Source organism: Nonomuraea sp. 10N515B, from assembly GCF_052245915.1.
Classification (GTDB): Bacteria; Actinomycetota; Actinomycetes; order Streptosporangiales; family Streptosporangiaceae; genus Nonomuraea.
In genome coordinates, this window is the sequence record NZ_JBQQBQ010000009.1 from 1 (window position 1) to 114,024 (window position 114,024).

Consider the following 114,024-nt stretch of genomic DNA (forward strand, 5'->3'; position numbering starts at 1 on the left):
GTGGTGGGGACACCGGCCGCTCTTGGGGCGCCCTCGGTGAGTGAGCTGGCGTTGTTGGAGCGGCAGCGGCAGGCGGAGATCGCACGGCTGTCCGAGCTGCTCACCGAGGAGGCCAGGCTCTCTGTCGTCCGGCGAGACCTCCTGCGTGTGGAGGCGGAGCTTGCCGAGCTGGTCACCGCCGACGAGAGTGTGGCCGCCCGGCTCGCCCTCCTGCCCGGGCTCATTGAGCAGGCCGAGAGCAGACTGGCCCAGACCCGGATGGACGCCGCCAGGATCCCGGCCGTCCAGGCCGTTCGCGACGCGGCGGCGGACCTGATCGAGGTCGAGCGGGAGCTGGCCGGGCTGGCCGTGGAGCTCGACGCGCTGGCGCAGCGCGAAGCCGAGGCATCCGCCGCCGACGCCGAGCTGCCCGAGCGCGTCGCCGATGCCGGCGCGGCTCTGGCGCAGGCGCGCGCGCAGGCGGCGGCCATCCCGGCGGCCTCCGCGGACCTCGACGCGGCGCGGGCCGCGCTGGAGGCGACCCACCGCCGCGACGCCCTGGCCGCCGAGCTGGACGCGGCGGCCGCCGCACACCAGGTGCTCGTGGACCACGCCCAGACGCTCCGCGAACGCTGGCTCGACCTGCGCCAGGCCCGCATGGACGGCATGGCGGCGGAGCTGGCCCGCGACCTCGCGGACGGCCGCCCGTGCGCGGTCTGCGGCTCGGACCACCACCCCCAGCCGGCGTCGCCTGCTCCCAGCGCACCGTCGGCCGACGACGAGCGGGAGGCGGAAGACGCGCACGAGGTCGCCCTGGCCGAGCGGGAGGCGGCTGAACGCGCCCTCGCCTCGCTCGAGTCCCGGCACGCCGCCGCGGTCGACGCCGCGGGCGGCCTGGACCCCGACTCCGCCGAGGCCGCCGTCCGGCAGGCCGAGGAGGAACTGGCCCGCCTCCAGGCGGTGGCCGATCGCGAACCCGCCCTGGCCGCCGCGCTCGACCGGGCCGAAGCCGAACGCGAACGCGCCAGGGACCAGACCAGGGAGATCGCCGAGGCACTCGCCGCCCAGCACGCCCACCGCACCCGCCTGGCAACCGAACGGGCCCGCCTCCGCTCCCGCCTCACCGCCAGCATCGGGACGGAGGTCCACACGGTCACCACCGGGCTCGACGCGGAGGCCCACTCGCTCACCGCCGGGCTCGACGCGGAGGCCCACTCGGTCACCACTGGCCTCGACGCGGAGATCCACACGGCCATCGACGACATCGGGGCGATGACCCGCTCGGTCGCCGAGGGCACGCCATCGGCGGCGGAAGCGGTCCACGGGTGCGGCGGCGTCGCCGACGTTCCCCGCCCTCCGGACGCCGGCCCTGCGCCCGGAGGGCGGCATCCCGGTGCACGTGACGTGCGGGCCGATGCCGGGGGCGAGCTGGACGGCGTGGCGGTCCTCGATGCGGCCGAGCGGGAGCTGGGCAGGCTTCAGTCGTCCGCCCGCGGGGAGCCGCGGCTGGCGCAGCAGGCGGCCGGGCTCGGGCGGGAGCGTTCGGAGCTGGAGGAGCAGGGCCGGAGGGTGGCTGCGCGACTGGCGGCGTGCCGCACCAGGCATGAGGAGCTGAGCGGTGACACCGCGCGGCTCGGTGCCAGGCTGGATGCCGCGCGTGGCGACGACACGACGATCACCGCCCGCCTGTCCAGGCTCGGCGACGAGGCCGAGTTGCTGCGCGAGGCGCTGGAGGCCACGCAGGCGGCGGTGACGGCCGCCGACGAGCTGGACAGAGCCCGCCGGCAGGCTCAGGAAGCGGCGCTCGCAGCGGGGTTCGCGGACGTGCCGGACGCGCAGGCCGCATACCGGAGCCAGGCCGAGCGCGAGGACAAAGCGGAGAAGCTGCGGCGGCTGGACGACGAGCATGCCGCCGTCACCAAGACGCTGGCCGATCCCGAGCTGGTCGCCGCCGTGGCCGAGCCCATGCCCGATCTGGCGGCGATCGGCGCCGAGCGGGACGCGGCGGAGGCGGCGTACACGAGGCTGGCCAGCGCCCGCGACCGCGCGGCGGCCAGGGCGCGCCGCCTGGAGGAGCTGCACGGCGAGTTGACGGCGTGCGTCGAGCGGTGGCGCCCGGCGGCCGACCGGCACCGGCTGGCCGAGCGCATGGCCGCGCTGGCCGGCGGCACGTCCAGCGACAACCAGTGGAGTATGAGCCTGACCTCCTACGTGCTCGGCGAGCGGCTGCGGCAGGTGGTGGACGCCGCGAACGAGCGTCTTGACCACATGTCGGCCGGCCGCTACCTGCTGCGGCACGACCTGCGCAAGACGGCCGGCTCGCGGGGAAGGTCGGGCGGCGGGCTGGGGCTGCGCGTGGCGGACGGGTGGACCGGCGTCGACCGGGACCCGGCGACCCTGTCGGGCGGCGAGAGCTTCATCACCTCACTGGCTCTGGCGCTGGGCCTGGCCGACGTGGTCACGGCGGAGGCGGGCGGCGCGGAGATCGGCACGTTGTTCGTGGACGAAGGCTTCGGCACCCTGGACGAGGACACGCTGGACGGCGTGCTCGACATCCTGGACGGGCTGCGCGACGGGGGCCGGGCGGTGGGCATTGTCAGCCACGTGGCCGAGCTGCGTTCCCGGATCACCGCTCAGCTCAAGGTCACCAAGACCCGCACGGGCTCCACGCTCGCCGCCATCGGAGCGGGGTAGCGGCGTCTCCGGCCGGCCCCGCGGAGATCTACGCTTGTTGGGTCGCTCACCGAAGGAGTCACCCATGCGCGTCGTCGTCACAGGAGCCCACGGCAAGGTCGGGCGTGCGGCCGTCAAGGCGTTGATGGAGGCCGGTCACGAGGTGACCGCCGTCGACCTCACTCGCCCGGTCTGGGAGCGGGACGAGCCGGGCGAGCCCCGCTACCTGCAGGCCGACCTGACCGATGCCGGGCAGGCGTTCGCGGTGGTCCGCGGGGCCGAGGCGGTGGTGCACGCCGCCGCTCTCCCGGACCCGACGCACAACCCGCCGCAGGTGGTGTTCCAGAACAACCTGATGTCGACGTTCAACATGATCGAGGCGGCCGTGCGGTTCGGTGTGCCGCGGTTCGTGAACCTCTCCAGCGAGACCGTCCCGGGATACTTCTTCCCCGAACGGAAATTCCTGCCCGACTACGCGCCAGTCGATGAGGAGCATCCGGCCCGGCCGCAGGACCCGTACGCGCTGGCCAAGCATTTCGGCGAGCAGCTCATGGACGCCGCCGTCCGCCGCTCCGACATCAGGTGCATCTCGCTGCGGCCGAGCTGGGTCCAGCACGAGGGCAACTATGAGCGCAACCTCGGCCCGGTGGTCCGCGACCCCTCCCTCGCCGGCGCGGGGCTGTGGAGCTACATCGACGTGTACGACCTCGCCGACGCCATCGTCCTGGCCGTCGAGTCGCGGCTGCCCGGCCACGAGGTCTTCTACATCGCCTCGCCGGACAGTGCGGGCGGTCACGACTTCGCCGCGGCGCTGCGGCAGTATTTCGGTGACCAGATCGAGCTGCGGCCGCTCGCCCGCCCCGACGCTTCGGGCATCTCGTGCGCGAAGGCCCACCGCATGCTGGGCTGGAACCCGAAGCGGTCGTGGCGTGACTATCTGGACGGTGACGGGCGCGCTCGTCAGCGGTGATAACGCAGCCACACCAGGCCGTCGGGCAGGCTCTGGGCGGTGGCGAGAGTGAGCGGCGCGGCGGCGGGAGCGGAGCCGTACCAGAAGCGGGTGGCGCGCTCGCCGGCCAGGCACGGGTGGACGAGCAGACTGATCTCGTCCACCAGCCCGGCGGTCATCAGTGCGCCGGTGAGCCCGCCGCCGCTGTCCACGCGCACCACCCTGACGCCCTCGTCCCGGCCCAGCGTCCGCAGGGCATCGGCGAGGTCGACGCGGTCGGCGCCGGTGACGAGCTCGCGCACCTGCCGCCCCGGCGGGCGCGGGGGAGTAATCGCGCAGTGCAGGGCGACGACGTCCGACCAGTGGCCGGCCTCACGGAGCGCCTCCCACTGGCTGACCCGGCCGCGGCCGTCCACGACGGCCAGCAGCGGGCCGCCCTCGGCCGGGCCGGGACGCTCGCCCTGCGCCAGGGCTTCCTCCTGAGCGAGGATGGTGTCGGCGCCGGCCAGGGTGAGGTCTTCCCTCCACGTCTGGGCCAGCTGGTAGAACCTCGCCACGTCGGGCTGGAACCCGGTGGTCGCTCCGTCGACGGACACGCCCACGTGCACCACCACATACGGAGGTTGCGCCATGACCTCACCGTACGTCGCCGGGCCGCGATCGGGGCAGGTCAGTCCAGGGCGCCGATCAGGTCAGGCAGCTTGGTGGCGTCGTGGAAGAGCGCGGTCGCGCCCAGGCCCGACAGGCGGGTGACCGGGGTCAGGCCGCCGGCATAGGCCAGGCAGCGCATGCCCGCACTCACCGCCGCCATCACCCCGAACGGGCTGTCCTCCACCACCACGCACCGCTCCGGCGTCGCCCCCATCGTGGCGGCCGCGTGCAGGAACAGGTCCGGCGCCGGCTTGCCCTCGGTCACGTCCTCGGCGCTGAACACCCGCCCCGCGAACCGCTCCGTCAGCCCGGTGACCTCCAGGCTGCGGCGGATCGTGGCGTGCCGGCCGTTGGAGGCCACGCAGCTGGGCACGGTCAGCTGGTCGAGCGCCTCCTCGATGCCCTCGACGGCGCACAGCTCGGCCTTGATCGCGGCGGCGTACTCGTCGATCAACTCCTCCCACCAGCCCGCCGGCGTCTCGCCGATCTGCTCGGCCCAGTACTCGTTGCTGCAGCCCACGAACCGCTCGGCGTACTCCGCCTCGTCGATCGTCCAGCCGAGGCGGCGCAGCGCGGCCGTGCCCACGCGTACGGAGATGGGCTCGCTGTCCACGAGCACCCCGTCGCAGTCGAAGATCACCAAATCGACAGCCAACCGTCGTTCCTTCCATGAGTGATCCTCTGCGCAACCTATCGGGACGCCCGGAGAAAGGTGATAACCGGCCACCCCGCCGGCCTCGCAGCGCTATCGTGGTGACCATTGCACGGTGAACATCTACCGTGGCGCCCACGGCCGCGCCGATGCCCCTGGCAGGCGCGGCCGTTCTTATGTCACCAACGCTGTGGTTCTGGGTCGTGCTGTGTGCGCCCAGGTCGCGAGCAGCTGGACCGCGGCCTCGGTGGCGCTGCCGGCGACGGGGACGAGCACGACCAGCCGCTGCCGGGAGTCGCCGGCCGGGATGAAGTGCTCGTAGCTGAACGTCACCGTTCCTAGAGCGGGGTGCCGGAAGCTTTTCACCCCATTCGTCCGCACGCTGACGTCGCGGGCGCTCCACAGCGTGCGGAACGTTTCACTGCCGTGGCGGAGCTCGCGGATCAGTTCGGCCAGCTCGGCGTCCGTTGGGTACAGCCCTGAGGCCACCCGCAGCTGCCCGGCGGTCACGGCGGCGACCTCGTCCCACTCGACGTAGAAATCCCTGCTGCCGGGGGCGAGGAACAGCCGTCTGGCCAGATTCGGCCGCTGCGCCGACAAGGTGGCTTCGAGCGTGAACAGGCGGGCGGCCACGCCGTTGGCCACGAGGACGTCGAACCGATCATTGATGATCATGGCAGGCGTATGGACCAGGTCCAGCATCCGCACCAGCTCCGGCCGGGCGGCCTCGGCCGGCGGGCGGGTCCGGGCCGCCCTGCGCCGGTGTTCCCGTACGGCGAGGGCCAGCGTGCGCAGGTGCTCGCGTTCCACGTCGTCGAGGCGGAGTGCGGCGGCGATGGCGTCGAGCACCTCGGGAGACGGATGGGCGGCACGTCCCTGCTCCAGTCGCTGGTAGTACTCCACGCTGATTCCAGCGAGCTGGGCGACCTCCTCTCGGCGTAGTCCCGCCACCCGGCGGCGGCCTCCGCCGATGATCCCTGCGCTCTCGGGGCTGATCCGCCCCCTGCGGGACCGAAGGAAGCGTGCCAGCTCGGGTCGATCTCCCATGAGGTCCAGTATGTCGGCTTCGCCGGTTGCGGATGGTGGCCCTGCCAGTACCCGCATCTCCAGGGCCTGGGACCGCCCGCATCGGGCCCGGCACGCTTCCCCTCACCACAGACCTGAAGGAGAAGACCACCATGTGCCACGACATCGACAGCAGGCCGCCCGCCGCCCCCGTCGTCACCGGAGGGGTGGCCGCGCACGGGGCATTGGAGATCGGCGCCGCCGACGGCAACCGTTTCCTGGCCTACCGGGCGGCCCCCGCCGTGCCCAACGGCAGCAATGTGCTGCTACTGCCCGACGTGCGCGGTTTCCACCCGTTCTACGCGAGCCTGGCCCACCGGTTCGCCGAAGCAGGTTTCCACACGCTGGTGATGGACTACTACGGGCGCAGCGCCAGCACCGGCTCCCGGGACGACGCGTTCGACGGGTTCGCTCACCTGGCCCTGCTCGAACCGCACCACGTCGAGACCGACGCCGCCGCTGCCGCCGACGCGATCCGCGCCTGGCATCCCGGCCCGCTGTTCAGCGTCGGCTTCTGCCTCGGCGGCGGCTACTCCTGGCGGCTCGCCGCCTCCGGGCTCGGCCTGGCCGGCGCCGTCGGCTTCTACGGGCCGCCCCGATTCCTCGGCGACCGTACGGCCCAACCGTCCGCGCCGCTTCTCATGCTGCTCGCCGGGGACGACGTGGCCACCACCCCGGAGCAGTACGCCACGCTGACCGCCGCCTTCGACCAGGCCGGCAAGACCTACGAGGCGCACGTGTACGACGGCGCACCGCACTCGTTCTTCGACGACTCCTATGACCAGTGGCAGGAGGCGTGCACCGACGCCTGGCACCGTATCCTCGCGTTCACGGCTCGTCACAGCGGGAAGGCGGGCGCGTGAACGAGCGCCTGCGAAGTCGTGCGACCGGTGCGCTAAGCCGGCATGACGGCGATCCGGCCCACGGGGACGCCGCCGCCCAGCACGTCCACATGCTCGAACGCGGCGGCGGACGTGACGTCGCAGCCCATCAGCCGCAGCACGCCGAGCGCGATGGCCGTGGTGGCGCGCGGGCTGCCGTCGATGACCTTCACCGCTGCCGCGTGCCCCGACGCCAGCGCCACCATCAGCACGCCTTCCGCGCCGCCCTTGGCCAAGGCGCCGGGCAGGGCGCGCATCAGCTCGGTGTTCTGATGGCCGGTGCCGCCGACGTACTCGGGGTGGGCGCGCATCGCGTCCGCGACCTGCCGCGGCCCGCTGCCCGGCGCGGCTAGCACCAGCGCCTGCGCCGCGCGTGCCAGCCCGGTCAGCGACAGCCCGAACAGCGGGGCCCCGCACCCGTCCACTGCCACGTGCGCGGCCTTCTCCCCCGCCAGCTCCTCGGTGACCGATCGCACGCGCAGGTGCAGGGGGTGGCCGGGAGACAGGTAGCCGGGCACATCCCAATCGTTCGCGACGCAGGCGGCCAGCATGGCGGCGTGCTTGCCCGAGCAGTTCATCCGCTCGCGCGAGACGCCGGCGCCCTGCCTGATCAGCGCGTGCATCGTGGGCTGGTCCTCCGGCCAGGACTCCGGGCAGCGCAAGGCTCCGGTGTCCAGGCCGTAGTCCGCGAGCAACTCCCGTACCAGTCGTACGTGGACATCCTCACCCGTATGGCTGCCGGCGGCGATCGCCAGCCGCGGCCCCGCCAGCGCTGCACCCGCCGTCAGGCACGCCAGCGCCTGGAACGGCTTGGCCGACGAGCGCGGCAACACCGGCGCGTCCACCAGGCCCAGCGTCACCGCGGCCCGCCCCGACGGGTCGAGGCCTACGGCGCTGCCGTAGTGGACGCTCTCCACGAATCCCGAGCGGATCACCTCGGCCAGGACGGCGACCTCAGGCACGGGCGATTCTCCTTTTCAGCGGGACGGGCTGGCGGGCCTCGAGCGTGCGGGCCAGCTTGGACAGCGACGCGTTGACCACCAGGTAGATCAGCGCGACGACCAGGTACGTCTGAATGAGCAGGCCGTTGTAGGCGGCCAGGACCTTGCCGCTGTAGAGCAGCTCGCCGTAGCTGACGACGAAGCCGAGCGAGGTGTCCTTGAGCAGCCCGACGGACTGGCTGACGAGCGACGGCAGCACCCGGTGGGCGGCCTGCGGCAACACGATCAGCCGCATCGTCTGCAGGCGCGTGAGGCCGACGGCCAGACCGGCCTCGGTCTGGCCGCGCTCGATCGAGTTGATCCCAGCACGGAAGATCTCCGCGTACGCGGCCGCGTTGGACACCGTCAGCGGCACGACCAGCTTCCAGAACAGCGGCAGGTCGAGCCCATACCGCGGCAGCGCGAACAGCACCACGTACACCAGCAGCAACGCCGGGATCGTCCGGACCACCTCGACGTAGGCGGCGGCCGGGCCGCGCACCCACGCCCGCGGCGACACGCGCCCCAGCGCCAGGGCCAGCCCGAGCGCCATCGACAGCGCCGCCGACACGACGGCCGCCAGGAACGTCGACCACAGCCCGTCCAGCAGATACCGCCACATGGGCCACGTCGCGTACGGCTGCCAGCGGGCGGCGTCGAGCTGCCCGTTCGCCGCGAACTGCCGCACCGCCAGCGCGACCAGCGCCACGGCGGCCAGTGTGCCGAGCATGGTGGCGACCCGGATGCGCCGGCGTGCCTTGGGCCCCGGCTCGTCGAACAGGACGGTGCTCATCGCAGGATCACCAGCCGGCGCTCCAGCCTGCCGGTGACGAACCCGGCCGCGGCGGCGATCAGCCCGTACGCGACCCCCGCACCCACGAAGATCGGGATGGGCTGCGCTTCGACCAGGTTCACCCGCTGGGCGCTCGCCGTCAGGTCGACGACGCTGACGGCGCCGGCCAGCGCCGTGTTCATGGTGGTGGCGATGAAGATGTTGCCGATCGGCTGCACCACCGTGCGCAGCGCCTGCGGCAGGACGACGTGCCGCAGCGACTGGCCGAACGTCAGCCCGATCGCCCGGGCCGCCTCGCCCTGCCCCTTCGACACCGAGTTCACGCCCGAGCGCAGCGCCTCGCCGATGTAGGCGGCCTCGTACACGGCGATCACCACGATGGCCGTCACCAGCGGCTCGGCCTTGATCCCGATTTCCGGCAGGCCGAAGAACGCCAGGACGAGCAGCACCAGCAGCGGCAGGTTCTGCAGCGTCTCGACGTAGGCCGTGCCCAGGGCGCGCAGCACCTGTACCGGGCTGACGCGCAGCGCGCAGACCAGCACGCCCAGCACCGCCGCGCCCGCGAAGGACGCGGCGGTGAGCTGAAGCGTCACGATCAGCCCCTGCCACAACTCGGGCAGGTGCTCGAGAAGGACTCCCATCAGGACCCCGGCACGGAGCCGATCTGCGGCGGCGCCGGCGCGTCGCCGGTCACGACGGTGCCGATGGACGTCTTCCAGATCTCCTGCCAGACGCCCGCGTCCTGCATCTTCTTGAGCCAGTCGTTGACGAACTTCTTCGCCTGGTCGTCGCCGTGCTTGAGCCCGATGCCGTACGGATCGGTGGTGAACGGCTTCGTCACGATCTCGATCGACGGGTCCTTCTTGGCGTCTGCGATGAGGATCGTCTCGTCCTGCACGTACGCCACGCCCCGGTCCTGCTTGAGCGCCTGGATGCACTCGGGGTCGCTGCCGAACGTGATGATCTCGGCCTGCGGCGCCAGCTTCTTGATCGCCGGGATGGCCGGGGTGTTCGCGCCCGCGAGGACCTTCTTGCCGTTCAGGTCCTCCGGCTTGGTGATGCCCGTCGTGCCCTTCTTCACCGCGATCGTCAGACCGGAGGTGTAGTACGGGCCCGCGAACGCCACCTGCTTCGCCCGTTCCTCCGTGATCGTGTACGTCTGGAACACCACGTCGACGGTGCCGTTGGCGAGCAGCGCCTCCCTGGTCTCCGACGCCGAGTTGACGATCTTCACCTTGGGCTCGCCCAGGATGTACTTCGCCAGGGCCTTGCCCATCTGGGCGTCGAAGCCCTCGACCTCGCCGGTGGCCGGGTTCTGCTGGGACAACAGGGGCGCGTCCAGCGAGCCGCCCACGAGGAGCTCGCCGCGCTGCTTGATCTTCTCCATGGTGGAGCCGGGCAGGATCTCGGCCGCCGTCGCGACGGGCGCCTTGGCCAGGACGTCGCTCTGGGGGGACGTGGCCCCGGGGACAGCAGGGCTGCTCGACTCACCGCAGGCCGACAGGGCTAACAGGGAGACTGCGGCGGCAGCGACAAACCTCTTCATCTGGGCTGTAGCGCGGAGACCCGGTCCTTCAGCTTCAGGGCCGGGAGTAAGCGCCACCCCTCCTTTCGAAAACAGTATGGAAAACATCGGTAACAGAGGGTAATATATGCGGCGGGTGAGGCTCTGATGACAGGAGGTGCGCGATGGCGATCCGCCGCTCCGCCGCCAAGCGGAAAGGTCTGCCGTCGGTGGTACAGCTCCGGCTCTATCCCACCGCACGCGCCGCGGGCTGGGGTGCTGTCAACCAGCCGCACGCTACCGGCCTCCCCTCAGCCAGACGGGACCGTGAGAGCAAGCCACCAGCTTTCGCCGGTGGTAGTTGACGAACGGCCGCTTCCTTCGATTTCGAAGATAGTCCGGACCGTAGTGGGATATTTCGCAGCAAGTCAATACGTTGTCGGCGGAAGTCCTGCATGGTAGGTATCTCGTCAAACGCTCCCCCGGCCGAAGGCCGGGGCTTGTCCGCCGTGGACGGCTGTGCGTCGTCGGCGGGTGGGCGTTGTTTGACCAGCCCGAGCCATCACCGACAAGGAGGTGCATCCTTGATGGCTACGTTTCACGCAGGACAGAAGACCCACCGTGCCGTGCTTCCTCAGCGGCACGCTCTGGAACCTGTCTCAGCAGACAACCCCGGGAGCAGGGACGAAACGGGGGACAGGCGCGCGGCAGGCCGCGCACCCGGCGTGGGACATGGGCGAGGGGAGACCCGCCGCACCGCACCGCGCGGCGGGCGTCACCCCGAGGCGTCAGGTGACGCTGAGGGAGGCCGCGGCATTCCCGCCGCACACCAGTCACACCAACCGCGCGTGTTCGTGCTGGACAAGCACGGCGCACCGCTTCAACCCACCAGCCCGGCGATGGCGCGCAAGCTGCTGGCCTCAGGCCGGGCGGTGATCCACCGGCACACTCCCCTGGTCATCCGGCTGAAAGACCGGGACGCCGACACCTGCACGGTGCCCGGCGTCGAGGTCGGCGTCGACCCCGGCAGCAAGCACACCGGCTTGTCCGTCTTCCACGACGGCGACGGCACCCGGACCGGGCTGTTCGCGGTGCAGCTCGACCACCGGGGCGGGCGCATCCGAGACCGGCTGGCGGCGCGAGCGGAATTGCGGCGGCGCCGCCGGGGCGCGAACCTGCGCTACCGGGCGCCGCGTTTCCTCAACCGAGCCCGGCCGCAGGGATGGCTGGCCCCCTCGCTGCGGCACCGTGTGGACACCACCATGAGCTGGGTGGACCGGCTGGCCCGGTGGGCACCGGTGCGGGCCCTGCATGTGGAGCGGGTGGCGTTCGACACCCATGCCATGTCCGCGGGCCGCCCGCTGGAAGGTGTGGAGTACCAGCAGGGCACCTTGTGCGGATATGAGGTGCGCGAGTACCTGCTGGAGAAGTGGGGCCGCGCCTGCGCCTACTGCGGCACCAGCGGCGTGCCGTTGAACATCGACCACATTCATCCCCGCTCCCGCGGCGGCTCGGACCGGATCTCGAACCTGACTGTGGCCTGCATCGGCTGCAACCAGGCCAAGAACGCGCGCCCGGTCCAGGAGTTCCTGGCCACACGCCCGAAGGTCTTGGCGCGTGTGCTGGCCCAGGCCAAGGTGCCGCTCAGGGACGCGGCGGCCCTCAACGCGACCCGGCAGGCGCTGTGGCAAGCTCTGACCGCAACCGGCTTGGTCGTGCACGCCGCCTCCGGCGGGCGGACTAAGTGGAACCGGTCGCGGACCGGCGCCGCCAAGTCGCACACTCTGGACGCCCTGCACGTCGGCGAGCTCGACGCCGTGACCAGCTGCCCGGCCGTCGTGCTGGTGGCCGCCTGCGCCGGTCGCGGCCGCTACGCCCGCACCCGCACCGACCGGTACGGGTTCCCCCGGCTACGGCTGCCCAGAGTCAAACAGATCCACGGGTTCGCCACCGGTGACCTGGTATCCGCCAGCGTGCCCTCCGGCAAAAATGCCGGGGTTCACACCGGCCGGGTCGCCGTCCGCTCCACCGGCAGCTTCAACATCACCACCGCTCGCGGCACCGTCCAGGGCATCGGCCATCGGCACGTCCGCCTGCTGCAACGCGGCGACGGTTACGCCTACCACCACCAAGCAGAAAGCGAAGGCGATGCGCCACCGTGACTGGTTCGACGGCGAGTCGCCTGGCGTCGAATCGCCGTCCCCTCCCTGCTCCGCATGAGTCTGTTTCCTCTACGGCCTGAAGGCCGGAATATCCACGGAGATTTCTGATGAATCAAAGGCTGCCCGTGCAGGGGGCACAGGGCGACCTGCTGCGACTCGTCGCCACCGGCAAGGCGGAGTCCCGGGCCGGCCTGGCCCGCTTATCCGGCCTGGCCGCGTCCAGCGTGTCGCTGCGCGTGGAGGAGCTCATCGACGCGGGCCTGCTGGCCGAGGAGGGCTCCGGCGCCTCCCGTGGCGGTCGCCGCCCGCGCCTGCTCCGCCTGTCCCCCAGGGCCGGCGTGCTGGCCGTCGCCGACCTGGGCGCCCACCACGTACGTCTCGGCCTGCTCGACCTGAGCGGCACCCCTGTGGTGGTGGAGGAACGGCCGTGTGAGATCGCCAACGGCCCGCGGGCCACGCTCGACCGCATCGCCGACGCCTTCGACGAGCTGGTGGCGGCGCACGTACCGGCCGGAGTGCCACTCCGCGGGGTCGGCACCGGCATCCCCGGCCCGGTGGACCCGGCCACCCGCCGCGTCGTCACCCCTTCCCGCATGCCCGGCTGGAACGACTTCCCCGTCGCCGACCACCTCGCCACCCGCTACGACCTGCCCACCCTCGTCGAGAACGACGCGAACCTGATGGCGGCCGGCGAGGCCCGCTGGTGGCCGGACCACGAGAACCTCATGGTCGTCAAGGCAGGTACCGGCATAGGTTGCGGCGTGATCGTCAACGGCCGCCTGCATCGCGGCCGCGGCGCGGCCGGCGACATCAGCCACGTCCGGGTCCGCTCCGACGCCTCCGTCATCTGCGCCTGCGGCCACCCGGACTGCCTGGAGGCGTACGCGAGCGGCGCTGCCCTGATGACGGCACTGTCGGAGGCCGGCATCGAGGTGACCCGCCCGGCCGACATCGTAGGTCTGGTGCACGACGCCGTCCCTGAGGCGACGAGCATGGTCCGCAACGCCGGCCGCCGCATAGGCGAGGTGCTGACGGTCCTGGTGAACTTCTTCAACCCGGACGTGGTGGCAGTGGGCGGCAGCCTGTCGGCAGCCGAACCCCTGATCACTTCGATCCGCGCGGCAGTCTGGGAACGCTGCCTCCCCCTGGCCACCAGAGACCTGGAGATCGCCCCAGCGAGAGCCGGCCGCGACGCCGCGTTGCTGGGTGCCGGCGCCCTCCTCCTCGAAGCCGCTCTCACCGAGGCCCAGGCGTAACTGCATTGCCCTCCGCAAGGGGGCGTTACGCGCGAGTGGGCTCCGGACAGCGCCTCCCGGGGGGCTCCGCCCCCCTCACCGCCGAAAGGCGAGGTCCTCAGGGTCGCGTCCTGGCATCCCTGGACGCGACCGTGCCGGAGATCGCATACTCCTGCTGCTTCAGGCGCCCGTTCGGTGGGCGGCTGCTGGGCAGACTGCACTGACCGATTTCATCTCCGACACCCGATCCCTCCAGAACCAGGGCTTGTCCGCAGGCGAGAGATACGGCCATCCCATGGCACAGTAAATGCCCTACACCGTAACCTGAAGGTGCGACGGTTCAGGAGGTGGAGGGCGAGGCGACCACCCATGGCCCCAGGAGGGGTCTCAGGCAGGCAAGGCCGTTTCGGTCTGCGGATCGTATCCAGCGAGCTCAAATTCCTGAGCCAGCTGCACGATAGCCGGAATCCTGTCCACCATGGTCCACGGGAGCGTCAGCAATAGGCACCGCGAGAAGTCATCCGGCGTGTTGTCGGGGTCGTCTTCCGACGGCTCCAACGCGCCGACGAGGTCCGGCCACTCCTGCGTCACTCGAGTTCGGAACAGCATGACAGCGGGCGCGACGGTGAGGTGGTCGTAGCCGCCTTCGCAGGCCAGGTCGTAGGACTCCTTGGGAGCCTCGGTCGAGGCCTTCCAAAAGGCGAGGTCATAGCTCATCAGTCAGCTCCCATGAGCGGGCTGGGCCCGAGTACTCGGGCCCAGCCCGTCGGTCTGTCGTTTCAGCAGTCGACGGTGAAGCGCCAGACTTGCGTCCGCCACCCATGGTGTTTGGCGATCCACGCGTCCTTCTTGCGTTGCAGCGCAGCGTAGTTGGACCCGTTGCCCTTGACCTCGATCAGGTCGTAGCCACCCTTGCCGTCGGAGACGGCGATGTCGGCGATCCGAGGTCCGTACGGAGTCCAGATCTCCTTCTGGGTCTCTACCTGGGAGATCGGAACGAATCTGCCCAAGATCTGCTCAGCCCGCTCTTGGGCCTCACGACCGATGATGTGGGGTCCACCGCCTCCCTTCGGCTCACGGGGGGCGTTGTGGACAAGGACTTCCTGAGCCCCGGCCGCGACGTAGTACGTGCTGAGGCCCTCGATGGTCAGGTTGTGGACACGCTGGTTGCCGGTCGTCCAGCGGGAAACAGCAGTTACTTGGATGTAGATGCCATTGCTCGTGCGTAACCACGCACCAGGCCTGAGGTCGCTTGCGTCGACCCAATCGCGGAGGTCGGGGACCCAGAACGGATGCTCGGCAGTCGCGATGATGACCCCGCCACCGGCGGTGATCTGACGGATGTTGTGGAATGTCGCTTTCGCGATTCGCTCGGAAGTTCACGGCAGGTCAACCCACTTGTGGAAACGGCAATTACCAGACAAAAGGTGCAATGTGATATGCGTCACACCCGCAACTCATGCAAGGCTCGGCGGCATGCCCTCACCAAATCGGCACGACTACGGAGTGGGATTTCTCGGCACGGCAAGCATGTTCCTCGGCGCCCTCGCGCTGTCCGCCTCTGGCGGCCAAAGCCACTACCTGGCGTTCAGCGCGTCGATGTGCACGGGAGGTGTGGTGCTCGCGTGGCTCGGCTTCACCGGCCGCCGGGCCTGCTGGGTGGCCTGGGCGGTCACGGCAGCCCTGGGCGCGGCCGGTTTGTTCCTGAGCTTGCTAGTGGTACGCGAAACCGTGTGCTGCATGTTCGGCTACCACCGCGGAATGGGCTATCCGTGGGGCTGGTTGGACATCGGCGGCTCTGCGGAGACCATGGAGCAGATCGAGGCACTGCGGGCGAATCCCTGGCGGCTGGAGAAAACGGTCGACTGGCCGAAGGTCGTACTGGACGGCCTGTTTTGGTGGCACGTCGCGGTCGCGGCCACGCTGCCCCTCTCCCGGGCCCTTTCACTACTTGCTGGATGGCGGTCCAAGCGGGCGGAGCGGGTGGCATCCTAGAACGACGTCGATCAGGAGGGAGATCATCCATGTCCCACACTTTCGGCACGCCGCCCGCGCCCCGGCGCACCCCTCTCAGCGCTGCGGAGAAGGTCCGGGCCGAGGCGAACTTCTCCCCCTTGGTCGCCGAACAACTCCTCGCCAATGGACGGTTCAGGGTGTCCGCCGACACGCCGGAGATGGTGGAGATGTTCCAGGGTGTCGCCCGCAGGGTGGGTGACATGCTCGGGCGGCCGGTGGTCAGCTACGCCAACGGCAGGTACATCGTGATCACTTTCGGCCAGGAGGAGGCCCCTGTCCTCACCGGCTGAGGTGCCCCGCTCCTGGCCAACCCAGCGGTTCGCGCCCGTCTCATCGTTGGCTTGCGTGGCGCAGGGTGGCTTCGGCGAGGCGGTGGGGTGTGAAGGTCGCCGCCGCCACCCGATAGTGCGGATCAAGTGCCTCCCATAGCTCGTCCAGCAGCTCGCCCTGGTTCGCAGCCGTGGTCCGGCCTTCGAGGAAAGGCTCTCCTGTGACGATGCGGTGACCGTCGGAGACGTACGTGGTCATCAGCACGGCCTCACCGGGGGCCAGGTCCCGGACGGAGAGGGTGAGCACGTTGGTCGATGTTCTGTCGCCGAGGCTGCGGCGGGCCGCCCCGAACCACGCGTCCGCCGGAGAGCTCACATCCACGATCACGGTGATCCGCGGCGTGAAGATCGGCGGGTCGGGCTCGTAGTCCAGGCCGTCCAGCGCGACGGCTGCCGGCTGCCCCTCCAGCAGGCGGTCGGCAACGGTGGCCACCTGCTCGCCGTTGCCGAACACGAGCCAGCCGTCACGTTGCATGGCGGCGACGTAGTGGCGCAGCGGATCATTCGCGGCTGGACCGGTCGGGCCGACGATGAGCTCCTGATCGCTCACACGCAGGGCCCGTTCCCGCGATGCCTGGCTGCGGCCGGTCAGCAGGTAGCCGCCGCACATCGCGCCGTCGAGCGTTCTCGCCCACACCACACTCCGGCCCGGATAGCGGTTGGCCTGGAAAAGGTTACGTAGCGACGGCATGGACATCCTCATCGGCAGGGCGTTCCACTCTGACATATGTCGTCATGCGGGGCGGTGAAAGGTGGCGCGCCAGCGGTGCCGTTCCCCGTCGCGCAGGTCCTCGATCGTCCCCTTCTCCAGCCCGTCCGTCGCGAACGCCGCGATCTCGGACGGGGTCAGCGGCCACGGCGGCGCGAACACCGGCCCGTCTTCCTCCCGGCCGGAGGCGATCACCAGCAACGTGCCTCCGGGCCGGACGAACTCGGCGATCCGCGCGATGGCCGCGGCGTGCAGTTGCTCGGGCAGCGCCTGCACGGTCATGATCTCAACGACCAGGTCGAAGGCCTGCCGCCACTCCGCGGGCGGGTCCAGCAGGTCCGCGGCCTCATAGCGCACCGCGCTCTCCGGAAAGCGTTCCTGCGCCAGCCGTACGGCCGACTCGCTCACGTCGAACGCCACCGTCTCGTAGCCGAGCCCCGCCACGTATTCGGCGTCGTCTCCCAGCCCGGCCCCCACGACCAGCGCCCGCCCCGTCCCGGGGACGCCCCACTCGGACAGCAGGAAGTGCGGCGACCGCGAGTCCCACGGCACGATCGCGTCCCCGTTCGCCGATTCGGCGTAAAGCCGCTCGAACCAGCCCACCGGATCTCCGGAAGCCAGCGACTCGGCGGCCAGCCTGATGGCGTCCTCGTCAGGATCTCTGCCCGTCATCCATGCCCCCAGCAGGATCCCGTATGGTTCGCCACGCTCCGCTTTCGCTGCCAGTTCTACCAGATTGATCCGATCGCCCAGCAGGCCGACCAGCTTCACGGGCTGGGGGAGCAGGCCGGACGGTTCGAGAACCAGCCGGAGCCGTAACACGCGCCACCGAGTCAATCGCACGGCCTAGCCTCCCACGCGCGAAATGATCAGGTAGGAACCTTACGCGCGAAACGACTCCTTGACCATCCGCCGCAGCCGCATCTCGTCGATGTCGTGGCCGCCCCTGACTGGGTCAACGGGACGGCGACGACGCCGGCGTTGGCGCCCACGATCGGGGTGACGATCTGGTTCTGGCGGGGCGGCTGCGTCACGTCGCAGGGCAGGGTGCAGCCCGGCAGGCTGGCGACGGCCACCGTCGCCGCCCTGGCCAGCCCCGCGCCCTGGCCGCCCGTGCACTGGATGTCCCAGCCCGCCGCCGCGGCGCGGTCGTGCGCCCGGCGGGCCTCGGTCAGCGAGGGGAACGCCGCCGGCCGCAGCAGCAGGACGCGGGCGGCGCGCAGCGTCAGGTAGTCGTCCAGCTCGGCGGTCGAGGCGACCTCGACCGCGACCGACGCGGCCACCTGGTCCTGAAGCGCGGCGTGTGCGTAGGCGTCGCCGGCGGCGAAGGGCCGCTCGATCACCTCCAGGCCGTAGGAGTCGAGCGCGACGAGCTGGCCGAGGTCGGTGTAGGCGTTGCCGCAGTCGACGGCGAGGGTCAGCGCGGGGTACGCCTGCCGCACCGCGCGCACCGGCTCCACGTCCCAGCCGGGCCTGATGTCCAGCGTGACGTGCCCATATCCGGCGCAGACCTGCTGGTTGACCCGGGAGACGAGGCTCTCGGGCGACGGGTCGGGCGTCAGGCGCACGGTGGCGATGAGCGAGGTGCGGGTGCCGCCGATCGCCTCCGCGAGCGGCACCCCGCGCATCCTGGTCCACAGATCCCAGCAGGCCATGTCCACCGCGGAGTCGCCGCTCGGCACGGCGTCGGGGTGCTCCCAGTCGACCCCGATCAGCAGGGCGGCCAGCGTCTCCTCGAGCCTCGACCAGGTCTTGGGCTGGGGGGAGGTCGCCTCGCCCCAGCCGGTCATGCCGCCGTGGTCGGTGAGCTTCACCAGCAGGGTCTCCGACCTCCTGCCGAATGGCAGAACCACCCGGAAGACCTCAAGCTCCCGCACTCGCGGCATGTACCCCCCTTTTATGACGCGGTTTCCTCCATACTGCCCGCTCGCGCGGAACGCACCAAACGCGGGGCCAGGAGGAAGGCCAGGAACGCGAGCGCGACGGTGGAGGCCAGGCCGATGGCGTAGTTCTCAGCGGTGGCGGTGAACAGGGCGCCACTGCCCGCGACGGCCACCACGGTGAACACCGACTCCCCCACGCCCACGGCCGCGCTGTTCTGGCCTTCCTCGCCCTGCGCCGACATCTCCAGCACCAGGACGGAGACGGTGGGGTGCAGCGTGCCGATGCCCAGTCCGGCCAGCGGCATGGCGACGTACGCGAGCGCGATCGGCACCGCGTCGATCAGCACGAGAGTCACCAGTGCGAGCCCGAGCGTGAGCAGGGCGGCGCCGCCGCGGATGGCGGTCAGGTGGCTCATGCGGCCGCGGCCCTTGATCCAGGAGCCGGTGGACCAGCCGAGCGCGCCGACGGTGAGCACGACGCCCGCCGCCGTGGCGCTGAGCCCGCGTTCGTTCATCAGCATGAGCGGGATGAGGACCTGGGCGGCGGTGAGTGAGCCGAACGCGAGGCCGCGCAGCACGGGTGCGGTGGGCAGGCCGGGGGCGGCCCTGAGGGAGCCGGGGAGGAGAAGCTTGGGCAGGGCCACGGCCAGCAGGATGACGCCGGCGGCGAGGAGCGGCAGGCCGACGAGCTTCAGCGCGCTGCCGTACTGGATGAGCGCGGCGGCGACGGCGGTCAGCGAGGCCCAGACGAGCTTGCGACCGAGGCCGGGGGCGGGCTCGGCGGTGCCGCCACTCAGCTCGCGGCCGGCGGGGCTGCCACCCAACTCACGGCCGGCGGTGCCGCGCCAGAGCAGGAGCGCCGAAAGCACGACGATCAGTGAGACGCCGAGGAAGATCCAGCGCCAGTCGGCGTTCTCGACCACGAAGCCGGCGATCGCGGGCCCGATCATGGACGGCACCACCCAAGCGGCAGAGAACAGGGCGAACACCTTGGGATGCAGCGCGCCCGGATAGACCCGGGCGACCAGCACGTACAGCGCGACCTGGGTCGCCCCGGCCCCGAGCCCCTGCACGAACCGGCCGGCGACGAACATCTCCATGGTCGGCGCGAACCCGGCCAGCAGCAGCCCGGCCACGAAGGTCGCCACGCCGGCCGTGATCGGCTCCACCGGGCCCCGCCGGTCGCTCCACCGCCCGCCCAGCACCGTCGCGATCACGCTGGCCGCCAGAGTGGCGCTGAAGGCCAGGTTGTACAGGTGCATGCCGCGCAGCTCGCGGGCCACCACGGGCATGGCCGTGGCCACCGCCATCGCCTCGAACGCCAGCAACGTCACGATCGCGACCAGCCCGAAGCTCAGGGCCCGGTACGGGGCGGACACCACGCCCGCCGTTTCCGATCTCTCAACAGTCGTCGTCATGGCGGGCAACGCTATGGCCGGGCCACGGGCCGGCACATCGGGCGCGGGACCTAGACGGTCCTGGGCCATTAGCCCTACGGCATGCGGGCGCGGTCTACGGCATGCGTGCCTCGATGCCGTCCAGCAGCAGCTCCAGCCCGTAACAGAAGCGGTCCTCGCCGTCGCCGGCGATCAGCTCGTCGACGAACTTGCTCACGGTCGGGAACCGCTCCACCGGCAGCTCCCGGTAGTAGGCGGCGATCTGCCCGGCGAATTGCTCGAAGTATTCCCCGGGGTCCGTCAGCCCGGCCGATCGCATCCGCGCGTAGTGAACGGTGCCCTCGTAGGCGTCGCCGACGACGTAGAGGGAGAGCCGGTCCATCGCCAGGGACGCCTGGCGCGGCGCCATGCCGGCCTCGATCAGCAGCCCGAAGACGAACTCGCCGATGCGGACCGAGTTTTCGCCCGTGGGGATGTTGGCCAGCGCGACCCTGGCCACGTCGGCGTGGGAGGCGAGCACGCCGTGCACCTCCATGGCGTAGGCGCGGAGTTGCTCCTTCCACCGCGCCGGATCGCGTTCGGGCAGCCGGATCTCGCCGAGCACCCGGTCGTAGACGAGCTCCAGCAGCTCGTCCTTGTTGGCGACGTGCGCGTAGAGCGAGGCGGGGCCCGTGTCGAGCTCCTGGGCGACGCGTCTCATGCTGAGTGCGTCGAGCCCTTCGGCGTCCAGGATCCGGAGTCCGGTCTCGACGATCAGGTCCTGGCTCAGCTGCCGCTTGGCCGGCGCCGGCGTGCGCGACTTACGCCAGGGCGGCGCCGGCACGCTTTCTGTCCTCTCGCGATCCATACGAACATCGTACTTGACACGAACGCTGTTCGTCACTAAAACAGTGTTCGTAACGAACAGCGTTCGTCCATAGAACACCGTTATGACGAAGGAGTCCTCATGACGACCACCGCCTCCATGGCGACGACCGAGGTCCAGCCCTATCGCTGGCGCTGGGTCGCGCTCTTCGTGGTCCTGGCCGCCGAGGTCATGGACTTACTCGACGCGCTCGTGACCACGATCGCCGCCCCCACCATCCAGAAGGAGCTCGGTGGCTCTGCCAGCCTCGTGCAGTGGCTGGGCGCCGGCTACACGCTGGCCATGGCCGTCGGCCTGATCACCGGTGGCCGGCTCGGCGACCTGTACGGCAGGAAGCGCATGTTCCTGATCGGCGCCTTCGGCTTCACCGCCGCCTCGATGCTGTGCGGGGTCGCGGTCAGCCCGGCGATGCTGGTCGGCAGCCGGGTATTGCAGGGCTTGTTCGGGGCCGTGATGATCCCGCAGGGCCTGGGCCTGATCAAGGAGATGTTCCCGCCGCGCGAGCTGGGCAAGGCGTTCGGCATGTTCGGTCCGGTCATGGCCATCTCGTCGGTCGGGGGCCCCATCCTGGCCGGCTGGCTGGTCGACGCCGACTTCTTCGGCACCGGCTGGCGCATGATCTTCCTGATCAACCTGCCGATCGGGCTGGCCACCGCGCTGGCCGCGATCCGGTTCCTGCCCGAGTTCCGCCTCTCGAACGCCACCAGGCTCGACCTCGGCGGCGTGGCCCTGGTGTCGGCGGCCGCGTTCCTGCTGATCTACCCGCTCATCCAAGGCCGTGAGCTGGGCTGGCCCGCGTGGACGTTCGCGTCGATGGCCGCCTCGATCGTGTTGTTCGCGGTGTTCGGCCGCTACGAGTCGCGCCGCGCCAAGGCGGGCAAGGACCCGCTGGTCACGCCCGGACTGTTCCGCAAGCGTGCCTTCACCGGCGGCCTGGTGGCCGGCCTGGCGTTCTTCGCCGGGATGATGGGCTTCGGCCTGGTCTTCAGCCTCTACACCCAGATGGGGCTCGGCTTCACGCCGCTGCAGGCCGGTCTGGCCGGACTGCCGCAGGCGGTGGGCGGCGTGCTCGGCTTCGGCCTGGCGATGTCCGGCCTGCAGGAGAAGCTCGGCCGGGGCCTGCTGCAGATCGGCACCGTCGTCATGGCGGCCGGCGCGGCCGTGCTCGCCCTGACCATCCACCTGGCCGGCGTCGAGGTCACCAGCTGGCAGCTGGCCCCCGGTCTCGGCCTCGTCGGCATCGGGATGGGCCTGACCATGGCGCCGTTCTTCGACATCGTGCTCGCCGGCGTCGAGCCGCACGAGTCCGGCTCCGCGTCCGGCACGCTGACCGCGATCCAGCAGCTGGGCGCGGCGCTCGGCGCCGCCGTGCTGGGGACGCTGTTCTTCAACCTGCTCGCCGCCGAGTGGAGCTTCGGGGCGTCGATGCAGGTCACGGTGTGGGTCGAGGTCGGGTTGCTGGTGCTGACGCTCGCGCTGTCGTTCCTGATGCCCCGCCGGGCCCGGCCGGAACAGGCCGCCCACTGAGCGTCATGAGACCGCGGCCCCGATGCGGGGTCGCGGTCTCATGCGCTCACCTGCCGCTCGGCCCACTGGGCGATGTCGCGCCGTTCGATCGCCGCCGCCATCAGGTCGGGGAACGCGTCGGGCGTGCACGCGAACGCGGGCACCCCCAGCGCCGCCAACGCGGCGGCGTTGTCGTGGTCGTAGAACGGCGCGCCCTCGTCGGACAGCGCGAGCAGCACGATCACCTGCACGCCGGCCTGCGTCATCGCGGCGACCCTGCGCAACATCTCCTGCCGCACACCGCCCTCGTACAGGTCGCTGATCAGAATGAAGATCGAGTTGGCCGGCCTCGTGATGAGCCCCTGGCAGTAGGCGATGGCCCGGTTGATGTCGGTGCCGCCGCCGAGCTGGGTGCCGAACAGCAGCTCGACCGGATCGTGCAGCCGCTCGGTGAGATCCACCACCGCCGTGTCGAACACCACCAGCGACGTCTTGAGCGAGCGCATCGACGCCAGCACCACCCCGAACACACTCGAATACACCACCGAGGCCGCCATCGACCCGCTCTGGTCGATGCACAACACCACCTCGCGCTGCACCGACCGCTGGCGCCGGGCGTAGCCGACGAGCCGTGACGGGACGACGGTGTTGCGTTCCGGCAGGTAGTTCTTGAGGTTCGCCCTGATCGTCCGGTTCCAGTCGATGTCGGCCACCCGCTTGGGGCGATGTGTCCTGGCCGCGCGGTCGAGCGCGCCCGTCACGGCCGCCCTGGTCTTCTGCGCGAGCCTGCGCTCAAGCTCCGCCACCACCGTGCGCACCACGGCCCTGGCCGACTCGCGGGCCTGGTCGGGCATGACCTTGTTGAGCGCCAGCAAGGTGCCGACCAGGTGCACGTCGGGCTCCACCGCCTCGAGCATCTCCGGTTCCAGCAAGAGCCTGGTGAGGTTGAGCTTCTCGATCGCGTCCTTCTGCATGACCTGGACGACCGTGGAGGGGAAGTAGGTCCTGATGTCGCCCAGCCAGCGGGCCACCCGCGGCGCCGACGCGCCCAGCCCGCCCTGCCGGCCATCCTGGTCGTAGACGGCGGCCAGGGCCGCGTCCATCTGCACGTCCGCGCCCTGCAGCCCGCACCCGGTGCCGTCGGCGTCCCCGCCGCCCAGCACCAGCCGCCACCGGCGCATCCGCTCATCGTCCGCCGCGCTCATCCGCCCGCCCTCCCAAGTCCTTCCGTCTTCCGGAGCCCGTCCGCTTGCCCGAATCCGCCCGCCTTTCCGAGGATCGCCAGCACGGTGGTGACGGCCGCCGCCGCGCGCCGCTCGTTCACGTCCTGCTCCCCTTCCACTTCCACGCGCCCGGCCGAGCGGACGCGCTCCCCGATGGCCCGGCGCTCCGGCACGGCGAAGCTGCCGAACGTACGGCGCAACAGCGGCAGCACGTCGGTGAACTGGTCACCAGAAAGCCCGCCGATCCAGTCGTCGACCAGGGCCAGCAGCCTCGCGTCGTGCACCAGCAGCAGGCCGCCGCCGGCCAGGAATCCCTCGACCCACCCGGCCGCCCTGGCCGGCGTCTGCCCCCTGGACATGGCCCTGGACATGCGGTCACCGGCATCCTGGAGCTCGCCCGAATCCAGCAGGATCCTGGTCAGCCGCCCTTCGATGAGCCCGTGCAGGTCCTGCCGGTCGCAGATCCCGCGCAGCGTGACCAGCCACCGGCTCCGCGGCGCCGCCCCGGCTTCTCCGCCCTCGGCTGACACGCCCTCCCCAGCCGGCGCCCCACCGTCGGAGGGCGCGCTCCGGCCGTCCGGTGCGGGCGAGGCCGTCTCGACGGGCGGAGGCGGGTCGGTGAGGAGGGCGACGGCGGCGTGCACCGCGTCCACGTGTTTGAGCAGATCGGCCGCCGCGTCGTCGTCCAGCCCGGTCACCGCCACCGGCAGCCCGACGCAGATCCGCTCCAGCATCGACCGTACGATCACCGCCAGCCCTCCGGCCGACGTGCCACGTACGTCGCCGTAGCGGTGGGCGCGCACCATCGCGGGCAGGGCCGCCATCAGGTGTGTGACGTCGGTGTCGAGCGCCGCCTTGGCCGACAGCGCGGCCAGCACCTCGGGCAGCGCCTCTGACAGGTCGGCGAGCAGGCACTGCTCGACCAGCGACGTCAGGTCCGCCAGCGCCGCCCCCGGCGCGCCTGCCAGGTCCCTGGCCCGCTGTGCGGTGGCGGCCCTCACGGTGGTGCCCAGGGCGGCGTGCTCGATGAGGGCGAGATCGTGCTCCGGGCGCCACTGCAGCGTCCACGTCTCCCTGAACGTGCCCTTGCCGCGCGCCTGCCCCGGCGTCCCCCAGCCGACGCCGAGCAGCCGCAGCCGGTGCAGCAGGTGGCTGCGCTCGAGGTCGAGGGGCTTGCGCAGGTCGAGGTCGATCTCGCGGTCGAGCGCCTCCGGCTTGAGCTTCAGCCGCCGCTGCTGCTCGCGCAGGTCACGCTGGAGCGGCACCATCGGCGTGCCGTCGGAGACGTGGCCCAGCCGATCGCCCACGACCATGCGGCGCTGGATCAGCTCCACGGCCAGGTCGTCGCCTTCGCACAGCACGGCCCTGGCCGCCTCCGTGACCTCGCTCAGCCCCGCCAGCGGGCGGCCGCGCAGCGCGGCCAGGCTGCCGGCCAGGCGTACGGACTCGATGACGTGCGCGGACGACACCGCCAGACCTTCATCGCGCAGCACGGCGGCGGCCTCGGCCAGCCAACGCTCGACGGGCCGGTCGGGCGCGGTGAACAGGTGGTGGTACCAGCCGGGCGAGGTGATGCCCGCGCCGTAGCCGCTCCACGAGGCCAGCCGCCCGTACGTCCACGGCACCCAGGTCAGCTCGGCCTTCACCTTCGGCAGCCCACGCAGGAGCGCGGTGTCCACCGTCGCGGGCGGCAGCGGCCCGGCCAGCGCCGGAACGTGCCAGGCCCCGCAGACCACCGCGATCCTGCCGTAGCCCTGCTTGAGCGCCACGCGGAGGGTCTTGCGCATGTGAGCCTCGCGCCTGGCCTCCCGCTCGTCCGGCTCGTAGCCTTCGCGTACGGCGGCCATGGCCTCGGCGATCACCTCGAAGGGGGTATCGCCGCGATGCTCGACGACGTCCTCCCACCAGCGTTCGGGGTCGTCGTATCCGGCGGCCGCGGCGAGCGAGCCGATCGGGTCGGCCCGCAGCTCCGAAACCTCCTCATCGGTCCGGCCGGCCAGCGAATGGGCCGCGGGCAGGTCGCAGAAGCGCACGGGGACGCCCGCGGAGGTGCCGTACAGGATGGCCTGCCACTCCGGCGAGAACCCGGCGAACGGCCAGAAAGCGGCGTTGGCGGCGTCGCCCGGCACGTGCGCGAGCAGGGCGACGGGCGGCTCCAGCTCCGGGGCGAGCGGGATGAGCGGGTCGGCCTCGGGCGGGCCCTCGATGAGGATCGCGTCGGGGCGCAGGCGCTCCAGCTCGGCCCGGACGGCCCGCGCCGACCCCGGCCCGTGGTGCCGCACGCCCAGAACATGCACACTCATGAGACCTCGCGGCACGCGCGGTAGAAGTCGCGCCAGTCGGAACGCTCCCTGACCACGGTCTCCAGATATTCGCGCCACACCACCCGATCCGACACCGGCTCCTGCACCACCGCGCCCACGATGCCGGCGGCCACGTCGGACGGGCGCAGAACGCCGTCGCCGAAGTGGGCGGCCAGCGCGATGCCGCTGGTGAGGACCGAGATTGCCTCGGCCGTGGACAGGGTCCCGCTGGGCGACTTCACCTTGGTCCTGCCGTCCTCGGTGACGCCCGCACGCAGCTCGCGGAACACCGTCACCACGCGCCGGATCTCCTCCAGGCCGGTCGTGGTCTCGGGCAGCTCCAGCGCCCGGCCGAGCTGGGTGACGCGGCGGGCCACGATGTCCACCTCCTCCTCGGCGGTGGCCGGCACCGGCAGCACCACGGTGTTGAAACGGCGGCGCAGCGCGCTGGACAGCTCGTTGACGCCCCGGTCGCGGTCGTTGGCGGTGGCGATGACGTTGAAGCCCCGCTCGGCCTGCACCTCCCGGTTGAGCTCGGGGATCGGCAGCGTCTTCTCCGACAGGACGGTGATCAGCGCGTCCTGGACGTCCGACGGCATGCGGGTCAGCTCCTCGACGCGCGCGATGCGGCCCTCGGCCATCGCCCGCATCACCGGCGAAGGAGTCAGCGCCTCGATCGAGGGGCCTTCGGCCAGGAGTCTCGCGTAGTTCCAGCCGTATCTGATGGCCTCCTCGGCGGTGCCGGCGGTGCCCTGCACGAGCAGCGTCGAGTCGCCGCTGATGGCGGCGGCCAGGTGCTCCGACAGCCACGTCTTGGCGGTGCCGGGCACGCCGAGCAGCAGGAGCGCGCGGTCGGTCGCCAGCGTGGCGACGGCCACCTCGACGATGCGGCGGGCGCCCACGTATTTGGGGGTGACGCGGTCGCCGTCGCCCAGGATGTAGGTGGTGACGGCCCACGGCGACAACTTCCAGCCTGGCGGTCGGGGCCGGTCGTCGTCCTTGGCCAGGAGGGCCAGCTCCTCGGCGTATTGGTCCTCCGCGTGCGGGCGCAGAACGGTCACGGGGTCTCCTTCAATTCCTTGTACATGTCGGCACGGAAGCGCAGCAGCGCGGCGACCTGCTGGATGGACTCGACCGGCGAGTAGCTCTCCGCCAGCGGGAACAGTGCCGGGTCGATGCGCTCGCCGGCCAGCTTGACCAGCTCGCCGAGGTTCCACGGCTGCGTGGCGGCCACCTTCACGATCTTGCGGAGAACGGCGGTGGCCAGCCCTTCGCGCCAGTGGGACGAGACGCCGCCCAGGACCATGATGAGCTGGCTGTCCAGGTCGTGCGTGCGGACGAAGTCGGCGGCGAGCTCCTGCTGCTCGTCGGGTGGGAGGGACTCCAGGAGGTCGGCGATCGGGTCCCACCCGAACATCGCCCGCGCCCACTCGGGGTCCTTCTGCAGCACGGCGGCACGCACCCAGGCGGCCTTCACGTCGGCGTCCCAGTCGGGGATCCGCATCCTGAGCAACCGGGCGGGCGGGTGGCCCCACACCGCGAGCGGCGCGCGAGCGATGATCTGCTGGAGCCACCAGGCCCGCTCGCCGATGCCCCTCGGGGGTTTGGGCCTGACGCCGTCGCGTTCCATGGCCTTGTCGCACTCGCGGGGGGCCTCGATGGTGATGACGTTGCCGGCGATGGCGACACATGCGCGCACCCGCTCGGCCATCCGCTGGGACAGGCGCGAGCCGGGAAGGCCGGCGAGCAGGTTGGCGGCGGCCTGGCGCACCTCCCTGCGCCGGTCGTCCAGCATCGACTCCAGGAACGGCTCGTCGTCCATGCTCAGCCCGTCGGCCAGCACGTCTGCGAACTCGGCGCGGTCGTCGGGCGTCTCACGCTCCCACGTGCTCTCCAGCAGCCGCCGGGCCTGGGCGGGGTCCGCCGCCCTGAGCGCGCGCAGGTGCGCCCGCCGGTCGGCCGAACCGCCCAGCTCCCATGTCTCCCCCGTCGGCTCCTCCAGCAGATAGGCCCACGCCGGGTTGTGACCGGCCAGCCACCTGCCGCGCTGCCCGGCCAGCACGCCGAGGTGGACCCGGATCGAGCGGTCGCGACGGCCACGTTCGAGCAGCTCGGGCAGCGCATAAGCAGGCACCCGGCGACCGGTCCCCGCCGCCGCGGCGAGCCATTCGGGCAGCAGCCTCTCGTGCTCGCCGCTCATGATCCTGACCAGGCGCTCGGCGGCGCGCCTGGCGATCGCGGGGCGCTCCTCGCCGGGCGCGGGCTCCGGCGGCGCCGCCTCGCCCGGTCGACGGAGCCCGCGCCCCGCCCTCCGCCTGGTCACCACGACGGCCGCGTCCTCGAGCAGGACCCCGTGGTAGGGCCTGCGGTCGGTGCCGACCAGCGCCGCCGACGCCAGCTCCTCCCAGGTGCTCACACGATCACCGCCGTTCCCTCGTCGTCCCAGGTGGTCAGGGGGCGCACGCCTTGCGGAGTCCATTCGGCGGCGACCGTGAGCGGGTGTCCGCCCGAGACTGCGATCAGCCGCCACGGGTCACGGGATCTGGGGTGCAGCGGGAGCCCTCCGAGCGAGGTCCGCTCGGGGACGACCCCGGCCAGCACGAGCGGCCAGGACTCGGTCCACGGATCCTCGGCCAGCGCCCCTGCGACCTCATCGAGCGCCTGCTCCGGCGACAGGCCAGGAGGAACGGCCTGCGGCACAGCGCCGCGCGGGCCCGCAGGGCCGGCCTCAGCAGCAGCACGCGGGGCCGCAGGGCCGGGCTCGGCAGCGGCGCCATGAGCTGCGAGGGTGCCGTGGTGGGTGGCGATCAGGGCGCGCAAGGGGGCCGCGCCCGGGTAAAAGGCCACGTCGGCGTCGATGACGGTGCCGGTGACCGGGGAGGCGTCCAAAGGCCGGCCCTGCGGAGCGAAGGACAGGATCAGCGCCGGTCGGCCGCTGCGGCGACCGCGGAGCCAGACGCGGCGGGCCGTCAGCCCGTCCTGCACCTCCTCTCGCCTGCCCAGCACGTCCCAGTGGTCGCGCACCGCCGACCCGGCAAGCACCTCTTCCCTGGTGACCGGGAACCCGGTGCGGATCAGGACGGTCTGGGCGAGCGGACCGGGCAGCTCGGCCCGCCGCCGGTAGGCGACGGCGAGCAGGTTGATGAGGGCGTATTCCTCCAGCAGCCGGCCCGGCCAGTCGTCCTCCGCCCGCACCTGGGCCAGGCGGGAGACGATGCCCGCGAGGCCTGGAGCCTGGGCGTCGATGAGGCGCTTGGCCAGGCCGTCACAGTCGTGCTCGGCGGCCCCCGCCAAGCCCTGCCGCACCTGGTCGGCCAGCCAGCGCTCCACCTCGGCCAGCCCGGAGGCGACCCGCGCATGACGCGGCGACTCCGCCCCGCCCGAGACGCCCGGCCCCGCAGCACCCTGCCCCTGACCAGAGGCACCAGTGCCGAGCCCAGCGCCCGGCCCTGCCGCGCCCTGCCTGTGGCCGGAGGCGCCGGTGCTGGGGCCTGGTTGTGCCACGTCCGCCTGGCTGTCAGCGGCGGCCTCGGATTCCGCCGAGGTCCCGGCTGGCGCGGAGGCGGCGGCCTTGGCCCGGGCGGCGTCGAGGCGGGCCGCGGCTTTGGCGGCGCGCTCCGCCCGCGCCTCCTGCCACTCCGTCACCCACTGCGGCGCCGCCTGCGTCTCCGGCACCCCGTCCGCGGACCACATGAGCAGCAGCCCGAGCGCATGCTTGCAGGGGAACTTCCTGCTCGGGCAGCTGCACCGGTAGGCGGGCTCGGTCAGGTCGACGCACGCCAGGTAGGGCTTGGCCCCGCTGCCCTTGCACTCGCCATACAGGACCGTGCCCGTCGTGCCACGCGACGACCACTTCCCCGGCGCCGCGATCCCCTGGGCAGCCTTCTGGGAGGAGGCGTCAGGGGCGAGGGCGAGCACCTGATCCCGGCTCCACCGTTCGATCACCTGCCGCAGACTAGCCAGCCCGACCGACATTTCGCCGCGAGTCGGGGAGATCCCCGGCCGGCGTCAGCCGACCGTGACCTCCGCGGCGGACAGGTAGGAGCCGCCGAGCGCCCGGTGCCCCTCGAGGCGCACGTAGCGGGCGTCCACCGGCGTGAACGTGGCCGTCTTGAGCCGGGCGTCGCCCGCCCACGTGCCGACCGCGACCTCGGTGAAGCTCTGGCCGTCGGCGCTGACGTACACCTTGTAGTCCAAGAGCGTGCCGTTGAGGTTGCCGTCGAAGCGCGGCTGGTAGTCGACCTTGCCGACGCGCTTGACCTCGCCCAGGTTGAGCGTGATCGACTGCGGCAGCGGGGTGGGCGGCGAGTACTCCGAGTGCCAGAAGGTGGCGATGTCGCCGTCGACCGCCGCTCGGGCCCGAAGCCGGCGTGGAAGCTGCTGGCATACACCTTCGGCTCCACGCACGTCTGCGTGACGGTGACCGGAAGCTCGGTGGTCTGGTCGCCGACCTGTACGGTCACGCGGTGCTCGCCGGGCGGCGTCTCCCGGGGCGCGGTGATCTTGACGATGGCCAGTGCGACTTCGGTGGCCCAGCGCGGGTCGGGCGCGGTCTTGGTGCGTCCGACGCGGCTGGTCTCGCCGCCGACCGTGAAGCGATACCAGTATTCGCGGCCGGGGCGCAGCCCGTTCACCTCGACGTGGACGGCGTGGGCGAGCTCGGGGCGGGGGGTGGCGACGCCCTTGCGCACCACGCGCCGCATGCCGTCGTCCTCGGCGATCTCCCACCGGACCGGCACCGGCGTCCGCGGCATACCGCCCATCCCGTCGTCGGCCAGCGGCTGGGTGGCGAGCCTGGTCCATAACACCACGCCGTCCGGGCGCGGGTCGCCGGAGGAGACGCCCAGCGTGAAGGGGTTGGCGGATAGAGCGGGCACGGGGTCGGTCGCCCCGCTCGGCACCTGGCCGAGCGCGATGACCCCGGCCACGCCCGTGGCATGGCCCGGGGTATCCATTCATGAGGCGATGAACGCATCGGGCCACAAAGCCGAACCGCGGGTAAATGCACAAGGTCAGAACCGGCCGCCCGGCCCCAGAAATATCCGACTTAAAATGCGTCAGGTGGAGTTGAAGATTTATCCCGACGGCCCGTCCGTCCAGGTGCCCGACGAGGCCGCGGCCTTGGCCAGTCCGCTGGAGGGGCAGCTCGTCCTCGACGGCACCCGGTTCCTGCGCAGGGACGTCACGGGCGCCCCGGTCGCGTTCGTCGATCGACCACCCGTCGCCGCCGCCCTCGACCTCCTCCCCCACCCGGAGGGCGGTTGGTTCCGCGAGACGTGGAGGTCGCCCGTGACGTTCCACCCGGACGGCTACTCCGGGCCGCGGGCGAGCGCCACCGGCATCTACTTCCTGCTCAACCCGGGCGAGGAGTCCGTGCCGCACATGGTCAGGTCGGACGAGGTGTGGTTGTGGCACCGCGGTGGCCCGCTCAGCCTGACGATCGGCGACGCCACGGTCACACTGGGGCCGGACGTGGAGGTCGGCCAGGCGCCGCAGGCGATCGTGCCCGGCGGGGTGTGGCAGTCGGCCCGGCCGGCCGGCGACGAGCCCGTCCTGGTGAGCTGCATCGTGTCGCCGGGCTTCGATTTTGCCGACTTCACCGCATGACCGGGGGGTCGAAGGGAAGCGCGTGTGGCCATGAAAGCAAAAGAATGGAACGTGCGCATCCTGCTGACCGAGGACGGCGACGACACGGCGGCGCGGGCGGCGCTCACCACCGACGACGGCACCGTCGTCACGGGCAACGGCCGTGCCAGGCGCAATCCGTCCGACCCGGCGGTGCCCGAGATCGGGGACGAGCTGGCGGCCGCCCGGGCCCTGGCCGACCTGGCCGAGCGGCTGGCGGTCATCACCCAGCGGGACATCGCGAGCTCTGCCGACTCCCCCACCTCGAGCCGCTCTTGGTAAGCACGTTCCTGTCGCCGGCCCGCCCTGCCGGGTCGACGAATATCGAGTTGACGGGCGGCCTGCCGGAACGCTGGTATGGCGGTCCATGGGCAAAATGCATGACGACGAGGTGGAGACCGACGAGATCCTCGTGCGCCGGTTGCTGGCCGCGCAGTTCCCCCAGTGGGCGGACCTGCCGATCGAGCGCTTCCCCTCGCCGGGCACGGTCAACGCCGTCTACCGCCTCGGCGACAACCTGTCCGTACGGCTGCCGCTCGCAGAGTGGGGCGTCGGCGACGTGGAGAAGGAGCATCTGTGGCTGCCGCGACTGGCCCCGCTGCTGCCGCTCGCCATTCCGGAGGTGCTCGGCGCGGGCGTGCCCGGTGAGGGCTTCCCCTGGCCGTGGTCGGTGTGCCGATGGCTGCCCGGCGCCAACCCCGAGGCCGGGGACGAGCCTCTCGCCAAGGATCTGGCGGCGTTCGTGGCCGCGTTCCGGCAGGTGGATCTGCCGGACGGGCCGAGGGCGTACCGGGCGGGGCCGCTCAGCCGGCTGGACAAGGCGACCCGGCACGCGATCGGCGAGCTGGACGGGCTGATCGACACGGCGGCGGCGACGGCGATCTGGGAGGCGGCGGCACGCACGCCGGAGTGGCCGGGCCCGCCCGTGTGGACGCACTCCGACCTGATGCCCGGCAACCTGCTCGTCGAGAACGGCCGGCTCACCGGCGTGATCGACTTCGCCACGGCCGGCGTGGGCGACCCGGCCTGCGACCTGATCCCCGCGTGGAACCTGCTCACCCCGGACGCCAGAGACGTCTTCCGCGCCGGGCTGGACGTGGACGACGACACCTGGGCGCGGGGCCGTGGCTGGGCGCTGTCCATGGCGGCCGGCCAGCTGGACTACTACCGGCACACGAACCACGCGATGGCGTCCAACGCACGGCACACGATCCAGGCGGTGATCATGGAATGTGCCTGAGGTAACGTCGGCACTCTCCCCGTCGCTCGATCAAGGAGAGTCGCATGGTCCGCAAAGCCGTGATCCCGGTGGCCGGCCTGGGCACCCGGCTGCTGCCGCTGACGAAGGCCCTGCCGAAGGAGATGCTGCCGATCGGCGACAAACCCGTCATCGAGCACACTATCCGGGAGCTCGTGGACTCCGGCATCGACGAGATCACCATCGTCACCTCGGCCCGCAAGGACCTGGTGCAGCGGCACTTCGCCCTGGACGCCGATCTGGAGCTGCAGCTGCGCGCCGACGGCAAGGACGACCTGGCCGACGCGGTGGCGGAGCTGTCGTCCCTGGCCCACATCACCTACCTGTACCAGAACGGCCCCTACGGCAACGGCACGCCCGTGCTCAACGCCGCCCGCGTCATCGGCGACGAGCCGTTCATGGTGCTCTGGGCCGATGACGTGTTCGTGGCCGAGGTGCCGCGGGCCAAGCAGCTCAAGAGCGCGTACGAGGCCACGAAGGCCCCCGTCCTGGCCCTGATGCCGATGGCGGTCGAGGACGCCTCCCGCTACGGCGTGCCCGTCGTCGAGGAGGACCTGGGCGGCGGCCGGTTGCGGATCTCGGGCCTGGTGGAGAAGCCGTCACCGGAGCGGGCCCCGTCCCGGTACGCCGCCATCGGCGGCTATGTCGTCACCCCCGGCGTCGTGGAGGAGCTGGAGGCCGCCACGCGTAAGTGGCACGAGAACCCTGAGGGCGAGATCTACCTCACCGACGCGCTGGACCGCCACGCCGCCACCCACCCGGTGTACGGGCAGGTCATCGACGGCACCTGGTGGGACACGGGCTCGCCGCTCAACTACCTCAAGGCCCAGTTCGCCGCGGCCCTCGCCGATCCGGCCTACGGCCCGGAGCTGCGTAGGCTGGCTCAGGAGAGCGGCTGAAAGTTGGGATTCTTGCGGCGGGATGATTGTCTGTCCGCAGAACCTATGAGGAGGGCCCCGGTGAGCCGACAAATCGTTTCCCTCGTGGGTGGCAAGGAAGCCGCCGCCACGAGCACGTACGAATCGACCAACCCCGCCCGGCCGCGCGAGGTCGTGGCCCGAGTCGGCATGGCCGACGCCGGCACGTTCGCCGCCGCCTGCCGCACCGCCAAGGAAGCCCAGCGCGAGTGGGCCAGGGTGCCCGCCCCGGTGCGCGGCCGGGTGATCGCCTCCATCGGGCGGCTGGTCGAGGCCAACGCCGAGCGGCTGGCCCGGCTGGTCACCGAGGAGATCGGCAAGCCGTACGCCGAGGCGCTCGGCGAGGTGCGGGAGATCGTGGACACGTGCGACTTCTTCCTCGGCGAGGGCCGCAGGCTCTACGGGCAGACGGTGCCGTCGGAGATGCCGGACAAAAACCTCTTCACCTTCCGCAACCCGGTGGGTGTGGCGGCGGTCGTCACCGCGGGCAACTTCCCCGTGGCCGTGCCGTCGTGGTATCTGGTCCCGGCCCTGCTGTGCGGCAACGCCGTCGTCTGGAAGCCCGCCGAATACGCCGCCGCCTCCGCGCACGCGATGTTCCAGCTCTTCGTGGCGGCCGGGCTGCCCGACGGCGTGCTGAACGTCGTCTTCGCCGACGGTGCCGAAACCTTCCGCGGCCTGGAGCTGGCTCTGGAGGAGGGCAGCGTCAACAAGGTCGGGTTCACCGGCTCCAGCGAGGTGGGCAGGAAGATCGGCGAGCTGACCGGGCGGCACCTGCAGTCGGCCTGCCTGGAGCTGGGCGGCAAGAACCCGATGGTGATCATGCCGGACGCCGACCTGGACCTGGCCGTCGAGGGCGCCTTGTTCTCCGGCTTCGGCACCGCCGGCCAGCGCTGCACCAGCCTCGGCACGGTCATCGTGCATGAGAGCGTGCACGACGCGTTCGTCGAACGGTTCGCGCGGGCGGTGGGCGAGGCCAGGATCGGCGACCCCGCGCAGGACGTGCTGGCCGGTCCGCTGCTGGACCAGAAGTTCGCCGACCGGTACGAGGAGTATCTGACCTGGATCGAGCCCCATCACAGGGTCGTGTCCGGAAATACCGGCAAAATCACCAAAGACAACCCGCGCGGCGACTTCGACGGTCAGGGCGGCCTCTACTACCACCCGGTCGTCGTGGACGGCGTCAAGCCCGGCGACCGCCTCTTCATGGAGGAGACGTTCGGCCCGATCGTGGGCGTGACCACATTCGCGACTCTCGACGAGGCCGTCGAGCTGGCCAACCTGCCCGGCTACGGCCTGTCGAGCTCGATCTACACCACGAACCCGAAGAGCGCCTTCCGCTTCCGCGAGGGCATCTCGGCCGGCATGGTCAGCGTCAACAACTCCACCTCGGGAGCGGAGGCGCACCTGCCCTTCGGCGGCAACGGCAAGTCCGGCAACGGCAGCCGCCAGTCCGGCGTGTGGGTGCTCGACCAGTTCACCCGCTGGCAGGCCATGAACTGGGACCACTCGGGCCGGCTGCAGAAGGCGCAGATGGATGTCGCGGAGATCGTTCCCGACCTCGACTTCCGCCTCCCGTGAACGGAAAACGGGGCCCCCACCCGGGGGCCCCGTTTCACGAGGAAGGTCAGACCAGGCCCTTCTTCTCCAGGGCCGCGCAGACGGTGTTCACCAGCAGGCGGGTGACGACGTACGGGTCCATGTTGGCGTTCGGGCGACGGTCCTCGATGTAGCCCTTCTTGTCGACCTCGACCTGCCACGGGATACGCACGGACGCACCACGGTTGGAGACGCCGTAGCTGTACTTGTTCCACGGGGCGGTCTCGTGGGCACCGGTGAGGCGGGACTCGACGCCGGAGCCGTACTGCGAGATGTGCTCCATCGGCTTGTCACCCTCGCCGAGCGACTCGCAGGCGGCGACGATGGCGTCGTAGCCCTCGCGCATGGCCTTGGTGGAGAAGTTGGTGTGCGCGCCGGCGCCGTTCCAGTCGCCGCGGGCGGGCTTGGGGTCGAGGGTGGCCTCGACGCCGAACTCCTCGGCCGTCCTGTAGAGCAGGTAGCGGGCGATCCACATGTGGTCGGAGACCTCGACGGGGCCCGCCGGGCCGACCTGGAACTCCCACTGGCCGGGCATGACCTCGGCGTTGATGCCGGAGATCGCCAGGCCGGCGGCGAGGCAGCGGTCGAGGTGGAGCTCGACGATCTCGCGGCCGAAGATGGCGTCGGCGCCGACACCGCAGTAGTAGGGGCCCTGCGGGGCGGGGAAACCACCCTCGGGGAAGCCGAGCGGACGGCTACCCTTGAAGAAGGTGTATTCCTGCTCGATGCCGAACCAGGACTCCTGGTCGGCGAACTGCTCGGCGATCGGGCGCAGCAGGGCGCGGGTGTTGCTGACGTGCGGGTCCCCGTTGATCTCCTCGACCTCGGACAGGACGAGGACGTTGTCCCCGCCGCGGATCGGGTCGGGACAGACGAACACCGGGCGGAGCACGCGGTCCGACGAGTGCCCTTCAGCCTGGTTGGTGCTGGAGCCGTCGAAGCCCCAGACCGGAGGCTCGGCCCCATCGGCAAGGATCTTGGTCTTCGAGCGCAGCAGAGCCGTGGGCTCGGTGCCGTCGATCCAGATGTACTCAGCCTTGTAGCTCACGGCGGTCCTTTCAGGGTTCCTTCCAGCCACGCCGAGTCTTATGGACAGCCGTTTCCCCGTTTTTGCCCGCATGTGAACGCCGTGTTAATCAGCACAAGTTTTACCAAGCCAAACGCCTGCCCCCGTCATGAAGCCGTCACGATTGCCCCCTTGGCGTCCTGCAGCGCCAGCCGGTGAGCAGGGCGGGCCGGACGAGCCGACGCATAACCCGTAAGGCGCGGGTCATACGTATCGGGTTCGCCTCACCGTACGATCATCAGAGGTTTTTGCTCATGCACGTTCTGTCTTGCGGGGTGCGCGGCTGATGGGCGTCTCGCCGCTGGTGTGGTGGCTGACGATCGCGGGGATCGTCGGGCTGCTGCTGTTCGACTTCGTCTTCCACGTCCGCCGTGCGCACGTCCCCTCGCTGCGCGAGGCCACGATCTGGTCGGCGCTGTACATCGGCATCGCCCTGGTGTTCGGCGCCGGCGTGTGGATCTTCGGCGGCCCCGATCCGGGGACGGAGTATTTCGCCGGCTACATCACGGAGAAGGCGCTGTCGGTCGACAACCTCTTCGTGTTCCTCGTCATCATGTCCAGCTTCAAGGTGCCGCGGGCCAACCAGCAGAAGGCACTGCTGTTCGGCATCGTGTTCTCGCTGCTGGCCAGGACCGGGTTCATCCTGATCGGCGCGGCGCTGATCAACACCTTCGCCTGGGCGTTCTACGCGTTCGGCCTGATCCTGCTGGTCACGGCCGGAAACCTGCTCAAGCCGGAGAGCGAGGAGAGCCACGACACCGACAACGTCATGGTCCGCCTGGCCCGCAGGCTCTTCGCGGCCACCGAGGTCTACGACGGGGACCGCCTGTTCACCGTCCAGGACGGCAAGCGGGTCATGACCCCGATGGTGCTCGTCATGATCGCCATCGGGGGGACGGACATCATGTTCGCCCTCGACTCCATCCCGGCCATCTTCGGCCTCACCCAGAACATCTACATCGTCTTCACCGCCACCGCGTTCTCCCTGCTGGGGCTGCGGCAGCTCTACTTCCTCCTCGACGACCTGCTCGACCGGCTGATCTACCTCGCCATCGGCCTGGCCGCCATCCTGGGCTTCATCGGGGTCAAGCTCGTCCTGCACGCGCTGCACGAGAACAACGTGCCGTTCATCAACGACGGCGAGCCCGTGCCGGTCACCGAGATCAGCACCGGTCTGTCCCTGTCGGTGATCGTGGGTGTGCTGGTGATCACCGTGGTCGCCTCGCTGACCAGCGCGAAGGGCCGCGCGCAGAACGCCGTCTCGGCGGCGCGGCGGCACGCCCAGGCGTACCTGGAGGTCGAGCACGACCCGGAGCTGCGCGAGGAGCTGTTCGGGAAGCTGTGCCACGAGGAGGAGCAGCTCAAGAAGCTGCCGGAGAAATACCGCAGGCGCATCCGCGAAGAGGAGAAGCTGATGGCGCTGCTGCGCAGGGTCCACGAGGAGCACGACCGGCGCTGAGCGCGCGCCGGTCGTGCGCCACGCTCAGGTACGGCCGTCGCGCCCGTTGCCGTCGTAGCCGAGCAGCCGCATGGCGGTGTCCGGGTCCATGGCCGCGGCCAGGAGCTGGGCCCGGGCGTGGGCCTCGTCGCGCTCGCGTTCGGCCTTGGCCTGCGCCGCGCGTACCCCCTTGATCGCCACCAGTGCGAGGCCGGCGCCCACGATCACCGCGACGATCACGATGAACAGCAGGAACAGCAGGCCCGGCGAGGCCACCAGGGAGGAGCCCGCCCCGTTGGCGCCGTTGCCCGTCACCGCCAGTGCGGCGATGGCGGACAGCGCCACGAGCCCGAGCAGGCTGGCGATGACCAGCCAGACCCGGCCGGGGCTCCGCCGCCGCGGTGGCGGCGGCGCGGCGGCCGGCTGGACCATGACGGGCACCGGTGGGTGCGCCGAGGTCGACTCGGGCGCCCACGGCACGAACTCCGGCCGATCGACCTGATCGGCGGTGGAGGCCTGTCTGGCGTCGCCGGCGATCCGGTAGCCGGGCGCGGTCGCGGCCGGCGGCGCGATCACCGGCGGCTGAATGGTCGTGACCGGCGGCGAGGACGGAGGCGCCGGCGGGATGACCGTGACGCCGTGCCCGCCGAGGGCGACCGACACGGGCTCGGCCTCCCGCTCGACGGCCCCGGGCAGGTCGCGATCGATGCGGCTGTGCTCCTTGTGCGCCCTGGCCGCGTCGCGGTGGTATTCCTCCAGCTCCTGGTAGAGCTCGTCGGAGGCGTAGATCGTGCCGTCGATGAGCGGCCCCGGCTCCCGCCGGATGATCGCCACCACGTCGTCGCCGTTGAGCGTCTTGTGCGTCTCCAGCGCGTGTGCCACGCAGAGCACGTCCCTGCGGTGCTCCTGCAGCAGCTCCCCGGTCTTCTCCAGCAGCCGTACCAGGTTGAACTCGATCCGCTCCCCCAGCACGTCGGGGGTGAGATCGGGCTCCTTTTTGCTGGGCTCCCTTTCGGTGATGCCGATCGAGCCGCCGCCGGGGAGGGGCTTGCGCACGGCCTTGCCACCCATGATCTCCAGCTCCTGGAGCGCGGGCAGCGAGGTGACGCCCGAGCCCATGCCCCAGTACGACTCCATCATCGCGGTGAGGTAGGTCGCGGAGAACAGGTCGCCGGACACGCCGGAGGAGTTGTCCTCGCCGAAGAACATCCGCTCCCCGGCCAGCGACGCCAGCGAGACCATGATGTCGGCCTCGTGCTCCGACTTCCACCGGGTGAACTGGTCCTCGGGCTTGATCGAGGCGACCATGCCCAGGTAGTCGGCGCCCTTCTCGATGGTGGCGATGTCGATCTCGAGGTGGAAGCGGGTCACGTACGCCACGACGGCGTGGCAGGCCTCGTGCACGGCCACGGCGTGCCGCTCGCGCTCGATGTATTCGACGTCCTCGGGCGGGCCGAGCTGCTTGAGCCGCTTGGCGCGCAGCACGTCCGACCAGGTGATGATCTCGCGCCCGTCCCTGATGGCGGTGATCAGCGACTCGTTGACCAGGTCCTTGATCGTGGCGCCGGTGGCGTACGGGGTGATCGTGGCCAGCTTGTCGACCTGCTCGGGGGTGAGCTCGTGGTCGACCTTGTCGAAGTAGCCCTGGTAGGTGCGCACCCGCCCGGCCTTGGACGGGTAGCCGACCTTGTAGATGCGGTCGATGCGGCCCGGCCGCAGCAGCGCCTCGTCCAGCGCGTCGGGCCGGTTCGTGGCCATCATGACGAGGATGCGGTATTTGGGCGGCGGCTTGGGGCGCATCCCGAGTAGCCGCCTGACGAGCCGGTTGAAGAACCCGCGCGGTTTCTTGAGCCCGGACAGCTCCGTGAGCAGCGCCTGCAGCGTGCCGGGGTCGCCGCTGCCCATCATGCCGCCGCCCATCATGAAGCGGTTACGCCGGCCCGGCTCCTCTTCCTCGCGCCGGGCGCGGAAGGCCAGCACCTGGCGGGTCTCCTCGGACAGGTAGTTGAGCCCGTGGCAGCCGGCGTACCCGGACAGCCCGGAGAAGCCGCCGCCCGGCACGTTCGGGCCCTGCTGGGCGAGCCGGCCGCGCTTGCCGAGCGAGTCGGCCTCGTCGAAGAAGACGATCACGCCGCCGTACCGGAGGGCCAGCTTGCGCAGCTTCCTGAACAGCCCCTTCACCTTCAGGATGCCGATGCCCATGAACATGTTCGTGAACGCACCCGGATCCACGAACACGTACGGCTTGCCGGTCTCACCGGCCACGGCCTCGGCCATGAGGGTCTTGCCGGTGCCCGGCGGGCCCCACAGCAGCAGGCCGCTGGGGACGTACCCGCCGCGCTTCTCGATCTCGTCGGGCCGCTCCAGGAAGACGATGTTCTCCCTGACGCGCTCGACCACATGGTCCTGCCCCCACACGTCGTGGAAGCGGGTCTTGATGTCGTCGGGGAAGTAGGTCTCGACGCCGCCCCTGGACAGGAACCAGAACAGGCCCACGAACTGGATGATGACGAAGAAGAACAGGAAAACGATCTGCAGGAAGAACGGCAGCGCCTGCCAGATCAGCGCGGGCACCTGGAACAGCGCCTGGAACGGGCTGATGTCCAGCACCGCCCCCAGCACCAGGGCGATCAGCACGACAAAGAAAGTGATCTTCAGTGCCCGCGAGAGCCGGTAACGCGTCCAGTCGTCGAAGCGGCGGTGCGTCCAGCGGTCGAAGCCGCCGAAGACCTTCTGGCTCCAGAAGCGGTGGTAGGCCGACCAGCGCTCGCTGATGAAGAAGTGCAGCTGGCGGATGACCTCCGCGCCGAGCAACCAGAAGATCCACTGGTATTCCTGCGCGATGGCCCGCGCCGCCTCAGGGAAGGTGACGACGCCCTCGTAGTCGGCCATCACCTTCCAGGTGAGGATGAGATAGGCCGCCACCAGAACGATGAGGAACTTGCTCCGATCCCAGAACTGCATTTTCTTCCTGGTCACGGATTCGGGATCGGAAGGCCCGCTGCCGGGGGCACGCAGCCCTTCATGGTGAATGGTCGTGGTCAATGGTGCTCCCTCATCCAGGCAGCCGGAGCAGCTTGAAAGAACTCGCGATCTTGTCGAACTCGCCGGCGCGCTTCCTGAAGCAGAGCGACTGGCAGCCGATGAGCATGACGGAGACCGTGGAACCCTTCTCGTCGAGAATGGCGGTGTGGTCGAACGTCTGGACGTCGTTGCCGATCTGGTAGTTGAAGCGGACCCGGACGCCCCGGGCGCCGGCGTCCAGGGTCAGCACCTCGTCGTTGAGAAGCTCGAAGTTGTTGAGGGTCGGCGGCTGGCCGGTCGCGATCGACTGCTGGAGGTAGGCCTCGCGCACCTGCTCGGTGACCGGCAGGACGAAGTCGCGCAGCCTGTTGAGCGAGATCGCGTCCCGCTGCTCCTCGGTCAGCTGGTGCACGGTGGCGTAGACGAAAGGATCCGCCGAGCCCAGGATGTGGTCGACCGACGGTTGCGTGGACTGGTCGAAGGCCGTCGACCAGACCCGCTGCGCCCGCAGCTGCGCCGCCTGTGAGTTGGGATGGTCGCCGGACAGATACATCTCGATGGCGCTGGCGTTGAGCTGCGTGAACGAGGCCGGCACCTTGAAGTACGTGGTGCCCGTCCGGTCCCGGACATAGGTGAATTCCGGCTGCCCGCACGCCGACAGCATGAAGATCGCGGCTAGGAGCGCGATCAAAGCCCGTGTCTTTTTCACCAGGGCTTACCTCCGCATTTACGGACCAACGGAGTTGTTGTGCCCGCTTTCAGGCGGAATGAGCCCCTTGCAGGGTGAGAAATCTTGACCAAATCTTGGCCGAAGGTTGGCTTTACTTGTTACAGATCAAAAAGCCGCACGTCGTGGGGTCCTCGCTCCATGACTCGCGGATCCGTACAACGTTCATGCAACCCCCATTGGTTCAACTCAGGAAGTAGCTAAAGATATGAGGATCCGTATCGACATCGGAGCATGGGATGACAGAACCCGCTATGGAGACCGTGGACTCCTTCGGCATGTCGGCCGAACGCCAGTTCGCCGACGTCTGGTCGAGGACGGTCCTGTCGGTCAGGGAGCGCCGCCTGCTCCTGCTCGGGCTGCTCGTCGGCCAGGGCCTCGACCAGTTGACGGACGTTCAGCTCGACCTCGCCCTGCGGGCCGGCGACCTCAGCGAGACGGAGTTGCGGGAGGTGGTGGTCTTCCTCGCGCACTACGCGGGCTGGGCCCGCGGGGCGATGCTGAACGACCAGGTGGAGAGCTTGATCGAGCGCGTCAGGCAGGCTCGATCCGATAGACCGGGCCCCGGAGGCTGAGCGCGTAGAGTTCGCCGTCGTGCCCTTGGCCGAACGATGACAGTTGCTCCACCTCTCCGACCTCGGCCGCCTTCTCCACCTCGTCGACGGGGGCGGCTTTGATCCATCCGGCGCAGAAGTCGCCGTACAAGAATTGGCCCTGCAGCCACGGGATCTTCTCGCCCCGGTAGACGTATCCGGCGATCACCGAGCAGTTGCCGTCCTGGTTGAGCGGGTAGACGAGCACCGGTTCGACCAGCTCGCGCTCCTTCCCGCCCTTGAAGGACTTGTCGCCTTCGCGCAGGCTCCAGCCGTAGTTCTCGCCGCCTTCCGAACCCGCCGGCTGATAGTCGACCTCCTCCCACGCGTTCTGCCCGACGTCGCCGATCCACAGGTCGCCGGTCTCGCGGTCGAAGGAGAACCGCCACGGGTTGCGCAGCCCGTACGCCCAGATCTCGGTCTTCGCGCCGTCCTTGCCGACGAACGGGTTGTCCTCGGGCACCTTGTAGGGCCGGCCCGCCCGGGGGTCGATCCGCAGGATCTTGCCGAGCAGCGTGCCGAGATCCTGTCCATTGCCCTCGGGGTCGCCCGCGCCGCCCCCGTCGCCGAGCGCGATATAGAGGTGGCCGTCGGGGCCGAAGGCGAGCTGGCCGCCGTTGTGGTTGGGGAAGGGCTGGTCCTGGGTGAGCACGTCGCGCCGGCCCGTCGCCTCGGAGCCGTCGTAGGCCCACTCGGTGACGTGGGTGCGGCCCTGGGTGTCGGTCCAGTCGAGGTAGACCCACCGGCCGGACGGGTGGAACGCGACGCCCAGCAGGCCCTGCTCGTTGCCGCCGCTCACCTCGCCCGACAGGTCGATCACCGTCTTGCGGTCGGAGGTCCGCAGCCGGCCTGTCTGCTCGGCGACGTAGAGGCGATCATCGCCCTCGCGCACGGCGAACGCCACCGGCTTGTCGAACTCTCCGATCTTCCTGAATCGCAACTCGCCCCGCTCGGCCGGGGTCGTCTCCTGGCTCTGCGGGGCCTGCGGGGCGGCGGTCGTCGTCCCGGCACGGGGAGTGAGCGTCCCGGCAGGCGGCGAAGCCTCAGGCGAGCAGGCGGTGACAGCTACGGCGAAAAGGAGCACAGCCAGGACGAGGCGCACGCCGTTCATCCTGTCACGGACGCTAGGGTTCAGGCATGCCCACCGCATTGATCACCGGCGCCACCGCCGGCCTCGGCGCCGCCTTCGCCCGGCGCCTGGCCGCCGAGGCCTACTCGCTCGTCCTGGTGTCGCGGGACGAGAGCCGGCTGGCCGAGGCCGCCGGCCAGCTCAAGCTCAGGTACGGCGTGAGCGTCGAGGTGCTGCCCGCCGACCTCGCCACCGACGACGGGATCGCCGCGGTCGAATCCCGCCTGCGCGACGGCGTCGACCTGCTGATCAACAACGCCGGGTTCGGTCACCCGGGCAGCTTCCCCGACGTGCCGGTCGCCGACGAGGTGCGCATGCTCAAGGTGCACTGCGAGGCCGTGCTGCGGCTCACGCTGGCCGCGCTGCCCGGGATGCGCGAGCGCGACCGCGGGGCCGTGATCAACGTGGCGTCCGTGGCGGCGTTCTTCACGCGCGGCACCTACAGCGCCTCCAAGGCATGGGTGGTGAACTTCAGCGAGTCCGCCGCAGCCGAGGCCGGCAATCCGCGCATCAAGATCATGGCGCTGTGCCCCGGGTTCGTGCGGACCGAGTTCCACCAGCGGGCCTCCATGGACACCTCCGGCATTCCCGGCTTCCTCTGGTTGAAGGCCGACAACGTGGTACGGGAAGCGCTGCGCGATCTGGCGCTCGGCAAGCGGGTGTCGGTGCCGGACATCCGTTACAAGGCCATCGTGGCGGTCGGCAGGCTGGTGCCGCGCAGCTTGCAGAGCCTCGTGTCGGGCAAGATCGGACGCTGAGGATCGAACGCCGGCGGGATTCCGCCGGCGGACATGGAAGGGCCCCCGCCGCGGGAGGGGGTCGCGGTGGGGGCCCAGCGATCGTGAGCTGGGCTCACGATCGAGAACTGCGGCTCGCGGTCAGCGGTTGGCCTCGTGGCCGATCGCCAGACCGGAGGCCGGGTCGAAGAAGTGCATGTTGTGCGTGTCGATGACCAGGTCGATGTTCTGGCCGGGGCGGACGTGGCTGCGGGCGTTGACGCGGGCGGTCCACAGGGACTTGTCGCCCACCAGCGGCAGTGCCGCCTCCTCGTCGTCGCCCGTGTCGGCGGCGGCGACGGTGTCCTTGTGCTCGACCGGCGGGGCGTCGATCAGGAACAGCACGTTGATCTCGGAGCCCAGCTCCTCGGTGACCTCCGCCTTGACCGGCAGCGTGGCCCAGCCGTTGGCGTGGGTGCCGGCGGAGCTGGCGTCCTCGAAGTCGGACGGGCGGATGCCGAGGATGATCTTCTTGCCGATGTACTGGTCGAGGCCCGGCTTGTCAGAGAAGGTCGAGTCGGGGATCGGCAGCTTGACGTCGGCGAAGGTGACCGCGGCACCGCCGTCGCGGACCAGCTCGGCGGTGACGAAGTTCATCGAGGGCGAGCCCATGAACCCGGCCACGAACAGGTTGACCGGCTTGTCGAACAGGTTCTGAGGAGTGTCGACCTGCTGGAGCAGACCGTCGCGGAGCACGCAGACGCGGTCGCCGAGGGTCATGGCCTCGACCTGGTCGTGGGTGACGTAGACCGTCGTGACGCCGAGGCGCTCGTGCAGCGTGTTGAGCGAGGCGCGCATCGAGACGCGGAGCTTGGCGTCGAGGTTGGACAGCGGCTCGTCCATGAGGAAGGCCTGCGGCTCACGCACGATGGCGCGGCCCATGGCGACACGCTGGCGCTGACCACCGGACAGAGCGGCCGGCTTGCGCTTGAGGTAGGTGTCCAGGCCGAGCATCTTGGCGGCCTCGCCGACGCGCTTCTGGATCTCCGCCTTGGGCATCTTGCGGAGCTTGAGGCCGAAGGCGAGGTTCTCCTCGACCGTCATGTGCGGGTAGAGCGCGTAGTTCTGGAAGACCATCGCGATGTCGCGGTCCTTGGGCGGCAGGTGGTTGACCACCTTGTCGCCGATGGAGATCTCACCGCCGCTGATGTCCTCCAGGCCCGCGATCATCCGGAGCGCGGTCGACTTACCGCAACCGGACGGACCGACCAGCACCATGAACTCGCCATCCTTGATCTCAAGGTTGAGCCCGTTCACGGCCTTTACGCCACCGGCGTAGATCTTGTCGACGTTCGTCAGAACGATGGATGCCATGACATTCCTTCGCGCTCCAGGGCGGTAGCCCGGATGTTTGTACCGTGTGCCCACTTCCGTGGATACGTTTTCAAGCATCTCACCCGAAAGAGGACATCGGTGTCAAGGGTTCCCGTGTGACCAGCCTTTGTCGCTGCGTGAGTCTTCCCCTTGGGTGAAAACCATGATGGAATCGTTTCCATGGAGAGGCGGGCGACGATCAAAGATGTGGCCGAGGCGGCCGGCGTCGGCGTCGCGACCGTGTCCAGAGTTCTGTCGGGCGGCTCGGCCAGCCCGCAGACCAGGGAACGTGTCCTGGCCGTCGCCGCGCAGCTCGACTACCGCCCCAGTGCGCTCGGGCGCAACCTGCGCCAGCGCCGTACCGGCGGCATGGGCCTGCTCGTCCCCGACCTGACCGACACCTTCTACGGCCAGCTGGCGGAGGGCGTGCTCGCCTGCGCCCGCTCGGCCGGCGAGCCGGTCGTGCTCGGCTCGACCGGCGGCGACCCCGAGCAGGAGTCCGAGCTGATCGGCATGCTGCTGGAGCAGAGCGTGGACCGCCTGATCGCGGTGCCGTCAGGCGACGCCGAGACCTGGACTCCGGCGATCCGCGCGGGCATGACCGTCGTCTTCGCCGACCGCCTTCCCTCCCATGCCGCCGACGAGGACCTCGGGCCGGCGGTCCTGGCGGACCTCATGGCCCTGGACGGCCTGTCCGCCGCCGCGCAGGCCCGCCCGCTGGACGTGCCGGCCGTGGTGGCCGACGACCGGGCCGGCATCCGCACGGCCGTCCGCTACCTGCGGGGCCTGGGCCATAAGCGCATCGCCTTCCTCGGCGGGCCGGGCCACGATCGCCGGGCGGCGGCCTTCAGGGACGCGGTGGGGGCGCCGGTGGACGAGGAGCTGGTGGTGTTCGGCACCGGCAGCCGCGACTCCGCCTACGCCGCCGCCTCCGGCCTGCTCCAGAGCCGCCCCGACCTGTCGGCGGTGGTGGCCGGGGGGAACGTCCTCGGGGAGGCGGCGGTGCTGGCGGCCCGAGAGCTGGATCTGCGGGTGCCGCGGGACGTGTCCCTGGTGATGTACGACGACGTGCCCTGGGCCGAGCTGTGCGCCCCGCCGCTGACGGTGATCGCCCAGCCGGGACGGGACATGGGCTATCGGGCGGCGGAGCTGGTGCTGCGCGCCGCAAGCAGGAAACCGCGCAGCGTGGTCCTGCCGACCGAGCTGATCATCAGGGGGAGCTGCGGCCCACACCGCTGACGCTCTTGGGCGCGCCGGTGTAGCGGCGAGGCAGGATCATGACGGGGTTGTCGTCGAGGATCACCTCCGGTGGCCCGAACGCGGCGGCGACCTCGCGGATCTCCGGCTCATCGAGCATCAGCAGCCGCCCACGCTCGACGAACACCTCGCCGTCTACCAGCACGGTGGGCCGGTCGACCTGGCAGTCGCAGTGTGCGAACCCGGGTCCCGTCGTGACCGGCACCCCGTCCGTCAGCCCGTCGAGGCCGCAGTAGAAGGCCCCTGCGTGCTTCTCCCGCTCGAACTGCGTCCCGCCGGACACCCGGACCTTCGGGTTGAGCCCGAACAGAGCGTGCCGCATGTAGTAGCCGCCGGGTGCGTACCGCCGCAGTTGCTCGGCGGCGGCGCCGCCTTCGATCTTGCGGACCAGGTTGCCCTCCAAGGTGAGCCGGACGGGCTCCTCGGGCACGCCGGTGACGGTGGAGTCCTCGACGACGAGGACGCCCTCGGTGTCGGTCGGCCAGAAGTTGGCGCCCCCGTAGGGGAAGGGCCGCCAGTCGCCGGGCCGCAACGCGCCACCCGGATTGGACTCGAACGTCAGCCCGGAGAACGTCACGTCGGTTCCCCGCTCGGAGATCACCCGGATCGACCGGGCTGCCGACAACTGCCGCAGCGCGCGGCCCAGCAGCGCATAGAAGACCTCGGTGGGCAGCCGCGCTCCGGTGAGCAGTGCTCCGGCCGTGGCGGTCATGTGCAGGGACAGGAACCGGGCGGAGCGGGACGCGATCTGGTCGAAGAAGAGCGGCGCTGTGTGCACCTCGCCCCACCACGTCCCGCTGATCACGACGTCGGACTCCCGGAACGCGGCCGCCTCGATCTCCAGCGGCGCCTCCCGGTCCCACCCCCCGGGGCTGAACGGCGCCACCGACAGGATCCGCACGTCGGCGTCCCGGTAGGCGGCCGCCGCGGCGATCGCCTGGACGACGACCGGGTCGACGGTGTGCTCCATGAGCAGCAGCACCCGCTCGCCGGCCCGCAGCCCGACGTAATCCAGCAGGTTGCGGACCCCGGGCATCAGCTCGACGATCGAGTATGGCGCCGCGGCCGGCTCGGCGACGTAGCTGAAAGGCGATCCTGCGTATGGATTGATCGTCACGCCGGACCTGATACCCAGCATCACGCAGCATATGCGACCGATTACTCCTTGGTCGTCAGTCCCATGGACCGGGCAGTACCGGCGACGATCTTGACCGCCTGGTCCAGATCCGTGGTGTTGAGGTCGGCCAGCTTGGCCGCCGCCACCTCTTTGAGTTGTGCCATGGTCACGACACCGCCACTCTGGTGCCCCGGCCGCGGACTGCCACCGTTCAGCCCCGCCACCCTGCGGATGAGGGATGCCGTCGTCGGCTGCTTGACCCGGACCTCGAAGGACCGGTCCTCGAAGACGGTCACCACAGCGGGGACCACGTGCCCGCGCAAATTCGCGCTGAGCGCGTTGTACTGCTTGCAGAACTCCATGAGGTTGATGCCGAGTGGGCCGAGGTCCTTGCCGACGTTCGCCGGGTTCGCCTCGCCGGCGGACAGGTGCAGCGTGACGGCCCTGGTGATCTTGTTCTTAGCCATGCGCGGTACGCTAAAGTCTCCTGTTACTGGAGACTCAAGTGCATTATTCGATCGGGCAGCTGGCCGCCCTCACCGGGCTGCCGATCAAGACGATCCGCTTCTACTCCGACGAGGGGGTCCTGCCCACCCCGGGCCGCACCGCGTCCGGCTATCGCCGTTACACCGAGGAGCACCGTGCCCATCTGGAGCTGATACGCACTCTTCGCGAGATCGGCCTCGACCTGGCGACGATCCGCTCACTGGGACACCGCCGACTCAAGGAGGTGCTGGCCCTTCACCTGGACGTGGTCGAGACGCAGATCACCGCACTCCAGCGGACCAGGGCCGTGCTCCGCGCCACCTTGGACAAGGACGACCCCACCGACGAGGACCTGCGCAGGCTGCACGCGCTCGGCCGGGTGGGCAAGGCCGAGATGGCAGGGCTGCTCGAGACGTTCATCGACGAGGTCGGCGGCGACATCACGGCCCGCCGCGAATGGCTGGCCGGCATGCGCGAGGCCATCCTGCCCGACCTCCCCGAAGAGCCCACCACCGCGCAACTCGACGCGTGGCTGGAGCTCGCCGGCCTGCTGGCCGACCCCGGCTTCCAGGAGAACCTTCGCACCACGAGCGAGGACTTCTGGGCGCGACCGCCCGAGGATCTTGACGCCTGGCGACGCGCCACGGCCACACTCTTCGACGAGGTCGGCGCCACCCTCACCGCAGGCATCGCCCCCGGCTCCCCCGAGGCCGGCCCCATGCTCGACCGCGTTTTGGAACTGACCGGGCAGAGCGGTGAGGAGATGCTGCGCGGGTTCGACGAGCATGATCCGCGGTCGGAGCGGTTGTGGGAGCTGGTGGCGATCGTCCGGGGCATCGACCGGCCATGGCCTCAGACGGCGGCCTACCGCTGGATCGAACAGGCGTTGCGTGCCCGCTCCACATCAGCCGATGTACGGCTCCCGCCGACCCGAGTCAATAGCGCGGACGAGACGTAGGCGCTGCGTCGGATGCATGGCCATCGCGTCGAACTCCTCAGCAGAAACCCGACCAGCCCAGCTTCTTGAAGTTCCACTGGAAGCGAATCTCATGTAACGATCGGGACGGCATGGTAGATCACGAACGGTGCCCCGGCGGCGAGGGCGGCGAATGTGGAGACACAACCTGTCGCGCACGGGGGGCACAGCCGCGATGCTGGCCGGGGCACCGCGTTACCGCGCGCGGAGGTGAGCGGAACGGCTCGCCTGCACGGGAAACCAAGCCATCGCTCGCAGCAGCATGTCACGGCACCGCCGGTCTGCAAGGCGAGCTGTTCTTGCTCGGCGACCCGGTGGGCAAGCTGCTCTGCCAGGTCTGCATCTACTGTCCTGGCGCACCCGGCGCCCTCTTGAGCGGGCGTGAATGGCTGCTTGCGCGTGGCCCACCAGCGACCAGCGTCCGAGCGCCACACCAACCAGCTGTCTGTACGGAAATGGGTCATACAGAGACGCTAGAAGCGACCGTTTCGGCGTCTCAATCAACTTGCACAAACTTCTATGGCGAATCAAGATCGGCAATCGCGGATGTGATGAGGTCGCGGGCCTGAGCGCCGTAGACGGCCGATTCAGCCAGTTCTGCGAAGCCCTTCACGTAGACAGCAATCTCTCGGGGCTGTGTTACGGCCACAGCCGCTGATAGCAGTTCAACATGGACTCGCGTGTCATCGAAGATGTTGAAGCCTTCCAGCGTCCACATGCGGCGCTGTGCAGTGAAAGGAATCACTCCGAGCGAGACGGACGGCAGGGAGGTCACGGCCAGCAAGTGACCGAGCTGGCCGGCCATGACCTCGGCATCACCGATGCGGTAGCGCAGGACGGATTCCTCAACCAGTACGGCAAACATGTGGTCGCCCTCGTACAGGACGCGAGAACGAGCGATGCGAGCGGCAACGGCTGCTTCGACGTCGTCGGGGGTCTCGTGAAATCTCGCGATCGCTTCCAACAGCGCCGCGGCGTAGGCCGGTGTTTGGAGCAAACCAGGCACGACTTGAGAGCAGTAGATGCGAAAGTGCCGAGTTGCCTCGTAGAGAGGCATCCGCGCTTCCTGCAACTGGCGTAGCCCGGTCGGGTGAACACGCCGCCATTCGACGTACATCGAATCGGCGGCACGGGACAGAGCGATGAGATCTTGCGCTTGATCTTCCGCGCCGCAGATCCGGCACCACTCGCGGATATCCATGTCAGAGGGTGGTGTGCGAGCGTGTTCGATGCGAGAGCATTTGCTCTCATGCCAACCAGCCGATGCGGCCAGCGCTCTCGCGGTCAGTCCGGCGTCGAGGCGGATCTCGCGGAGACGCTGGGCAACACCTTTGCGGACATGCTCAACGCTGGAGTGCGGAGACGTGGTCATAATCGGAACGTGCGTTAGGAGGGGCGGTACTCTGCGTGAGGGACAGCGCGGTCCCAGACCGCCTCAAACGCAGACGAACAGAGCTTGATCACATCCGGATCTTCCGAGACTTCGTCGCCCAGGTAGACACCGTCACCGGAGAACAGGCCGAATCGCACTAGCCGATCATCGAACAGCCAGAAGTCATTGCCCGGGAGGGCCAGGGCCGAGGCCTGCCGACGTGGCAGCCATCGGACGGCTTCCCCAACTCCAACATTCAAGGCGTCAGTGAGTTCGTATTCGTAGCGAATGAAGTCAGTGATCGGTTCCGAGATGACCCGCGCACGGCGGATGGTCACCCCGCGCTTGATCGTTTTGGTCGCCAGTTCGACCCATTCGGACCAGTGTGCTAGAGCGTCGATCGGGTGACCAGCCTGCCAGTCAAGATAGACCGGATCGTCGGGCGTGTAGGTGTCGCGCATCTCCAGATGCACAGCAGTATGCCGACACTGCCTGATGAGCTCAACGAATGTCGCCTGAGGTGCTGGCACGGCAAGCCTCCATGAGCAACGACGCCATGCGCCGTGGAATCCTGACTACCCTCTCATGATCCGGGATTGGGCTACGCGCGGCGACTTGCGCAAGTTCGCTGATGTCCGTGACCGCCCAACCCTGAATCACGATGCTCCCGTCTCGCTCGTCCACCCATACTGACGGGCAGTTGTCGCCGTTCGTGTTGGGGTCGATACCGATGAACCGGAGTGTCATGGCCGCCTCCCGGCTGCGGATGTGCGCGAACTTGCACGCTCCAGCCTGAGCCGAGTTCCTGGGCGCGTCAAGAGGCGATCCGATGACATGGTGAACCACGTTTCCGATGTCATGGATGCGCCTGCGGGGGGCTCGCGAGGCCAAGCCATAGCTGCGAGTTTCCTGTGAATTGCTCAAACGGTCAGCCGGTGACTGGCCGGACCGACCTGCTGTGTTTACCGACAGTTATGTTGACCGTCTGTCGGTGGAATCGTTGTGGCAAGGGAATCTTCGCAGGCTGGAGCCCCAGGCAGGGATTTCGCAGACATATTCGAGAAGTTTGGTTCGTCACGTTGCGTGACTCTTGACCACATATGCCGGTTTGTGGCCTGATTCGGGTGTTTTTGCTCAGAGGATCTTTAGATCCTCCTTACCTGCGGCCCCGCGAGGGGTCGCGTGAGTTGGAGTGTGCCCGTGTCGGAATTACCCGTCCCTCGACCGCAACCGGCTAGACGCCCCCGCCGTCGACGTCACACACGGTTACGTCATCCTGCCGTCCTCATCACTTCGCTGGCGTTGCTGGCCTCGCTGCTGTCGGCGCCGCCCGCCGCGGCGCAGAGCAGTGGCCCGGCTCAGCCCGGATTCCTGTCCCGCGCCGCGAGTTGGCTGACCGGCCAGGTGGCGGGTTGGTTCGCCGTCGAGCCGGAGGGCAAGACACCGCCGAACGCCGGGAAAGTCACCTTGCCGGGCCGGGACACGCGTCCGGCGGCGGGGTGGCAGGCGGTCCCACCCGGCAAACGCGTCAAGGAGGTGGCTGGTAAGCGGTGGCGGTATGGCACCGTGTACGAGTTGGAGGACGGCCGTTCGCAGGCGGAGATCTCGACGCGGCCGGTGCACTATCAGGACGCCTCGGGCGCCTGGGAGAAGATCGACACGACCGTCGCGACGACGTCGGGGGACGGGTTCGTTCACGGCAACGACAAGACCGGTTTCCAGGCCCGTTTCGGCGACAAAACCGACAAGCTGGTCCGGGTCGGCGTCGGTAAGCGGCAGGTCACGTTCGGCCTGCCGGGTGAGGCGCGGCAGATCGTCCCGACGGTGGAGGGTTCGACGGTCACCTTTCCGGGTGTGTGGGACGGCGCCGACCTGGTCTACACCGTGACCGGCTCGGGAGTGACCGAGCACCTGCGGCTCACGAAAGCGCCCGCGGCGGGGACGGTGTTCGCGTTCACCGTCAAGACCGGCGGCGGGATGCAGGCGACGCAGAATGCGGACGGGTCGATCGTGTTCGCGGGCGAGGACGGTGATCGGACGTTCACCATTCCGCGCCCGTTCATGATCGACTCAGCTGCGGATGCGGCCTCGCCGTTCGGCAAAAGGGCCGGCGCCATCACCCAGGAGCTGACGCAGGGTCAGGGTGGTGAGGCGACGATCACGCTGAAGCCGGATGCGGCGTGGCTGGCCGCTCCCGAGCGGAAGTGGCCGGTGGTGATCGATCCCACCCTGAAGATCAACGACTGGCGGGCCGACCTCTATGACACCTACGTCAGCAACGCCGCGACCTCTTCCAACTTCGCCGACTCGTGGAAGCTGCCGGTGGGCAAGAGCGCGGCGGGGCTGAACCGGGCGCTGCTGTACTTCGGCCCTCCTGGTTATGACGAGGACGTGCTGCCGATCGGCACCCGCATCGACCAGGCCAAGCTGGAGGTGTACTTCGACCAGGCGCTGGGGGAGAGCGCGGCGGTGACGCTGGCCGCCCACGAGATCACCGATGACTCCTGGTTCTGGGATCCGCAGGGTGTGACCTGGAACAACCAGCCCTCTTTCGCCTCCACCGCGGCTTCGACGGTGACCCGCCAGCCGGGGGAGTTGTCGCGCTGGCACGCCTTCGATGTGACCGCGATGGTCAACGCCTGGTATTCCACTGCCACCGCGCCGATCGGCGGCATCCTGCTCAAGGCCGCCAACGAGGCCAGGACCGCGCCGGTGGGCGGGGTGGCCTACCAGGCGATGGACGACTTCACCGGGGTCGACCCGCTGACCGTGGATCCGGCGACGCATCCGCGGCTGCTGGTGACGTTCGGCAAGCCGTCGGTGACGCTGGCGCAGCCGACCCGGGCGACGTCGGTGGGCGCGTCGCTGTCCTGGTCCGCCTACGCCGACCCCACCCCCGGCGACGCCTCCGACGATCTGGTGGAGTACCGGCTGCGGCGGGTCTGCCCGACGGCATGCGCCATCACCACCAACACCACCGGCGGCGATGCGACCGATCTGGTCGCGACGCTGGCGCCGGAGGTCACCTCCTACGTCGACACCAGCAGTGGCGCCGAACCGGCACCCGCGGCCAGCCCTGACTACACCCACAGTGCGGACTACTGGGTGGAGGCGGTGCTGGCCAACGGCGAGGTGGTGCCGTCGCAGATGGTGCGGGCGTTCCTGCCCAAGCCCGGCTACATCACCGAGACCCTGTACGGGACGGCCGACACCACCCTCGCCTCGGGCGAACCGACCACCGGGCACGATCAGGTGGGGCAGCAGAAGCGGCTGCAGGTTGGCAACACCGCCACCAGCCTGGCCAACACCCGCGCCGTGGTGCGCTTCGACGACTACGCCACCGATATCCCGGCCGACGCTCAGATCGCCGACGCCCGGCTGTCGCTGTGGCAGGCCACCGCCACCGGCACCGGTGCCTCCTTCACCGCGCACAAGCTCACCACATCCTTCGACGAGGCAGCGACCTGGACCAGCCCCTGGGCCACGCCCGGCGGCGACGTCGAGGCCGCCGCGCTGGCCACCCTGGACGGGTTGTCCGACACTGCGGGCTGGCGGCAGTGGACGGTCACCGATGCCGCCAAGGCCTGGACCGCCACCCCGAGCACGAACCACGGCCTGCTGGTCAAGGTCGGCGACGAGGCCGGCGCGGCCAAGCAGTCGGCGCAGTTCCTGGCCAGCGAAACCGGCGAGCCGCTGCTGCGGCCGAAGCTGGCCGTCACCTACGCCGACCCGGCCGCGGTCACCTCCTTCTACGCCCCCGGCACCCCCGAGCGGCTGGACACCGGCGCCACCGCCACGGTCAGGGTGATGGTGAAGAACACCACCAGCCAGCCCTGGCCGGCCACCTCGACCAAGCTGTCCTACCACTGGAAGCTGCCCGACGGCACCGACATCTCCACCGCCGACACCCAGCTCAAGACCGACCTGCCCGATCTGGAGCCGGGCGCCGCCGCCACGGTGGGTGCCGCGGTCAAGGCACCGGCGGCGGTCGGGAACCTGGCCGAGGGCGCCCAACTGGTGTGGGACGTGCAAGACACCGTCACCAACAACTGGAAGTCGGCCACCCACCAGCTGCCGCAGCTGCCGCAGCAGATCCGCCTCGACTCCCCCACCTCGGATCTGCTCGGGCTGGAGAAGTTCTACGCCTACACCGGCAAGAACACCGGCGCCGGCGGCACCGCCCTGACCAACCTGTACGCCGGCAACGCGGTGTGGGGCTACAACGCCTTCTCCAACCCCTCCCGCGGCCCGCAGACATTCGCCCGGATGACCTACAACAGCCTGGACACCAGCACCGCCTCCCTCGGCTACGGCTGGTCCCTGCAGACCTCCACCCTGGCCAAGCTCGGCTCGCAGCTGCAGTTCCACCCGCCCGGCCAGAAATGGCCCGAGCAGGTCCGGCTCGTCGACGGCGACGGCACCACCCACGTGTGGACCATCGACCGCCACGGCAACACCGGCTGCCTGCCCAACACCTGCGACTACGTCCACCCCCGCGGCGTGCACCTGTACCTGCAACGCGTCCCGGAGTCGGCCAGCCTGCCGGACCGCTACTCGCGTGACCCGGCCCGGCAGTGGGTGTTCACCAAACCGGACCGCACCCAGTTCTTCTTCGACGAGGAGGGCTTCCAGTCCGCGATCGTCGACAAGAACGGCAACACCATGGCGTTCACCTATGAGCGCCGTCACTCCAACAACAAGCCCACCAAGTTCCTGCAGTACATCACCGACGCCGCCGGCCGCCAGACGCTGACCTTCGACTACTTCAAGAAGGGTCAGGACTACACCTACATCAACGACGCCGGGCAGGAGGTCAGTGATACCAAGCTGACCAACCCGCACATCATCGACAACGTCGAGTCGATCACCGACATCGCCGGCCGCAAGGTCACTTTCGCCTACACCGACAAGGGCCTGATGGCCAAGATGGTCGATGGCGCGGGCGACGATGGCGCAAAGACGTTCGGGTTCACCTACGACGCCACCCAGGGCACCAAGAACGTCAAACTCGTCAACGTCACCGACCCGCGCGGCAACAGCACCAAGCTGGCCTACTACGAGGCGACGACCGACCCCAAGGACAAGTGGGAGCTCGAAACCCTCACCGACCGGCTCGACGGCATCACCCACTTCGACTACGTCGACCCCGACGGCCCGCAAGGCGGCGTGATCCACGCCACCGTCACCGACCCGCTCCAGAACGCCACGAAGTACGTGCTGGACGCCTACGGCCGCCCCGAGCAGATCACCAACGCCAAGCAGGAGACCACCCGCCTGCAATGGGACCCCGACCACAACGTCACCGACCTGATCGAGGCCAGCGGGCAGCCGAACCAGGCGGTCACCAGCTGGACGTATGACCAGAAGACCGGCTACCCGCTGACGATCAAGGACGCCGAGGCCAACAAGAACGGCACCAACCCCACGGTGCTGGACTACTATCGCGGCCTGGGCGGCTATGTCGCCGATCTGAAGACCAAGATCAGCCCGGAGGGCCGCAGCTGGGCCTTCGGCTATGACGCCAACGGCAACCTCAAGACGGTCACCGACCCGCTCGGCGTCCCGACGCCGGACGCGAACGACTACACGACCTTCTACGAGTATGACCCCGTCGGCCAGCTGACCAAGGTCATCGACGCCGAAGACAACCCCACCACGTTCACCGACTACCACCCCACTGGATACCCCGAGAAGATCACCGACGCCGACAACAACGTCACCACCACCGGCTACGACGTGCGCGGCAACGTGCTGTCGGTGACCGACGCGCTGGGCAAGACCACCAGCCAGACCTACGACATCTTCAAACGTCCGCTGGAGTCCAAGGTCCCCAAGGACCAGGACGCCTCCCCGCCGGTGTTCATCACCACGCCCGCCCCGGTCTACGACCGCAACGACAACATCACCAAGACCACCGCCCCCAACGGCGCCGTCGCCACCGCCACCTACGACAAGGCCGACCAACTGCTCGAGTCGGTGCTGCCCAAGGACACCGAGACTGGGCCCGAACGCAAGGCCACCTTCACCTGGGACCTGGCCGGCAACCTCGCAACCCAGACCGAGCCCAAGGGCAACCTGACCGGCGCGAACCCGGCCGACTTCACTACCACGTACAAGTACAACGAGATCTACCAGCTGACCAACGTCCTCAACGCCGACGTCGCCAACGGCAACCGCCAGAACAAGATCTCCTACGAGTACGACAACGTCGGCAACACCATCAAGGTGATCGACCCGCGCAAGAACGCCACCACCGACAGCGCCGACTACACCGCGTTCTACACCTACGACCTCAACCACCGCGTCAAGACCGTCAAGGACGCCGCGGGCTTCGAGACGTCCACCGAGTATGACCTGGACGGGCTAGTCGTCGGCCAGACCGACCAGGACAACAACAAGACGATCACCGCCTACAACGCACGCGGCGACGTCACCGAGACCAAGGTGCCGCATTCGGAGACCGGCGGCGTCATCAAGTACGTCACCACCCAGTTCGCCTACGACGAAGTCGGCAACCGAACCAAGGTCATCACCCCCCGCGGCGTGGAAACCGCCGACGACCCCACCGACTTCATCGCCGAAACCGTCTACGACAAGCTGAACCGCCCCGCCGAGGAGATCTACCCCTACGACACCGACGACCCGGTCTACAACACCCCCGACAGCGTCCGCTACACCTACGACGCCGTCTCAAGGCTGAAGACGATCTCCCACCCGCCCTCGCACGGGCAGACCATCCGCAACATCTCGACGATGAGCTACTGGGACAACGGCTGGTCCAAGACCACCACCGACCCGTGGGACATCAAGACCACCTACGACTACAACGAGCTCGGCCTGCAGACCAACCGCACCATCACATCCGCGGGCGGCTCCAGCCAGCGGGCGCTGGACTGGTCGTACTACCCCGACGGCAAACTCAAGACCCACTCCGACGACGGCACCCCGCTCGGCCTCGACGTCGTCATGAACGACAACTCCGACACCGGCCAGGTCACCACCACCGGCACCTGGACGCTGGGCTCAGGCGGCACCTCGTCCTCGAACATCGTCGGCCCCCAGGTGGCAGCGGCCGAGGGCTTCGTCGGCTACGACTACGCCACCGCCCCCGCCGGCACCGGCCAGTCCGCCTTCACCTGGTACCTCACCACCCCATCGGATGGCACCTACAAGGTGCAGGTGCAGTACCCGACCGGCGCCACGGCCACCAACGCCAAGTACACGGTCAAGCACCAGGGCGGCGAGGCCGGCGTCACCGTCGACCAGACCCAGAGCCCCGGCACCTGGGTCGAGCTGGGCAGCTACACCTTCACCGCCGGAACCGCCCACAGCGTCACCCTCACCGACGCCGCCAACGGCACCGTCGCGGCCGACGCGATCAAGCTGGTGCGTGACAACAGCGGTGACACTGATGGCGAGAAGAAGGATTTCTCCTATACCTACGACCCGAACGCCAACCTCACGAAGATCGAGGACAGGTCTCCGACCGCCAAGATCGGCGTGTGGGACGTCGCCTACACCAATCTGAACCAGATCGACACGATCAAGGAGTTCCTCGACGGCGCGCTGAAGAACACCACCAGCTACGCCTACAACGAAAACAGCGCCGTCACCACCCGCACCCACGACAAGACCATGGCCACCTACGGCTACGACGTGCGCGACCTGGTCAACGAGGTCGTCAACAAGAAGTCCGCCACCGACACCGCTCCGAAAACCACCCGCTACACCTACACCAAGCGCGGTGAACGCTTCACCGAGATCAAGGCCAACGGCAACACCGTCACCTACGACTACTTCCTGTCCGGCGTCCTACGCCACAGCCTGGAGAAGAAGCCCAACGCCACCGTCGTCTCCGAGCACACCGTCGGCTACCAGGGCAACCTGCACCGCTCAAGCGACCACGCCAAGATCCAGAACGCCGATAACCCCGGCGCCTACCTCGACCACACCTACGCCTACACCTACGACCCCCGCGACCGCATCGCCAAAACGGTGAAGAGTCCGACCGGCGGCGGCCCAGTCGAGACCGAGACCTACTCCCACGACGCCAACAGCAACGTCTGGGAGGAGGAGGTGCTCGGCAAGAAAACCACCTTCACCTACGACCGCAACCGCCTGATGACCTCCGTCACCGGCGGACAGACCTCCACCTACACCTACGACCCCTACGGGCGGCTGCGCACCATCCAAGGCGGCGGAAAGACGTGGGAGAAGTACACCTACGACGGCTTCGACCACGTCACCAAGCACGAAAAACTCGGCACCGACGGCACCACCAACACAGTCACCACCTACACCTACGACCCGCTCGACCGCACCACCGGCAAGACCGAAAAGGAAGGCACCGCCTCAGCGAAGACCACCACCTACTCCTACCTCGGCCTGTCCGCCGAGGTCCTGGACGAGGAGGTGGCCGGCAAACTCACCAGGTCCTTCCAGTACTCGCCGTGGGGCGAGCGCCTATCCCAGGTAAAGGTCAAGGCCGACGGAACTGAGGAGTCCTCCTACTACGGCTACAACCCGCACACAGACGTCGAGCAGGTCACCTCAGAGGCGGGCGACACCCGCGCCACGTACGGCTACACCGCCTACGGCAAGAACGACGACAAACTCTTCACCGGCGTCGACAAACCCAACCCGGTCGACCCCACCGCTAAGGAGGAGTACAACCCTTACCGCTTCAACTCCAAGCGGTGGGACAACTCCACCGGCATGTACGACATGGGGTTCCGCGACTACAACCCCGGGCTCAACCGATTTCTCAATCTCGACACCTACAGCGGCGCCCTCGACGACCTGAACCTCGGCCTCGACCCCTGGACCAGTAACCGCTACGCCTTCACCGGCGGCAACCCCATCAGCAACATCGAAATCGATGGGCATGCACCGGAGCCGACGGACATGACGCCGGGAGAGTGGGCGGCCAGGCAGCGAGGCGGATACGAGGAGCAGAAGAAATATCGGCTCCGAAATGGTCTCATGTCATGGCAGGAAGAGTTTGCCTGGACTTACAAGAAGTCCACGGGAAAGGATCCATCGAAGCTACTTCAGACCAATAGGACAATGCTCGGCGCGGCCGCTGTGTATGACTCTGACGGCAAACTACTAGCTTTCGAGTCCGGCTTCTTCAGCGGTAAGCAGAACGAGGGCTTGGGAGAAGGCTCAAGCTGGGACACTCACCTAGAAAAGCGGATAACTGCTTACTTTGAGAAGAAAGGCCTACTCAAGCCGGGTAACGTCTTGGTTATCGTCGCCAACGGGGATCAAGGTCCATGTCCAGGAGAAAGCGGGTGCGATCAATTCATTAAGAACTACACTGTCAAGAAAGGTGTCGGTGTCATCTTCAAGTGGCGCGGCGGCACGTACGCGGAAGGAAGCCTCGGGAGCTTTCCTGGCGCTGAACTGACCCCCGACACCGTTTTTGAGGCGGATGGGTCTTGGCGGAGCAACCATCCGACCGGACCCAGAGGGCCGCGCATCCGAGTGCCGACGGGTCGACCAGGTACCCCACTGCTGTTCCGCGGCGTCGGTCGCGCCTTCGGGATTCTCGACGTCCTGGGTCTTGCGCAAATGGGGCATGCGTCAGGCAAGCTATTTGAGGGAGACCCGAGTTATGTTCAAGAGATCCTAAAAGGATGGGGTATGTATAAGGACCCCGCGATGATCTAGGTTCCGCGACTTCGGCTCCGCATCCCAGTGGAATGCGGAGCCGAAGTCGCGGTATGCACATAATCTTGCTAGGATTCCACAACTATGAGACCTGACTGGGCAAAGCTAACTGACGCCAGCGGATCCGCTGCAAACATCCCGCACGCCATCCAGGCGCTCGCCGCCGACCGCGCTGAAGACCGGGCTCTTGCTCGGGAGAATCTATGGTCCAGGCTGGGTGCACAAGGCTCGCGCTATCAAGCCACGCCGTACGCCATCCCGTTTCTTATTGATGCTCTCAAACGCGTTGGCTCGGATGAACGTGTAAAGCTGCTAGAAATGATCGCCTTCTTTGCTATCGGGGATGATCAGGATTATCTCTTCAGCGAGTTTATTCCAGAAGATCTTCGCACCGAGGTAGCGCGCAAGCTGCGCATGGATAGCTCTCAGTTGCATGCGGAACTCGAAGACTGGGTGGACGATGCCGCCAGCGAGAGGGAGAAGTTCGGTCGTCAGTTCACATCGGAGTGGACCGGTGGTGAGGCACTCCTGGAGGATCAGTGGATCGCCCTCCAGTGCTATGACGCAGTCGGCGATCGAATCGGCGACATAATCGACCTATTGTCGGTGAGTACACCTGGCGAGCGCAAGTGGCTGCTCACCATCCTTGGTTACTATCCGGAGAAGGCGTCGATCAGCAAGTCCGCCGTACTCGAGCTCGTGGAGGGTGAAGATGATGCCGAAGTACTCGCGACAGCGTTCATCACGCTCGGTTTGATAGGCGCATCCAGAGATGGCGAATGCGAGGCAATTCTGCGGGCATATCTCGGGAGCTCTGTGCCCCTCGTTCAGTGGGGAGCGGCGATCGGCCTCGGCTGGAAGGCAGAGCGAGAGCTGGCGCTGGCGCGGATTCTTGCGAAATGTGTTGAAGCGCTAGAGGAAACTCCAACGGGCGTCCCGTACAACATGGGTAGAATTGATCTGCTGGCGGATGCGATTCTGGAGAGCTGGCAGTAGGAGATCAGACAGGTCAGCTAAACCAACTGCCAGCGTGTATGTGGCTGTACGTCAGCAGCCGTAACGGTTGCAGATGTTCGTGATGCAAACCATCCCGAGTACGGCAGTCACCATTCGCAGCGTGGCCAGCGCGGATGGGCGATAGGCTGTTGCGATCTTGTGATCGGAAGCTGGCTCAATGAGAGCAGTCGCTCTTGATCGAATCACGCGGCCACCGAGCCTCAATCTTTCACGATCTTGGTCGATCCTGCCCGGCGGCCAGCCGCTGACGCGCGATGGCCTTGAGCGTCTCCAGCTCGGCGTCGTCGTGTGCGGATCCGATGTGCTCGATCTCCCGGGACCCGCGGCGCGAGGAGTACACGATCTGCACCGCCCGCGCACCCGAGGCCGTTTTCACCGTCCGCACGTACGGGGACACGGCCTACAACGTAGAGACGCCGCCGGTTTAGTGCGCACTTTTCGCCGCTCCGACGGCAAACCTCCAGGTCAGCGCTTCACAGCCAATCGTGATCACGAAACGTGAGCCAAGTCAGGTTCAAGGCCATCGCGCGTCAGCGGCTGGCCGCCGGGCAGGAAGCTGGATCTCGGGCTGGATGACCGCCCGGCTGCGGGCGGGCCGCTGGAAATCGTCAGCTCGCGGATGGAGCACCTGGCCGATGCCCTGTCTCGCGCTTACACCGCGCTCGGGTTCGACGCCGCGGCCGGGAGCGATGAGGTGTTCCGGCAGTTGGTGCTCGCCCGGGTGATCGAACCGACGAGCAAACAGGACAGCCTGCGTGTGCTGGGCGAAGCGGGCATCGATCCGGCTCGCTCGATCTCCCGCATCGCCCCGGTCACCGAGGTGGCGCCCAAGGCCAGGCCGATGGCGACATCCACCAGCGCCTGGCCACGATCGTGGCCGGGCACGAAACCGGTCCGGGTCAGGGTCGTCGATAACCGTCCACGCAGCCCTGAGCACTCGGCCAGCAGTCGGAGCAAGGGCGCCCCGGCCGCGCCCACCAGTCCGAACGCCCCCGTGCTCATGTCCAGCGACACCGACCATGCTGACGTGCGTCTTTCCGGCTTGCGACGCCGCCGTTCGGCTCTAGCACGCTTGATCTTTCGCCGCAACCCGGCGGGTGTCGTACGCTTCGCTTTCGAGGTGCCGTTCCCCTGCATGGACTTGATCTAGGAAATCCAGATCATGCCAGGTCGGAGCGGCACCTTCTGCGCGATGTGACCCTATGTGACGGTCAGCCTGTCACTCGTGAATTCATGAGGCTGAAGATCTTGTCCGCCGCCTCCCCCGAAAGGCCCGGTTTCATTCCGGCGTCCCACTTGGAAGGACGCGCTTCTCGGTTAGAGGATTTTTTCGATGGCCGAGGTGATGGAGGGGTCCTCGGGGGTGGTGCGGGGACGGAAGCGGCCCACCACGTTGCCCTCCCCGTCCACCAGGAACTTCTCGAAGTTCCACTGGATGTCACCGGCCTCGCCGTCCGCGTCGGGGACGCTCGTCAGCTCGGCGTACAGCGGGTGCCGGTCCGGGCCGTTGACGTCGGTCTTCTCCAGGAGCGGGAAGTCCACGCCGTACGTCGCCGAGCAGAAGTCCTGAATCTCCTCCGGCGAACCGGGCTCCTGGCCGGCGAACTGGTTGCACGGGACGCCGATCACCGTGAAGCCGCGCGGGCCGTACTGTTCCTGCAGCTTGACCAGGCCTGCGTACTGCGGGGTGAGGCCGCAGCGAGAGGCGACGTTCACGATGAGGGCGGCCTTGCCGACCGACAGCTCGGCCAGGGTGGTCGGGGCGTCCGTGAGGGTGCGGAGAGGGATCTCGCTAAGGGTCATGAGAAGACCTTACAGAACGAGTTGCGCCGAAAATGAGACGCAGACCACATTTATCGGGCAAAACCCCTGAAACAGCTATATATCGGGATCTTTACTGACGATCTTCGTTTGAGACGTCAATTCCCTGTCAAGCGATTCTGTCGGGCACGGTGGCGCGGTCCATGTCCCCCTTCGAAAGGGAACCCGCATGCCCATGCTCCGCCGTACCGGCGTCCTGGTCCTGACCGCCACCCTCGTGGCGGCAGGGGGCGCCTCGGCCGCACAGGCACAGAGCTCCCAGACGAGCGCGAGCAGCAGGAACAAGTCGATCGCCAAGCCCCTCGTGGCGGCGCGCGGCTGGAACAAGGCCCAGTTCAGGTGCTTGGAGAAGCTCTGGGCCCGTGAGAGCGGCTGGAATCACCGGGCGGGCAACCGCTCGTCCGGCGCCTACGGCATCCCGCAGGCGCTCCCCGCCCACAAGATGGCCTCATCGGGCCGCGACTGGCGGACCAACCCCCGCACCCAGATCAAGTGGGGCCTGACGTACATCAAGAAGCGGTACGGCACGCCGTGTCGCGCGTGGGCACACTTCCAATCCCACCATTGGTACTGAGCCAAACCCCAGGCTTGCCCGATTCTTGTGGCAAGGGCAGACCATAGGCGCGACGGGCCGGGCAATCCCGTCCCAGCGAGCCGGCCGTTTATCCGCAACGATCACACAAACACCTGTCCTTCGCGTGTCGAGAAGTATGACCCGCGGTGACGGCGCGTAATAGGAATCGTGCTAAAGGACACGTCGCGGTGCCCTCCGGGCCGCCCAGCAGGATCGGGCGGAGCAAGATCCCGGAGGGCCGGGCGGACCCTCCACGTCCGAGCCACGGACGCGGACGAGCAGGGCGCGAAAGCTTGTGCGCCTGTCCGCACGCGACCCGACAGCAAGGATCGTCTTGGACAGCAAACGTGTACTGAGCAGCACCCTCATCTCCGTCACCGCGTTCACCGCGTTCGGCGCCACCACGACCGCTTGGGCGGAGTCGGTGCCGCAGGTCCGGACCAGGACCTGGACCACATCGGCGGAGCCGGACATCCCGGCCATCCGGCCGGAAAGCAGGAACAAGAAGATCGCCCTGGACCACGTCGTCCAGCGATCGTGGAACCTTCAGGAGTTCCGCTGCCTGGACAACCTGTGGACCAGGGAGAGCAACTGGAACCACCGCGCGCGCAACAGCTCATCGGGCGCGTACGGCATCCCACAGGCCCTGCCTGCGGGCAAGATGAGCGGCGCGGGCCGCGACTGGAGGTCCAACCCGGAGACGCAGATCCGGTGGGGCCTGACCTACATCAAGGGAAGATACGGCAGGCCGTGCGGCGCATGGGGCCACTTCAGGTCGCACAACTGGTATTGAGTCTCACCGGCTGCGCGCCGAGTGCGCCACGATGGCCTGGATCAGCAGCTCGAGCCCGAATTCGAACTCGGCCTCGTGGTCGCACTCGTCCAGCAGCGGCGCCAGCGAACTGACCTCGGGGAACAGAGCGGCATCGACACTGTCGGCTTTGATCGTCCTGGTGTGGACGGGCGCGAACGTCGGCGTCACCCCGACCTCGCGCAGCAGCGAGCCCACGATGTAGGCGATGAACATCCGCAAGGTCCTGACCGCGTCCGCCCCGTCGAACCCGGCGCTGCGCAACGTGGCCAGCGCCCGCTCGACGGGTAGCAGGCCGGCCGCGGAGTGGAGCTGGCGGCTGACCACGACCATGGTCGAGCGCGGGTAATGGTGGGCGATCTGCCGGAACGCCCGTGCCTGCATCCGCACGCGGTCGGTCCAGTGCGCGTCAGGATCGTCGGTGAACTCGATCTTGCTGAGCACCGCCTCGGCCACGCCGTCGAGCAGCACGTCCTTGCTGGGCACGTGGTTGTAGAGGGACATCACGCCGACGCCCAGGTCGGCGGCGATGCGCCGCATGGAGATCGCGTCGGCGCCCTCGCGCTCGATGAGGCCGATGGCCGCGGCGACGATGCGGCTGCGCGAGAGAGGCTCCGTGGGCATAGCTCATTCTATTGACGGACGTACGCCGTACGTGCAAGCTCGAACCATGGACGTACGGTGTACGTAACCCCCCCGGAGGTCCCATGTCGACGCACGATCTCTACACCATCCCCGCCGAGCTCTCCACCTGGGACGTGCAGATGGCCGGCAGCAGCCGGTTCACCTGGGAGTACGACGACGGCCGAGATCGCATGCTGGCCCTGTACCAGAAGGGCAAGGACAAGCAGTGGGACTCGACCAAGCGCATCGACTGGGACCTCGAGGTCGACCCGTACAACGTGCTCGGGATCCCCGACCAGACGATCGCCATCTACGGCACCCCGCTGTGGGAGCGGATGAGCGAGCAGACCCGCCAGGAGGTGCGCCTGCACGGCGCGGCATGGCAGTTCTCCCAGTTCCTGCACGGCGAGCAGGGCGCGATGATCTGCTCGGCCAAGATCGTGGAGTCGGTCCCCGACCTGGACTCCAAGTTCTACGCGGCCACGCAGACCATGGACGAGGCCCGCCACGCCGAGACGTACGCCCGGTTCCTGCAGGAGAAGGTGGGGCTGGCGTACCCGATCAACGAGCATCTCAAGGCGCTGCTGGACAGCACGCTGACCGACTCGCGCTGGGACATGCCGTATCTGGGCATGCAGGTCCTCATCGAGGGGCTGGCCTTAGCCGCGTTCGGGGTGATGCGCGACATCACGACCAAGCCGCTGCCCAAGCAGATCCTCGCGTACGTGATGCAGGACGAGGCCAGGCACGTCGCCTTCGGCCGGATGGCGCTGCGCGACTACTACAGGAGCCTGTCGGAGAGCGAGCTGCGCGAGCGCGAGGACTTCGTCATCGAGGGTTGTTACCTGATGCGCGACCGGCTGCGCGGCAAGGAGACCTGGGAGTACCTGGGCCTGTCGACATCCGAGGTCGACGAGGCCATGGAGGCCACCGAGCACTCGGAGTACCTGAGGTTGTTCCGGTCGCTGCTGTTCAGCAGGATCGTGCCGTGCGTCAAGGACATCGGGCTGTGGAGCCCGCGGCTGCAGCAGGCGTACGCGGAGATGGGCGTGCTGGAGATGGCCGGCCAGTCGCTCGAGGCGCTGATGAACCAGGACGAGGAGATCGCCGACAAGCTCGACGCGGAGCGCTTCGCGCAGGAGGAGACCGAGCGGCACACCGAGGTCGCCGAGACGATCGCGCTCGGCCAGGAGTCCTAGCCACGTGGCCCGCGGCTCGAAGCCGGTCAGCCGCCGCTGTGGAAGCGGCGGTGCAGGTCGCGTACCTCATCCGCCAGGTCGGGCACAGGTCCCTCCACCTCCACGCCGGGCGCGACGTCGTTGATCGGCAACGTACGGACCGGTGGCGCCGGCACGCCGAGCTCGGACAGCCAGGCGGCGAGCTGCTCCGACGACGCCACGTACACGATCCGCCCCAGCCCCACCCAGGCGTGGGCGGCCGCGCACATCGGGCAGTGCTCGCCGGAGGTGTAGACGGTGGCCGCAGCCCGCTCCTGCGGCGTCAGGTGCGCCGCAGACCATCGGGCCAGCGCGAACTCCGGATGCTGGGTGCGATCCCCGGACGCCACGTGGTTGTGGTCCTCGGCCAGGACGGCGCCGTCGCCGGAGACGAGCACAGAGCCGAACGGCTCGTCGCCCACCTCCAGGGCCCGCGTGGCCAGCTCGACGCAGCGGCGCAGGTGCGGCAGGTCTGATTCGTTGATCACGAGTCCCTCATCCTACGCCTCATCACCATGAGCGTAACGGCCCGCCCGAAAGTGCATGATTCCTCGCGTTTTCCCACGTCAGGCACAGGAAACGCACCTCCGCGCCACCAAAAATGGGTTGATCTCGCGTACTAACCTAGAAGTGATGCCTCCCGATACGCACACACCTCGCCGTCCCCTGCTGTCCTCCAACTCCCTGTGGCGGATGAAGTCCTACCTCCGCCCCTACGTCACCAGATTGGTCTTCATCTGGCTGGCCGCGATCGTCGGCATCGGAGCCGGCATCGCCCTCCCCCTCATCAGCGAGAGGGTCATCGACGGTCCCATCGCCCACGGCGACTCCGGCGGGCTGCTCCCGCTCGGGTTGCTCGCGATCGGCGTCGGCGTCGTCGAGGCCCTGCTGATCTTGCTCAGGCGGTGGGCCCAGGTCAAACCGGTGCTCGGCCTGGAGACCGCCATCCGCGACGACCTCTACGAGCACCTGCAGCGCCTGCCCATGGGCTTCCACGGGGAGTGGCAGTCCGGCCAGCTTTTATCCCGGGCGACGACCGACCTGTCCACGATCCGCCGCTTCCTCGGCTTCGGGATGTTGTTCCTGGTCATGAACATCCTGCAGCTGATCACGGTGACCGTGCTGCTGCTGAACAAATACTGGCCGCTCGGGCTGCTGGTGCTGGCCTCATCCGTGCCGATCGTCTGGACGTCGCTGCGTTTCGAGAAGCGCTACATCAGGATCTCCCGCCAGGTGCAGGACGAGCAGGGCGACCTCGCCACGCTCGTCGAGGAATCCGCGCTCGGCATCCGCACCATCAAGGCGTTCGGCCGCCGCCACCACGTCTACGACCGTTATGACGACGCCGCGCTCAAGGTCTACGGCACGTCGATGGACAAGGCGCGCCTGTCGGCGAAGTTCTTCGCCTTCCTCGAGGTGATCCCCAACATCACGCTGGCCATGGTGCTGCTGCTCGGCGCGCTGGCCGTCGGTTCCGGCGCGCTGACGCTGGGCGCGCTGGTCGCGTTCACCACGCTGATGCTGCAGCTGGTGTGGCCGATCGCCAGCCTCGGCTACATCCTGGCCATGGGCCAGGAGGCCATGACCTCGGCCGACCGGCTCATGGAGGTCATGGACACCGTCCCGGCCATCGAAGGCGGAACGGACACGATCGCCAGGCCGCGCGGCCACTTGCGCTTCGAAGGCGTCGGGTTCCGCTTCCCCGGCGCGGACCGGCCGGTGCTGCACGACGTCTGGCTGGACGTGCGCCCCGGCGAGACGGTGGCGATCGTGGGCGCGACCGGCGCGGGCAAGACGACGCTGACCGCACTGGTGCCCCGGCTGATCGACCCCACCGACGGCCGGGTCACGATCGACGGGTACGACGTGCGCGACCTGGAGCTCACCACGCTGCGGTCGGTGGTGGCCACCGCGTTCGAAGAGCCGACGCTGTTCTCGATGAGCGTGCGCGAGAATCTCACGCTCGGCCGGCTGGACGCCACCGAGGAGGAGCTGGCCAACGCCATCCAGACGGCGCAGGCCATGTTCGTGTACGACCTGCCATGGGGCCTCGATACCCGCATCGGCGAGCAGGGCCTGTCCCTGTCCGGCGGCCAGCGGCAGCGCCTGGCCCTGGCCAGGGCGGTGCTCAGCAAGCCGCGGATTCTCGTGCTCGACGACACGTTGTCCGCGCTCGACGTGGAGACCGAGGCGCTGGTGGAGGAGGCGCTGCGGCATGTGCTGCGCGACGCCACCGGCATCGTGGTCGCCCACCGCGCCTCCACCGTGCTGCTGGCCGACAAGGTGGCGCTGCTGCGCGACGGCACGATCACGCACGTCGGGCAGCACCACGAGCTGCTGGCCGACGTGCCCGAATACCGGCAGCTGCTGGCCCAGGACGCCGACCTGGACGACGCGTCGGAAGGAGCGCTGCGATGACGACGACGACTACGCCGACCTCGGCGTCCTGGCGCGGCGTCGCCTCCGAGGAGCAGGACGAGCTCTCGGAGAAAGTCTCCATCCTGCTGCGGGCGCGCTCCCGCCGGCTCCTCGGCGACCTGCTCAAGCCGTACCGGAAGCAGATCGCGCTGCTCGTGGCGATCATCGTGGTGTCCAACGCGGCCGGGCTCGCCATCCCCTTCCTGGTCTCGGTCGGCATCGACGAGGGCATTCCGCCGATCACCCGCGGGTCGGGCGCGGCGATCCTGCTGACCGTGGTCGGGGTGATCCTGGTCGCGGCCGTGACGCAGGCCCTGACCCGGCAGGCGTTCCTGCGGCTGTCGGGCAAGATCGGCCAGAGCGTCCTGCTGGAGCTGCGCAGGAGGGTGTTCGACCACTTCCAGCGGCTGTCGTTGAGCTTCCACGAGCAATACACCTCCGGACGTGTCATCTCGCGGCTGACCTCGGACATCGAGGCCATCGCCGAGTTGCTGCAGTCCGGGTTCGACGCGCTGGTCAAGGCCGTGCTGACCATGGTGGGCACGGCCGTGCTGCTGCTGATCCTGGACGTGCACCTGGGCCTGGTCGCGCTGATCCCGCTGCCGCTGCTGGTGTTGTTCACGCGGTGGTTCCGGCGGCAGTCGGCGCTCGTCTACCGGCGTACGCGGGAGACGGTGGCGCTGGTGATCGTGCACTTCGTGGAGTCGATGACCGGCATCCGTGCCGTGCAGGCCTTTCGCCGCGAGCCCCGCAACCAGGAGATCTTCCAGCAGCTGAACGACGACTACCGGGGCGCCAACGCCAGCAGCATGCGGCTCGGCGCGACGTTCATGACCGGCATCAAGCTGATCGGCAACCTGACGATCGGCGGGGTGCTGCTCTACGGCGGCTGGCTGGCGCTCCAGGGTGAGGTCAAGGTCGGCGTGCTGGCCGCGTTCCTGCTGTATCTGCGCCAGTTCTACGAGCCGATGCAGGAGGTCAGCCAGTTCTACAACACGCTGCAGTCGGCGGGCGCGGCGCTGGAGAAGTTGTCCGGCGTGCTGGAGGAGGAGCCGTCGGTGCCCGAGCCGCGCAAGCCGCAGCCGCTGCCGCAGGGCAGGGCGCGCGGCAAGGTGCGCTTCGAGGGCGTCAGGTTCGCCTACGTCGAGGAGATGCCGATCCTGCCGGGGCTCGACCTGACGGTCCCGGCCGGGCAGAGCGTGGCGCTGGTCGGGGCGACGGGCGCGGGCAAGACGACGCTGGCCAAGCTGATCTCCCGCTTCTACGACCCGACCGAGGGCCGGGTGCTGCTGGACGGCGTTGATCTGCGGACGCTGGACGAGCCGACGCTGCGCCAGGCCGTGGTCATGGTGACGCAGGAGAACTTCCTGTTCAGCGGCACGGTCGCGGACAACATCAGGTTCGGCCGGCCGGAGGCGACCGATCGTCAGGTGCGCGAGGCGGCCAAGGCGATCGGCGCCCACGAGTTCATTTCCGGCCTGCCCGACGGATACGACACCGAGGTCGGCAAGCGCGGCGGCCGCATGTCCGCCGGCCAGCGGCAGCTCGTCGCGTTCGCCCGGGCGTTCCTGGCCGATCCGGCCGTGCTGATCCTGGACGAGGCGACCTCCAGCCTGGACGTGCCGAGCGAGCGCCTGGTGCAGCGCGCGCTGCGGACGATCCTGGCCGACCGCACGGCGCTGATCATCGCGCACCGGCTGTCCACCGTGGAGATCGCCGACCGGGTCCTGGTCATGGAGCGAGGCGAGATCGTCGAGGACGGGCCGCCTGCCCGGCTCATCGCCGCCTCGGGCCGCTTCGCCGGCCTGCATCAGGCCTGGCTGGACAGTCTCAGCAGCTAGTGGCGACCAGTGGCCGGACAGCGGCGTCCACTCAGCGGACGCCGCTGTCCGGCTCGGCCGCCTCCCGCACGTGCCTGCGACACTCGCCGTCAGGCAATCCTCACCGTGTGTCAGGTTGCCAGTAGAGTGGACGCGGCACCGGGCTGAGCAGCGGGGTCGGATCGGGCGCCGCCGGTTTCTCCGGCGGGATCAGATCCGGATGACGCGACAGGTAGCCCTCAGGGAAGGTGGTGCTGTCCTGGCGACGGCACCGCGGGCAGATGGCGCCCGGCGACGGCGGCGGCACGGGCAGCCTATTGCGCAACCAGATCTCCGCTTCGTTGCCGTGCTGATCCTCGACGTGCCTGACCAGGTATTCCTCTTCCCAGACGTGCCAGCAACTGCGGCACTCGAACGGCACGATCCTGCGTTCTTCTTCCAACGAGGTCACCCCCTTGCTTCGAGTTTCCGCCCGCTCGCCGGAATCTCGCAAGCGGACTCACCGAATGGTGAACACAAAGGTCAGGGCACCCGCGACCACGCTGAGCGTGCCCAGCCAGGCGAAGACCACGTCCAGTCCGGGGTCCAGCGGCCTGCCACCGTGCAGTGCCGCCTGCACCCGCCGGAACCGGGTCCTGGTCCTGATGAGCAGCACGCCGCCGCACAGCGCGGCCAGCGCGAAGACCACCACCGCGAGGGCCGGCAGGCCGCTCCTGGCCGCCAGCCCGGTCGCGCCGAGCCCGCCGGTGGCCAGAGCCACGGCCGTGCGCACCCACGCGAGCCTGGTGCGCTCGCTCTGTAGCCCACGATCCCAGACCTCCTCTTCGGGAGTCATCCTCGCCGCCTCATGCTGAGAGGATGATGAGAATCAGGGCGATCACGGCCACGGCGGCCACGCCGTAGCCGAAGACGGCGGCGAGCGCGGGTGGCGGCAGCGGCGCCTGATTGCGCAGCGCCCGCTGGATGTTGCGCCAGCGCGGGTAGGCCATGCCCGCGGCCAGCGCGGAGAGCGTGACGAGCACGACGGCGAGTGCGGTGCGGATCCATGGCACGAACACGTCGGCAGGCACCGCCGCCATGGCCACCCCACCCGCACTGAGCGCCAGCGCCGTGCTCAGCCAGGTGAGGAAGGTCCGTTCATTGGCCAAGGTAAAACGCGGGTCGGGTTCCATAGGAAAAACGATATTTCGTCCCCATTTCCCCTAGAGAAGCCGGGATTCAGCTCTCAGCCGGTGCAGGCCTTGGTCACCTTCTCCACGTACGCGGCTCCCTCGGTGGCGACCTTCTGCGTCGCGTCGACGGCGTCGTTGACGTCATTGACGGTGATGCCGCTCAGGGTCTTGGCGAGGTCGTCGGAGGCTTGCTTGATCGTGGTGTTGGTGGCCTTGTCCGCCACGTCGTTGAGCTTGGCCGCGGCGTCGTCCAGGGCCTTGTCCATGGCTTGGGGGTCGTTCGTGAGGTTGGCGATCTGGGCGCCCAGCTCGCTGACGATCTTCGGTGCCTCCAGGCACGCCTGAGCCTTGTCGATGGTCTGATTGACCTCGCCGCAACCGGCGGCGGCGATGCAGAGGGCGAAGGCGGCGAGGGGCACGAACCGGCTCTTGTGGAGTCGCATACTTCGACCCTACCCAAGCACCCCAGATCAGCGGCTGACTCCGCCCACACGGGCCTCCACCAGCTTGCATATCGGAATGACTATGGTTGGGTGTCCGATATCGCTATTAGACATACGGAGATCTCATCTGCTTTGCTCCTGCCCTCTGACAGGCGAGAGCAAGGACACGTGACATGCGAAACCTCCGCACCCATCGGCTGGCGGCGGCCACCGCCCTGGCGATCTCCCTCGTGGCAGGCCTCGGCGCAGGTCCGGCCTCGGCCGCGAGCCTGGCGACCGCGCCGGTGGTGTCCAGCGAGGCCCAGGTCAGCGTCAGGAAGGAGCTGAGCGCGCTGGAGAAGGCCTTCAACGGCCGCATCGGCGCGTACGCCCTCGACACCGCCACAGGCAAGACCGTGACGTACCGGGCGGGTGAACGCTTCCCGCTGTTGTCCACGTTCAAGGCCATGGCCTGCGCGGCCGTCTTGCACAAGGCCCGCACCTCGGACCCCGGGTTGATGAGCAAGGTGATCCACTGGACGGCCGACGAGGTGCTGGACTACTCACCGGTCACCGCGAAGCACGTCAAGGACGGGCTGACCGTGGCCCAGCTGTGTGAGGCGACCATCACGGTGAGCGACAACACCGCGGGCAACCTGATCCTCAAGCAGATCGGCGGCCCCGCCGGTCTGACCGCGTACTTCCGTTCGCTCAAGGACCCGATCTCCCGCCTGGACCGCTACGAGCCCGGGTTGAACGACTGGACGCCGAAGGACAAGCGCGACACCACCACCCCCGCGGCGATCGGTCGCGACCTGCGCGTGCTGACCAGCGGCAGCGCGTTGCACGCCAAGGATCGGGAGCAGCTCAACGCCTGGCTGATCGCCACCAAGACCGGCGACGCGCGAATCCGGGCGGGCCTGCCCAAGACCTGGACGATCGGCGACAAGACCGGCACCAACTCCACGGGATTCGGCGGTGGGAACGACATCGCCGTCATCTGGCCGGAGAAGGGCGCCGCTCCCATCATCATGGCGATCTACACCAACCGCTCCCCCGGTCTCGCCACCGACGACAAGACGATCGCGAAGACCGCGACGATTCTGGCCCGCGGGCTGGGCAAGCTCTGACGTCCGGTGGCCATCTCCGTCGAGGGATCGATCACCGGCTGAATGACGATCTCGTTGACCCCGGCTCGTTCCAGGTTGGCTCGTGCCGTGGATGGCCTCGCCGCTTGCTGACCGCGTGCACCTTGTCCTGGGGCTGGGGATCCGCAGATCCCCAGCCTGGGGTGTGGGGGCGGGGCCCCCGGACCCTGAGCACCGGTTTAGAGCTTGGTGAAGCAGGGCCCGTCGAAGGTGTACGACTTCGCGGTCTCACCCGTGAAGAAGTCCTTGACGATCGAGACGCCGGTCGGCGCCTGGTCGTCCACCTTGTTGATCAAGGTCTGGCGGAAGGTCGCCGTGTTGGCGTCGTCGGCGAAGTTCCCGGCCTCCGGGGGCAGCATGCCCTCGTAGTCCACCGTCTTCAGCGTCTTCACGGCCGCCAGCAGGCCTTTCCTGCTCACGTCGCCGCCGGCCACCATCTTGTCCAGCGCCGCCTTCAGCGGGTACGCCCATGCCCACCCCGAGGTGTAGCCCTCATTGGCGGACACGTTCGGGAACGCCTCACGTACGGCCTGATGGCCGGGTGTGTCGGCGTTCCAGGGCTTGCCGGGCGCCGACTGCTCGTACAACGCCTTCAGGGCCGGTGCGGCGGGTGACTTCAGCAAGGCGGGGTTCCAGGTCGGGCCGGTGCCGATGAATCGGCCCTTGAAGCCGGCCGCGGCGGCCTGGCCGATGATGGTCGCGGCGTCTGCCGGGCCCGTGGTGAGGATCACCAGGTCCGGCTTGTTCTTGGTGATCTCGGTGATGGCGCGGCCCTGCTCGTTCGCGCCGCTCGGGGTCTCGACGCTGGTGAACGTCAGGCCGTTGCGCTCAGCGGCGATCTTGGCGCCGGCGGCGGCGTCCGCGCCGTAGTCGCCGGCCAGGTGCACGGCCATGACCGACTTCGGCTTGTACGTCTCCATCGCGTAGTCCACGGAGTTCATGGCCTCGACACAGTAGTTGGACCCGCTCTCGATGATCACGTCCTCGAACTCCCACGCCGAGGTCCACGAGGCGGGAGCGGCGACGATGCTGTTGGCCTTGAGGTCGCCGATGATGGCGGCGGTCGTGGGCGAGCCGAGCGTCTGGGCCAGGCCGAGCACCTGGTCCTTGATCTCGTTGTAGACCTGCCGGTGCACCTCTGGGTTGTACTTGTTGTCGCGGACGAAGCGGGTCACGTCCACCTCGTACTTGCCGCCGACGCCGCCGGCCTTGTTGACGCGGGCCCAGAAGGCCTTCTGCGCGTCGGTGATGGGCACCGCGAGCGCGGCGAACGGGCCCGAGGTGAGGTCGGAGATCGTGCCGAGGTAGATGCAGCCCTTGTTGCGGTCGACCGCATTCGGGCAGGGCTCCGCGGTGACACCTGGAGCCTGGGCTCCGGCCTTGCTGCCCTCGTCGTCCCCCCGGATGACGCCGCATGCGGACAGAAGTGCCACCACCGCGGTGAACGCCACCACACAGCGACTCTTCATGAAAAATCCCTTCTCAGTATGAAAAAGGCCAGGATTTCCAGTAGTTGCGGATCCGGATCCACAGACCGAACAGGCCGCGCGGTTCGAAGATGAGGAACAGCACGATCAGCAGCCCGTACAGGACGGTCTCGACCTGGAACACGTTGGGGGTCTGCGTGGTGTCGCCGCTGACGAACGGCACCAGCGAGGGCAGCGCCCTGGTGAGAGGCTGCAACAGCGAGATGAACAACGCGCCCGCGATCGCCCCGGACACGGTGGCCACGCCGCCGATCAGGACCATCGCGATGAACTGCACCGACATGAGCAGGCTGAACGAGCCCGGCTCGACGTACCCGGAGATCGTGTAGAGCAGGCCGCCCGCGCACCCGGCGTAGAAGGAGGAGATCCCGAACGCCAGCACCTTGTTGCGCGTCAGCGGCACCCCGATGACCGCGGCCGCGATGTCCCGGTCGCGGATGGCGGCGAAGGCGCGGCCGATGCGCGAGCGGGCCAGGTTACGGGCGGCGATGGCGAAGACGATGAGCAGCACCAGCATGAGGACATACAGGGTCTGCTCCTTGGTACCGAGCGGGCCGTCCTGGTCCAGGCGGGTGCCGAAGAGCTGCGGGATCGCCGCCTCGCGCCCCACCCCGGGGCCGCCGGTGAGCTCCTTCCACTCCTTGAAGACGTGCTCGCCGAGGAAGACCAGGCCGAGCGTGACGACGGCCAGGTAGAGGCCGCGCAGGCGGGTGGCCAGCGGCGCGACGAGCACCCCGGCCGCGGCGGCGACCAGTCCGGCGGCCGGCAGCCAGATCCAGATCTCCGCGATCCCGTAGCCGAGCCGCTCGCCGTCGACAGGTCCGGACAGGGCGGCCGCCGTGTAAGCGCCGATGGCGACGAAGAAGGCGTGGCCGAGGGAGACCTGGCCGGCGTACCCGGTGACGATGTTGAGCCCGATCGCGCCGATGGCCAGCACGTAGGCCCCCGCCAGCACCTCCAGTGACCGGTCCTGCAGCAGCACCGCCAGCGCGAACGCGAGCAGCACCAGCACGCCCGTCCACACCCGTTTGGCCCGGGTGTCGAGCAGCGCCATGTCCTGGGCGTAGGAGGTATAGAGCAGCGGCCGGCCGCGTACCCGGCGAGACCGGCCGGTCGGTATGTCAGGGGCGGTCTGCGCCGCCGCGGAGCGCGTGTCGGTCATACCCGCTCGACCTCCCGGGTCCCGAACAGGCCGTACGGCCTGACCAGCAGCACGATCAGCATCACCACGTACGGCGAGACGACCGCGAAGTTCTGTCCCAGCCAGGGCGCGAAATCCCCTTGGTACGACTGGAAGAGCGACTCCACGACGCCGACCACCAGCCCGCCCACGACGGCGCCGCCGAGGGAGTCGAGCCCGCCCACGATGATCGCCGGCAGCGCCTTCAACGCGATCACCCACGTCAGCTGCTCGATGCCCTGACCGGTGCCGACGAACATTCCGGCGATCGCCGCCAGGAACCCGGCCAGGCCCCACGACAGCGCGAACACCATGCCGACCGACACGCCCTGCGCCAGCGCGGTCTCCTGGTCGAAGGCCGCCGCCCGCATGGCCAGGCCGTACCTGGTGAAGCGGAAGAACGCGAACAGCAGTCCGACCAGCACCGCGGTGACCACCAGCATGGCCAGCCAGCGTGACTGCACGACCAGCGGCCCGAGCGAGACCTGCGTGAACCCCCACGGATCGCCCATCTGCCGCACGTCCCTGCCGATGAAGGCGTTGACCACCACCCGCACGACCACGTCGATGCCGAGCGTGATGATCGCCACGACGAAGACGGGCCGCCCCACCATGGGCCGGATCGCCACCCGCTCGATGCCCAGCGCCACGCCGGCGATGAGCAGCGCCGACAGCAGCACGGCCGCGTAGAACCCGGTCACCTCGGCCAGGTAGCTCACCGCGACGGCCCCGGCCAGCATCAGCGCGGGCTGCGCGAAGCTGATGACCCGCGTCGCCTTGTAGATGATCACGAACCCCAGCGCGAGCAACGCGTACACCGACCCGTTGCCCAGGCCCCTGATGACCGTCTCCAGCAGCCCCTTCACCGGGCGTACATCCCTTCCACCAGGTCCTCGAACAGCTTGGCGATGGCACTGCGCTTGACCTTCTGCGTGGCGGTCAGCTCGCCGTCCTCGTGGTCGAGCTCCTTCGGCAGGAACGCGAACCGCTTGACCTGCTCGACCGACGCGAACCGTTCGTTCACCTCGTTGACGATCCCCCGGACGAGCTCCCGCGTCTCCGGCTTCTCCGACAGGTCCCGGTAGGTGGTGTACGGCAGGCCGCGCCGCCGCGCCCACTCCCCCACCGTGTCCGGCTCGATCCCGATCAGCGCCACCAGGTACGGCCGCTGGTCCCCGATGACGACGGCCTCCTTCAGGTACGGCGATGCCTTCAGCGCGTTCTCGATCTCGCTGGGCGCGACGTTCTTGCCGCCGGCCGTGATGATGATGTCCTTCATCCGGTCGGTGATCCGCACGTGCGTGCCGTCCACCCATTCGCCCACGTCGCCGGTGTGCAGCCAGCCGTCGGGATCGAGCACGTCGGCGGTGGCGCGCGGGTTGCGCCAGTAGCCGGCGAAGTTGCCGGGATGCCGGGTCATGATCTCGCCGGTGGCCTCGTCGATCTTCAGCTCGATGCCGGGGTGCGGCTCCCCGACCGTGCCGAGCCGGACCCGGCCGGGGCGGTTGGCGGTGGCGATGGCGGTGTTCTCGCTCATCCCGTACACCTCGTGCATGGGGATGCCGATCCCCATGTAGAACTTGAGCACGTCGGGCGCAATGGGCGCGGCGCCGGAGGCGGCGTAGCGCACCCGCCGCATGCCGAGCCGCTCGCGCAGCGCGCGGTAGCAGAACACCCAGCCGACCCCGTACGCCGCCCGCGTCCGCAAGGTGTGCCGGCCGCCGGTGCGTACCAGGGTGTCGCCGATCCGGTCGGCCGTCCGCAGCCAGAACCGGGTCATCGCCCGCTTGACCGGCGAGGCCGACTCCAGCCTGATGGTGACCTGGGCGAGCACCTTCTCCCAGATGCGCGGCACCCCGAACAGGATCGTGGGCTGCACCTCGCGCAGGTTGGCCTGGACGGTGTCGATGGATTCGGCGAAGTTCACCTGCACGCCGGCCGCCGAGTTGAACCACACGGTGAACGCCCGCTCGGCGACGTGGCACAGCGGCAGGTACGACAGCGCGAGGTCGCGTTCCGACGGCGGTGGCGAGGTGAAGCCGCCGCCCGTGACAAGGGTGTCGACGGCGAACTCGACGTTGCCGATGGTGAGCATGACGCCCTTGGGCGGTCCGGTGGTGCCGGAGGTGTAGATGAGCGTCGCCACGTCGTCGCGCGCCGCTTCCGCCATGCGGCGCTCCACCGCGTCCGGGTGCGCGGCCCGGTGCTCGGCGCCCAGCGCGAGCAGCTCCGGCCAGGACATCAGGACCTCGTCGTCGTAGCGGCCGCGGATGCCGCGCGGCTCGAGGTAGACGATGCGCCGCAGGTCGGGGCATTCGTCGAGGACGGCCAGGGCCTTGTCGACCTGCTCCTGGTCCTCGGCGATGAGGATCTTCGCACCGGAGTCGGCCAGCAGGTAGGCGACCTCGGCGGGCGGGTTGGTGGGGTAGAGGCCGACCGTGATGCCGCGCACGGCGACCGTGCCGAGGTCGCCGTAGAGCCATTCCGGGCGGTTGTCCGCGTGGACGGCCACCCGGTCGCCGGGCTCGACGCCGAGCGCGAGCAGGGCGTGCGCGACCAGTTCGACGTGCGTCCAGTACGCCGCCCAGGTGACCTCCTGCCAGATGCCGAAGTCCTTGTGCCGCATCGCGACCGCGTCGGGCGTGGTCCTGGCCCGCTCCCGCACCCTGTCCACGATGGTCATGAGGCCTCCTTCGTCGGCCTCATGACCAAGGTGCTGTGTCTACTGATGGCCTCACTCCGTTCGGCCATGTGTGCCTCCCAGGTACGCCTCGATCACCTTGGGGTCCTGCTGCACCTCGGCCGGGCGGCCGAGCGCGACGGGGCGGCCGAAGTCCAGCACGAGCACCCGGTCCGCCAGGTCCATGACGAGCCCCATGTCGTGCTCCACGAGCACGAGCGGGATGCCCAGCTCGTCACGGATGTCCAGGACGAACCTGGCCATGTCCTCGGTCTCCTCCAGGTTCATGCCGGCCACCGGCTCGTCGAGCAGCAGCAGGCGCGGCTCCATGGCGAGGGCCCGGCCCAGCTCGACCCGCTTCTGGATCCCGTACGGCAGCAGCCGCACGGGATGGCGGCGCCAGGCCTCCAGCTCGAGGAAGTCGATGATGTCCTCGATCTTGGCGCGGGCGGCCAGCTCGGCCCGCCGGGCGCGTCCGTACCACAGGAGGGCGGAGAACGCGCCGTAGCGGAAGTGGTGGTGGCGGCCGAGCATGAGGTTGTCCAGGACGGTGAGGTTGTGGAACAGCTCCACGTTCTGGAACGTCCTGGCCAGGCCCATCGCGGCGATCTCGTGCGGCCGCCTGAGCAGCAGATCCTCGCCGAGGAAGGTGACCCGGCCGCGCTGGGGCCGGTAGACGCCGGACAGCACGTTGAAGATCGAGGTCTTGCCCGCGCCGTTCGGCCCGATGACCGCCAGGAGCTCCGCCTGTCCCACCTCGAAGCTGACGCCGTCGACGGCCTTGACGCCGGCGAAGCTCAGGTGCACGTCCTCGAACGTCAGGAGAGCCATCGTTTCCTCCGCTTGTAGTGCTTGACCTCGCGGAAGGACCGGACGGCCCCGAGGTAGAACTCCTTGATGTCCTCGTCGGCTAGCAGCTCCTGCGCCGGCTTGTCCATGACGATCTTCCCGGTCTCCATGACGTAGCCGTGGGAGGCGATGGACAGGGCCATGGTGGCGTTCTGCTCGACCAGCAGGACTGTGGTGCCCTGCCGGTTGATCTCGACGATGAGGTCGCGCACCTGGCCGACCAGGGACGGGGCCAGGCCCAGGCTGGGCTCGTCGAGCAGCAGGTACTTCGGGCCGGCCATGAGGGCGCGGCCGACGGCCAGCATCTGCTGCTCGCCGCCCGACAGGTAGCCGGCCACGCTCTTGCGGCGCTCGGCCAGCAGTGGGAACAGACCATACACGCGGTCCAGGTGGGAGGTGGTGGCGGTGTGGCCGCCGACCTTGAGATTCTCCTCGACGGTCAGTTCGGACAGGATGCGGCGGCCCTCCATCACCTGACTCACCCCGCGCCGGACGATCTGGGCGGGTTTGAGGTGGTGGATGGGCTCGCCCTCCAGCGTGACGGCACCCTTGGTGATCTCGCCGTCGTGGACGTCGAGCAGCCCGGACAGGGCCCGCAGCAGCGTGGTCTTGCCCGCGCCGTTCGCGCCGAGCAGGGCCACGATCGAGCCAGGGGGGACATTGAGGCTCACGCCGCGCAGCACGAGCATCACGTCGTCGTAGACGACCTCGAGGTTGCGTACCTCCAGCAAGGGCGGCTCCTCGGGACAGTGTGGCCTATGTCACTCCCCCGTTGAGCACAATGTCTACGCTTGTCCGCCAGCCGACAAGGGGCCTGGCCGAAATTAGATCGAACACTGGCCCTAAGATTTCTGTTATGGCAATGTGCGAGCATCTTTCCCAGGCCGACGACCCGGCGGCGAAGACGCCTGAGGGTTGCGAGGAGTGCCTGGCCGACGGTGGCCGCTGGGTGCACCTGCGGCGCTGTTTGGAGTGCGGCCACATCGGGTGCTGCGACTCCTCGCCCGCCAAGCACGCCACCGCCCACTTCCACGCGACGGGGCATCCGGTGATCCAGTCGTTCGAGCGCGGCGAGGAGTGGCGGTGGTGCTTCGTGGACAGCCAGATGGGTTAGCGGCCGGGGACGGCTCCGCTAACGCTCCAGGATGGCCTCCTCGAAGTCGAGCTGGGCCATCACCTCGCGCAGCACCTCGTCGTCGAGGCGGCGCTCATCGCGCAGGCGCACGAAGACCTGGCGCTCGGCCTGCAGCATGTCGCGGCGCAACCGCCGGTAGAGCGCGCTCGGGGTCTCCGCGCCGCCGTGCCCGGTGCCGCCGCCCAGGCGCTCCCACGCGGTCAGCGACCGCCGCCATGACTTCTCCCTGAGCTGGTCGATGACCTGCTTCTGGATCTCGTCGGGCTCGCCGTCCTGCTCGGCGACCAGCCGCTCCAGCTCGGCCAATCCTGCCTCCAGCGCCGCCTGCTGGGCGGCCGCCTCGGCCAGGCGGTCCTCGTATTGCTCCTGCGTGCTCGTCACGCCCAGCCGCCTGATCAGCGCGGGGAACGTCATGCCCTGGATGAGCAGGGTGCCGATCACGGTCGTGAACGTCAGGAACAGCAGCATCGCCCGGTCGCGCGGCGGGACCTCCGGCGGGATCGCGAACGCCGCCGCCAGCGACACCACGCCCCGCATCCCCGCCCAGCTCAGGATCACCGCCTGCTTCGGCGTGGGCGCCGGCTGCCTGGCGTTCCTGACCAGCGCCCTGGTCAGGAAGGTGGCGGTGAACACCCAGACGAACCTGCTGAGGATCGTCACCGCGAGCACCGCCGCCGCGTAACCCGCGACCGCCCACGCGCTGTAGCCGCCGATGCCCTGGATGACGGTCACGAGCTGCAGCCCGATCAGGGCGAACACGATCGTCTCGAGGAAGAAGTCGGTGACCTTCCACACCGCGTCGGACACCAGCCGGGTGCCGAACCCGCGCAGGTGCATGCGGTAGCCCAGGTAAAGGCCCACGATCACGACCGCGATCACGCCGGAGGCGTGCACGGTCTCGGCCGCGAAGAAGGCGGCGAACGGGATCAGCAGCATGAGCGTGTTCTCGACCAGCGAGTCTCGCGTGTGCTGGAACACCCAGGCGAACAGGAACGCCAGAGCCAGCCCGATCGCCACCCCGCCCGCCGCCGCGATGAAGAACGCTCCGATGCTCTCCACCAGGTCCACGGTGCCGCCCACGGCCGCCCCGATCGCCACCCGGTAGGCCGTCAGCGCCGTGGCGTCGTTGAACAGGCTCTCGCCGATCAGGATCGTCAGCGTCCTGCGCGGCAGGCCGAGCCGCCGGCCGACCGCGACCGCGGCCACCGCGTCGGGCGGCGCGATGATGGCGCCGAGCGCGAACGCCAGCGCCAGCGGCAGATCCGGCAGCAGCAGGTGGACGAGCAGCCCGACCACGGCCGTCGTGAACAGCACCAGCCCGATCGACAGCAGCAGCACGGCCCGCTTGACGTCACGCAGGCGCAGGTAGGAGCTGTCGAGCGCGGCCGAGTAGAGCAGCGGCGGCAGGAACACGAACAGCACCAGCTCGGGATCCAGCGGCACCGCGGGCACCAGCGGCGAGGCCAGCAACCCAGCGGCCACCAGCAGCAGCGGAGCCGGCCAGCCCTTACGCCGCGCCATGGCGGAGACCGCGATAGCACCGGCGGCCACCAGCAGCAGTTGCAAGCCCAGGATGGGACTCACCGACGCTCCTTCTACCTCGGCCCGATCGCCTCGCGCAGAGCGTACCTGGACGGGGCCGGGTGAATCACCACTCCCTGCGGTCGCTCCGCTGGTGGTAGTCCGGGTGCTGCTGCTCCGGACGCAGGCGCTCGCCGGTAGAGAACATGGGATCCCCGGCGTACGGACGGACCATGCCCGCATCCGGCTGCTGGGGCTCCTGCCTGCCGAGGGCCAGCAGCGGGTCCACCGGGTTGGCCTGCGGGGCCTGCTGGTAGGCGGCGTAGTCGTCGCGGGCGGGCGGGGGCGCCGCCCGGCGCCGGCCCGCGCCCGGAATGCCGTGCATGGGCGTGCCCAGGCCGGCGGCGCTCTGGCTCTGCGGCTGGGGCTGGGGCTGCTGGTAGGCCTCCTGACGCCGCCCAAAGGAGTCGGACGCGTACGGATCTGACGGGTACGGGTCGGAGTGGTACGGCTCGGACCGGTGCTGGGGGGCCGCCGCGTAGGGGTCGGCGGCCTGGGAGGGGAAGCCCAGGGGGTCGGTGCTCAGCGGCGACGGGCGGCGCTGCTCCTCGGGCAGCTGGTAGACGGGTTGGTTGTCCACGTACTGAGACCCGCTGAAGCGATCAGGCTGCGGCTGGTACTGCGGAGCCTCGGCGGTGTACTGAGGGCCGCTGAAAGGGTCGCCGGTGTGCTGAGGGCCGCTGAAGGGATCGCCGGTGTACTGGGGGCCACTGAAGGGGTCGCCGGCGTACTGGGGCTGGGGTGCGGTGGAGTCGACGTACTGGGGGCCGGTGAAGGGCGCCGCCGTCTGCTCGCCATAGGCGGGGGTCGTGTCCCTGGGCCCCGTGGTCTCGCTGTAGGAGGCGACCAGCTTGTCCTGAGGCGCCGGCCCCCTGGCCACGAGGACGTCGTTGGGCGACAACGCGGCCGTGGGACGCTCGTCGAGCTGGGGGTGGGCCGGCTGCTGGAGATGGTGCTGGGGAGCGGGCTGCGACGGCCGCTGGTATTGGCCTGTGCCCGGCATGACTTCGGTGCCCGGATCGTGCGCGGGCACGGCGGGCTGCTCGCCCGTGGCCTCGGCAAAGCCCTCGTCAAGGGTGTCGAGCAGCCGGCCGACGTCCTCCATCGGCATGCGGAAGCTCGCTGTGCACATCTCCCCCCGCCACAGGCTGAGCACCAAGGTGCCCTCGTGCCACGTGACCCGGAGACACCGCTCCTGACCTCGTGCATCGAAGAAGACTTCGCCGAACGACGGCAACGGGACAACTTCCGACATGGCAGACATACTGCTTTAACCAGCCTTTATTCGTCCACTCAACCCCGGAAAACCCTACGGAACCGGCCTTCCCATATACACCGCGAATCCCTCCGATCACACACGGGAAGATCGTGTTTGACCAGTTGGAGTCCCGATCGCCCAGTGTGCCATGCGCGCCGGCGAAAGGATTCAGGAATGTCGGGATGCGCATGGCCGATCACACCGCGTTCGGCACGGCGACCCGGAAAATGCGGGTAGCGTTTAGTGCCGTGCCGGACTCCCATCTCCCGCCAGTGGACCAACTCCTCAGCATCGCGGTCGGCGCTCTCGGAGGGAGCGAACGGCAGGGCCAGATCACGATGGTCCGCGCCGTGCAGCAGGCCATCGACGACGAGGAGCATCTGGCGGTCCAGGCCGGCACGGGCACCGGGAAGTCGCTGGCCTACCTCGTGCCGTCGATCCGCCACGCGATGGACAGCGACAAGCCGGTCGTGGTGTCCACGGCCACGATCGCGCTGCAGCGCCAGCTCGTGGACCGCGACCTGCCCAGGCTGGCCGAGACGCTGAGCAAGGAGCTGCCGCACGAGCCCACGTTCGCGATCTTGAAGGGCCGCCGCAACTACCTGTGCCGCTACAAGGCCACGGCGGGCTGGCCCGAGGAGGACGAGCAGGACCAGCTGTTCGACCCCCGCGAGGTGAGCGCCACGGGCCGCATGGTGCAGCGCATCCAGGAGTGGGCCGAGGAGACCGAGACCGGCGACCGCGACGAGCTGGTGCCGGGGGTGAGCGAGCAGGCGTGGCGGCAGTTCTCGGTGAGCGCGCAGGAGTGCCTGGGCGCCAACCGCTGCCCGAGTGGCGCCGAATGCTTCGCCGAGCTGGCCAGGGCCCGCGCGGGCGAGGTCGACGTGGTGGTGACCAACCACGCGCTGCTGGCCATCGACGCCATGGGCGACCTGCCGGTGCTGCCCGAGCACGAGGTCGTGGTCGTGGACGAGGCGCACGAGCTGGTCGACCGCGTGACGTCGGTGGTGACGGGCGAGCTGTCGGAGCTGATCGTGTCGCTGGCGGTCCGCCGGGTGGGCAGGCTGATCGAGCAGACGGTCGCCGACCAGCTCCAGGAGGCGGGCGAGGACCTCAAGGCGCTGCTGGCCGCCGCCCCGCCCGGCCGCATCGACGACATGCCGCAGGTGCTCGGCCTGACACTGCAGCTGATCCGCGACACCGCCTGGCGCTGCATCACGGCCATGGGTCCGCGCGGCGCCGACAAGGACGACCCGGACAAGGCCGGGCAGCGCAAGGCCGCGTTCACGGCCCTGGACGAGGTGCACGACACGGCCGTACGCATGCTGGAGGCCTACGGACACGACTCCGAGGCCGACCGGGCGGAGGTCGTGTGGCTCGACGCGGGCACCGACCGGCGGCCACCCGCGCTGCGGGTGGCGCCGCTGACCGTCAGCGGCATGCTGCGTGACAAACTGTTCGGCGAGCGCACGGTGATCCTCACCTCCGCCACCCTGGCGCTGGGCGGCACCTTCGACGGGCTGGCCGCGCAGTGGGGGCTCGGCGACGCCAAGGGCTGGCAGGGCATCGACGTCGGCTCGCCGTTCGACCACCCGCGCGCAGGGATCCTCTACGTCGCCAAGCACCTGCCCCAGCCGGGCCGCGACGGGCTGCCGCAGCAATATTTGGATGAGATCGCCGAGCTGATCGAGGCGGCCGGGGGACGCACCCTGGGGCTGTTCTCGTCGATGCGCGCGGCCAAGGCGGCCACGGAAGCGCTGCGGGAGCGGCTGGAGGTGCCGCTGCTGTGCCAGGGTGACGACTCGACGATGCTGCTGGTCAAGCAGTTCGCCGAGGACGAGCCGACTTGCCTGTTCGGCACGCTGTCGCTGTGGCAGGGCGTGGACGTGCCCGGGCCGTCGCTGCGGCTGGTCATCATCGACCGGGTGCCGTTCCCCCGCCCCGACGACCCGCTGACGTCGGCCAGGCAGCGCCACGTGGCGGCGCGAGGCGGCAACGGCTTCATGGCGGTGGCCGCCAACCACGCCGCCCTGCTGCTGGCCCAGGGCGCCGGCCGCCTCCTGCGCGCCCAGAACGACAAGGGCGTGATCGCCGTCCTCGACCCCCGCCTCGCCACGGCCCGCTACAGCAGCTTCCTCCTGGGCTCCCTCCCCCCGTTCTGGCGCACGACGGACCCCTCCATCCCCCGCGCCGCCCTGAAACGCCTATCAGCCGAACCAACCACGTAACGCCCCTTGCGAGCCCCGTGGGCCTCGCGTGAGCTGCTCCAGGCTGGGGCGTGCCGGGCGTGCCAGGCGTGCCGAGGCGGGTCCTGCAGCCGTCGCGCCTTCCGAGCGCCGGCGCGGCGAGAGGCGGAGCTTGGCGCAACATCCATGGCCGACGCGCACGCGACCGATCTAGCCTGGACCACGTAGCCGGTCCAGAAAACGCTCGCGTAACGGCGGCCCGCCGGTGAAGGGTCAGAGGCCGTTCCCTGGAGTGCCCTCAGCCAACGTACGGCGAGTGGCAAACCACGACACCGCGTAAAAGAAGATTATCCGAATGGGGTGAGGTCGGGGCGTTTGGGGGAGAGACCATCGCCGGAGGAGACGCCGCGCAGGCGGCGAGCCACCCACGGGACGAGATGCTCACGCATCCATTGGGCGTCCTCGCGCCGCCGCACCCGCGGATCCACCGCCCGCGCCTGCCAGTCCTTGCGCCAGTCCTCGAACGGCACGCCCAGCACGTCCAGCACCCGCGCCGCCACCAGCCGATGCCCGTCCTCGTTCATGTGCAGCCGGTCGGCGCTCCACGCTCGCCAGTCCCGCAGCCCCTGCATCGACCACTGGTCGACGAGCCGGCACCCGTAGAGGTCGGCGATGGACCGCACGTGCAGGTAGAAGATCGCGAACCGCCCCCGCAGCCGCCGCATCAGCGGCGTGTCCCGCGGGTCCACGCCCGTGAACAGCAGCACGTCGGCACCGCCGGCCCGCAGGTCCCGCACGGCCCGCGCGACCTTCTTGGCCATCTCGTCCGGGTCGCTGCCCGGCCGGAGCAGGTCGTTGCCCCCGGCGCAGAAGCTGACCAGGTCCGGGGCCATCTCGATGGCCGGCGGCACCTGCTCGGCGACGATCTGGTCGATGAGCTTGCCGCGGACGGCCAGGTTGGCGTACCGGAAGGACGGGTCGTCGGCGGCGAGCCGCTCGGCCACCCGGTCGGCCCAGCCGCGGTAGTGCCCGTTGACGCCGGGGTCGTTCAGTCCTTCCGTGAAGCTGTCGCCGAGGGCGACGAAGGACTTGTAGTGCCTCATGAGGTGGTGTTCATCTCCGCGATAGCCTGCAGCGCAAGGACGTACGACTGTAGCCCGAACCCCGCGATGGTGCCCGTCGCCACCCCGGCGACGACGGAGGTATGGCGAAACTCTTCCCTGGCGGCGGGATTGCTGAGGTGCACCTCGACGAGCGGGGCGGTGCGCTGGGCGATGGCGTCGCGCAGAGCGTAGGAGTAGTGGGTGAACGCGGCGGGGTTGAGCACGACGGGGATGCGGCCGTCGCAGGCCTCGTGGATCCAGCCGATCATCTCGGCCTCGTCGTCGGTCTGGCGCACCTCGACGTGCTCGCCGAGCTTGCGCCCGGTGTCGCGGCAGAGCTGGGCGAGGTCCTCGAACGTCTCGGCGCCGTAGACGTCGGGCTCGCGGGTGCCGAGCCTGCGCAGGTTGGGGCCGTTGAGCACGAGGATCATGCCGAGATCTCCTTGTAGGCGGCGGCGAGCAGCTCTTCCGAGGGGTCTTCGAGGCGGCCCGGCTTGGCCAGCTCGTCCAGGACGACGAACCGCTGCTTGGCACCGCGGTTCTTCTTGTCCAGCCGCATGTGGTCGCGCAGCTGCGGCCACGCGTCGGCGCGGTAGGAGATGGGCAGGCCCACGCTGGTGAGGATGGCGCGGGTCCGATCGACCAGGTCGGCGCGGCCGGAGAGGCGGGACAGCTCGGCGGCGTAGACCATGCCGATGGCGACGGCCTCGCCGTGGCGGATGCCGTAGTGCTCGTTGCGCTCGATGGCGTGGGCGAGCGTGTGGCCGTAGTTGAGGATCTCGCGCAGCCCCGCCTCGCGCAGGTCGGTGCCCACGACGTCGGCCTTGACCTGGATCTTGCGCTCGATCAGCTCGCGCGTGTGGGGGCCGTCGGGACGGGTGGCGGCCTCGGGGTCTTCTTCGATGAGCCGGAGGATCTCCGGGTCGGCGATGAAGCCGCCCTTGATGATCTCGGCCAGGCCCGCCACGTAGTCCGGTTTCGGCATGCCGTCCAGCGTGGACAGCTCGCACAACACGCCCGCGGGCGGAAGGAACGTGCCGACGAGGTTTTTGCCCTCGGGTGTGTCGATGCCGTTCTTGCCGCCGACCGCCGCGTCGACCATGGCCAGCAGGGTCGTGGGCACGAGCACCACCTGGACGCCGCGCAGCCACGTGCCGGCGACGAACCCGGCCAGGTCGGTCGTCGCGCCCCCGCCCACACCGACGACGGCGTCCGACCGGGTCACGCCATGACGGCCGAGCGCCGACCACAGCCCCGCGGCCACCTCGATGGTCTTGGCCTGCTCGCCGTCCGGCACGGGCAGCTCGACCACGTCGTAGCCGGCCTCGGACAGCGCCGCGCAGACCGGCCGGGAGATGTCGGGCAGGGTCTCCGGGCAGATCACGGCGACCGTGCGCACGCCCGGCTTGAGCAGCGTGGTCAGCTCGGCCAGCACGCCGGTGCCGACCACCACGTCGTAGGGGCTGTCGCCGCGTACGGTGATCCTGGTGGCGGCGGTCATGCGGGCAGCCCCTTCACGATCTCGTCGGCGAGCTCTGCCGGCTCGCGCTTGTCCGTCACCACGGTCGCCACGGCGAGCCGCTCGTAGATCGGCCGCCGCTCCTCCATGAGCTTCTTCAGCTGGCTGCGCGGGTTGAGCACGAGCAGCGGCCGGGCGGAGGCGAGCCCGACCCGCTGGACCGCGTCCGACAGCCCGACCTGCAGGTAGACCACGTGGTGGCCGGCGAGCAGCGCCTGGGTCTCCTCGTTGAGCACGGCGCCGCCGCCCAGCGACAGGATGCCGTCGTGCTCGGCCAGCGCCCGGCGCACGGCCTCGTGCTCCAGCTCGCGGAAGCGGGCCTCCCCGTCCTCGACGAAGATGTCGGCGACGGGCTTGCCCGCCACGGCCTCCACGTCGGCGTCGGTGTCACGGAACGCGACGCCGAGCCGCTCGGCGAGCAGCCGCCCGATGGTCGTCTTCCCGGACCCGGGAGGCCCGATCAGAACTACTGTCGTCATTTCACCCCTCCTCGTACGCTCCACCGTGTCATTTGATCACCATGGAGGAGAGGTAGCCGGACAGGTTGCGGGCGACTTCCTCGACCGAGTCGCCGCCGAACTTCTCCAGTGCCGCGTCGGCCAGCACCAGCGCGACCATGGCCTCGGCCACGACGCCGGCCGCCGGCACGGCGCACACGTCGGAGCGCTCGTGGTGCGCCTTGGCCGCCTCGCCGGTCTTGACGTCGATCGTGGCCAGTGCCCTCGGCACGGTGGAGATCGGCTTCATGGCGGCGCTGACCCGCAGGATCTCGCCGTTGGTCATGCCTCCTTCGACGCCGCCCGCGCGGTTGGTGATGCGCTTGACGCCGTCCTCGGCGGTGTATTCGATCTCGTCGTGGGCTTGGGATCCGGGCCTGCGCGCGGTCTCGAAACCGTCGCCGACCGCGACGCCCTTGATCGCCTGGATGCCCATGAGCGCCGCGGCGAGCCGGGAGTCGAGCCTGCGGTCCCAGTGGGTGTAGCTGCCCAGGCCCGGCGGCAGGCCGTAGGCGAGCACCTCGACGACGCCGCCGAGCGTGTCGCCGTCCTTGTGGGCCTTGTCGATCACCTCGACCATGGCGGCGCTGCCCTCGGGGTCCGAGCACCTGACCGGGTCCTCATCGATCCTGGCCAGGTCGTTCGGCCCCGGCAGGATCTCGGACGGGGTCTGGGCGCCGCCGATGGAGGTCACGTGGCTGACGATGTCGACGCCGAGCGCCTGCTTGAGGAAACGCCTGGCGACCTCACCGAGCGCGACGCGGGCCGCGGTCTCGCGGGCGCTGGCCCGGTCGAGCACCTGCCTGGCGTCGTCGAACCCGTATTTCTGCATGCCCGCCAGGTCGGCGTGCCCCGGGCGGGGGCGCGACCTGGGCGCGTTGCGTGCCAGGCCCTCCAGCTCGGCCGCATCGACCGGGTCGGCCGCCATGACCTTCTCCCACTTGGGCCATTCGGTGTTGCCGATGCGGATCGCGACCGGGCTGCCCATGGTCCGCCCGTGGCGGACGCCGCCGACGATCGTGACCTGGTCCTGCTCGAACTTCATCCGGGCGCCGCGGCCATAGCCGAGCCTGCGGCGGCGCAGGGCCTCGTCGATCGCGGCCGTGGTCACCTCCACCCCGGCCGGGAGGCCTTCCATGACGGCGACGAGTTCGGGCCCGTGGGACTCTCCGGCGGTCAACCAGCGCAACATGCGTACAAGTCTTCCATGTGCGGCCTAGTGAGATGTCCCACGTTCACGTGTCGAGACACAGCACCGTAAACGCCCCCAACAGCATGAACGGCCCGAACGGGAACTGCGTGTGCCTGGTGCCGCGCCCGGTCGCGAGCAGCGCCAGAGCGTAGAGCGCGCCGAGCAGCTGCCCGCCGAACGCCGCCACCACCCACGCCTGCCAGCCCAGCGCCGCGCCCGCCATGCCGATGAGCCCGGCCAGCTTGACGTCGCCCAGTCCCAGCGCGTCCGGTCTGATGACCCACAGCAGCCCGTAGATCGCTGCCAGCGCCGCTCCTCCGGCCAGCGCTCGCGGCAGCTCGCCGGTGGGCAGGAGGGCCAGGGCCGTGATCGGGTACGCGGGGAGCGTGATCGCGTCGGGCAGAAGCGTGGTGCGCCAGTCGATGACGGCCAGAGCGACGCCGATCACGGCGAACGGCACGTAAGGGAGGCCGAGGCGCCAGGTGACGAGCGCGATGACGGCGGCGGTCACCAGCTCGGCCTTCGGCGGCCAGGCGGGCTCCGGGAGGCCGTCGTAGGAGTCGGCCAGCGCCCTGATGCGGTGTCCGCAAAGTAATCCGGCCAGCGCCATGAGTGCGACCACGAGCCGACCCTATTGCGGGCCCCGGCCCTCCCGCGGCCGATCAACGGAGCCGGCATGGACCCGCTGGCCGGCGCGCGAGCCAGCATGGACCGCCGGCGGGCGCGGCGTTCGCCTTCCGCGGCCCGATCGAAGCGGACTGCGCCGTACGGTTCGAAAGCGGTGCTATTGCGGCGAGGGCCGACGATCACGGACACTTCCCGCGTGGACAGGGATCGGTTCGCCAGGATCGCGGTCGTCATCGCGACGTTCGTGCTCGCCCCCGTGTTACTGGAGATGCTGGCCTGGTACATCGAGGGTGAGGATTACAACCTGTCCCGCGCGCTCACCGTCCTCGCCGTGGTGGGCGGGCTGGCGGTGATCGCGCTCGTGGCCGGCCGGATCCGCGGCAAGCTGCCGGTCATGCTGGTCGGCGCGATGACGGTGGCCTCAGTGGGCGGGCTGGCGCTGGGGTTCGTCGCCGGATTCGGCCCCGTCCTGTGGAACCGGAGCATCTCCGGCGAGCTGCTGGGTCTATCGCTGATCGGAATCGCCGCGTTCACCGCGCTGACCGGCTCGTACCTGCTGTTACAGTTTCGGCGCGGTCTTTACGTGCCGCACCTCGAGGCCACGGCCGTGCCGTCTCCGACGACCACGAAACGTAAGGTCATCGGCGAGTCCGAAATCCTCATCCGCACCCAGCCGGAGATCAGCAACGCCCTGGAGAAGGCACTCGGCAGCTGCGTGTCTGTGATCGACCAGGAGGACCTGCACTTCGTGGCCTACTTCGGGCCGGAGGGCTGCGCGTTCTACACCGACGTGCTCGACGACGCCGACCTGCGGCACTTCTTCCACGCGACCACGCCCGAGAAGCGGCGGATCACGTACCTCCGGCTGGGCCGCCAACTCGACTGGCTCGGTCACCGGCTCGACACGCACCTGCGGTTCCTGGAGAGCGGCACGGTGATCAGGACGGTGCTGGACGTCGAGCGCGGCGCTCTCTTCCACTACTGGGTCGACCACGGCCGCTACCTCATCGGCGTCACCCTGGACCAGCGCAAGGTCGATATCGCCGACGACAAGATGGCCAAGCTGGTGGACCTGATCCGCGGCCATTTCACGCTTCCGCCGATCAACCAGCGAGCCCGCCCCGAACCCGGAGCCGGCAACATCCGGGCGATCAAGAAAGACGAGCCGTGGCCCGAGTCTGGCTCCTGATTCTCGTCCTGCTCGCAGGATGGGGCACCGCACGGCTCACCGGCATCGGCGATCTGGAGACGTCCGAGACGTACCTGCTGGCCAGTCAGCTGCTGCTGGCCATCGGCCTGTACGGGAGCACGCACGACATCGACAGAGCCGTGGCACGCGCCCATGCCCGGCTGATCGTGGCGGCGGTCACGGTCGGGGTGGTGCTGAAGGCGGCGTTCATCGCGAGCGTCCTCTACCTGTTCACCGGCGATCCACTCGCGGTGGTGCTCGCGGTGGCGGTGGCGCAGATCGACCCGCTGTCCGTGGCGTCCGTCATGGGCGACTCGCGGCTCTCGCCCAAGGCCCGCACGATCCTGGCGGCGTGGGCATCGTTCGACGATCCGGTGACGGTGGTCCTGTCGGTGTACGCGGCCACGCTGGCGTTCTCGTCCGACGGGATCTCCGTGTCCCATCTGGCCGATCTGGGATGGAACGCGTTGTTCGCCGCAGTGGCGTACGTGGTGTGGCGGCTGGTGCGGCACGGCCCGGCCTGGCTGATCAACACGGCGGCCGTCGCCGCCGTGTTTGTGGGCGCGTGGACGTTCCTGATGCTGGCGGTGGCGATCATCGGGCTGTTCCTGCGGCTGCCCGACGGGCGGCGGCTGGCGCAGGCGGTGGGCGTGGCGTTCCCGCTGGCGGCCTTCCTCATGGGGATGCTGCTGGTGAACGGGATGGCCCCGGCCGAGGGCATGCTGCTGGGGGCGGTGGCGTTCTGCGCCCAGGTGCTCGCTGCCGCGGTGCTGACTTGGAGACTGCCGGTGATCGACCGGGTGCGCCTGGCGCTTGCGCAGCAGAACGGGGTCACGGCCGTGATCCTGGCGCTGGTGTTCGAGCGGTCGCTGGACGGATTCGTGGCAGTGGTGGCACCGGCGGTCGTGACCGTCAATCTCCTGCACGCTCTGGCGAACCGCGCGGCAGACACCTGGGAACGGCGCCGCTCGTCCGTGCCCTGACCCGGTCCATCGCCGGGAGAACCAGCGCGTCCCCGGTTCAGCGCCGGGAGAACCAGCGGCGCCTGCGTACCGGCTCCACTTTGACCACGGTCGCGCTCTCGAGCCGGTCGGCGGTGCCGGACTCGATCGCCGCCAGGGCCTCCAGCACCGCGCCCTCGATCACGAACTGCACGGGCCCGGCCACGTCCACCACGACCGCCGCCGCCTGCTCCTGCACGGCGGCCCGGCACACCTGCAGCGTGGTCGCCTGGATCGGCCGCGCGTCCGGCCGCCACCTGGCCAGCGCCTCCGCCCCGGTGAACGCCAGCACCGCCTGCCTGCCGTCCTGCCCGACGAGCTTGGGCAGGGCCATCTCGCTCTCCTTCTCCTGCCGCAGCCCGTGCGCGCCGACCTCGGACTCGGTCAGCAGGGCAACCACAGGCACCAGGAGCCTGGCCCCACTGAGGGCGTTGAGCACGTCGGTGGGGTCGGCCGTGCCCGCCTGGACGGCGGCCAGGGCCGCGGTCACCGCGGGCGCGGCGCGGCCGTCGTCCTCGGGGTCGAGTGGCTGCGGGATGCTGGGCACAGCGTACGAGCTTACCTGCGCCGAGCTTCGGCCCTGAGGGTGCGGGCCAGGCGCGGCATGCCAGCGATCAGCCGGACCGCGAACACCAGCCTGGCCCGCCGTCCCGGCAACGCGTGGAGCTCCCCCAGCCACTCCTCCAGCCACCGGCCCCGAGCCTCGGCAGGGAGCATGATCGCACCGGCGGTGATGACGCCGAAGGACGCTCGGATCCCGCTCCGCCCGGACAGCGTCGCGGTGGACAGGCGCCGCAGTTCCTCCTCGACCTGCACCAGACCCAGCCGACCGGCGATGGGCACGACGACGTCCAGCGTCTCGCGGGACTTGCGCCGCTGCTTCTCCTCGGGCAGGAAGCGCATTGTCCGCTGGTTGTGCAGACGGTCTGCTAGCTTCAGCGTCAGCACACGCTCGTCGGTCGAGGTCTCCCAGTCCGGGGCCCGGCGCTCGGGGTCGTCGAGCGTCAGGAAAGCGCGCAGCAGCTCCACGACCGGCTCCCCGAATTCGGCGAGCAGATCCTCCTCCGTGCAGGCGGTGTCTTCCAGCACGTCATGCAGCAGCCCCGCGCAGATCAGCTCGTGGTCCATGCCGAGCTCGGCCAGGATCGTGGCGACGGCCACCGGGTGGGTGATGTACGGGTCGCCGCTCTGCCGCAGCTGGTCGCGATGCCAGTAGGCGGCCACCAGGTGGGCGCGCTGGACCAGGTCCAGTCGCTCGCCGGAGAGCCTCTCGCCGGCGGCGTCCAGCACTGGCTGGAGCCGGCCGTACAGGTTCGGTCCCCTGTCGTCGGCCCCGTTCATGACGCGACCTCGGGAGGCGGCAGCCAGGCAGGGACGGGCTGACGGCGTGAGCGGTAGGCGCGGGCGATCGCGTCACGGGCCTGCTCCGCGCCGTCCGCGGTAATCAGGTAGTAGCGGCGGCGCGGGCGCCCCTCCGCCACATGCGTCTCAGGGTTCTCCCACCGGCTCTCCACCCAGCCGATCTGCTCCAGCCTGGCCAGGATCGGGTAAAGGGTGCCGCTCGGCATCCCAGCCAGCTCGCACAGCTCCAGCCCGTAGCGTTCTCGCCCGGGGTCGTGGAGGAGGGCACGGAGAACCGCCTGGGTCGGCATGGTCATCCGCGGGCCATTACTCTTCATATCTCGTACTCTATATAGCTAGAGATGTGGCCTGGCGGCCACATCCCCGCTACCCGAGGTCGGAGATGGCGGCCACCGGGCCGCCGCCCGACGGGCCCTGGTGCACGGCGGCGACCGAGACGAACACTGCAGGGTCACCCGTGACCGAGGCCGCCACCCCCCCGACGGCCGCCTTGATCTGACGGTGCCAGTGCACGTCGGAGTCATCCAGCATGATGTTGCGCCGGCCCCGCACCCGCCCGGACGGGTCTGCTTCGCACTTCATGAAGACGTTCACCAGCCGGCCGCCAAGGTCCGACGGGCGGGGCCGCTCGGGCAGCGGCAGCCCCGAGTCCCTGATGGCCTCCCAGATGCCGTCGGCGTCCAGGGCGTCCTTCATGACGCTGTGGCCGATGCGGTAGCGCCCGCCGATCCCCCGTACGTTGCCCACCAGCACGATCTGCGCCCGGTCCAGCTCCACCCCGGACGAGCAGGACGCCACGGACGAGTAGAGCGACAGGTCCTTGTGGATCTGGTCGGCGCTGGGCATGTCGATCTCGCCGAGCGCCACGGCGATGCCGAGGGCGGTGGTGGAGTTCGACAGGTCCATGGAGGGGCCGGTCTCCTCGATGGCAGTGTCCTGGCCGCGGCTCTTGGCGTCGGTAATGGTGGCCAGGGTGAGCAGCGGCGTCTTGGTCTGCACGTAGTGGACGTCACGCGGATCATCGATGCCGGCGATCTTCATGGCCTCGCGGACCCCGGCGGCGACCTTCTCCACCATGGCCGGACGGCCGATGTCCTCGGGCAGGATGACCTCGCTCATCGCCACGCCGACCGACAGGCGCGGCTCCTCGGAGGCGGGAGCGTTCGCGGTGGTGGCGAAGATCGTGGCGTGCGGACTGAGCACGCCGTCGGTGCCGCCCGACCACACCAGGGGCACGCTCTCCGGCGCCGGATGCCCGTGCGCGGCCAGCACCTCGCGGAAGGCGCGGTCGGCCAGGATACGGGTGTAGTCGTTGACGCCGCCGTTGCCCTCGGTCTTGCCGATGACGGCCAGCACCCGCTCCGCCTCGATGACGCCGTCGGCGATGAGCCGCGACAACCCGGCCGCGTCGGTGACACTCTCGATCGGCACCTTGCGCACTTCGATCGGCTCCGGCATGCGACGCCCCTTCCCTCGTGCCCCTTGGTGACGCTAACCGAGCCGGTCAGCGGGGTTCATGGGCAATGTCTGCCCATAAACTCACCGGTCATCGTGAGTCTCCGTGGGTACTCCAGCCTTCGGCCCGGAGAGGGAACGTCCCCATACAGAACAGAGCGGAAACCGGCGATTGGCGGCCAAGCGAAGCGTCATCAAAACGGCCGGAGCGGCACATCAGTTTCTCCCTGCCGGTGGTAGGCATAACCATCGCCGCGTTGCAGCAGGCGAAGGTTCTTCCACGACGTCTGGACCCGGCCACCGGTGCCGAGCTGGACGTCATGGCTACCGCTGGTACGCACCGCGACCCGTCCAGTCCAGGATCCGGCGTGTTTTCCGGCCGGGATCGTGGCGCGGACCAGATCCCCGGTCTGATATCCGCGCACCTGTTTGATGCGCGGCAGCCGGCACCTGGGGAAGCCGAAACGGTCGGGACGCGTGCGGCTATAGACGCCGCGACCGGTGGCCGTCGCTACGAGCACATCGCCCGGCCAGCCCAGTACGTAGTCGAGCCGACCGACGTGCAACGCGTCCAGCGTGTGCGACTTGGGCGCCTCAGTGCGAGACCGGTTCCACTTGGTCCGGCCGCCGCTTGCAGCCTGCACCGGCAACCCGGTCGCGGCCAGCGCCCTCCACAAAGCCCACCGGGTGGCGTTGACGGCTGCGGCGTCCCGCAGCGGCGCCTTGGCCTGCGCCAGCACTCGGGCCAGGGCCTTTGGCCGCGCAGCCAAGAACTCTTCGACCGGCCGCGCGTTCTTGGCCACGTTACACGGCACACATGCCACCGCCAGATTCGCGATCCGGTCAGACCCACCTCGCGAACGGGGATGGATGTGATCGATATTCAACGGCACGTCCATGGCATCGCAGTAGGCGCACCGGCGACGCCACTTGGCCAGCAGGTATTCGCGCACCTCGAACCCGTGGAGCGTGCCCCGCTGGTACTCCACTCCCTCCAGCGGGCGGCCTGCCCCCAGAGACGCGATGTCGAACGCCGCACGCTCCACGTGTAGCGCCCGCAGCGGAGCCCACCGGGTCAGCCGCGCCACCCACGAGATGGTGGTGTCCACCCGGTGTCGCAGCGATGGGGCCAGCCACCCCTTCGGTTTGGCGCGGTTGAGGAAACGTGGCGCGCGATAGCGCAGATTCGCGCTGCGCCGACGCCTACGGTAGGCGGCACGCGCCGCCAGCCTGTCGCGGATCCGCCCGCCCCGATGATCGAGCTGGAGCGCGAACAACCCAGTGCGAACCCCGGCATCGTTGCGGAAGAGGGCGATGCCCGTGTGCTTACTGCCCGGGTCGATCCCCGCCTCCGCACCGGGCACCCGGCACGACGCGGCTTCGCGGTCCTTCAGGCGGATGACGAACGGGGTGTGCCGGTGCACCACCGCACGCCCGGCCTTTAGGAGTTTGCGCGCCATCGCCGGTCGAGTTGGTTGCAGCGGCTGTCCGTGTTTGTCGAGAACGAACACGCATGCGGCGGAAATGCCGCGGCCTCCCTTGGGCGCTCGCGCGCCGTCGGGGTGACGCCCGCCGCCTGGTGCGCTGCGACAGGTCTCCCCTCGCCCATGTTCCATGCCGGATGCGGATACTGCGCGTCGGTGTCCCGTTTCGTCCCTGCTCCCGGGGGTGTCTGCTGACACCGATTCCAGAGCGTGCCGCTGAGGAAGCACGGCACGGTGGGTCTGCTGTCCTACGTGAAACGTAGCCATCAAGGATGCACCTCCTGTTCGTGATGGCTCAGGCTGATCAAACAAGGCCCGCCCGTCTAAGACGGCCGTCTACGCCGCGCGGACACCCGGCCTCCGGCCGGGGAGCGTCTGATTCCAATCGTGGTGGTTCGGGGACAGCCGTGCGGCGCGTTCCATCCCTATAGATCCGGGCCACTCCACGAACCTGCAGCGTGGCGACCGATCGAAGGCGGAGCAGCACGCCCGCATTTCTGCACTCCTTCTCGCCCAAAGTTACACACTGAGTGACCGCTAGATTACCACTAGCTGACCCGCAAGTAGAACACTTGAACGATCCACCAGGGTCAGCACTCACCACCAACCCACATCACCACAACCCACGTCTGGGCAAATTCCTACGGCGATAGGGTGCAGACGTGATTCGCGAAGCACCCGTCAACGGGATCAAGCTCGTCTACCGGGAGGAGGGTACTTCCGCCCTTCCCCCGCTGCTCCTGCTCCACGGCCGCACCGCCGATCACAATGATTGGAACGGCATCACCCAGCACTTCGCGGCCCGGTACCACGTGCTCGTCCCCGACCTGCGGGGGCACGGGGCCAGCGACTACCCGGGCGCGTACGCGCTGCCGGACATGGCCGAGGACATCGCGGGTCTGCTCGATCACCTGAGGATGGAACGGGCCACGGTGATCGGGCACTCGCTGGGCGGCATGGTGGCCTATCAGCTGGCCATGCGCCATCCCGGCCGCGTCGAGCGCCTCGTGCTGGAGGACGTGGCGCCGCCGCTGCCGTTCAAGAACCGGCCGCCCATCGTGGAGGACGGCTCCACCGGGTTCGACTGGCGGATGATGCACGACACCGAGCGTCAGTTCCTCGATCCCGATCCGGGCTGGCTGGAGGGGCTGGCCAGGATCACCGCGCCGACGCTGGTGATCTCGGGCGGGGCGGCGAGTCCGTTCGACGCCGCGGGGACGGCGGGCCGGATCCCGGGGGCCAGGCTGGTGACGATCGAGGCCGGGCATCTCGTCCACGTGACGGAGCGCCGGGCGTTCCTGCGGGCGGTCGACGACTTCGTGAACGACCGGCTCACCACGCCGTAACCCGCGTGTGACGCGGGGGAGCAAGGGTAGGGGCGTGGTCGAGATGCACGTACACGAGCGCCTGAGCCGGCTGCGGCTGATGGCGCCGCCGATCCTGCAGTGCGCCATCGCGGCCGCCCTCGCCTGGCTCGTGGCCAAGGACCTGCTCGGGCACAGCCGCCCGTTCTTCGCGCCGATCGCGGTCGTCGTGTGCATCGGCGTGGGGCTCGGTCAGCGGCTGCGGCGGGTGGTGGAGCTGGTCGTCGGGGTCAGCCTCGGCGTCGGCGTGGGCGACCTGCTCGTGTCCTGGATCGGCTCAGGGGCGTGGCAGATCGCGCTGGTGGTGGCGTTGGCGATGGCGGTCGCGGTGCTGCTCGACAGCGGCTCGCTGATCGTGCTCCAGGCCGGCTCCTCGGCGGTGCTCGTGGCGACCTTGCTGCCGCCGAGCGGCACAGGCGGAATCGACCGGATGGTCGACGCTCTGGTGGGCGGCCTCATGGGGCTGGCCGCGGTGGCGTTGCTGCCGTCCAGCCCGTCGGCGCTGGCGCACCGGCACGCGGCCGGGATGTTCGACGCGCTCGGCGACGCCCTGCGCGGGATCGCGGAGGCCATCGAGAAGTCCCGGTCGAGCCTGGCCGCCGAGGCGCTCGAGGCAGCGCGGGGCAGCCAGGCGAACGTGGAGGAGTTCAAGCAGGCGCTGGAGACCAGCCGGGAGATCGCCACCATCTCGCCGCTGCACCGGCACCGCCGCAGCAGGCTCGAGGGGTACGAAAAGGCCGCCGTGCCGCTCGACCACGCGCTGCGCAACGCCAGGGTGCTGGCCAGGCGGGCCATCGTGGCGCTCGACGGCTCCAGCGCGCTGCCGCCCTGGCTGCCCGGGACGCTGCGCGCGCTGGCCGACGCCACGCTGCTGCTCAGGGAGGAGCTGGCCGACGGGCGCACGCCGGAAGAGGCCCGTGAGGCGATCCTGGCGGTGGCGTCGGGGCAGGACGCCGACCGCTGGGGGTTCTCGGCGGACGTGATGATCGCGCAGGTCCGGTCGATCACCGTGGACCTGTTGCAGGCCACCGGCACCGATCGCGAGGAGGCCGTGGCCGCGCTGCCACCGCTGGACACCGTCCCCGAAAAGGACGTTTCCGGGGGAATGTGACCTTAATGTCACAAAGATCCGCCAAGGTAGAAGGGTGCGAACCCGGCTCAGCGATCACGTGAAGGACCGACTGGGCACGTTCGGCCTCATCGTGCCGTCCATCGCGCAGTGCGCGGTCGGCGCCGCGCTGGCCTGGGTCATCGCCAGGGAACTGCTCGGCCACCCGGCGCCGTTCTTCGCGCCCATCTCCGTGCTGATCTGCGTGGGCATCGGGCTGGGGCAGCGGCTGCGGCGCGTCGTCGAGTTGGTCGTGGGCGTCAGCCTCGGCGTCGGCGTGGGCGACCTGCTCGTGTCCTGGATCGGCTCGGGGGCGTGGCAGATCGCGCTGGTGGTGGCGCTGGCGATGACCATCGCGGGGCTGCTGGACAGCGGGGCGCTCTTCGTGGCCCAGGCCGGGTCGTCGGCGGTGCTGGTGGTCACCCTGGTGCCCGGCGCGGGCGTGGGCGGGCTGGACCGCACGCTCGACGCGCTGACCGGCGGCCTCATCGGCATCGCGGCCGTCGCGCTGCTGCCCGCGAGCCCGTTCGCGATCGCGGCCAAGCATCTGTCCGGGGTGCTCGACGCGCTGTCTACGGTGCTGGAGCGGGCCGCGGAGGCCATCGAGAAGCGGGACGTGGACCTGGCGGCGGAGGCGCTGGAGGAGGCGCGCGGCACGCAGGCGGCGGTTGAGGAGTTCGAGCAGGCGCTGGAGACCAGCAAGGAGATCACCATGATCTCGCCGCTGCACTGGCACCGGCGGGCCCGCCTGGCCCGGTACGAGACCGCCGCCGTGCCCGTCGATCTGGCCCTGCGCAACGCCCGGGTGCTCAGCAGGCGCACGCTGTCCTCGCTCGGAGAGGCGAGCCCGCCACCGGCCACGCTGGCCGAAGCGATGCGCGAGGTGTCGGAGGCGGCCCTGCTGCTGCAGCTGGAGCTGGGGGCGGGGCGGGAGCCGACGCTGGCGCAGCAGGCGCTGCTGGCGGTGGCGGCACGGGAGCGGCCCGAACAGCTGGGCTTCTCGGCCCATGTGATCATCGCGCAGCTGCGGTCCGTGGTCGTGGATCTGCTGCAGGCGACCGGGATGGAGCACGAGGAGGCCACGGCGGCGCTGACGCCGCTCGACAGGCCCGACGAGGCGTGAGGCCGTTCAGGAGGGCGGGCTCTCGAGAGGGCGGAGTCGCGGGCCGAGGGGTCTGACGGGGTCTCAGGATGACGGGACGAAGGTGCGCAGGACGTCGGCGATCTCGTCGACCTCGGTGAGTTTGCCCGAGGCGACGGCGATGACGAGGTCATATGCCGAGTCGTCGTCGGTGTCGAGCACGACGCCGTTGAAGCGGAGGAAGACGTCCGTCGCCAGCCAGGACAGCCGTTTGTTGCCGTCGATGAGCGGGTGATTGACCGCCAACGACTGGAGCAGCGCCGCGGCCTTCGTCATGAGGTCGGGGTAGGCCTCGTGGCCGAACATGGCAGTGGTCGGCCGATGGACCGCCGAGTCGAGCAGGCCGAGGTCCCGAACCGCGAGCGCGTCGCCCAGCTCCGCCTCGGCCAGCTCGAGGACCTGCTCCAGCGTGAGATATCTGGTCATTCGCCCAGCCGATCGAGCACATTCCGCCAGCGCTCCCTGGACTTCGCGCCCAGGCGGCGGACCTCCTCGTCGGCGCTGTGCCTGGCCAGATAGTCGTCGACGGCCGCGAGCACCACTTGCTGCATGCTTCGCCCCTCCGCCTCCGCACGCTTGCGAAGGGCCTCGGTCTGCTCGTCACTCAAGCGAAGGGTCATAGCCATGCCCTCATCGTAGGCACGAGGCGGTATCACCGCGATACCGCATGCTGCGTTTACCCTACGTGACGATGTGATGACCAACCGCAAAGACTAGCGGCCTCAGGCCCCCGACAGACGCTTGAGCCGGGTCACGGCCTCGTCGATAACCTCCTCTTTCTTGCAGAAGGCGAACCTGACGAAGTGCCGGCCGCGCTCGGGATGCTCGTAGAAGACCTGGGTGGGGATCGCCACCACCCCGGCCAGCTCCGGCAGCCTCCTCGTCAGGTCCAGCCCGTCGGCGAACCCGAGCGGCCTGATGTCGGTCTGCACGAAATAGGTGCCCGCCGGCTTGAGCACCTCGAACCCGGCCGCCGCCAGCCCCTCCATGAGCCGGTCGCGCTTGTCCTGAAGCCCGGCGCGCAGCGCGGTCACCCATTCCAGCTCCTGCCGCAGCCCGTACGCGACCGCCAGCTGCCACGGCGCGCTCGCGGTGAACGTGAGGAACTGCTTGACCGTCTGCACCGCCGTGACGAGCGGCGCCGGTGCGCACACCCACCCGGTCTTCCAGCCGGTCACCGAGAACGTCTTGCCCGCCGAGGAGATCATTACAGTGCGCTCCCGCATGCCGGGCAGGGTGGCCGGCGGAATGTGCTCGACTCCGTCGAACGTCAGGTGCTCGTAGACCTCGTCGGTGATCGCCACGAGATCCCGCTCCTGGCAGAGCTCGGCGATGACGGTCAGCTCGGCGCGGGTGAACACGGTCCCCGTAGGGTTGTGCGGCGAGTTGACCAGGATGGCGCGGGTGCGCGGCGTGACGGCGGCACGCAGCTCGTCGGGGTCGAACGTGAAGCGGCCCGCGACCGGCCGCAGCGTGACGGCCACCAGCCGGGCCTGGGCCAGCGCGATCGAGGCGGCGTAGGAGTCGTAGTAGGGCTCGAACGCGATCACCTCGTCGCCCGGCTCGCACAGTGCCAGCACGCTCGCCGCGATGGCCTCGGTGGCGCCCACGGTGACGAGGATCTCGCCGGCCGGATCGTAGGACAGCCCGTAATGCTCCGCCCGGTGCTCGGAGACGGCACGGCGCAGCTCGGGCATCCCGGGCCCCGGAGGATATTGGTTGGCGCCCGACGTGATCGCCTGGACCGCGCGATCGAGCATCGCCGCCGGCCCGTCGGTGTCGGGGAAGCCCTGACCGAGGTTGATCGACCCGGTCTGAACGGCGAGCGCGCTCATCTCGGCGAAAATCGTCGTCCCGAAGGCGCGCATCCTGGCCACAAGAGGTTCCGTCACAACGCCAGACTATTAGTCTTCCTTCCGTGATCACTCGGGTCGTGCTCGCCCTCGCCCTGTCCGTGCCTGCCGTCATGACCTTCACCCCACCGTCCGCCGCGCCCCGGCCAGGCGGCTGCCCGGTCGCCATGCCACCCCGCACCACCTGCGGGTTCCTCGTCGTCCCGGAGCGCAGGGACGCCCCGGACAGGAAGATCAAGGTTGGCTACGCCGTGCGCTCTTCGACCGCGAAGGGGCGCAAACCGGACCCGGTCGTGTACATGAGCGGCGGCCCGGGATCGGCGTCGATCCAGCTCACCGGTTTCCTGAGCGCGATGTTCCCGGACCGTGACGTGGTGACGATCGAGCAGCGGGGCGGCCCGCACTCCGAGCCGGTGCTGGGCTGCCCCGAGACGGCCGCGGCGCTGCTCGGGCAGCTGCGCACGCCGCCCGCCGACGTGGGCGCGGCCGCCGTCGAGTGCCGGGACCGGCTCCGCGAACAGGGCATCGACCTGCGGGGATACAACACGAAGGAGATGGTGGCCGACGTCGTCGCGTTACGTCGGGAGCTCGGCTACGCGTCGTGGAACCTGTTCGGCGTCAGCTATTCGACGAGGGTCATGCTGGACGTGGCCGCGGCCGACCCGGAGGGCACCCGCACCGTGGTGCTGGACTCGTTCCTGCCGGAGCGCGTCGCCTGGTACGACGACGCCGAACGCAACCTCGCGGACACGATGACCCTGCTCGGCGTCCGGGACGAGTCCGCGGCCATGACCGCCAGGCTGAACGCCGCACCGGCGCGGGTGCCGGTCGCCGACCCGGTGCTCGGCAGGGGGTTCACGGCGCGGATGACCGGTGACGACGTGGCCACGATCATGGCGGAGGCGCTGCACGAGGCCGACGTCGCCGCGGTGGCGCCGACGCTGGTCCCGGCGCTGGCCGGCGGGCACGACGAGCTGCTGCGGCCGCTGGCGGACGCCGTGGGCGAAGGGCTGACCTCGCACGCGTTCGGGCTGTATCACGCGGTGCAGTGTCAGGACGAGGTCCCGTTCAACGCCTTCACCGCCAAGTCCCGGCTCTTCACCGTGAACGCCGACAGAGCGGTGTGCGACGCGTGGCGGCTCCCCAAGTCCACGCCGGTCAACAGCGCCCCCAAGGGCCCGGTGCTCGTGCTCGGCGGCCGGTACGACCCCACCACCCCGCCCAGGACCAGCAGACCCGCCGCCGAGGCGCTCCCCGCCGGCCGCTTCGCCGAGATCCCCGGCGCCGCGCACGCCGTCTTCCTCACCAGTGCATGCGCCCGAAGGAAGATCGTCGAGTTCGTGGCCGATCCGGTCTCCAACACCGCCGCGCCGTGCCTGGACGACGCCGACCGGCCTGGCGACCTGCACGTGACCGGCGCCCCCTACCAGATCTCCCGGTCGCCGTGGCTGGCCGCGCCGTTCGGGGTGTTCGCGCTCGCGGCACTGGTCCAGCTGGTGACGGGCGCGCTGAAGGGCCGGTCGGTGGCGGCGTTCGGCGGGCTGGCGGGCGTGGCGTTCGCCGGACTGGTGGCGCAGTCCGTGTACGGCCAGGCGGTCAGGAACGAGACGGCTCTGGCCGTCGGCGTCCCCGGCGTGGTCGGCATGTACACATGGATCGCGGTCGCCTCGGCCGTGCTGACCGCGGCGGTCTTGCTCCGCGATCGCCGATGGCCGCAGATCGCCGCGGCCGTCATCAGCGGCGGATTCCTCGTATGGTGGTTCACCTGGGTCCTATGACGCGCATTCGAGAGCTCGACGCCCTACGCGGCTTCGCGGTGGGCGGCATCATGCTGGTCAACACCTGGCAGCACACCCCGCATGAACCGCCGAACACCCTCGACTGGACCATCGAGGCGTTCCTCCAGAGCCGGTTCTACCCGATCTTCTCGTTGCTGTTCGGCATCAGCTTCATGCTCTTCCTGCGCGGCAACAGCCGGTGGGCGCTGCTGAGCCGGCTGTTCTGGTTGTTCTGCATCGGGCTGATCCAGCACACGTTCTACGAGGGCGAGGTGCTCACCGACTACGCCTTCTACGGGGCAGTGGTGCTGCTCCCCGCCACGTTCCTGGCGCCGGGGGCGCCGGTGCTGCTGCTGGGGCTGGCGACGATCATGTGGGCGTTGCTGGTGGGCGGGGGGCCGCTGCTGATCCCCGGACTGTTCCTGGTCGGCATGGCCCTGTGGGAGTTGCGGCCGCCCAGGTGGCTGCTGCTACCGGGGTTCGCGGCGGCGGGGGTGGCCACCGCGTTGCTGACGGCCTCGTGGGCCCTCACCAACGAGTGGCTTGCCTACAGCATGGCCGCGCTGGCCGGGGCGGCTGCGTACTCGCTGGGGCTGTTGCTGGCATTGCGGCCGTGGTTGTCGGCGGTGCTGGAGCCCCTGGGGAAGATGGCGCTGACGAACTACGTCACGGGCACCGCGGTGATCGTCCTGACCGGGCCGGTGCGGGAGGCCGACCCGACCCGCTGGGCGGTGATGGCCGTGGCGCTGGTGACCGTGGCCGTGCAGGTGGTGCTCAGCCGGTGGTGGCTGACGCGGTTCAGGTACGGTCCGCTCGAGTGGGTCTGGCGGTGCCTGACCCGGTTCCGGCTGGTGCCCAACAAGCTAGAGTCGGGCCGTGACCACAATCGCCCTCTGCCAGATCCCGGTGTCACCTGACCCGTCGACGAACCTCAAGAGGGTCAGGGAGGCGCTCTCCCGAGCCGAAGGGGCCGACCTGGCCATCTTCCCCGAGGCCACGCTCACCCGCTACGGACGGCGCATCACGAGCCTGGCCGAGCCGCTGGACGGGCCGTTCGTGTCCGGCCTGACCGAGGCGGCACGCGAGCACGGCACGGCGGTGATCGCCGGCGTGTTCGAGCCGGGCGAGGATCGGGTGCACAACACGGCCGTGGCCATCGACGCCCAGGGCGTCATCGCGGCGGCGTACCGGAAGATCCACCTGTTCGACTCGTTCGGCGCGAAGGAGTCGGACCTGGTCGCGCCCGGCGCCGAGCCGGTCGTCGTGGAGCTGGCCGGGCTCAGGGTGGGGCTGATCACCTGCTACGACATCCGTTTCCCCGAGCTGGCCAGGGCGCTGGTCGACAAGGGCGCGGAGCTGTTCGCGGTGATCGCGGCCTGGGGTTCCGGGCCGCTGAAGGAGGACCACTGGGTGACCCTCGTCAGGGCCCGGGCCTTGGAGAACACGACGTGGACCGCGGCCGTCGGCCAGGCGCCCAACCCGGCCGAGTCGTCCGACGGCTACGGCGTGGGCCGCAGCATGCTGGTGGACCCGCTGGGCGTGGTCCGCGCCGACCTCGGCACCGCGCCCGGCGTGCAGGTGGTGCGGGTGGACCCGGAATGGACCGCCACGGCCCGCGCCACGCTCCCGTGCTTGGAACACCGGGTTTTGTAGGGGTCAACCGATCGTAAAGTAGTACCGTGAGCGGAACGCAGATGCAGAAGGTCATCCCGCCGCGTCTGCTCGTGCCCTACCTGTCGGGCAAGCGCACGGTGATCTCCGGCTACGTCTATCGGGTGCAGGACTGCGTCAGGCTGACCACACCCGAGGCGCTCTACTGGGGGCTCGACCTGTCGTTCGACGGATCGGAGTTGTTCGCCGAGGTGCCCGAGCTATATGTGATGCGGTGGTATGCCCGCGATGTCGACACCTACGCGGTGCCGTACGGGCCCCACATGGGTGGCGACTGGAGCGACGCGCCGCCGTTCGCCGGCAACGGGTTCACGACCTCCCCCGACCACGTGGTGCCGCAGTTCCACACCGTGCCGATGCCGATCCCGGCCGGTGCGGAGGTCGTCCACCTCACCCCGGACAGTGAGCGGCGCTTCGCCGACTACGACGGGCTGACCTGGCGGCCCGCCGCATGAGTGAAGAGATCGCGCCGGTCGCCTCCGGCTTCGTGGCCCGCTACGGCGAGCGGACCCTGCCTGCCGCGCTCGGCCCCGACAACGACCAGGTGGTGTTGTTCAGCGAGGCCGAGCTGGAGGGCTTCGAGCCGGCGGCCGGCTACTGGCGGCGCACCGTGGCCAGGTCCGAGGTGGAGTGGCTGGTGCTGATCCGCACGGTGGGGGCGTTCGGCGGGGAGCCGTGCATCGTGCTGGACGAGGACGAGGACGGGCTGCACATCGCCTACACCGGGCACAGCGGGATGAAGGCTGAGGCGCTGGGCTACTGGATGGTGGACCACGGCGCCTACGAGGTCGTGGTGCCCCGCGAAGAGGTCTTCTCCATCCGGGTCGAACGCATTCCGGTCCCTTAGTCAACGGACGCGCGCCCCGTGTGTCTCTGAAGTGTGATCGACACAGCAACCATGGCGCAGCCGTCGTTCGCCGAGTTGTTCGCCGCCCAGTACCAAAGTCTGGTACGCCTGGCGGGACTGCTCGGCGCCGACGACCCTGAGGACATCGCCCAGGAGGCGTTCGCCCGGCTGCACACCAGGCGGTTGCGCGACGACGGGGCCGCCCTGGCCTACCTGCGCGCGACCGTCTGCAACCTGACCCGCAACCGGCTGCGGCACCTCAGGCTCGTCCGGTTACGTCGCCCCGACCCCCCTGAGCCGGCGCGCAGCAGCGAGCACACCGTGCTCGTCGCCGAGGAGCACCGCGAGCTGCTCGCCGCCGTCGACCGCCTGCCGCGCCGCCAGCGCGAGGCCCTGGTCCTGCGCTACTGGCTGGACCTGTCCGAACGCGAGATCGCCGACGCCATGGGCGTGTCGCCCGGCTCGGTGAAGACGCACGCCAGCAGGGCCCTGGCCGCCCTCGGCAAGGCGCTGAAGGAGGAGGACGCGTGATGGACCAGCTGGAAGGGCGCCTTCGCGCCGCGTTCGAGGCGCGGGCCCAGACCTACGAGGGGAGCCCGGACGCCTGGCAGCGGGTGCTCGATCGGCGGCCGCGGCGCTCGCGGGCGCGGTGGGCACTAGCCGCGCTGCCGGTGGCGCTGCTGGCGGTGTTCGTGCCCATCCTCCTCAACGGTGAGCTCGGCAGGAACTCCGCGGCCAACGACCCCGACGAGATCTACCGGCGGCTCATGGAGGGCAGGACCCCGGCCGGCGAATCGGTGACCCTCGACGACCCCGCAGGAGGGAAACTGCGGCTCTGGTTCGCCGGCGGCATGATGGGCCAGCCTGAGCTGTGCCACATCGCCGAGCACGCGGGCGCGGAGCCGTACGGGTCCTGCGGCGGCATGATGAACACCCGCATCACCACCTGGAACGGCTGGTACGAAGGCAGCACGGCTCGGGACGGCGCGAGCCGCGTCATAGACTACGGCGTGGCCCGCCCGGGCGTCGGGGCGGTCAGCGCGGTGACCGAGAGCGGGCGGAAGATCCCCGGCACGCTGCTGCGTCCGCGGGATGCGCCGTTCCTGATCTGGACGGTCACGTACGCCGCCACTGACCCCGTATCGAAGGTCGTGTTCTCCGAGCCCGGACGCCCCGACCGCGAGATGCCGCGCTCCATGCTGCGCCGGAGCCCGGTCAAGGGGGACGAGCAGGTGGGAAAGGCCATCGAACTGGGCGCCGGCCTCACGGTCGGCCCGTACAAGACGGAGTACGGCCGGATGCTGGTCTGGATGCGCCACGGCGTGGTCATCGGATCGACCAGACCCGAAGACGTGCTGAAGGACGCACCGGTGGCCTTTTTCCTCTTCGGGGATCAGGCCTTGGGCGTAGCCAGGAAGGACATCGCCCAGGTCCGGATAGCGGCCGATGGAGGCGGGGCGACCACCGTGGCGACGAGGTCCGATCCGTGGAGCCTCGGCATCGTGCTGTTCGCCACGGCACCGCAGAACGGCGTGGCGGCGGGCCACCGCCTCACCGCCTACGACCCCACCGGCAAGGAGATCTGGCGCAAGGACTCGAACCCGGCCGCGGGACCCGAGCCGGACGGCGGCAAGCAGGTCGGCGACACGATCACCCTTCCCGGCACGGAGGACTTCGGCCATGGCCCCGTCCGCCTGTGGTTCGTCAAGTCGGCGGACGCCCACGCGCTCTGCGTCTCCGGCGGAGTCGGCTACGACGGGCGTAAGGAGAGCGGCTGCGGCCGCGCGGACTTGAACGCCGCCAGCGGCTTCAGCCACAGCTCTGCGAACACCTTCCTCCCCGCGCCGGGCACGACCATCTCCTACGGCGCAGCGCCGCCGGAGTGGGAGGCAGGCGACGCGGTGCTCAAGGACGGGCGGCGCATCCGCGGTGCGTTCGTGTCCGCCCCGGGCGCTCCCGCCCGCGTCTGGTACGTCAGGTATCCCTACGGCACCGACGTCGCCGCCTTCGCCTTCAAGGTGAAGGGCAGGCAGCTCGAGCATGTCTCGCACACCCGGCACGACTGCTGGGAGGCGGATCGGTCTCAGGGACGTGCCGACCCGCTGCCCCGCGGGACCATCACGGCCGTGCTCTTTCCGGACAACTGCACCAGGTTCTGGAAGGGGAACCAACAGCTGCCGGGCACGTTCGAGCCCATCCCCGGCGGGAAGTTGAGCGACATGATCGCGGCCGAGCGGCCGCTGGAGTGGGCGCAGCACAAGACCGACTGGTACGGCTTCACGCTCCCGGGCACGGCCCGCGTCGAGGTCAAGCTGAAGGGCGGCGACACCGCGACCGCCGACACCATGCCCGATCCTTGGGGGCAGGGTGTGCTGATGTTCGTAGGGTCGGTGCCCGAGAAGGCGGGCAAGCCCGGGATCATCTGGCCGGGCCTGCGGTTCACCGGGTACGACGCCGCCGGCCGGGTGATGTGGACCTACAAGCCGCGCTGGCCGCCGTCCTAGAGGCCGAGGTTGCGGTAGCGGGCCTGGCGGGCCGCGAAGCGGTCCGTCGGGCTCTGCCGCAGCAGCCCCGCGATCTCGTGCTCCAGCGCCCGCCCCACGCGCTCGCAGAACTGCCGCGGCTCGTACGCGGCGTCCGGCAGCTCCGGGATGACCCGGTCCACGATGCCGTCGTGCCGCAGGTCGGTGGCGCGGATGCGCTGTGCCTGGGCGATCTCGGGAGCGAAGTCGACCGAACGGTAGAGGATCGCCGAGGCGCCCTCGGGCGGCAGCGGCGACAACCAGGCGTGTTGCGCGCAGAGCACCCGGTCGGCGGGCAGCAGGGCCAGCGCCGCGCCGCCGGCGCCCTCGCCGAGCAGCAGGCAGACGGTCGGCGCGTCGAGCATGACGAGCTCGGCCAGGCAGCGGGCGATCTCGGCGGCCAGCCCGCCCTCCTCGGCCGCCTTCGACAGGTCGGCTCCGGCCGTGTCGATCACGGTGATCAGCGGCAGGCCCAGCTCGGCGGCCAGCCGCATGCCGCGCCTGGCCACCCGGAGCCCCGCCGGGCCGAGCGGCGAGTTGGCCCGCTGGACCCGCCGGTCCTGGCCGAGCACCACGGCCGGCGCGCTGCCGAACTTGGCCAGCGCCAGCAGCAGCCCCGGCTCGTTCTCCCCCTCCCCCGTGCCGCTGAGCGGGGTCACGTCCGTGGCGGCGAGCTTGAGCAGCGCACGCACGCCCGGCCGGTCGTCGCGGCGTGAGCGGGTGATCGCCTCCCACGCCTCCACCGGCCGCAGGTCCTCCTCCGGGGCCGGTCCCGCCTCGATGGCGGAGCGGTCGGCGGCCAGCACGGCCAGCGCCCTGATCGCGATCGCCCGCAGGTCATCGGCCGAGACCACGGCGTCGAGCAGGCCCTTGCGGCGCAGGTTTTCAGCGACCTGCACGCCCTCGGGGAAGGGATAGCCGTGCAGCGCCTCGAAGACCCGTGGCCCCAGGAACCCGATCAACGCCTCCGGCTCGGCGGCGGCGACGTGCCCGAGCGACCCCCACGACGCGAACACTCCGCCGGTCGTCGGATGCCGCAAATACACCAGGTAGGGCAGCCCGGCGAGCCGGTGCGACTGGAGCGCCACCGTGATCTTCACCATCTGGACGAACGCGAGCGCGCCCTCCTGCATGCGGGTGCCCCCGGAGGCCGGCGCGGCCAGCAGCGGCAGCCGCTCGCGGGTGGCCCGCTCGACCGCCGACACGAACCGCTCGGCCGCCGCCACCCCGATCGAGCCGGCCATGAACGAGAACTCGCACGCCACGATCGCCACCCTGCGACCCTCGAGCAGCCCCTCACCGGTGACCACCGCCTCGTCGTAGCCGGACTTGGCGCGGGCGGCGGCCAGCTCGTCGGCGTAGGAGGAGCCGGGCTCGGCCGGATCGGCGGGCGGCGCGTCCCACGACTTCCACGATCCCCGGTCGAGGACCGTTTCGATCAGAGTGCGCGCGTCCGGACGGCTCACTATCGCTCCCTAATGTCTGCCGACGTTGCAATGTTGACGCGCGAGCGCATCAGACGGTGCCACCGATCGCGAATCATCCTTCACGTTCCTCCAGCCAGGCCAGCACCGCGTCGCCGTCCTGGCCGAGCATGGGCGGCGCGGTGTGCTCCACCCCGGTCAGCCCGTCGAAGCGCAGCGGCGGGCCCGGCAGCTCGATGCGGCCCAGCACGGGGTGCTCGACCTCGACGACCAGGCCCTGCGAGCGGGTCTGCTCCCAGGTGTAGACCTCGTCGAGCGATCTGATCGCACCGGCCGGCACGCCGGCCGCGCCGAGCTTGGCCAGCCAGTGGCCGCGGTCGTGGGCGGCCAGGGCCTTCTCCATGTCGGCGATCAGCTCCTCGCGGTGGGCGCGCCGGTCCTTGTTCGTGGCGTAGCGCGGTGTTTCGGGGTCGATGCCGAGCAGGGTGGCGACCTTGCGCCACTGGCCCTCGTTGGCGGCGGCGATCTGCAGCATGCCGTCGGCGCAGCGGAAGGAGCCGTACGGGGTGATGGAGACGTGGTGGTTACCGCTGGCGGCCGGCACCTGGCCGCCCACCGTCCAGGCGGTGCCGTGGTAGGCGTGCACGCCGGTGACGGCGGCCAGCAGCGAGGTGCGCACGACGCGGCCCTTGCCGGTGCGCTCGCGCTCGTAGAGCGCGCCGGCCACGCCGTAGGCGCCGTGGATGCCGGCGAGCAGGTCGGAAATGGAGGCGCCGACGCGGTAGGGCTCGTCGGGCGAAGGGCCGGTCAGCGACATCAGGCCGGCCTCGCCCTGGGCGATCTGGTCGTAGCCGGGGCGGCCGCCCTCCGGACCGTCGTGGCCGAAGCCGGTGATCGACAGGATGACCAGGCGCGGGTTGAGCTCGTGCAGCCGCTCGACGGAGAAGCCGAGGCGGTCGAGCACACCGGTGCGGAAGTTCTCCACGAGCACGTCGCTCTGGCGGACGAGGCGCTCGATGAGCCGTTTGCCCTCGGGGGACTTCATGTCGACGGCGATGGACTGCTTGTTGCGGTTGGCCGCCAGAAAATACGTCGAAATATCGTGATCCGGTCCGACGAACGGCGGCCCCCAGCCGCGCGACTCGTCACCTCCGTCCGGATGCTCCACCTTGATCACCCGTGCGCCCAGGTCACCGAGCATCTGCGCCGCGTGCGGTCCGGCCAGGGCCCTGGACAGGTCGAGCACGACGATGTCGCCGAGGGGTCCGAGCACGGTCAACCTCCTGCTTGCGTCCGGGCTGCTTGCGTACGTGCCGCCTGCGGTCGGGGCGAAAGAACATTCTCTCAGTTGCATGTCCCCTTTCATCTAACCTGGGTCGGTGAATTCGCTGGCCGACCGCATCAGGAGCCTGCGGCCCTCCTGCGGTCCGGTCCGCCTGGTGGCCGTGGACGGGCCCGCCGGGGCGGGCAAGACCACGTTCGCGAAACGGCTGGGGACGGCACTCGGGTGCCAGGTGATCCACAGCGACGACTTCCCGGTGCCGTGGGAGGAGGGGCCGGGCCGCTGGTTCCACGCTTTGGAGGAGCAGGTGCTGCGCCCGCTCCAGAGCGGGCGGCCTGGCGGTTTCCGCAGGTACGACTGGGTACGCGGCGAATACGCCGAGCAGGTGACCGTCCCCTTGGCACCGGTCCTCGTCATCGAGGGCGTCGGCACGGCCCGTGCCTCGGCGGCTCATCTGCTGGCGTTCACCATCTGGGTGGAGGCCGCCGAGCCGGTGCGCTTCGCCCGCGTGCTGGAGCGGGACGGGCCCGAGCTGGAGCCGCGGTGGCAGGAGTGGTTCGCGGCGGAGAAGGCGTGGTTCGCGGCGGACCGCACCCGCGAGCGTGCCGATCTCGTCATCCGGACGTGAGGTGGGCGACGTCGTTGAACCGGACGAGCTCGAACCGGCCGCCGCCGCTCCGCCAGACGGACACGGACGCGTTCAGCACCGGCGCGAACTCCAGGACCTCCGCCAGGTCGGCGTCCGGGCGGCCCGCGATGACGTGGCGCAACCCCAGCACCACGGAGTCGTGGGCGACGATCAGGACCCGCCGCCCGTCCAGGTCCTTCATGAAGTCCCTCAGCCGGACGACGACGTCCGCCAGGGACTCGCCGCCGGGCGGGCGGAAGGCGTAGGCGCCCTCCGCCTCCCACCGCGCCAGCTCCTGCGGGAACCGCTCCCTGATCGCGGCCAGGTTGTAGTGCGCGAACGCCCCCGCCTCCTGGTCCCTGAGCCGCTCGTCCACGGTGACAGGCAGCGGGTCCACGCCCCACGCGTGCTGCGCGATCTTCCACGTGTCGAGCGCCCGCAAGTAGGGGGAGCACCACACCAGCTCGGGGGCCTCGGCGGCGGGCACGGCCGCCAGTAACCGCCCCAGCGCGGCGGCCTGCGCCCTGCCCAGCTCGGTCAGCGTGACCTCATGGTCGCCCGGCTTGTAGAACAGCGGCCGATCGCCGGCCTCCTGATAGGCGAGGTTGGCCTGGCTCTGCCCGTGTCGCACCGCCATGATCAGTCCCGGCCCCATCCCGCAATCTTGCCACGAACCCGCCCGGCAAATTACGGTCAAGACCGTTATCGACTAGTGGAGGTCATCCGTGCGCATCATGGCTGTAGTACTACTCACCGCCTTATCCCTCTCATCTCCGGCCCAGGCCGAATCTGCGCCGATTCCTCCCTCCGGATGCGGTTTCCAGAACCTCGGCACGCTTCTGACGGAGACCACCACCGCCGGCACCGCGTTGGACGCCCACCACCCGGAGGGACCACGCGTCTACTCCGTCACCTCCAGCGCCTCCGGGCCGGCGCAGCTCGGGATCAGGGACGCCCGCGACGGCCGCCTGATCGGCGAGCGGCCGCTCCCGATCGCACTCGGTTCCTGGGCCGTCACCGTCGCCCTGGACCACTCGGTGTACGTGGGCAGCTACAACGCCACGACTGGCGCCATGGGCGGCCGCCTCTTCCGCTACACCCCGTCCACCGACCAGGTCAGCGAGCTCGGCATCCCCATCGCGACCGAGAGTTTCATCTGGACCGTCGCGGCCAGCCCCGACGGCTCGGCCGTCTACGGCGGCACCTCCCCCACGGGCAAGCTCTTCCGCTACGACACCGCGACCGGCGGCTACACCGACCTGGGCAGCCCCGTCCCGGGTGACCAGCTCGTCAGGGACCTGGCCGTGGGCAAGGACGGCACCGTATACGCGGGCGTCGGCGCGGGCAGCATGAAGGTCGCGGTGCTCGCCCCCGGCGGCACGGTCGAGCGGGTGATCGACCCGCCCATCGAGGGCAGCGGCTACGCGTACGACGTGGACGTGGCCGGACGCTACCTGCTCGTCCGTTTCTCCACCT

At 69.6% G+C, this 114,024-nt stretch carries 104 protein-coding genes and 3 pseudogenes (1 of these 107 only partly in view); 43 read left to right on the plus strand and 64 right to left on the minus strand.

All coding sequences use genetic code 11. The features are described from left to right. Together ACTWQA_RS15190 and ACTWQA_RS15195 are read left to right on the plus strand one after the other, a co-directional pair. The coding region (locus ACTWQA_RS15190; RefSeq protein WP_443159872.1) for an SbcC/MukB-like Walker B domain-containing protein at nt 1-2,673 on the plus strand (2,673 nt) is incomplete at its 5' end. A gap of 64 nt (nt 2,674-2,737) precedes the next feature. Further along, entirely contained in the window at nt 2,738-3,622 is an 885-nt protein-coding gene (locus ACTWQA_RS15195; protein ID WP_443159873.1) for an NAD-dependent epimerase/dehydratase family protein, read from the plus strand. Here ACTWQA_RS15195 and ACTWQA_RS15200 read toward each other — a convergent pair. The 3 genes from ACTWQA_RS15200 to ACTWQA_RS15210 form a co-directional block, all read right to left on the minus strand. Continuing rightward, nucleotides 3,613-4,233 (minus strand): dihydrofolate reductase family protein, encoded by a 621-nt coding sequence (locus ACTWQA_RS15200; RefSeq protein ID WP_443159874.1) that lies wholly within the window; start codon nt 4,231-4,233, stop codon nt 3,613-3,615. The genes ACTWQA_RS15195 and ACTWQA_RS15200 overlap by 10 nt on opposite strands. A gap of 38 nt (nt 4,234-4,271) precedes the next feature. After that, entirely contained in the window at nt 4,272-4,907 is a 636-nt protein-coding gene (locus ACTWQA_RS15205; protein ID WP_443159875.1) for an HAD family hydrolase, read from the minus strand. Nucleotides 4,908-5,078: 171 nt separating this feature from the next. Beyond that, complete coding sequence (locus tag ACTWQA_RS15210; protein ID WP_443159876.1) at nt 5,079-5,951, minus strand: helix-turn-helix transcriptional regulator; 873 nt, start codon at nt 5,949-5,951, stop codon at nt 5,079-5,081. A gap of 131 nt (nt 5,952-6,082) precedes the next feature. On the opposite strand from ACTWQA_RS15210, the gene ACTWQA_RS15215 reads away from it, so the two are divergent. After that, entirely contained in the window at nt 6,083-6,832 is a 750-nt protein-coding gene (locus ACTWQA_RS15215; RefSeq protein ID WP_443159877.1) for a dienelactone hydrolase family protein, read from the plus strand. 32 nt (nt 6,833-6,864) lie between these two features. Here ACTWQA_RS15215 and ACTWQA_RS15220 read toward each other — a convergent pair whose 3' ends face one another. The 4 genes from ACTWQA_RS15220 to ACTWQA_RS15235 are packed head-to-tail and all read right to left on the minus strand — an operon-like array spanning nt 6,865 to nt 10,169. Beyond that, nucleotides 6,865-7,812 (minus strand): asparaginase, encoded by a 948-nt coding sequence (locus ACTWQA_RS15220; RefSeq protein ID WP_443159878.1) that lies wholly within the window; start codon nt 7,810-7,812, stop codon nt 6,865-6,867. Next, nucleotides 7,805-8,623 (minus strand): amino acid ABC transporter permease, encoded by an 819-nt coding sequence (locus tag ACTWQA_RS15225; protein WP_443159879.1) that lies wholly within the window; start codon nt 8,621-8,623, stop codon nt 7,805-7,807. Before ACTWQA_RS15225 ends, ACTWQA_RS15220 begins: the two co-directional genes overlap by 8 nt. Then, nucleotides 8,620-9,264 (minus strand): amino acid ABC transporter permease, encoded by a 645-nt coding sequence (locus tag ACTWQA_RS15230; RefSeq protein ID WP_443159880.1) that lies wholly within the window; start codon nt 9,262-9,264, stop codon nt 8,620-8,622. Before ACTWQA_RS15230 ends, ACTWQA_RS15225 begins: the two co-directional genes overlap by 4 nt. Then, nucleotides 9,264-10,169 (minus strand): glutamate ABC transporter substrate-binding protein, encoded by a 906-nt coding sequence (locus tag ACTWQA_RS15235; protein WP_443159881.1) that lies wholly within the window; start codon nt 10,167-10,169, stop codon nt 9,264-9,266. Before ACTWQA_RS15235 ends, ACTWQA_RS15230 begins: the two co-directional genes overlap by 1 nt. 806 nt (nt 10,170-10,975) lie before the next feature. On the opposite strand from ACTWQA_RS15235, the gene iscB (ACTWQA_RS15240) reads away from it, so the two are divergent. Next, nucleotides 10,976-12,289 (plus strand): RNA-guided endonuclease IscB, encoded by a 1,314-nt coding sequence (gene iscB / locus ACTWQA_RS15240; RefSeq protein ID WP_443159882.1) that lies wholly within the window; start codon nt 10,976-10,978, stop codon nt 12,287-12,289. A 107-nt stretch (nt 12,290-12,396) separates the two neighbouring features. Next, a complete protein-coding gene (locus tag ACTWQA_RS15245) occupies nt 12,397-13,545 on the plus strand; it encodes an ROK family protein (RefSeq protein ID WP_443159883.1) in 1,149 nt (382 codons plus the stop codon). A 366-nt stretch (nt 13,546-13,911) separates the two neighbouring features. On the opposite strand, the gene ACTWQA_RS15250 is transcribed toward ACTWQA_RS15245, so the two are convergent. The 3 genes and pseudogenes from ACTWQA_RS15250 to ACTWQA_RS15260 all read right to left on the minus strand — a co-directional run. Continuing rightward, nucleotides 13,912-14,241 (minus strand): hypothetical protein, encoded by a 330-nt coding sequence (locus tag ACTWQA_RS15250; protein WP_443159884.1) that lies wholly within the window; start codon nt 14,239-14,241, stop codon nt 13,912-13,914. Between the two features lie 62 nt (nt 14,242-14,303). Beyond that, the gene (locus tag ACTWQA_RS15255; RefSeq protein WP_443159885.1) at nt 14,304-14,534 is read right to left on the minus strand and encodes a hypothetical protein; all 231 of its coding nucleotides are present in this window, start codon (nt 14,532-14,534) and stop codon (nt 14,304-14,306) included. An 84-nt stretch (nt 14,535-14,618) separates the two neighbouring features. Next, nucleotides 14,619-14,891, minus strand: a pseudogene (locus ACTWQA_RS15260) (polymorphic toxin-type HINT domain-containing protein); the annotation flags it as partial. A gap of 109 nt (nt 14,892-15,000) precedes the next feature. On the opposite strand from ACTWQA_RS15260, the gene ACTWQA_RS15265 reads away from it, so the two are divergent. Together ACTWQA_RS15265 and ACTWQA_RS15270 are read left to right on the plus strand one after the other, a co-directional pair. After that, nucleotides 15,001-15,519 (plus strand): hypothetical protein, encoded by a 519-nt coding sequence (locus ACTWQA_RS15265; RefSeq protein ID WP_443159886.1) that lies wholly within the window; start codon nt 15,001-15,003, stop codon nt 15,517-15,519. A 29-nt stretch (nt 15,520-15,548) separates the two neighbouring features. After that, the gene (locus ACTWQA_RS15270) at nt 15,549-15,830 is read left to right on the plus strand and encodes a hypothetical protein (protein ID WP_443159887.1); all 282 of its coding nucleotides are present in this window, start codon (nt 15,549-15,551) and stop codon (nt 15,828-15,830) included. 40 nt (nt 15,831-15,870) lie between these two features. Here the strand turns inward: ACTWQA_RS15270 and ACTWQA_RS15275 are convergent, their stop codons facing one another. The 5 genes from ACTWQA_RS15275 to ACTWQA_RS15295 form a co-directional block, all read right to left on the minus strand. After that, nucleotides 15,871-16,560, minus strand: a complete 690-nt coding sequence (locus tag ACTWQA_RS15275) for an IMP cyclohydrolase (RefSeq protein ID WP_443159888.1) — start codon at nt 16,558-16,560, stop codon at nt 15,871-15,873. 42 nt (nt 16,561-16,602) lie between these two features. Next, nucleotides 16,603-17,421, minus strand: a complete 819-nt coding sequence (locus ACTWQA_RS15280; RefSeq protein WP_443159889.1) for a class I SAM-dependent methyltransferase — start codon at nt 17,419-17,421, stop codon at nt 16,603-16,605. Nucleotides 17,422-17,447: 26 nt separating this feature from the next. Next, nucleotides 17,448-18,464, minus strand: a complete 1,017-nt coding sequence (locus tag ACTWQA_RS15285; RefSeq protein ID WP_443159890.1) for an enolase C-terminal domain-like protein — start codon at nt 18,462-18,464, stop codon at nt 17,448-17,450. A gap of 11 nt (nt 18,465-18,475) precedes the next feature. Further along, complete coding sequence (locus ACTWQA_RS15290) at nt 18,476-19,879, minus strand: MFS transporter (RefSeq protein ID WP_443159891.1); 1,404 nt, start codon at nt 19,877-19,879, stop codon at nt 18,476-18,478. A gap of 94 nt (nt 19,880-19,973) precedes the next feature. Next, nucleotides 19,974-20,705: a TetR/AcrR family transcriptional regulator gene (locus ACTWQA_RS15295; RefSeq protein ID WP_443159892.1), complete on the minus strand. Its 732-nt coding sequence runs from the start codon at nt 20,703-20,705 to the stop codon at nt 19,974-19,976. A gap of 99 nt (nt 20,706-20,804) precedes the next feature. Here ACTWQA_RS15295 and ACTWQA_RS15300 point away from each other — a divergent pair, with 99 nt between their 5' ends. Continuing rightward, nucleotides 20,805-22,250, plus strand: a complete 1,446-nt coding sequence (locus ACTWQA_RS15300; RefSeq protein ID WP_443159893.1) for an MFS transporter — start codon at nt 20,805-20,807, stop codon at nt 22,248-22,250. A 38-nt stretch (nt 22,251-22,288) separates the two neighbouring features. Here ACTWQA_RS15300 and ACTWQA_RS15305 read toward each other — a convergent pair whose 3' ends face one another. The 7 genes and pseudogenes from ACTWQA_RS15305 to ACTWQA_RS15335 all read right to left on the minus strand — a co-directional run. Further along, nucleotides 22,289-23,434: a VWA domain-containing protein gene (locus ACTWQA_RS15305; RefSeq protein WP_443159894.1), complete on the minus strand. Its 1,146-nt coding sequence runs from the start codon at nt 23,432-23,434 to the stop codon at nt 22,289-22,291. Beyond that, nucleotides 23,431-25,755: a DUF5682 family protein gene (locus ACTWQA_RS15310; RefSeq protein WP_443159895.1), complete on the minus strand. Its 2,325-nt coding sequence runs from the start codon at nt 25,753-25,755 to the stop codon at nt 23,431-23,433. Before ACTWQA_RS15310 ends, ACTWQA_RS15305 begins: the two co-directional genes overlap by 4 nt. After that, nucleotides 25,752-26,816 carry an ATP-binding protein gene (locus ACTWQA_RS15315; protein ID WP_305921784.1) on the minus strand — a complete coding sequence of 355 codons (1,065 nt, stop codon included), beginning with the start codon at nt 26,814-26,816 and terminating at the stop codon, nt 25,752-25,754. The genes ACTWQA_RS15310 and ACTWQA_RS15315 overlap by 4 nt, the downstream gene beginning before the upstream one ends. Next, nucleotides 26,813-28,171, minus strand: a complete 1,359-nt coding sequence (locus tag ACTWQA_RS15320) for a DUF5691 domain-containing protein (RefSeq protein ID WP_443159896.1) — start codon at nt 28,169-28,171, stop codon at nt 26,813-26,815. Before ACTWQA_RS15320 ends, ACTWQA_RS15315 begins: the two co-directional genes overlap by 4 nt. Further along, nucleotides 28,168-29,700 carry an SWIM zinc finger family protein gene (locus tag ACTWQA_RS15325; protein WP_443159897.1) on the minus strand — a complete coding sequence of 511 codons (1,533 nt, stop codon included), beginning with the start codon at nt 29,698-29,700 and terminating at the stop codon, nt 28,168-28,170. Before ACTWQA_RS15325 ends, ACTWQA_RS15320 begins: the two co-directional genes overlap by 4 nt. A 63-nt stretch (nt 29,701-29,763) precedes the next feature. After that, the gene (locus ACTWQA_RS15330) at nt 29,764-30,162 is read right to left on the minus strand and encodes a discoidin domain-containing protein (RefSeq protein ID WP_443159898.1); all 399 of its coding nucleotides are present in this window, start codon (nt 30,160-30,162) and stop codon (nt 29,764-29,766) included. Between the two features lie 203 nt (nt 30,163-30,365). Further along, nucleotides 30,366-30,710 (minus strand): annotated as a pseudogene (locus ACTWQA_RS15335) (PhoD-like phosphatase N-terminal domain-containing protein); the annotation flags it as partial. Between the two features lie 97 nt (nt 30,711-30,807). Between ACTWQA_RS15335 and ACTWQA_RS15340 the strand changes: the two are divergent. The 5 genes from ACTWQA_RS15340 to ACTWQA_RS15360 all read left to right on the plus strand — a co-directional run bounded on the left by ACTWQA_RS15340 (nt 30,808) and on the right by ACTWQA_RS15360 (nt 35,136). Continuing rightward, entirely contained in the window at nt 30,808-31,362 is a 555-nt protein-coding gene (locus ACTWQA_RS15340; RefSeq protein WP_443160117.1) for a cupin domain-containing protein, read from the plus strand. Nucleotides 31,363-31,392: 30 nt separating this feature from the next. After that, on the plus strand, nt 31,393-31,662 hold the full coding sequence (locus ACTWQA_RS15345) for a dsRBD fold-containing protein (protein WP_443159899.1): 270 nt from the start codon (nt 31,393-31,395) through the stop codon (nt 31,660-31,662). A 94-nt stretch (nt 31,663-31,756) separates the two neighbouring features. Then, entirely contained in the window at nt 31,757-32,620 is an 864-nt protein-coding gene (locus ACTWQA_RS15350; protein WP_443159900.1) for an aminoglycoside phosphotransferase family protein, read from the plus strand. 44 nt (nt 32,621-32,664) lie between these two features. Beyond that, the gene (locus tag ACTWQA_RS15355; protein WP_443159901.1) at nt 32,665-33,537 is read left to right on the plus strand and encodes a UTP--glucose-1-phosphate uridylyltransferase; all 873 of its coding nucleotides are present in this window, start codon (nt 32,665-32,667) and stop codon (nt 33,535-33,537) included. 60 nt (nt 33,538-33,597) lie between these two features. Continuing rightward, nucleotides 33,598-35,136, plus strand: coding sequence for an aldehyde dehydrogenase family protein (locus tag ACTWQA_RS15360; protein WP_443159902.1), 1,539 nt, complete (start codon nt 33,598-33,600; stop codon nt 35,134-35,136). Between the two features lie 46 nt (nt 35,137-35,182). Here the strand turns inward: ACTWQA_RS15360 and glnII are convergent, their stop codons facing one another. Beyond that, the gene (gene glnII, locus ACTWQA_RS15365) at nt 35,183-36,202 is read right to left on the minus strand and encodes a glutamine synthetase (RefSeq protein ID WP_443159903.1); all 1,020 of its coding nucleotides are present in this window, start codon (nt 36,200-36,202) and stop codon (nt 35,183-35,185) included. A gap of 304 nt (nt 36,203-36,506) precedes the next feature. On the opposite strand from glnII, the gene ACTWQA_RS15370 reads away from it, so the two are divergent. Continuing rightward, nucleotides 36,507-37,679 carry a TerC/Alx family metal homeostasis membrane protein gene (locus ACTWQA_RS15370; RefSeq protein ID WP_443159904.1) on the plus strand — a complete coding sequence of 391 codons (1,173 nt, stop codon included), beginning with the start codon at nt 36,507-36,509 and terminating at the stop codon, nt 37,677-37,679. 24 nt (nt 37,680-37,703) lie between these two features. On the opposite strand, the gene ACTWQA_RS15375 is transcribed toward ACTWQA_RS15370, so the two are convergent. Together ACTWQA_RS15375 and ACTWQA_RS15380 are read right to left on the minus strand one after the other, a co-directional pair. Then, the gene (locus ACTWQA_RS15375; protein ID WP_443159905.1) at nt 37,704-40,703 is read right to left on the minus strand and encodes an AAA family ATPase; all 3,000 of its coding nucleotides are present in this window, start codon (nt 40,701-40,703) and stop codon (nt 37,704-37,706) included. 10 nt (nt 40,704-40,713) lie between these two features. Beyond that, complete coding sequence (locus ACTWQA_RS15380) at nt 40,714-41,391, minus strand: hypothetical protein (RefSeq protein ID WP_443159906.1); 678 nt, start codon at nt 41,389-41,391, stop codon at nt 40,714-40,716. A gap of 257 nt (nt 41,392-41,648) precedes the next feature. Between ACTWQA_RS15380 and ACTWQA_RS15385 the strand changes: the two genes are divergently transcribed. Further along, nucleotides 41,649-41,984 carry a carboxymuconolactone decarboxylase family protein gene (locus ACTWQA_RS15385; protein ID WP_327590721.1) on the plus strand — a complete coding sequence of 112 codons (336 nt, stop codon included), beginning with the start codon at nt 41,649-41,651 and terminating at the stop codon, nt 41,982-41,984. Here the strand turns inward: ACTWQA_RS15385 and ACTWQA_RS15390 are convergent. Continuing rightward, the gene (locus ACTWQA_RS15390; protein WP_443159907.1) at nt 41,944-43,113 is read right to left on the minus strand and encodes a PQQ-dependent sugar dehydrogenase; all 1,170 of its coding nucleotides are present in this window, start codon (nt 43,111-43,113) and stop codon (nt 41,944-41,946) included. The two genes, ACTWQA_RS15385 and ACTWQA_RS15390, sit on opposite strands and share 41 nt — an antisense overlap. 26 nt (nt 43,114-43,139) lie before the next feature. On the opposite strand from ACTWQA_RS15390, the gene ACTWQA_RS15395 reads away from it, so the two are divergent. Beyond that, nucleotides 43,140-43,889 carry an SDR family NAD(P)-dependent oxidoreductase gene (locus ACTWQA_RS15395; protein ID WP_443159908.1) on the plus strand — a complete coding sequence of 250 codons (750 nt, stop codon included), beginning with the start codon at nt 43,140-43,142 and terminating at the stop codon, nt 43,887-43,889. Between the two features lie 120 nt (nt 43,890-44,009). On the opposite strand, the gene ACTWQA_RS15400 is transcribed toward ACTWQA_RS15395, so the two are convergent. Then, complete coding sequence (locus tag ACTWQA_RS15400) at nt 44,010-45,221, minus strand: ABC transporter ATP-binding protein (RefSeq protein ID WP_443159909.1); 1,212 nt, start codon at nt 45,219-45,221, stop codon at nt 44,010-44,012. Nucleotides 45,222-45,401: 180 nt separating this feature from the next. On the opposite strand from ACTWQA_RS15400, the gene ACTWQA_RS15405 reads away from it, so the two are divergent. Next, entirely contained in the window at nt 45,402-46,460 is a 1,059-nt protein-coding gene (locus tag ACTWQA_RS15405; RefSeq protein WP_443159910.1) for a LacI family DNA-binding transcriptional regulator, read from the plus strand. On the opposite strand, the gene ACTWQA_RS15410 is transcribed toward ACTWQA_RS15405, so the two are convergent. Together ACTWQA_RS15410 and rplK are read right to left on the minus strand one after the other, a co-directional pair. Then, nucleotides 46,432-47,595 (minus strand): hypothetical protein, encoded by a 1,164-nt coding sequence (locus ACTWQA_RS15410; RefSeq protein WP_443159911.1) that lies wholly within the window; start codon nt 47,593-47,595, stop codon nt 46,432-46,434. The genes ACTWQA_RS15405 and ACTWQA_RS15410 overlap by 29 nt on opposite strands. Nucleotides 47,596-47,636: 41 nt before the next feature. After that, complete coding sequence (gene rplK, locus ACTWQA_RS15415) at nt 47,637-48,062, minus strand: 50S ribosomal protein L11 (protein ID WP_443159912.1); 426 nt, start codon at nt 48,060-48,062, stop codon at nt 47,637-47,639. A 38-nt stretch (nt 48,063-48,100) separates the two neighbouring features. Between rplK and ACTWQA_RS15420 the strand changes: the two genes are divergently transcribed. Further along, entirely contained in the window at nt 48,101-49,039 is a 939-nt protein-coding gene (locus ACTWQA_RS15420) for a MerR family transcriptional regulator (protein ID WP_443159913.1), read from the plus strand. A 535-nt stretch (nt 49,040-49,574) separates the two neighbouring features. On the opposite strand, the gene ACTWQA_RS15425 is transcribed toward ACTWQA_RS15420, so the two are convergent. Further along, nucleotides 49,575-50,429, minus strand: a complete 855-nt coding sequence (locus tag ACTWQA_RS15425; RefSeq protein WP_443159914.1) for a helix-turn-helix domain-containing protein — start codon at nt 50,427-50,429, stop codon at nt 49,575-49,577. Between the two features lie 14 nt (nt 50,430-50,443). Continuing rightward, entirely contained in the window at nt 50,444-50,959 is a 516-nt protein-coding gene (locus tag ACTWQA_RS15430; RefSeq protein ID WP_443159915.1) for a DUF6879 family protein, read from the minus strand. A gap of 772 nt (nt 50,960-51,731) precedes the next feature. Here ACTWQA_RS15430 and ACTWQA_RS15435 point away from each other — a divergent pair. Next, nucleotides 51,732-60,101: a DNRLRE domain-containing protein gene (locus tag ACTWQA_RS15435; protein WP_443159916.1), complete on the plus strand. Its 8,370-nt coding sequence runs from the start codon at nt 51,732-51,734 to the stop codon at nt 60,099-60,101. A gap of 84 nt (nt 60,102-60,185) precedes the next feature. Beyond that, the gene (locus tag ACTWQA_RS15440; protein WP_443159917.1) at nt 60,186-61,097 is read left to right on the plus strand and encodes a hypothetical protein; all 912 of its coding nucleotides are present in this window, start codon (nt 60,186-60,188) and stop codon (nt 61,095-61,097) included. 247 nt (nt 61,098-61,344) lie between these two features. Here the strand turns inward: ACTWQA_RS15440 and ACTWQA_RS15445 are convergent. Then, a pseudogene (locus ACTWQA_RS15445) lies at nt 61,345-61,515 on the minus strand (IS1634 family transposase); the annotation flags it as partial. A gap of 222 nt (nt 61,516-61,737) precedes the next feature. Between ACTWQA_RS15445 and ACTWQA_RS15450 the strand changes: the two are divergent. Then, nucleotides 61,738-62,268, plus strand: coding sequence for a hypothetical protein (locus ACTWQA_RS15450; RefSeq protein ID WP_443159918.1), 531 nt, complete (start codon nt 61,738-61,740; stop codon nt 62,266-62,268). Between the two features lie 167 nt (nt 62,269-62,435). On the opposite strand, the gene ACTWQA_RS15455 is transcribed toward ACTWQA_RS15450, so the two are convergent. Beyond that, nucleotides 62,436-62,921, minus strand: coding sequence for a glutathione peroxidase (locus ACTWQA_RS15455; protein ID WP_443159919.1), 486 nt, complete (start codon nt 62,919-62,921; stop codon nt 62,436-62,438). A gap of 187 nt (nt 62,922-63,108) precedes the next feature. On the opposite strand from ACTWQA_RS15455, the gene ACTWQA_RS15460 reads away from it, so the two are divergent. Together ACTWQA_RS15460 and ACTWQA_RS15465 are read left to right on the plus strand one after the other, a co-directional pair. After that, nucleotides 63,109-63,513 (plus strand): transglycosylase SLT domain-containing protein, encoded by a 405-nt coding sequence (locus ACTWQA_RS15460; RefSeq protein WP_327590691.1) that lies wholly within the window; start codon nt 63,109-63,111, stop codon nt 63,511-63,513. A gap of 334 nt (nt 63,514-63,847) precedes the next feature. Then, complete coding sequence (locus ACTWQA_RS15465) at nt 63,848-64,306, plus strand: transglycosylase SLT domain-containing protein (RefSeq protein WP_443159920.1); 459 nt, start codon at nt 63,848-63,850, stop codon at nt 64,304-64,306. Nucleotides 64,307-64,309: 3 nt separating this feature from the next. On the opposite strand, the gene ACTWQA_RS15470 is transcribed toward ACTWQA_RS15465, so the two are convergent. After that, nucleotides 64,310-64,948: a TetR/AcrR family transcriptional regulator gene (locus ACTWQA_RS15470; protein ID WP_327590689.1), complete on the minus strand. Its 639-nt coding sequence runs from the start codon at nt 64,946-64,948 to the stop codon at nt 64,310-64,312. An 83-nt stretch (nt 64,949-65,031) separates the two neighbouring features. Between ACTWQA_RS15470 and ACTWQA_RS15475 the strand changes: the two genes are divergently transcribed. Beyond that, entirely contained in the window at nt 65,032-66,147 is a 1,116-nt protein-coding gene (locus tag ACTWQA_RS15475; protein WP_443159921.1) for a ferritin-like domain-containing protein, read from the plus strand. Between the two features lie 26 nt (nt 66,148-66,173). Here the strand turns inward: ACTWQA_RS15475 and ACTWQA_RS15480 are convergent, their stop codons facing one another. Then, nucleotides 66,174-66,653 carry a nucleoside deaminase gene (locus tag ACTWQA_RS15480; RefSeq protein WP_443159922.1) on the minus strand — a complete coding sequence of 160 codons (480 nt, stop codon included), beginning with the start codon at nt 66,651-66,653 and terminating at the stop codon, nt 66,174-66,176. A gap of 145 nt (nt 66,654-66,798) precedes the next feature. On the opposite strand from ACTWQA_RS15480, the gene ACTWQA_RS15485 reads away from it, so the two are divergent. Together ACTWQA_RS15485 and ACTWQA_RS15490 are read left to right on the plus strand one after the other, a co-directional pair. Next, nucleotides 66,799-68,583 (plus strand): ABC transporter ATP-binding protein, encoded by a 1,785-nt coding sequence (locus tag ACTWQA_RS15485; protein ID WP_443159923.1) that lies wholly within the window; start codon nt 66,799-66,801, stop codon nt 68,581-68,583. Further along, entirely contained in the window at nt 68,580-70,424 is a 1,845-nt protein-coding gene (locus tag ACTWQA_RS15490; protein ID WP_443159924.1) for an ABC transporter ATP-binding protein, read from the plus strand. Before ACTWQA_RS15485 ends, ACTWQA_RS15490 begins: the two co-directional genes overlap by 4 nt. 100 nt (nt 70,425-70,524) lie before the next feature. On the opposite strand, the gene ACTWQA_RS15495 is transcribed toward ACTWQA_RS15490, so the two are convergent. Genes ACTWQA_RS15495 through ACTWQA_RS15510 form a run of 4 tightly spaced genes read right to left on the minus strand, consistent with a single transcriptional unit; the run spans nt 70,525 to nt 72,018 of the window. Then, on the minus strand, nt 70,525-70,854 hold the full coding sequence (locus tag ACTWQA_RS15495) for a hypothetical protein (RefSeq protein WP_443159925.1): 330 nt from the start codon (nt 70,852-70,854) through the stop codon (nt 70,525-70,527). A 48-nt stretch (nt 70,855-70,902) separates the two neighbouring features. Continuing rightward, nucleotides 70,903-71,238 carry a DUF202 domain-containing protein gene (locus tag ACTWQA_RS15500; protein ID WP_305922805.1) on the minus strand — a complete coding sequence of 112 codons (336 nt, stop codon included), beginning with the start codon at nt 71,236-71,238 and terminating at the stop codon, nt 70,903-70,905. Between the two features lie 10 nt (nt 71,239-71,248). After that, nucleotides 71,249-71,575, minus strand: coding sequence for a YidH family protein (locus tag ACTWQA_RS15505; RefSeq protein ID WP_443159926.1), 327 nt, complete (start codon nt 71,573-71,575; stop codon nt 71,249-71,251). A 53-nt stretch (nt 71,576-71,628) separates the two neighbouring features. After that, nucleotides 71,629-72,018 (minus strand): hypothetical protein, encoded by a 390-nt coding sequence (locus ACTWQA_RS15510; protein ID WP_443159927.1) that lies wholly within the window; start codon nt 72,016-72,018, stop codon nt 71,629-71,631. A gap of 173 nt (nt 72,019-72,191) precedes the next feature. Between ACTWQA_RS15510 and bla the strand changes: the two genes are divergently transcribed. Then, nucleotides 72,192-73,127, plus strand: coding sequence for a class A beta-lactamase (gene bla, locus ACTWQA_RS15515; protein WP_443159928.1), 936 nt, complete (start codon nt 72,192-72,194; stop codon nt 73,125-73,127). Between the two features lie 197 nt (nt 73,128-73,324). Here bla and ACTWQA_RS15520 read toward each other — a convergent pair whose 3' ends face one another. The 6 genes from ACTWQA_RS15520 to ACTWQA_RS15545 are packed head-to-tail and all read right to left on the minus strand — an operon-like array spanning nt 73,325 to nt 80,072. Continuing rightward, the gene (locus ACTWQA_RS15520) at nt 73,325-74,614 is read right to left on the minus strand and encodes an ABC transporter substrate-binding protein (protein WP_443159929.1); all 1,290 of its coding nucleotides are present in this window, start codon (nt 74,612-74,614) and stop codon (nt 73,325-73,327) included. A 13-nt stretch (nt 74,615-74,627) separates the two neighbouring features. After that, nucleotides 74,628-75,794, minus strand: coding sequence for a branched-chain amino acid ABC transporter permease (locus ACTWQA_RS15525; RefSeq protein ID WP_443159930.1), 1,167 nt, complete (start codon nt 75,792-75,794; stop codon nt 74,628-74,630). After that, nucleotides 75,791-76,678 (minus strand): branched-chain amino acid ABC transporter permease, encoded by an 888-nt coding sequence (locus ACTWQA_RS15530; RefSeq protein ID WP_305922796.1) that lies wholly within the window; start codon nt 76,676-76,678, stop codon nt 75,791-75,793. Before ACTWQA_RS15530 ends, ACTWQA_RS15525 begins: the two co-directional genes overlap by 4 nt. Next, nucleotides 76,675-78,495: an AMP-dependent synthetase/ligase gene (locus tag ACTWQA_RS15535; protein ID WP_443159931.1), complete on the minus strand. Its 1,821-nt coding sequence runs from the start codon at nt 78,493-78,495 to the stop codon at nt 76,675-76,677. Before ACTWQA_RS15535 ends, ACTWQA_RS15530 begins: the two co-directional genes overlap by 4 nt. A 51-nt stretch (nt 78,496-78,546) precedes the next feature. Then, a complete protein-coding gene (locus ACTWQA_RS15540) occupies nt 78,547-79,323 on the minus strand; it encodes an ABC transporter ATP-binding protein (protein ID WP_443159932.1) in 777 nt (258 codons plus the stop codon). After that, nucleotides 79,311-80,072, minus strand: a complete 762-nt coding sequence (locus ACTWQA_RS15545; protein ID WP_327590672.1) for an ABC transporter ATP-binding protein — start codon at nt 80,070-80,072, stop codon at nt 79,311-79,313. Before ACTWQA_RS15545 ends, ACTWQA_RS15540 begins: the two co-directional genes overlap by 13 nt. A 125-nt stretch (nt 80,073-80,197) precedes the next feature. Here ACTWQA_RS15545 and ACTWQA_RS15550 point away from each other — a divergent pair, with 125 nt between their 5' ends. Next, nucleotides 80,198-80,455, plus strand: a complete 258-nt coding sequence (locus ACTWQA_RS15550; RefSeq protein WP_327590671.1) for a UBP-type zinc finger domain-containing protein — start codon at nt 80,198-80,200, stop codon at nt 80,453-80,455. Nucleotides 80,456-80,473: 18 nt separating this feature from the next. Here the strand turns inward: ACTWQA_RS15550 and ACTWQA_RS15555 are convergent, their stop codons facing one another. Both ACTWQA_RS15555 and ACTWQA_RS15560 read right to left on the minus strand, forming a co-directional pair. Continuing rightward, a complete protein-coding gene (locus tag ACTWQA_RS15555) occupies nt 80,474-82,060 on the minus strand; it encodes a Na+/H+ antiporter (protein ID WP_443159933.1) in 1,587 nt (528 codons plus the stop codon). Between the two features lie 64 nt (nt 82,061-82,124). Then, nucleotides 82,125-83,312, minus strand: a complete 1,188-nt coding sequence (locus tag ACTWQA_RS15560) for a hypothetical protein (protein ID WP_443159934.1) — start codon at nt 83,310-83,312, stop codon at nt 82,125-82,127. Nucleotides 83,313-83,542: 230 nt separating this feature from the next. Between ACTWQA_RS15560 and ACTWQA_RS15565 the strand changes: the two genes are divergently transcribed. Next, nucleotides 83,543-85,543, plus strand: coding sequence for an ATP-dependent DNA helicase (locus tag ACTWQA_RS15565; protein WP_443159935.1), 2,001 nt, complete (start codon nt 83,543-83,545; stop codon nt 85,541-85,543). 305 nt (nt 85,544-85,848) lie between these two features. Here the strand turns inward: ACTWQA_RS15565 and ACTWQA_RS15570 are convergent, their stop codons facing one another. From ACTWQA_RS15570 to ACTWQA_RS15595, 6 genes are read right to left on the minus strand one after another with little or no spacing between them, the layout of a single operon-like run. Further along, nucleotides 85,849-86,604, minus strand: coding sequence for an SGNH/GDSL hydrolase family protein (locus ACTWQA_RS15570; protein WP_443159936.1), 756 nt, complete (start codon nt 86,602-86,604; stop codon nt 85,849-85,851). Beyond that, nucleotides 86,601-87,035 (minus strand): type II 3-dehydroquinate dehydratase, encoded by a 435-nt coding sequence (aroQ, locus tag ACTWQA_RS15575; RefSeq protein WP_327590666.1) that lies wholly within the window; start codon nt 87,033-87,035, stop codon nt 86,601-86,603. Before aroQ ends, ACTWQA_RS15570 begins: the two co-directional genes overlap by 4 nt. Beyond that, the gene (aroB, locus tag ACTWQA_RS15580) at nt 87,032-88,105 is read right to left on the minus strand and encodes a 3-dehydroquinate synthase (RefSeq protein ID WP_443159937.1); all 1,074 of its coding nucleotides are present in this window, start codon (nt 88,103-88,105) and stop codon (nt 87,032-87,034) included. Before aroB ends, aroQ begins: the two co-directional genes overlap by 4 nt. Continuing rightward, a complete protein-coding gene (locus ACTWQA_RS15585; protein WP_443159938.1) occupies nt 88,102-88,602 on the minus strand; it encodes a shikimate kinase in 501 nt (166 codons plus the stop codon). Before ACTWQA_RS15585 ends, aroB begins: the two co-directional genes overlap by 4 nt. Nucleotides 88,603-88,630: 28 nt before the next feature. Continuing rightward, complete coding sequence (gene aroC / locus ACTWQA_RS15590) at nt 88,631-89,812, minus strand: chorismate synthase (RefSeq protein ID WP_327590663.1); 1,182 nt, start codon at nt 89,810-89,812, stop codon at nt 88,631-88,633. Nucleotides 89,813-89,855: 43 nt separating this feature from the next. Continuing rightward, nucleotides 89,856-90,434, minus strand: coding sequence for a prepilin peptidase (locus ACTWQA_RS15595; protein ID WP_443159939.1), 579 nt, complete (start codon nt 90,432-90,434; stop codon nt 89,856-89,858). A gap of 201 nt (nt 90,435-90,635) precedes the next feature. Here ACTWQA_RS15595 and ACTWQA_RS15600 point away from each other — a divergent pair, with 201 nt between their 5' ends. Together ACTWQA_RS15600 and ACTWQA_RS15605 are read left to right on the plus strand one after the other, a co-directional pair. Beyond that, nucleotides 90,636-91,628 (plus strand): hypothetical protein, encoded by a 993-nt coding sequence (locus tag ACTWQA_RS15600; protein WP_443159940.1) that lies wholly within the window; start codon nt 90,636-90,638, stop codon nt 91,626-91,628. Continuing rightward, on the plus strand, nt 91,607-92,611 hold the full coding sequence (locus ACTWQA_RS15605; protein ID WP_443159941.1) for a hypothetical protein: 1,005 nt from the start codon (nt 91,607-91,609) through the stop codon (nt 92,609-92,611). Before ACTWQA_RS15600 ends, ACTWQA_RS15605 begins: the two co-directional genes overlap by 22 nt. Before the next feature lie 37 nt (nt 92,612-92,648). On the opposite strand, the gene ACTWQA_RS15610 is transcribed toward ACTWQA_RS15605, so the two are convergent. The 5 genes from ACTWQA_RS15610 to iscB (ACTWQA_RS15630) form a co-directional block, all read right to left on the minus strand. After that, on the minus strand, nt 92,649-93,176 hold the full coding sequence (locus ACTWQA_RS15610) for an SseB family protein (protein WP_443159942.1): 528 nt from the start codon (nt 93,174-93,176) through the stop codon (nt 92,649-92,651). Between the two features lie 11 nt (nt 93,177-93,187). Then, nucleotides 93,188-93,970 (minus strand): HD domain-containing protein, encoded by a 783-nt coding sequence (locus ACTWQA_RS15615; protein WP_443159943.1) that lies wholly within the window; start codon nt 93,968-93,970, stop codon nt 93,188-93,190. Continuing rightward, nucleotides 93,967-94,308, minus strand: a complete 342-nt coding sequence (locus ACTWQA_RS15620) for a PadR family transcriptional regulator (protein ID WP_443159944.1) — start codon at nt 94,306-94,308, stop codon at nt 93,967-93,969. Before ACTWQA_RS15620 ends, ACTWQA_RS15615 begins: the two co-directional genes overlap by 4 nt. Nucleotides 94,309-94,357: 49 nt before the next feature. After that, entirely contained in the window at nt 94,358-95,449 is a 1,092-nt protein-coding gene (locus ACTWQA_RS15625) for a ring-opening amidohydrolase (RefSeq protein WP_443159945.1), read from the minus strand. Between the two features lie 191 nt (nt 95,450-95,640). Beyond that, entirely contained in the window at nt 95,641-96,957 is a 1,317-nt protein-coding gene (iscB, locus tag ACTWQA_RS15630) for an RNA-guided endonuclease IscB (protein WP_443159946.1), read from the minus strand. A 635-nt stretch (nt 96,958-97,592) separates the two neighbouring features. Here iscB (ACTWQA_RS15630) and ACTWQA_RS15635 point away from each other — a divergent pair. From ACTWQA_RS15635 to ACTWQA_RS15645, 3 genes are read left to right on the plus strand one after another with little or no spacing between them, the layout of a single operon-like run. Continuing rightward, a complete protein-coding gene (locus ACTWQA_RS15635) occupies nt 97,593-98,276 on the plus strand; it encodes an alpha/beta fold hydrolase (protein WP_443159947.1) in 684 nt (227 codons plus the stop codon). A gap of 43 nt (nt 98,277-98,319) precedes the next feature. Beyond that, nucleotides 98,320-99,405, plus strand: a complete 1,086-nt coding sequence (locus ACTWQA_RS15640) for an FUSC family protein (RefSeq protein ID WP_443160118.1) — start codon at nt 98,320-98,322, stop codon at nt 99,403-99,405. A gap of 34 nt (nt 99,406-99,439) precedes the next feature. Next, nucleotides 99,440-100,525 (plus strand): FUSC family protein, encoded by a 1,086-nt coding sequence (locus tag ACTWQA_RS15645; protein WP_443159948.1) that lies wholly within the window; start codon nt 99,440-99,442, stop codon nt 100,523-100,525. Between the two features lie 63 nt (nt 100,526-100,588). Here the strand turns inward: ACTWQA_RS15645 and ACTWQA_RS15650 are convergent, their stop codons facing one another. From ACTWQA_RS15650 to ACTWQA_RS15660, 3 genes are all read right to left on the minus strand, one after another. After that, the gene (locus tag ACTWQA_RS15650; protein ID WP_443159949.1) at nt 100,589-100,969 is read right to left on the minus strand and encodes a type II toxin-antitoxin system death-on-curing family toxin; all 381 of its coding nucleotides are present in this window, start codon (nt 100,967-100,969) and stop codon (nt 100,589-100,591) included. Beyond that, nucleotides 100,966-101,169: a FitA-like ribbon-helix-helix domain-containing protein gene (locus ACTWQA_RS15655; RefSeq protein WP_443159950.1), complete on the minus strand. Its 204-nt coding sequence runs from the start codon at nt 101,167-101,169 to the stop codon at nt 100,966-100,968. Before ACTWQA_RS15655 ends, ACTWQA_RS15650 begins: the two co-directional genes overlap by 4 nt. A gap of 96 nt (nt 101,170-101,265) precedes the next feature. After that, nucleotides 101,266-102,435: a pyridoxal phosphate-dependent aminotransferase gene (locus ACTWQA_RS15660; protein WP_443159951.1), complete on the minus strand. Its 1,170-nt coding sequence runs from the start codon at nt 102,433-102,435 to the stop codon at nt 101,266-101,268. A 26-nt stretch (nt 102,436-102,461) separates the two neighbouring features. Between ACTWQA_RS15660 and ACTWQA_RS15665 the strand changes: the two genes are divergently transcribed. From ACTWQA_RS15665 to ACTWQA_RS15695, 7 genes are read left to right on the plus strand one after another with little or no spacing between them, the layout of a single operon-like run. Further along, a complete protein-coding gene (locus ACTWQA_RS15665; protein ID WP_443159952.1) occupies nt 102,462-104,174 on the plus strand; it encodes an alpha/beta fold hydrolase in 1,713 nt (570 codons plus the stop codon). Next, entirely contained in the window at nt 104,171-105,091 is a 921-nt protein-coding gene (locus ACTWQA_RS15670; RefSeq protein WP_443159953.1) for a DUF418 domain-containing protein, read from the plus strand. The genes ACTWQA_RS15665 and ACTWQA_RS15670 overlap by 4 nt, the downstream gene beginning before the upstream one ends. Then, nucleotides 105,051-105,827 carry a carbon-nitrogen hydrolase family protein gene (locus ACTWQA_RS15675; protein WP_443159954.1) on the plus strand — a complete coding sequence of 259 codons (777 nt, stop codon included), beginning with the start codon at nt 105,051-105,053 and terminating at the stop codon, nt 105,825-105,827. Before ACTWQA_RS15670 ends, ACTWQA_RS15675 begins: the two co-directional genes overlap by 41 nt. A gap of 26 nt (nt 105,828-105,853) precedes the next feature. Beyond that, nucleotides 105,854-106,300, plus strand: coding sequence for a hypothetical protein (locus tag ACTWQA_RS15680; RefSeq protein WP_443159955.1), 447 nt, complete (start codon nt 105,854-105,856; stop codon nt 106,298-106,300). Beyond that, nucleotides 106,297-106,692 (plus strand): hypothetical protein, encoded by a 396-nt coding sequence (locus tag ACTWQA_RS15685; RefSeq protein WP_327590644.1) that lies wholly within the window; start codon nt 106,297-106,299, stop codon nt 106,690-106,692. The genes ACTWQA_RS15680 and ACTWQA_RS15685 overlap by 4 nt, the downstream gene beginning before the upstream one ends. Before the next feature lie 33 nt (nt 106,693-106,725). Next, a complete protein-coding gene (locus tag ACTWQA_RS15690; protein ID WP_443159956.1) occupies nt 106,726-107,223 on the plus strand; it encodes a sigma-70 family RNA polymerase sigma factor in 498 nt (165 codons plus the stop codon). Then, the gene (locus ACTWQA_RS15695; protein ID WP_443159957.1) at nt 107,220-109,196 is read left to right on the plus strand and encodes a hypothetical protein; all 1,977 of its coding nucleotides are present in this window, start codon (nt 107,220-107,222) and stop codon (nt 109,194-109,196) included. Before ACTWQA_RS15690 ends, ACTWQA_RS15695 begins: the two co-directional genes overlap by 4 nt. On the opposite strand, the gene ACTWQA_RS15700 is transcribed toward ACTWQA_RS15695, so the two are convergent. Next, nucleotides 109,193-110,680: a carboxyl transferase domain-containing protein gene (locus ACTWQA_RS15700; protein ID WP_443159958.1), complete on the minus strand. Its 1,488-nt coding sequence runs from the start codon at nt 110,678-110,680 to the stop codon at nt 109,193-109,195. The genes ACTWQA_RS15695 and ACTWQA_RS15700 overlap by 4 nt on opposite strands. Before the next feature lie 73 nt (nt 110,681-110,753). Then, nucleotides 110,754-111,911, minus strand: coding sequence for a CaiB/BaiF CoA transferase family protein (locus ACTWQA_RS15705; RefSeq protein WP_443159959.1), 1,158 nt, complete (start codon nt 111,909-111,911; stop codon nt 110,754-110,756). Between the two features lie 106 nt (nt 111,912-112,017). On the opposite strand from ACTWQA_RS15705, the gene ACTWQA_RS15710 reads away from it, so the two are divergent. Beyond that, the gene (locus ACTWQA_RS15710; protein ID WP_443159960.1) at nt 112,018-112,548 is read left to right on the plus strand and encodes a uridine kinase family protein; all 531 of its coding nucleotides are present in this window, start codon (nt 112,018-112,020) and stop codon (nt 112,546-112,548) included. Here ACTWQA_RS15710 and ACTWQA_RS15715 read toward each other — a convergent pair. Then, on the minus strand, nt 112,535-113,203 hold the full coding sequence (locus ACTWQA_RS15715) for a histidine phosphatase family protein (protein ID WP_443159961.1): 669 nt from the start codon (nt 113,201-113,203) through the stop codon (nt 112,535-112,537). The genes ACTWQA_RS15710 and ACTWQA_RS15715 overlap by 14 nt on opposite strands. Nucleotides 113,204-113,282: 79 nt before the next feature. Between ACTWQA_RS15715 and ACTWQA_RS15720 the strand changes: the two genes are divergently transcribed. Next, on the plus strand, nt 113,283-114,024 hold the beginning of the coding sequence (locus ACTWQA_RS15720; protein ID WP_443159962.1) for a hypothetical protein. It continues 1,208 nt past the right edge of the window; 742 of the gene's 1,950 nt are visible here — the first part of the coding sequence; the start codon lies at nt 113,283-113,285; the stop codon falls past the right edge of the window.

Coding starts and splice junctions, on each gene's coding strand:
- ACTWQA_RS15425 (WP_443159914.1), bottom strand. CDS start 50,429: ATGACCACGTCTCCGCACTCCAGCGTTGAGCATGTCCGCAAAGGTGTT.
- ACTWQA_RS15455 (WP_443159919.1), bottom strand. CDS start 62,921: ATGACCCTTAGCGAGATCCCTCTCCGCACCCTCACGGACGCCCCGACC.
- ACTWQA_RS15290 (WP_443159891.1), bottom strand. CDS start 19,879: ATGACGACGACTGTTGAGAGATCGGAAACGGCGGGCGTGGTGTCCGCC.
- aroQ (WP_327590666.1), bottom strand. CDS start 87,035: ATGATCCTCGTGCTCAACGGCCCCAACCTGCGCAGGCTCGGCACCCGC.
- ACTWQA_RS15585 (WP_443159938.1), bottom strand. CDS start 88,602: ATGACGACAGTAGTTCTGATCGGGCCTCCCGGGTCCGGGAAGACGACC.
- ACTWQA_RS15450 (WP_443159918.1), top strand. CDS start 61,738: ATGGAGCACCTGGCCGATGCCCTGTCTCGCGCTTACACCGCGCTCGGG.
- ACTWQA_RS15230 (WP_443159880.1), bottom strand. CDS start 9,264: ATGGGAGTCCTTCTCGAGCACCTGCCCGAGTTGTGGCAGGGGCTGATC.
- ACTWQA_RS15275 (WP_443159888.1), bottom strand. CDS start 16,560: ATGCCGTCGCTACGTAACCTTTTCCAGGCCAACCGCTATCCGGGCCGG.
- ACTWQA_RS15490 (WP_443159924.1), top strand. CDS start 68,580: ATGACGACGACGACTACGCCGACCTCGGCGTCCTGGCGCGGCGTCGCC.
- ACTWQA_RS15560 (WP_443159934.1), bottom strand. CDS start 83,312: ATGTCGGAAGTTGTCCCGTTGCCGTCGTTCGGCGAAGTCTTCTTCGAT.
- aroB (WP_443159937.1), bottom strand. CDS start 88,105: ATGACCGCCGCCACCAGGATCACCGTACGCGGCGACAGCCCCTACGAC.
- ACTWQA_RS15300 (WP_443159893.1), top strand. CDS start 20,805: ATGACGACCACCGCCTCCATGGCGACGACCGAGGTCCAGCCCTATCGC.
- ACTWQA_RS15350 (WP_443159900.1), top strand. CDS start 31,757: ATGCATGACGACGAGGTGGAGACCGACGAGATCCTCGTGCGCCGGTTG.
- ACTWQA_RS15215 (WP_443159877.1), top strand. CDS start 6,083: ATGTGCCACGACATCGACAGCAGGCCGCCCGCCGCCCCCGTCGTCACC.
- ACTWQA_RS15210 (WP_443159876.1), bottom strand. CDS start 5,951: ATGGGAGATCGACCCGAGCTGGCACGCTTCCTTCGGTCCCGCAGGGGG.
- ACTWQA_RS15565 (WP_443159935.1), top strand. CDS start 83,543: ATGCGGGTAGCGTTTAGTGCCGTGCCGGACTCCCATCTCCCGCCAGTG.
- ACTWQA_RS15620 (WP_443159944.1), bottom strand. CDS start 94,308: ATGAAGAGTAATGGCCCGCGGATGACCATGCCGACCCAGGCGGTTCTC.
- ACTWQA_RS15510 (WP_443159927.1), bottom strand. CDS start 72,018: ATGCGACTCCACAAGAGCCGGTTCGTGCCCCTCGCCGCCTTCGCCCTC.
- ACTWQA_RS15485 (WP_443159923.1), top strand. CDS start 66,799: ATGCCTCCCGATACGCACACACCTCGCCGTCCCCTGCTGTCCTCCAAC.
- ACTWQA_RS15625 (WP_443159945.1), bottom strand. CDS start 95,449: ATGCCGGAGCCGATCGAAGTGCGCAAGGTGCCGATCGAGAGTGTCACC.
- ACTWQA_RS15500 (WP_305922805.1), bottom strand. CDS start 71,238: ATGACTCCCGAAGAGGAGGTCTGGGATCGTGGGCTACAGAGCGAGCGC.
- ACTWQA_RS15310 (WP_443159895.1), bottom strand. CDS start 25,755: ATGAGTGTGCATGTTCTGGGCGTGCGGCACCACGGGCCGGGGTCGGCG.
- ACTWQA_RS15270 (WP_443159887.1), top strand. CDS start 15,549: ATGTCCCACACTTTCGGCACGCCGCCCGCGCCCCGGCGCACCCCTCTC.
- ACTWQA_RS15505 (WP_443159926.1), bottom strand. CDS start 71,575: ATGGAACCCGACCCGCGTTTTACCTTGGCCAATGAACGGACCTTCCTC.
- ACTWQA_RS15570 (WP_443159936.1), bottom strand. CDS start 86,604: ATGAGGCACTACAAGTCCTTCGTCGCCCTCGGCGACAGCTTCACGGAA.
- ACTWQA_RS15715 (WP_443159961.1), bottom strand. CDS start 113,203: ATGGGGCCGGGACTGATCATGGCGGTGCGACACGGGCAGAGCCAGGCC.
- ACTWQA_RS15440 (WP_443159917.1), top strand. CDS start 60,186: ATGAGACCTGACTGGGCAAAGCTAACTGACGCCAGCGGATCCGCTGCA.
- ACTWQA_RS15200 (WP_443159874.1), bottom strand. CDS start 4,233: ATGGCGCAACCTCCGTATGTGGTGGTGCACGTGGGCGTGTCCGTCGAC.
- ACTWQA_RS15345 (WP_443159899.1), top strand. CDS start 31,393: ATGAAAGCAAAAGAATGGAACGTGCGCATCCTGCTGACCGAGGACGGC.
- ACTWQA_RS15540 (WP_443159932.1), bottom strand. CDS start 79,323: ATGGCTCTCCTGACGTTCGAGGACGTGCACCTGAGCTTCGCCGGCGTC.
- ACTWQA_RS15475 (WP_443159921.1), top strand. CDS start 65,032: ATGTCGACGCACGATCTCTACACCATCCCCGCCGAGCTCTCCACCTGG.
- ACTWQA_RS15670 (WP_443159953.1), top strand. CDS start 104,171: ATGACGCGCATTCGAGAGCTCGACGCCCTACGCGGCTTCGCGGTGGGC.
- ACTWQA_RS15460 (WP_327590691.1), top strand. CDS start 63,109: ATGCCCATGCTCCGCCGTACCGGCGTCCTGGTCCTGACCGCCACCCTC.
- ACTWQA_RS15470 (WP_327590689.1), bottom strand. CDS start 64,948: ATGCCCACGGAGCCTCTCTCGCGCAGCCGCATCGTCGCCGCGGCCATC.
- ACTWQA_RS15550 (WP_327590671.1), top strand. CDS start 80,198: ATGGCAATGTGCGAGCATCTTTCCCAGGCCGACGACCCGGCGGCGAAG.
- ACTWQA_RS15650 (WP_443159949.1), bottom strand. CDS start 100,969: ATGACCAGATATCTCACGCTGGAGCAGGTCCTCGAGCTGGCCGAGGCG.
- ACTWQA_RS15265 (WP_443159886.1), top strand. CDS start 15,001: ATGCCCTCACCAAATCGGCACGACTACGGAGTGGGATTTCTCGGCACG.
- ACTWQA_RS15235 (WP_443159881.1), bottom strand. CDS start 10,169: ATGAAGAGGTTTGTCGCTGCCGCCGCAGTCTCCCTGTTAGCCCTGTCG.
- ACTWQA_RS15285 (WP_443159890.1), bottom strand. CDS start 18,464: ATGCCGCGAGTGCGGGAGCTTGAGGTCTTCCGGGTGGTTCTGCCATTC.
- ACTWQA_RS15245 (WP_443159883.1), top strand. CDS start 12,397: ATGAATCAAAGGCTGCCCGTGCAGGGGGCACAGGGCGACCTGCTGCGA.
- aroC (WP_327590663.1), bottom strand. CDS start 89,812: ATGTTGCGCTGGTTGACCGCCGGAGAGTCCCACGGGCCCGAACTCGTC.
- ACTWQA_RS15685 (WP_327590644.1), top strand. CDS start 106,297: ATGAGTGAAGAGATCGCGCCGGTCGCCTCCGGCTTCGTGGCCCGCTAC.
- ACTWQA_RS15225 (WP_443159879.1), bottom strand. CDS start 8,623: ATGAGCACCGTCCTGTTCGACGAGCCGGGGCCCAAGGCACGCCGGCGC.
- ACTWQA_RS15535 (WP_443159931.1), bottom strand. CDS start 78,495: ATGACCATCGTGGACAGGGTGCGGGAGCGGGCCAGGACCACGCCCGAC.
- ACTWQA_RS15390 (WP_443159907.1), bottom strand. CDS start 43,113: ATGAACGGCGTGCGCCTCGTCCTGGCTGTGCTCCTTTTCGCCGTAGCT.
- ACTWQA_RS15305 (WP_443159894.1), bottom strand. CDS start 23,434: ATGAGCGCGGCGGACGATGAGCGGATGCGCCGGTGGCGGCTGGTGCTG.
- ACTWQA_RS15370 (WP_443159904.1), top strand. CDS start 36,507: ATGGGCGTCTCGCCGCTGGTGTGGTGGCTGACGATCGCGGGGATCGTC.
- ACTWQA_RS15615 (WP_443159943.1), bottom strand. CDS start 93,970: ATGAACGGGGCCGACGACAGGGGACCGAACCTGTACGGCCGGCTCCAG.
- ACTWQA_RS15195 (WP_443159873.1), top strand. CDS start 2,738: ATGCGCGTCGTCGTCACAGGAGCCCACGGCAAGGTCGGGCGTGCGGCC.
- ACTWQA_RS15640 (WP_443160118.1), top strand. CDS start 98,320: ATGCACGTACACGAGCGCCTGAGCCGGCTGCGGCTGATGGCGCCGCCG.
- rplK (WP_443159912.1), bottom strand. CDS start 48,062: ATGGCTAAGAACAAGATCACCAGGGCCGTCACGCTGCACCTGTCCGCC.
- ACTWQA_RS15400 (WP_443159909.1), bottom strand. CDS start 45,221: ATGGCATCCATCGTTCTGACGAACGTCGACAAGATCTACGCCGGTGGC.
- ACTWQA_RS15395 (WP_443159908.1), top strand. CDS start 43,140: ATGCCCACCGCATTGATCACCGGCGCCACCGCCGGCCTCGGCGCCGCC.
- ACTWQA_RS15295 (WP_443159892.1), bottom strand. CDS start 20,705: ATGGATCGCGAGAGGACAGAAAGCGTGCCGGCGCCGCCCTGGCGTAAG.
- bla (WP_443159928.1), top strand. CDS start 72,192: ATGCGAAACCTCCGCACCCATCGGCTGGCGGCGGCCACCGCCCTGGCG.
- ACTWQA_RS15520 (WP_443159929.1), bottom strand. CDS start 74,614: ATGAAGAGTCGCTGTGTGGTGGCGTTCACCGCGGTGGTGGCACTTCTG.
- ACTWQA_RS15405 (WP_443159910.1), top strand. CDS start 45,402: ATGGAGAGGCGGGCGACGATCAAAGATGTGGCCGAGGCGGCCGGCGTC.
- ACTWQA_RS15655 (WP_443159950.1), bottom strand. CDS start 101,169: ATGGCTATGACCCTTCGCTTGAGTGACGAGCAGACCGAGGCCCTTCGC.
- ACTWQA_RS15340 (WP_443160117.1), top strand. CDS start 30,808: ATGCGTCAGGTGGAGTTGAAGATTTATCCCGACGGCCCGTCCGTCCAG.
- ACTWQA_RS15525 (WP_443159930.1), bottom strand. CDS start 75,794: ATGACCGACACGCGCTCCGCGGCGGCGCAGACCGCCCCTGACATACCG.
- ACTWQA_RS15355 (WP_443159901.1), top strand. CDS start 32,665: ATGGTCCGCAAAGCCGTGATCCCGGTGGCCGGCCTGGGCACCCGGCTG.
- ACTWQA_RS15250 (WP_443159884.1), bottom strand. CDS start 14,241: ATGAGCTATGACCTCGCCTTTTGGAAGGCCTCGACCGAGGCTCCCAAG.
- ACTWQA_RS15385 (WP_327590721.1), top strand. CDS start 41,649: ATGACAGAACCCGCTATGGAGACCGTGGACTCCTTCGGCATGTCGGCC.